At 67.4% G+C, this 110,374-nt stretch carries 105 protein-coding genes and 7 pseudogenes (2 of these 112 cut by a window edge); 61 read left to right on the forward strand and 51 right to left on the reverse strand.

What is annotated here, in order from left to right; translation table 11 throughout:
• Positions 1–789 carry the 5' portion of a tartrate dehydrogenase gene (locus BGI51_RS06770; protein ID WP_187980679.1) on the reverse strand. Its footprint begins 297 nt before the window's first position, so only the first 789 of its 1,086 coding nucleotides appear in the window; it begins with the start codon at positions 787–789; its stop codon lies beyond the left edge, outside the window.
• 105 nt (positions 790–894) lie between these two features.
• Here BGI51_RS06770 and BGI51_RS06775 point away from each other — a divergent pair, with 105 nt between their 5' ends.
• From BGI51_RS06775 to BGI51_RS06785, 3 genes are all read left to right on the forward strand, one after another.
• Positions 895–1,830, forward strand: a complete 936-nt coding sequence (locus tag BGI51_RS06775; protein ID WP_187980680.1) for a LysR family transcriptional regulator — start codon at positions 895–897, stop codon at positions 1,828–1,830.
• Positions 1,831–2,042: 212 nt separating this feature from the next.
• Positions 2,043–2,882, forward strand: a complete 840-nt coding sequence (locus tag BGI51_RS06780; RefSeq protein WP_187980681.1) for an AraC family transcriptional regulator — start codon at positions 2,043–2,045, stop codon at positions 2,880–2,882.
• A 47-nt stretch (positions 2,883–2,929) separates the two neighbouring features.
• Positions 2,930–3,514 (forward strand): LysE family translocator, encoded by a 585-nt coding sequence (locus tag BGI51_RS06785; RefSeq protein ID WP_187980682.1) that lies wholly within the window; start codon positions 2,930–2,932, stop codon positions 3,512–3,514.
• Here the strand turns inward: BGI51_RS06785 and BGI51_RS06790 are convergent.
• Positions 3,511–4,419: a LysR family transcriptional regulator gene (locus BGI51_RS06790; RefSeq protein WP_187980683.1), complete on the reverse strand. Its 909-nt coding sequence runs from the start codon at positions 4,417–4,419 to the stop codon at positions 3,511–3,513. The two genes, BGI51_RS06785 and BGI51_RS06790, sit on opposite strands and share 4 nt — an antisense overlap.
• A 110-nt stretch (positions 4,420–4,529) precedes the next feature.
• On the opposite strand from BGI51_RS06790, the gene BGI51_RS06795 reads away from it, so the two are divergent.
• The gene (locus tag BGI51_RS06795; RefSeq protein WP_187980684.1) at positions 4,530–5,132 is read left to right on the forward strand and encodes an FMN-dependent NADH-azoreductase; all 603 of its coding nucleotides are present in this window, start codon (positions 4,530–4,532) and stop codon (positions 5,130–5,132) included.
• Positions 5,133–5,350: 218 nt separating this feature from the next.
• Here BGI51_RS06795 and BGI51_RS06800 read toward each other — a convergent pair whose 3' ends face one another.
• Positions 5,351–6,331 (reverse strand): aldo/keto reductase, encoded by a 981-nt coding sequence (locus BGI51_RS06800; protein WP_187980685.1) that lies wholly within the window; start codon positions 6,329–6,331, stop codon positions 5,351–5,353.
• A 119-nt stretch (positions 6,332–6,450) separates the two neighbouring features.
• On the opposite strand from BGI51_RS06800, the gene BGI51_RS06805 reads away from it, so the two are divergent.
• A complete protein-coding gene (locus BGI51_RS06805) occupies positions 6,451–6,879 on the forward strand; it encodes an OsmC family protein (protein ID WP_017641568.1) in 429 nt (142 codons plus the stop codon).
• A gap of 116 nt (positions 6,880–6,995) precedes the next feature.
• A complete protein-coding gene (locus tag BGI51_RS23755; protein WP_260175707.1) occupies positions 6,996–7,124 on the forward strand; it encodes a hypothetical protein in 129 nt (42 codons plus the stop codon).
• On the opposite strand, the gene BGI51_RS06810 is transcribed toward BGI51_RS23755, so the two are convergent.
• The 3 genes from BGI51_RS06810 to BGI51_RS06820 all read right to left on the reverse strand — a co-directional run bounded on the left by BGI51_RS06810 (position 7,121) and on the right by BGI51_RS06820 (position 8,268).
• The gene (locus tag BGI51_RS06810) at positions 7,121–7,393 is read right to left on the reverse strand and encodes a cupin domain-containing protein (protein WP_187980686.1); all 273 of its coding nucleotides are present in this window, start codon (positions 7,391–7,393) and stop codon (positions 7,121–7,123) included. The two genes, BGI51_RS23755 and BGI51_RS06810, sit on opposite strands and share 4 nt — an antisense overlap.
• 159 nt (positions 7,394–7,552) lie before the next feature.
• Positions 7,553–7,786, reverse strand: coding sequence for a hypothetical protein (locus BGI51_RS06815; protein ID WP_187980687.1), 234 nt, complete (start codon positions 7,784–7,786; stop codon positions 7,553–7,555).
• 65 nt (positions 7,787–7,851) lie between these two features.
• On the reverse strand, positions 7,852–8,268 hold the full coding sequence (locus BGI51_RS06820; protein WP_044341206.1) for a MarR family winged helix-turn-helix transcriptional regulator: 417 nt from the start codon (positions 8,266–8,268) through the stop codon (positions 7,852–7,854).
• Between the two features lie 54 nt (positions 8,269–8,322).
• Between BGI51_RS06820 and BGI51_RS06825 the strand changes: the two genes are divergently transcribed.
• Together BGI51_RS06825 and BGI51_RS06830 are read left to right on the forward strand one after the other, a co-directional pair.
• On the forward strand, positions 8,323–9,117 hold the full coding sequence (locus BGI51_RS06825; protein WP_187980688.1) for a siderophore-interacting protein: 795 nt from the start codon (positions 8,323–8,325) through the stop codon (positions 9,115–9,117).
• On the forward strand, positions 9,114–10,460 hold the full coding sequence (locus tag BGI51_RS06830; protein WP_187980689.1) for an MFS transporter: 1,347 nt from the start codon (positions 9,114–9,116) through the stop codon (positions 10,458–10,460). Before BGI51_RS06825 ends, BGI51_RS06830 begins: the two co-directional genes overlap by 4 nt.
• On the opposite strand, the gene BGI51_RS06835 is transcribed toward BGI51_RS06830, so the two are convergent.
• Positions 10,457–11,578, reverse strand: coding sequence for an aminopeptidase (locus BGI51_RS06835; protein WP_187980690.1), 1,122 nt, complete (start codon positions 11,576–11,578; stop codon positions 10,457–10,459). The two genes, BGI51_RS06830 and BGI51_RS06835, sit on opposite strands and share 4 nt — an antisense overlap.
• On the opposite strand from BGI51_RS06835, the gene BGI51_RS06840 reads away from it, so the two are divergent.
• Both BGI51_RS06840 and BGI51_RS06845 read left to right on the forward strand, forming a co-directional pair.
• On the forward strand, positions 11,577–11,999 hold the full coding sequence (locus BGI51_RS06840) for a hypothetical protein (RefSeq protein ID WP_187980691.1): 423 nt from the start codon (positions 11,577–11,579) through the stop codon (positions 11,997–11,999). The two genes, BGI51_RS06835 and BGI51_RS06840, sit on opposite strands and share 2 nt — an antisense overlap.
• A gap of 34 nt (positions 12,000–12,033) precedes the next feature.
• Positions 12,034–12,468 carry a hypothetical protein gene (locus BGI51_RS06845; protein WP_187980692.1) on the forward strand — a complete coding sequence of 145 codons (435 nt, stop codon included), beginning with the start codon at positions 12,034–12,036 and terminating at the stop codon, positions 12,466–12,468.
• Between the two features lie 43 nt (positions 12,469–12,511).
• Here BGI51_RS06845 and BGI51_RS06850 read toward each other — a convergent pair whose 3' ends face one another.
• Positions 12,512–12,688, reverse strand: a complete 177-nt coding sequence (locus BGI51_RS06850; protein WP_166655878.1) for a hypothetical protein — start codon at positions 12,686–12,688, stop codon at positions 12,512–12,514.
• Positions 12,689–12,791: 103 nt separating this feature from the next.
• Positions 12,792–13,022, reverse strand: a complete 231-nt coding sequence (locus BGI51_RS06855; protein WP_187980693.1) for a DUF1161 domain-containing protein — start codon at positions 13,020–13,022, stop codon at positions 12,792–12,794.
• A 147-nt stretch (positions 13,023–13,169) separates the two neighbouring features.
• On the opposite strand from BGI51_RS06855, the gene BGI51_RS06860 reads away from it, so the two are divergent.
• Entirely contained in the window at positions 13,170–13,838 is a 669-nt protein-coding gene (locus BGI51_RS06860; RefSeq protein ID WP_133860293.1) for a hypothetical protein, read from the forward strand.
• Here BGI51_RS06860 and BGI51_RS06865 read toward each other — a convergent pair.
• Positions 13,820–15,049, reverse strand: a complete 1,230-nt coding sequence (locus BGI51_RS06865) for a nucleoside recognition domain-containing protein (RefSeq protein ID WP_187980694.1) — start codon at positions 15,047–15,049, stop codon at positions 13,820–13,822. The two genes, BGI51_RS06860 and BGI51_RS06865, sit on opposite strands and share 19 nt — an antisense overlap.
• A gap of 127 nt (positions 15,050–15,176) precedes the next feature.
• Between BGI51_RS06865 and BGI51_RS06870 the strand changes: the two genes are divergently transcribed.
• The 3 genes from BGI51_RS06870 to ubiA all read left to right on the forward strand — a co-directional run bounded on the left by BGI51_RS06870 (position 15,177) and on the right by ubiA (position 17,310).
• Positions 15,177–15,746, forward strand: coding sequence for a DUF2780 domain-containing protein (locus BGI51_RS06870; protein WP_133860291.1), 570 nt, complete (start codon positions 15,177–15,179; stop codon positions 15,744–15,746).
• On the forward strand, positions 15,730–16,287 hold the full coding sequence (locus BGI51_RS06875; RefSeq protein WP_187980695.1) for a chorismate--pyruvate lyase family protein: 558 nt from the start codon (positions 15,730–15,732) through the stop codon (positions 16,285–16,287). Before BGI51_RS06870 ends, BGI51_RS06875 begins: the two co-directional genes overlap by 17 nt.
• A 75-nt stretch (positions 16,288–16,362) precedes the next feature.
• Entirely contained in the window at positions 16,363–17,310 is a 948-nt protein-coding gene (gene ubiA / locus BGI51_RS06880; RefSeq protein WP_252977227.1) for a 4-hydroxybenzoate octaprenyltransferase, read from the forward strand.
• Here ubiA and BGI51_RS06885 read toward each other — a convergent pair.
• Positions 17,295–18,284, reverse strand: a complete 990-nt coding sequence (locus tag BGI51_RS06885; RefSeq protein WP_133860289.1) for a DMT family transporter — start codon at positions 18,282–18,284, stop codon at positions 17,295–17,297. The genes ubiA and BGI51_RS06885 overlap by 16 nt on opposite strands.
• 243 nt (positions 18,285–18,527) lie before the next feature.
• Complete coding sequence (locus BGI51_RS06890; protein WP_133860288.1) at positions 18,528–19,481, reverse strand: LysR family transcriptional regulator; 954 nt, start codon at positions 19,479–19,481, stop codon at positions 18,528–18,530.
• A 256-nt stretch (positions 19,482–19,737) separates the two neighbouring features.
• Here BGI51_RS06890 and BGI51_RS06895 point away from each other — a divergent pair, with 256 nt between their 5' ends.
• Genes BGI51_RS06895 through BGI51_RS06910 form a run of 4 tightly spaced genes read left to right on the forward strand, consistent with a single transcriptional unit; the run spans position 19,738 to position 24,493 of the window.
• Positions 19,738–21,240, forward strand: a complete 1,503-nt coding sequence (locus BGI51_RS06895; RefSeq protein WP_252977228.1) for an efflux transporter outer membrane subunit — start codon at positions 19,738–19,740, stop codon at positions 21,238–21,240.
• Positions 21,237–23,393, forward strand: coding sequence for an FUSC family protein (locus tag BGI51_RS06900; protein WP_187980696.1), 2,157 nt, complete (start codon positions 21,237–21,239; stop codon positions 23,391–23,393). The genes BGI51_RS06895 and BGI51_RS06900 overlap by 4 nt, the downstream gene beginning before the upstream one ends.
• Positions 23,383–23,583, forward strand: coding sequence for a DUF1656 domain-containing protein (locus tag BGI51_RS06905; protein WP_007160208.1), 201 nt, complete (start codon positions 23,383–23,385; stop codon positions 23,581–23,583). Before BGI51_RS06900 ends, BGI51_RS06905 begins: the two co-directional genes overlap by 11 nt.
• Positions 23,584–23,593: 10 nt before the next feature.
• A complete protein-coding gene (locus tag BGI51_RS06910) occupies positions 23,594–24,493 on the forward strand; it encodes an efflux RND transporter periplasmic adaptor subunit (RefSeq protein ID WP_187980697.1) in 900 nt (299 codons plus the stop codon).
• 316 nt (positions 24,494–24,809) lie between these two features.
• Here BGI51_RS06910 and BGI51_RS06915 read toward each other — a convergent pair whose 3' ends face one another.
• Genes BGI51_RS06915 through BGI51_RS06925 form a run of 3 tightly spaced genes read right to left on the reverse strand, consistent with a single transcriptional unit; the run spans position 24,810 to position 25,487 of the window.
• Positions 24,810–24,971, reverse strand: a complete 162-nt coding sequence (locus BGI51_RS06915) for a DUF1328 domain-containing protein (protein ID WP_007160206.1) — start codon at positions 24,969–24,971, stop codon at positions 24,810–24,812.
• A 29-nt stretch (positions 24,972–25,000) separates the two neighbouring features.
• Positions 25,001–25,222 carry a hypothetical protein gene (locus BGI51_RS06920; RefSeq protein WP_178083882.1) on the reverse strand — a complete coding sequence of 74 codons (222 nt, stop codon included), beginning with the start codon at positions 25,220–25,222 and terminating at the stop codon, positions 25,001–25,003.
• A gap of 10 nt (positions 25,223–25,232) precedes the next feature.
• A complete protein-coding gene (locus BGI51_RS06925; protein WP_007160204.1) occupies positions 25,233–25,487 on the reverse strand; it encodes a hypothetical protein in 255 nt (84 codons plus the stop codon).
• Positions 25,488–25,928: 441 nt separating this feature from the next.
• Between BGI51_RS06925 and algB the strand changes: the two genes are divergently transcribed.
• Both algB and BGI51_RS06935 read left to right on the forward strand, forming a co-directional pair.
• On the forward strand, positions 25,929–27,278 hold the full coding sequence (algB, locus tag BGI51_RS06930; protein ID WP_187980698.1) for a sigma-54-dependent response regulator transcription factor AlgB: 1,350 nt from the start codon (positions 25,929–25,931) through the stop codon (positions 27,276–27,278).
• Entirely contained in the window at positions 27,275–29,065 is a 1,791-nt protein-coding gene (locus BGI51_RS06935) for an ATP-binding protein (RefSeq protein ID WP_133860283.1), read from the forward strand. The genes algB and BGI51_RS06935 overlap by 4 nt, the downstream gene beginning before the upstream one ends.
• 357 nt (positions 29,066–29,422) lie before the next feature.
• On the opposite strand, the gene BGI51_RS06940 is transcribed toward BGI51_RS06935, so the two are convergent.
• From BGI51_RS06940 to BGI51_RS06950, 3 genes are read right to left on the reverse strand one after another with little or no spacing between them, the layout of a single operon-like run.
• Complete coding sequence (locus BGI51_RS06940; RefSeq protein ID WP_187980699.1) at positions 29,423–30,895, reverse strand: FGGY family carbohydrate kinase; 1,473 nt, start codon at positions 30,893–30,895, stop codon at positions 29,423–29,425.
• Between the two features lie 40 nt (positions 30,896–30,935).
• Positions 30,936–31,892: a transketolase family protein gene (locus BGI51_RS06945; protein ID WP_187980700.1), complete on the reverse strand. Its 957-nt coding sequence runs from the start codon at positions 31,890–31,892 to the stop codon at positions 30,936–30,938.
• Positions 31,882–32,718, reverse strand: a complete 837-nt coding sequence (locus BGI51_RS06950; RefSeq protein WP_133860280.1) for a transketolase — start codon at positions 32,716–32,718, stop codon at positions 31,882–31,884. The genes BGI51_RS06945 and BGI51_RS06950 overlap by 11 nt, the downstream gene beginning before the upstream one ends.
• Positions 32,719–33,055: 337 nt before the next feature.
• Between BGI51_RS06950 and BGI51_RS06955 the strand changes: the two genes are divergently transcribed.
• The 7 genes and pseudogenes from BGI51_RS06955 to BGI51_RS06985 all read left to right on the forward strand — a co-directional run bounded on the left by BGI51_RS06955 (position 33,056) and on the right by BGI51_RS06985 (position 41,109).
• Positions 33,056–34,051, forward strand: coding sequence for an ABC transporter permease (locus BGI51_RS06955; protein WP_133860279.1), 996 nt, complete (start codon positions 33,056–33,058; stop codon positions 34,049–34,051).
• A gap of 56 nt (positions 34,052–34,107) precedes the next feature.
• Positions 34,108–35,040 (forward strand): sugar ABC transporter substrate-binding protein, encoded by a 933-nt coding sequence (locus tag BGI51_RS06960; RefSeq protein WP_027597270.1) that lies wholly within the window; start codon positions 34,108–34,110, stop codon positions 35,038–35,040.
• A 101-nt stretch (positions 35,041–35,141) separates the two neighbouring features.
• Positions 35,142–36,646, forward strand: a pseudogene (locus BGI51_RS06965) (sugar ABC transporter ATP-binding protein).
• Positions 36,647–36,660: 14 nt separating this feature from the next.
• Positions 36,661–37,425 carry an SDR family oxidoreductase gene (locus BGI51_RS06970; protein WP_187980701.1) on the forward strand — a complete coding sequence of 255 codons (765 nt, stop codon included), beginning with the start codon at positions 36,661–36,663 and terminating at the stop codon, positions 37,423–37,425.
• Positions 37,426–37,478: 53 nt separating this feature from the next.
• Positions 37,479–38,279, forward strand: coding sequence for an SDR family oxidoreductase (locus BGI51_RS06975; RefSeq protein ID WP_187980702.1), 801 nt, complete (start codon positions 37,479–37,481; stop codon positions 38,277–38,279).
• Between the two features lie 321 nt (positions 38,280–38,600).
• A complete protein-coding gene (locus BGI51_RS06980; protein WP_027600541.1) occupies positions 38,601–39,551 on the forward strand; it encodes a sugar-binding transcriptional regulator in 951 nt (316 codons plus the stop codon).
• Positions 39,552–39,690: 139 nt separating this feature from the next.
• A complete protein-coding gene (locus BGI51_RS06985; RefSeq protein ID WP_187980703.1) occupies positions 39,691–41,109 on the forward strand; it encodes an MFS transporter in 1,419 nt (472 codons plus the stop codon).
• 12 nt (positions 41,110–41,121) lie between these two features.
• Here BGI51_RS06985 and BGI51_RS06990 read toward each other — a convergent pair whose 3' ends face one another.
• Both BGI51_RS06990 and BGI51_RS06995 read right to left on the reverse strand, forming a co-directional pair.
• On the reverse strand, positions 41,122–42,753 hold the full coding sequence (locus BGI51_RS06990) for a methyl-accepting chemotaxis protein (RefSeq protein ID WP_187980704.1): 1,632 nt from the start codon (positions 42,751–42,753) through the stop codon (positions 41,122–41,124).
• A 94-nt stretch (positions 42,754–42,847) separates the two neighbouring features.
• Positions 42,848–46,318, reverse strand: coding sequence for an acyl-[ACP]--phospholipid O-acyltransferase (locus BGI51_RS06995; protein ID WP_187980705.1), 3,471 nt, complete (start codon positions 46,316–46,318; stop codon positions 42,848–42,850).
• A 268-nt stretch (positions 46,319–46,586) separates the two neighbouring features.
• Between BGI51_RS06995 and BGI51_RS07000 the strand changes: the two genes are divergently transcribed.
• Positions 46,587–46,796, forward strand: a complete 210-nt coding sequence (locus BGI51_RS07000; RefSeq protein WP_007160189.1) for a cold-shock protein — start codon at positions 46,587–46,589, stop codon at positions 46,794–46,796.
• A gap of 414 nt (positions 46,797–47,210) precedes the next feature.
• Here the strand turns inward: BGI51_RS07000 and pap are convergent, their stop codons facing one another.
• Positions 47,211–48,695, reverse strand: a complete 1,485-nt coding sequence (gene pap / locus BGI51_RS07005; RefSeq protein ID WP_187980706.1) for a polyphosphate:AMP phosphotransferase — start codon at positions 48,693–48,695, stop codon at positions 47,211–47,213.
• 196 nt (positions 48,696–48,891) lie between these two features.
• On the opposite strand from pap, the gene BGI51_RS07010 reads away from it, so the two are divergent.
• The 8 genes from BGI51_RS07010 (at position 48,892) to BGI51_RS07045 (ending at position 55,773) form a co-directional block, all read left to right on the forward strand.
• Positions 48,892–49,857, forward strand: a complete 966-nt coding sequence (locus BGI51_RS07010; RefSeq protein ID WP_187980707.1) for a CHAD domain-containing protein — start codon at positions 48,892–48,894, stop codon at positions 49,855–49,857.
• 75 nt (positions 49,858–49,932) lie between these two features.
• Complete coding sequence (locus BGI51_RS07015) at positions 49,933–50,196, forward strand: PepSY domain-containing protein (RefSeq protein ID WP_059313049.1); 264 nt, start codon at positions 49,933–49,935, stop codon at positions 50,194–50,196.
• A gap of 111 nt (positions 50,197–50,307) precedes the next feature.
• Positions 50,308–51,147, forward strand: coding sequence for an STAS domain-containing protein (locus tag BGI51_RS07020; protein WP_187980708.1), 840 nt, complete (start codon positions 50,308–50,310; stop codon positions 51,145–51,147).
• Positions 51,148–51,157: 10 nt separating this feature from the next.
• Positions 51,158–51,583, forward strand: coding sequence for an STAS domain-containing protein (locus BGI51_RS07025; protein WP_133860268.1), 426 nt, complete (start codon positions 51,158–51,160; stop codon positions 51,581–51,583).
• A 4-nt stretch (positions 51,584–51,587) separates the two neighbouring features.
• Positions 51,588–51,941: an ATP-binding protein gene (locus BGI51_RS07030; RefSeq protein WP_133860267.1), complete on the forward strand. Its 354-nt coding sequence runs from the start codon at positions 51,588–51,590 to the stop codon at positions 51,939–51,941.
• Complete coding sequence (locus BGI51_RS07035) at positions 51,932–52,918, forward strand: SpoIIE family protein phosphatase (RefSeq protein WP_252977229.1); 987 nt, start codon at positions 51,932–51,934, stop codon at positions 52,916–52,918. Before BGI51_RS07030 ends, BGI51_RS07035 begins: the two co-directional genes overlap by 10 nt.
• Positions 52,911–54,668: an ATP-binding protein gene (locus BGI51_RS07040; protein ID WP_187980710.1), complete on the forward strand. Its 1,758-nt coding sequence runs from the start codon at positions 52,911–52,913 to the stop codon at positions 54,666–54,668. Before BGI51_RS07035 ends, BGI51_RS07040 begins: the two co-directional genes overlap by 8 nt.
• On the forward strand, positions 54,661–55,773 hold the full coding sequence (locus BGI51_RS07045) for a hybrid sensor histidine kinase/response regulator (RefSeq protein WP_187980711.1): 1,113 nt from the start codon (positions 54,661–54,663) through the stop codon (positions 55,771–55,773). The genes BGI51_RS07040 and BGI51_RS07045 overlap by 8 nt, the downstream gene beginning before the upstream one ends.
• Before the next feature lie 187 nt (positions 55,774–55,960).
• On the opposite strand, the gene BGI51_RS07050 is transcribed toward BGI51_RS07045, so the two are convergent.
• The 11 genes and pseudogenes from BGI51_RS07050 to BGI51_RS07100 form a co-directional block, all read right to left on the reverse strand.
• Positions 55,961–56,509, reverse strand: a complete 549-nt coding sequence (locus BGI51_RS07050) for a DUF3299 domain-containing protein (protein ID WP_187980712.1) — start codon at positions 56,507–56,509, stop codon at positions 55,961–55,963.
• Between the two features lie 170 nt (positions 56,510–56,679).
• Entirely contained in the window at positions 56,680–56,928 is a 249-nt protein-coding gene (locus BGI51_RS07055; RefSeq protein WP_007160058.1) for a GlsB/YeaQ/YmgE family stress response membrane protein, read from the reverse strand.
• Between the two features lie 128 nt (positions 56,929–57,056).
• Entirely contained in the window at positions 57,057–58,139 is a 1,083-nt protein-coding gene (locus BGI51_RS07060) for a 5-(carboxyamino)imidazole ribonucleotide synthase (RefSeq protein ID WP_187980713.1), read from the reverse strand.
• A complete protein-coding gene (purE, locus tag BGI51_RS07065; protein ID WP_059316745.1) occupies positions 58,136–58,630 on the reverse strand; it encodes a 5-(carboxyamino)imidazole ribonucleotide mutase in 495 nt (164 codons plus the stop codon). The genes BGI51_RS07060 and purE overlap by 4 nt, the downstream gene beginning before the upstream one ends.
• Positions 58,631–59,086: 456 nt before the next feature.
• A complete protein-coding gene (locus BGI51_RS07070; RefSeq protein WP_187980714.1) occupies positions 59,087–60,007 on the reverse strand; it encodes a dihydrodipicolinate synthase family protein in 921 nt (306 codons plus the stop codon).
• Positions 60,004–60,795 (reverse strand): AraC family transcriptional regulator, encoded by a 792-nt coding sequence (locus BGI51_RS07075; protein WP_133860158.1) that lies wholly within the window; start codon positions 60,793–60,795, stop codon positions 60,004–60,006. The genes BGI51_RS07070 and BGI51_RS07075 overlap by 4 nt, the downstream gene beginning before the upstream one ends.
• Positions 60,792–62,026 (reverse strand): annotated as a pseudogene (locus tag BGI51_RS07080) (FAD-dependent oxidoreductase). Before BGI51_RS07080 ends, BGI51_RS07075 begins: the two are co-directional and overlap by 4 nt.
• Entirely contained in the window at positions 62,023–62,259 is a 237-nt protein-coding gene (locus BGI51_RS07085) for a (2Fe-2S)-binding protein (protein ID WP_187980715.1), read from the reverse strand. The pseudogene BGI51_RS07080 and the gene BGI51_RS07085 overlap by 4 nt, the downstream one beginning before the upstream one ends.
• A pseudogene (locus BGI51_RS07090) lies at positions 62,253–63,367 on the reverse strand (NAD(P)/FAD-dependent oxidoreductase). The gene BGI51_RS07085 and the pseudogene BGI51_RS07090 overlap by 7 nt, the downstream one beginning before the upstream one ends.
• Complete coding sequence (locus BGI51_RS07095; protein ID WP_187980716.1) at positions 63,364–64,302, reverse strand: 4-hydroxyproline epimerase; 939 nt, start codon at positions 64,300–64,302, stop codon at positions 63,364–63,366. Before BGI51_RS07095 ends, BGI51_RS07090 begins: the two are co-directional and overlap by 4 nt.
• A 106-nt stretch (positions 64,303–64,408) precedes the next feature.
• On the reverse strand, positions 64,409–65,314 hold the full coding sequence (locus BGI51_RS07100) for a LysR substrate-binding domain-containing protein (RefSeq protein ID WP_187980717.1): 906 nt from the start codon (positions 65,312–65,314) through the stop codon (positions 64,409–64,411).
• A gap of 154 nt (positions 65,315–65,468) precedes the next feature.
• On the opposite strand from BGI51_RS07100, the gene aspA reads away from it, so the two are divergent.
• The 6 genes from aspA to BGI51_RS07130 all read left to right on the forward strand — a co-directional run bounded on the left by aspA (position 65,469) and on the right by BGI51_RS07130 (position 72,030).
• Complete coding sequence (aspA, locus tag BGI51_RS07105; RefSeq protein WP_133860164.1) at positions 65,469–66,902, forward strand: aspartate ammonia-lyase; 1,434 nt, start codon at positions 65,469–65,471, stop codon at positions 66,900–66,902.
• Positions 66,903–67,001: 99 nt separating this feature from the next.
• Positions 67,002–68,003, forward strand: a complete 1,002-nt coding sequence (locus BGI51_RS07110) for an AraC family transcriptional regulator (RefSeq protein WP_187980718.1) — start codon at positions 67,002–67,004, stop codon at positions 68,001–68,003.
• Positions 68,004–68,050: 47 nt separating this feature from the next.
• Positions 68,051–68,410, forward strand: a complete 360-nt coding sequence (locus tag BGI51_RS07115) for a cupin domain-containing protein (RefSeq protein WP_133860166.1) — start codon at positions 68,051–68,053, stop codon at positions 68,408–68,410.
• 114 nt (positions 68,411–68,524) lie between these two features.
• Positions 68,525–69,556, forward strand: a complete 1,032-nt coding sequence (locus BGI51_RS07120) for a histone deacetylase family protein (protein ID WP_187980719.1) — start codon at positions 68,525–68,527, stop codon at positions 69,554–69,556.
• A gap of 23 nt (positions 69,557–69,579) precedes the next feature.
• Positions 69,580–70,680, forward strand: a complete 1,101-nt coding sequence (locus BGI51_RS07125) for a polyamine ABC transporter substrate-binding protein (protein WP_187980720.1) — start codon at positions 69,580–69,582, stop codon at positions 70,678–70,680.
• A gap of 144 nt (positions 70,681–70,824) precedes the next feature.
• Positions 70,825–72,030 (forward strand): GGDEF domain-containing protein, encoded by a 1,206-nt coding sequence (locus tag BGI51_RS07130; protein ID WP_187980721.1) that lies wholly within the window; start codon positions 70,825–70,827, stop codon positions 72,028–72,030.
• Here BGI51_RS07130 and BGI51_RS07135 read toward each other — a convergent pair.
• Positions 72,027–72,815, reverse strand: coding sequence for a helix-turn-helix domain-containing protein (locus BGI51_RS07135; protein ID WP_187980722.1), 789 nt, complete (start codon positions 72,813–72,815; stop codon positions 72,027–72,029). The two genes, BGI51_RS07130 and BGI51_RS07135, sit on opposite strands and share 4 nt — an antisense overlap.
• Before the next feature lie 271 nt (positions 72,816–73,086).
• On the opposite strand from BGI51_RS07135, the gene BGI51_RS07140 reads away from it, so the two are divergent.
• Both BGI51_RS07140 and BGI51_RS07145 read left to right on the forward strand, forming a co-directional pair.
• On the forward strand, positions 73,087–74,541 hold the full coding sequence (locus BGI51_RS07140) for an alanine/glycine:cation symporter family protein (protein ID WP_158890251.1): 1,455 nt from the start codon (positions 73,087–73,089) through the stop codon (positions 74,539–74,541).
• A gap of 87 nt (positions 74,542–74,628) precedes the next feature.
• Complete coding sequence (locus BGI51_RS07145) at positions 74,629–75,612, forward strand: asparaginase (protein ID WP_187980723.1); 984 nt, start codon at positions 74,629–74,631, stop codon at positions 75,610–75,612.
• Positions 75,613–76,035: 423 nt separating this feature from the next.
• On the opposite strand, the gene BGI51_RS07150 is transcribed toward BGI51_RS07145, so the two are convergent.
• Positions 76,036–76,938, reverse strand: coding sequence for a D-hexose-6-phosphate mutarotase (locus BGI51_RS07150; RefSeq protein ID WP_187980724.1), 903 nt, complete (start codon positions 76,936–76,938; stop codon positions 76,036–76,038).
• 171 nt (positions 76,939–77,109) lie between these two features.
• Here BGI51_RS07150 and ampC point away from each other — a divergent pair, with 171 nt between their 5' ends.
• Positions 77,110–78,264 carry a class C beta-lactamase gene (gene ampC / locus BGI51_RS07155; RefSeq protein WP_187980725.1) on the forward strand — a complete coding sequence of 385 codons (1,155 nt, stop codon included), beginning with the start codon at positions 77,110–77,112 and terminating at the stop codon, positions 78,262–78,264.
• 302 nt (positions 78,265–78,566) lie between these two features.
• Here the strand turns inward: ampC and BGI51_RS07160 are convergent, their stop codons facing one another.
• The 4 genes from BGI51_RS07160 to BGI51_RS07175 form a co-directional block, all read right to left on the reverse strand.
• A complete protein-coding gene (locus BGI51_RS07160) occupies positions 78,567–80,237 on the reverse strand; it encodes a Na/Pi cotransporter family protein (RefSeq protein ID WP_027600470.1) in 1,671 nt (556 codons plus the stop codon).
• 164 nt (positions 80,238–80,401) lie between these two features.
• On the reverse strand, positions 80,402–81,154 hold the full coding sequence (locus BGI51_RS07165) for a TerC family protein (RefSeq protein ID WP_187980726.1): 753 nt from the start codon (positions 81,152–81,154) through the stop codon (positions 80,402–80,404).
• A gap of 116 nt (positions 81,155–81,270) precedes the next feature.
• A complete protein-coding gene (locus BGI51_RS07170) occupies positions 81,271–82,605 on the reverse strand; it encodes a CitMHS family transporter (RefSeq protein ID WP_133860177.1) in 1,335 nt (444 codons plus the stop codon).
• A 242-nt stretch (positions 82,606–82,847) separates the two neighbouring features.
• Positions 82,848–83,789: a LysR family transcriptional regulator gene (locus BGI51_RS07175; RefSeq protein WP_187980727.1), complete on the reverse strand. Its 942-nt coding sequence runs from the start codon at positions 83,787–83,789 to the stop codon at positions 82,848–82,850.
• Positions 83,790–83,889: 100 nt separating this feature from the next.
• On the opposite strand from BGI51_RS07175, the pseudogene BGI51_RS07180 reads away from it, so the two are divergent.
• A pseudogene (locus BGI51_RS07180) lies at positions 83,890–84,641 on the forward strand (SDR family oxidoreductase).
• A 77-nt stretch (positions 84,642–84,718) separates the two neighbouring features.
• Here the strand turns inward: BGI51_RS07180 and BGI51_RS07185 are convergent.
• Positions 84,719–85,621, reverse strand: coding sequence for a homocysteine S-methyltransferase family protein (locus tag BGI51_RS07185; protein WP_187980728.1), 903 nt, complete (start codon positions 85,619–85,621; stop codon positions 84,719–84,721).
• A gap of 100 nt (positions 85,622–85,721) precedes the next feature.
• Here BGI51_RS07185 and BGI51_RS07190 point away from each other — a divergent pair, with 100 nt between their 5' ends.
• The 5 genes and pseudogenes from BGI51_RS07190 (at position 85,722) to BGI51_RS07210 (ending at position 91,215) form a co-directional block, all read left to right on the forward strand.
• A complete protein-coding gene (locus tag BGI51_RS07190) occupies positions 85,722–86,543 on the forward strand; it encodes a transporter substrate-binding domain-containing protein (RefSeq protein WP_133860181.1) in 822 nt (273 codons plus the stop codon).
• Positions 86,540–87,345, forward strand: a pseudogene (locus BGI51_RS07195) (amino acid ABC transporter permease). The gene BGI51_RS07190 and the pseudogene BGI51_RS07195 overlap by 4 nt, the downstream one beginning before the upstream one ends.
• A 136-nt stretch (positions 87,346–87,481) precedes the next feature.
• Positions 87,482–88,372, forward strand: coding sequence for an SH3 domain-containing protein (locus BGI51_RS07200; RefSeq protein WP_187980729.1), 891 nt, complete (start codon positions 87,482–87,484; stop codon positions 88,370–88,372).
• Between the two features lie 12 nt (positions 88,373–88,384).
• A complete protein-coding gene (locus BGI51_RS07205; protein ID WP_187980730.1) occupies positions 88,385–90,208 on the forward strand; it encodes a hypothetical protein in 1,824 nt (607 codons plus the stop codon).
• Positions 90,208–91,215, forward strand: a complete 1,008-nt coding sequence (locus BGI51_RS07210; protein WP_187980731.1) for a hypothetical protein — start codon at positions 90,208–90,210, stop codon at positions 91,213–91,215. The genes BGI51_RS07205 and BGI51_RS07210 overlap by 1 nt, the downstream gene beginning before the upstream one ends.
• 9 nt (positions 91,216–91,224) lie before the next feature.
• Here BGI51_RS07210 and BGI51_RS07215 read toward each other — a convergent pair whose 3' ends face one another.
• Positions 91,225–92,640 (reverse strand): PLP-dependent aminotransferase family protein, encoded by a 1,416-nt coding sequence (locus BGI51_RS07215; protein ID WP_187980732.1) that lies wholly within the window; start codon positions 92,638–92,640, stop codon positions 91,225–91,227.
• Positions 92,641–92,730: 90 nt separating this feature from the next.
• On the opposite strand from BGI51_RS07215, the gene BGI51_RS07220 reads away from it, so the two are divergent.
• From BGI51_RS07220 to BGI51_RS07230, 3 genes are read left to right on the forward strand one after another with little or no spacing between them, the layout of a single operon-like run.
• Positions 92,731–93,363 carry an FMN-binding negative transcriptional regulator gene (locus tag BGI51_RS07220; RefSeq protein WP_187980733.1) on the forward strand — a complete coding sequence of 211 codons (633 nt, stop codon included), beginning with the start codon at positions 92,731–92,733 and terminating at the stop codon, positions 93,361–93,363.
• Positions 93,364–93,377: 14 nt separating this feature from the next.
• A complete protein-coding gene (locus BGI51_RS07225) occupies positions 93,378–93,827 on the forward strand; it encodes a GNAT family N-acetyltransferase (protein ID WP_187980734.1) in 450 nt (149 codons plus the stop codon).
• Positions 93,824–94,495: a GNAT family N-acetyltransferase gene (locus BGI51_RS07230; RefSeq protein WP_187980735.1), complete on the forward strand. Its 672-nt coding sequence runs from the start codon at positions 93,824–93,826 to the stop codon at positions 94,493–94,495. Before BGI51_RS07225 ends, BGI51_RS07230 begins: the two co-directional genes overlap by 4 nt.
• 4 nt (positions 94,496–94,499) lie before the next feature.
• Here BGI51_RS07230 and BGI51_RS07235 read toward each other — a convergent pair whose 3' ends face one another.
• The 6 genes from BGI51_RS07235 to BGI51_RS23760 form a co-directional block, all read right to left on the reverse strand.
• A complete protein-coding gene (locus tag BGI51_RS07235; RefSeq protein WP_007160094.1) occupies positions 94,500–94,934 on the reverse strand; it encodes a CBS domain-containing protein in 435 nt (144 codons plus the stop codon).
• 66 nt (positions 94,935–95,000) lie between these two features.
• Positions 95,001–95,846, reverse strand: a complete 846-nt coding sequence (locus BGI51_RS07240; protein WP_187980736.1) for a metal ABC transporter permease — start codon at positions 95,844–95,846, stop codon at positions 95,001–95,003.
• The gene (locus BGI51_RS07245) at positions 95,846–96,700 is read right to left on the reverse strand and encodes a metal ABC transporter permease (protein ID WP_187980737.1); all 855 of its coding nucleotides are present in this window, start codon (positions 96,698–96,700) and stop codon (positions 95,846–95,848) included. The genes BGI51_RS07240 and BGI51_RS07245 overlap by 1 nt, the downstream gene beginning before the upstream one ends.
• The gene (locus tag BGI51_RS07250; protein WP_187980738.1) at positions 96,700–97,461 is read right to left on the reverse strand and encodes a metal ABC transporter ATP-binding protein; all 762 of its coding nucleotides are present in this window, start codon (positions 97,459–97,461) and stop codon (positions 96,700–96,702) included. Before BGI51_RS07250 ends, BGI51_RS07245 begins: the two co-directional genes overlap by 1 nt.
• On the reverse strand, positions 97,458–98,351 hold the full coding sequence (locus BGI51_RS07255; RefSeq protein WP_187980739.1) for a metal ABC transporter substrate-binding protein: 894 nt from the start codon (positions 98,349–98,351) through the stop codon (positions 97,458–97,460). The genes BGI51_RS07250 and BGI51_RS07255 overlap by 4 nt, the downstream gene beginning before the upstream one ends.
• 195 nt (positions 98,352–98,546) lie before the next feature.
• Positions 98,547–98,678 (reverse strand): hypothetical protein, encoded by a 132-nt coding sequence (locus BGI51_RS23760; RefSeq protein ID WP_256664437.1) that lies wholly within the window; start codon positions 98,676–98,678, stop codon positions 98,547–98,549.
• Between the two features lie 135 nt (positions 98,679–98,813).
• Here BGI51_RS23760 and BGI51_RS07260 point away from each other — a divergent pair, with 135 nt between their 5' ends.
• From BGI51_RS07260 to BGI51_RS23390, 3 genes and pseudogenes are all read left to right on the forward strand, one after another.
• Positions 98,814–99,371: a hypothetical protein gene (locus tag BGI51_RS07260; RefSeq protein ID WP_252977230.1), complete on the forward strand. Its 558-nt coding sequence runs from the start codon at positions 98,814–98,816 to the stop codon at positions 99,369–99,371.
• A gap of 12 nt (positions 99,372–99,383) precedes the next feature.
• Positions 99,384–100,081 (forward strand): annotated as a pseudogene (locus tag BGI51_RS07265) (SDR family NAD(P)-dependent oxidoreductase).
• 11 nt (positions 100,082–100,092) lie between these two features.
• Positions 100,093–100,248 (forward strand): hypothetical protein, encoded by a 156-nt coding sequence (locus tag BGI51_RS23390; RefSeq protein ID WP_252977231.1) that lies wholly within the window; start codon positions 100,093–100,095, stop codon positions 100,246–100,248.
• Between the two features lie 56 nt (positions 100,249–100,304).
• Here BGI51_RS23390 and oadA read toward each other — a convergent pair whose 3' ends face one another.
• Both oadA and BGI51_RS07275 read right to left on the reverse strand, forming a co-directional pair.
• Positions 100,305–102,110, reverse strand: a complete 1,806-nt coding sequence (gene oadA, locus BGI51_RS07270) for a sodium-extruding oxaloacetate decarboxylase subunit alpha (protein ID WP_187980741.1) — start codon at positions 102,108–102,110, stop codon at positions 100,305–100,307.
• Between the two features lie 13 nt (positions 102,111–102,123).
• Positions 102,124–103,538, reverse strand: a pseudogene (locus BGI51_RS07275) (acetyl-CoA carboxylase biotin carboxylase subunit).
• A gap of 138 nt (positions 103,539–103,676) precedes the next feature.
• Between BGI51_RS07275 and BGI51_RS07280 the strand changes: the two are divergent.
• The gene (locus BGI51_RS07280) at positions 103,677–104,651 is read left to right on the forward strand and encodes a LysR family transcriptional regulator (protein ID WP_187981281.1); all 975 of its coding nucleotides are present in this window, start codon (positions 103,677–103,679) and stop codon (positions 104,649–104,651) included.
• Here BGI51_RS07280 and BGI51_RS07285 read toward each other — a convergent pair.
• Both BGI51_RS07285 and hexR read right to left on the reverse strand, forming a co-directional pair.
• The gene (locus BGI51_RS07285) at positions 104,581–104,802 is read right to left on the reverse strand and encodes a PA3496 family putative envelope integrity protein (RefSeq protein ID WP_081594569.1); all 222 of its coding nucleotides are present in this window, start codon (positions 104,800–104,802) and stop codon (positions 104,581–104,583) included. The two genes, BGI51_RS07280 and BGI51_RS07285, sit on opposite strands and share 71 nt — an antisense overlap.
• 74 nt (positions 104,803–104,876) lie before the next feature.
• Positions 104,877–105,746 carry a transcriptional regulator HexR gene (gene hexR, locus BGI51_RS07290; protein WP_017639169.1) on the reverse strand — a complete coding sequence of 290 codons (870 nt, stop codon included), beginning with the start codon at positions 105,744–105,746 and terminating at the stop codon, positions 104,877–104,879.
• Positions 105,747–106,086: 340 nt separating this feature from the next.
• On the opposite strand from hexR, the gene BGI51_RS07295 reads away from it, so the two are divergent.
• The 3 genes from BGI51_RS07295 (at position 106,087) to BGI51_RS07305 (ending at position 109,362) form a co-directional block, all read left to right on the forward strand.
• Positions 106,087–106,605, forward strand: coding sequence for an Hcp family type VI secretion system effector (locus tag BGI51_RS07295; RefSeq protein WP_017639168.1), 519 nt, complete (start codon positions 106,087–106,089; stop codon positions 106,603–106,605).
• A gap of 133 nt (positions 106,606–106,738) precedes the next feature.
• Entirely contained in the window at positions 106,739–108,907 is a 2,169-nt protein-coding gene (gene uvrD / locus BGI51_RS07300) for a DNA helicase II (RefSeq protein WP_187980742.1), read from the forward strand.
• A gap of 2 nt (positions 108,908–108,909) precedes the next feature.
• On the forward strand, positions 108,910–109,362 hold the full coding sequence (locus BGI51_RS07305) for an EamA family transporter (RefSeq protein WP_187980743.1): 453 nt from the start codon (positions 108,910–108,912) through the stop codon (positions 109,360–109,362).
• A 157-nt stretch (positions 109,363–109,519) separates the two neighbouring features.
• Here the strand turns inward: BGI51_RS07305 and BGI51_RS07310 are convergent, their stop codons facing one another.
• A protein-coding gene (locus tag BGI51_RS07310; protein ID WP_187980744.1) for a cation:proton antiporter crosses the window boundary here: on the reverse strand, positions 109,520–110,374 show its 3' portion. The gene runs 906 nt beyond the window's last position; only the last 855 of its 1,761 coding nucleotides appear in the window; its start codon lies beyond the right edge, outside the window — the gene reads right to left on this strand; its stop codon occupies positions 109,520–109,522.

A 110,374-nucleotide genomic window follows, 5' to 3' on the forward strand; every position in this document is an offset into this window, starting at 1 on the left:
GATGGTGCCGGTGCAGGCCGGGCCCAGGTCGGAGAGGATGTCGCCGAACAGGTTGCTGGCCACCACCACGTCGAACCAGTCCGGGTGCAGGACGAAGTTGGCGGTGAGGATGTCGATGTGGAACTTGTCCACCGCCACCTCCGGATAGGCCTTGCCCATCTCCTCCACGCGCTTGTCCCACCAGGGCATGGTGATGGCGATGCCATTGGACTTGGTGGCCGAGGTCAGCTTCTTGCGTGGCCGCTGCTGGGCCAGGTCGAAGGCGAACTTGAGGATGCGGTCGGTGCCGTGACGGGTCATCACCGTTTCCTGGATCACCACCTCGCGCTCGGTGCCCTCGAACATGATGCCGCCGACGCTGGAATACTCGCCCTCGGTGTTCTCGCGCACCACATAGAAGTCGATGTCACCGGGCTGGCGATTGGCCAGGGGCGCCTTGACCCCGGGCATCAGCCGGCAGGGACGCAGGTTGACGTACTGGTCGAAGCGGCGGCGGAACTGCAGCAGCGAACCCCAGAGGGAGATGTGGTCGGGCACCACGTCCGGCCAGCCGACGGCGCCGAAATAGAGGGCGTCGTAGCCTTTGAGGGTCTCGAACCAGTCGTCCGGCAGCATCTTGCCGTGGGCCTGGTAGTACTCGGCGCTGGCGAAGTCGAAGTGATCCCACTGCAGGGCGATACCGAAACGCTGGGCAGCGGCGTCCAGGACGCGGATGCCTTCGGGCATGACTTCCTTGCCGATGCCGTCTCCGGCGATGACCGCGATCTTGTGGGGCGTGGACGCTTGCATGGGCTTTCTCCGGCAGTCTGGATGGAATGGACCCAGTGTAGTCTCGCGCCGGAGGCGTACAATCCCGCTCCAGGGAAAGCCATTCTTAACCTGGGATCAAGAATCTTGTCCACCGATGACCTTGCCTTCTTCGTCCGCCTGGCTGGCCATCCCAGCCTGACCGCCGCCGCCCGGGAACTGGGCCTGTCGCTGGCGGCGGTGAGCAAGAGACTCACCGCCCTGGAGCGCCGGCTGGGCGTGCAGCTGATCCGCCGCACCACGCGGCGCCTGGACCTGACCCCGGAAGGCCTGCGCTATCTGGAAGGCGCCCGCCCGCTGCTGACCCAGCTGGAAGACCTGGAAGCCGCGGTCGGCCGACCCGATGCGCCTCTCGCCGGGGTGCTCAATCTCAACGCCACCTTCGGCTTCGGCCGCCGGCACCTGGCGCCGCTGCTGTCGGACTTCGCCCGCCGCCATCCCGAACTTGAGCTCAACCTGTACCTCTCCAGCCATCCGGTGAATCTGCTGGACGGTCCCTTCGACCTGGACATCCGCGTCGGCGAACCGCCGGACGCCCGGGTCATCGCCCATCGCCTGCTGGACAATCGCCGCCTGCTTTGCGCTGCCCCCGCCTACCTGGCCCGGGCCGGCGTGCCGGAAAGCGTGGCCGACCTGGCGCGGCACAACTGCCTGGTGCTGCGACAGGACGCGGGCGACTACGCCGTCTGGCGCTTCACCCGGAACGGCGAGCATTTTTCCCAGAAGGTCCGCGGCAGCCTGAGCAGCAACGATGGCGAGGTGGTGGTGCGCCTGGCGCTGGAAGGCCACGGGCTGATCCTGAGATCGGAATGGGACGTGGCCGAGCTGATCGCCAGCGGCGCCCTGGTGCCGCTGCTGACCGATCATGAGGCCTCGGCGGCGGCCATCTATGCGGTGCACCGCCAGCAGCGCCACGTGCCGCGCCGACTGTCCGAACTGATCCGCCATCTGGCGCAGGAGCTGCCCGCGCGGCTGGGACACGGGTGCGGTGTTTCAGAGGTTCGCCCAAGAATTGGCGAGTGATTTCCTGGCGGTTCGGCGTTCCGATTGGGCTGGGCGCCGCGACGAGTCATAGCAGGGCTATGGCGAGGAGTGGCAACGCCGCGCAAGCCGAAAAGGCGCCGCCAAATTGTGCGGTCGACGTCTGAAACACCATACTAGGTTGCACGAATCTTCCAGACCGCCACGGGATCTCACCCTAGACTGGAAAGCCCGCAGAGCCCTTTCTTCTCGCCATGGCCGACGATCACTGGATCCAGCTGCAGCAGGACGCCGAGACCGGCATCGAGACCCTGCGCGCCCATTTCGAGGGCCACGCCTATGACCCGCACTGGCACGACGCCTATCTGGTCGGCTACACCGAGCAGGGCCTGCAGCAATTCCACTGCCGGGGCCAGCGCCACCTGAGTACCCCCGGGCAGGTCTTCCTGCTTGAGCCCGGCGAACTGCACGACGGCCAGGCGCCGGAGGCCGAGGGCTTCACCTACTCCATGCTCTATCTCGATCCCCAGTGGCTGGCGCGCGAGCTGCAGGGGCTGCATGGCGACGCCCGCCCCCTGGGCGAACCCGGCTTCGCCCGGACCCTGGTGGACCAGGCCGAGCTGCATCGCGCCGTGGCCTGGGCCCATGAGGTCCTGAGTCGTCCGGAATTGCGCATCGTCCGCCAGAGCGCCCTCGATGCCCTGCTGCTGCGCCTCCTGCCGCAGCTGCAATGGCGGGCGCCCCAGGCCGGTGATCCACGGCTGCCCCAGGTGGCCCTGCGCGCCCGCGACTTCCTGCAGGCCCATCACCACGAGGACATCGGTCTGGAGGAACTGGCCCAGGCCGCTGGCGTCGACAGATTCCGCCTGACCCGCGCCTTCAAGGCGGCCTTTGGGCTGGCGCCCCATGCCTATCTGGTGCAGCTGCGCCTGTCGCGGGCGCGCCGCCTGCTGGCCGACGGCCTGTCGCCGGCGGAGACCGCCGCCGCCCTGGGCTTCGCCGACCAGAGTCACCTGGGTCGCTGGTTCCGCCGCGCCTATGGCCTGACCCCGGCGGCCTATCGCGCGCGCTGCTCGAATCTTCCAGACCGCTAGCGGCAAGGCTTGCGACCCTGGTGGCTCAGTCCTTCCAGGAGTCTCCCATGTCCCTGTTGCCCTTCCTGCTGTTCGCTCTGGTCGCCTCCATCACCCCCGGACCGACCAATGTGCTCATTCTCGGCCACAGCGCCCGCCACGGTGCCCGAGCCAGCCTGCCGCTGGTGCTGGGCGGCAGCCTGGGCGCGGTGGCCCTGGTGCTGGTGGTGGGTTTCGGTCTCGGCCAGACCCTGGCGCACCATCCGGACTGGCAACGCGGCCTGGCCTGGGCCGGGGTGCTCTGGCTGAGCTGGCTGGCCTGGCAACTGGCCCGCGCCGGAGCGCCCGCGGTGGCGGATGACGGTGCCCGCCTGGGCTTTGGGGGTACCGCCGGGCTGCAGGTGCTCAACCCCAAGAGCTGGAGCATGGCGCTGGCGGTGGTCACCGTCTATGCCGAACCCGGTGCCGATCTCTGGCGGCAGGTGCTGGTGCTGACCCTGGTGTTCCTGCTGGTGTCCGTACCCTGCCTGGGCCTCTGGGCGCTGCTTGGCCGGGTCGCGGCGCATGGCCTGAAATCGACCCGCGCCTGGCGCGGCTTCAACCTGGGGATGGCGGCGCTGCTGCTCGCCTCGGCCTGGGCGACGGTGATCTAGACCGGCATCCCGCCCTGATCGCGAAAGCTGTCCTCCAGGTGCTCCAGCCAGGCGCGTACCGCCGGCAACTGGCCGCGCCTGTGGGCATAGGCGGCCTGCAGGTGGCCGCCGGGCAGCGACCAGTCCGGCAGCAGGCGCTGCAGGCGACCCTCGGCCAGTTCGGTCTCGCAATAGAGCAGCGGCAGCATCGTGTAGCCAAGGCCCGCCAGGGCGGCGGTCTTGCGTACGCTGAAGTCGTCGATGCCCAGTCGGGCTTCCAGCACCAGTTCGCGGCGCTGGCCGGCGGGACCGACCATGCGCAGGTGCACCCGGCGATCCAGCTCCAGGGCGCCGAGCAGCGGGACCCCCAGCAGGGCTTCCGGCGCATCCAGCTGGCGACCGACGAGAAAGGCGGGGGCGGCCACCAGCACCCCGGAGGCTTGGCGCAGGCGGCGCACGATCAGCCCCGGCTCCACGTCGTCGACGTCCCTTACCCGCAGGGCCACGTCGAGGCCCTCGTTGACCACGTCCACCCGCCGATTGACCAGCACCAGCTCCAGCTGCACCTGGGGATAGCGCTGCAGGAAGCGGGTGACGACGTCGGGCAGGTAGTCCTGGGCCAGGGCCACCGGGCAGGACACCCGCAGCGGTCCACGGGGTTCGCTGGACAGACTTGCCGCCGTTTCGGCAGCGTTCTCCGCCTCGCGCAGCAGCGCCTGGCAGTGCACCAGGTAGCGCTCGCCGAGAGTGGTCAGGGTCAGGGTGCGGGTGGTGCGCTGCAGCAGCCGCGCGCCCAGGCGGGTCTCCAGTTCGGCAATGCGCCGGGACAGCCGCGACTTGGGAATGCCCAGCAGGCGCCCGGCGGCAGCGAAACCCCCGGCTTCCACCACCTTGGCGAAGTAGGCGAGATCATTGAGGTCTTGCATGGGCGATTGTCCTATCCATGGGACGAAGCATCGCATTCTAGGCGACTAATCAGCCGATCGTCTTATCGGTAGTCTGGGCTCATCGCGTCGAACCCCATAGGACTACCGCCATGAAACTCTTGCACATCGATTCCAGCATCCTGGGCGATCACTCCGCCTCCCGCGCCCTGAGCGCCAAGGTCGTCGGCGCCCTCAAGGCCGCTACGCCAGGTCTCGAGGTCAGCTACCATGACCTCGCTCACGATTCCCTGGGTCACTTCTCCGCCGCCAGCCTGGCTGCCGGTGCGACCCCGGCCGAGCAGCGCAGCGCCGAGCAACGTGACGAAGCCGAGCGCAACACCCGCGCCCTGCAGGAATTCCTTGCCGCCGACGTGCTGGTGCTGGGTGCGCCCATGTACAACTTCACTATCCCGACCCAGCTCAAGGCCTGGATCGATCGCATCACCGTGGCCGGCACCACCTTCCGCTACGGCGAAGCCGGTCCGGAAGGCCTGTGTGGCGACAAGAAGGCAATCATCGTCGCCACCGCGGGCGGCATCCATGCCGGCAAGCCCACCGGTATCGCCCATGAGGACTATCTGAAGCTGCTGCTGGGCTTCCTCGGCATCACCGATGTCCAGATCGTCCGCGCCGAAGGCCTGGCCTATGGCGACGAAGCCAAGCGCGCGGCCCTGGCCAGCGCCGAACGCCAGATCGCCGACCAGTACGCCTGAGTCCGGACGCCCTCAACCCCGGCCCCTCTCCCTCAGGGAGAGGGAAGCAGAGCGGCCCTCGTCTTTGTAAGGTGAGATTCGGGTACGCCTGAAAACTCCTCACTTCAAAGATCGCGGCAAGCTCTGGAGGCCTGGGGCACCAGCGCTCATCCAACCGCACCGATGCGCTTTTCCCCCTCTCCCTACGGGAGCGGGCCGGGGTAAGGGCAGGCCCCGCCTCAGCTGAATCCCACCACCGGATGCGGCACATAGGGCGCTTCCAGGGCACTGATCTCTTCCTCGCTCAGCTGCAGTTCCAGCGCCGCCACCGCATCCTCCAGGTGCTGCGGCTTGGACGCGCCGACGATGGGCGCGTCGATGCCCGGCTTCTGCAGCAGCCAGGCCAGGGCCACCTGGGCACGCGGCACGCCGCGGGCTTCGGCGATGCGCGCCACGGCGGCGACGATCTGCCGATCGGATTCCTCGCTGGCGGTATAGAGCGTCTTGCCGAAGGCATCGCTTTCGGCGCGCGCGGTGCTGGCGTCCCAGTCACGGGTCAGGCGGCCACGGGCCAGCGGACTCCAGGGGATCACGCCGATGCCGGCATCACGACACAGCGGCAGCATCTCCCGCTCCTCTTCGCGAGCGAGCAGATTGACGTGGTTCTGCATGGTGGCGAATCTCGTCCAGCCATGGCGCTCGGCGGTGTGCAGCGCCTTGGCGAATTGCCAGGCGTACATGCTGCTGGCCCCGATGTGCAGCGCCTTGCCGGCCTTGACCACGTCGTGCAGGGCTTCCAGGGTCTCCTCGATGGGTGTGTGATAGTCCCAGCGATGGATCTGGTAAAGATCGACATAGTCGGTGCCCAGGCGCTGCAGGCTGGCGTCGATGGCGGCGAAGATGGCCTTGCGCGACAGGCCGCCGACATTAGGCTTGTCGCGCAGCGGGAAGTACACCTTGGTCGCCAGCACGATTTCCTCGCGCACGGCATTGGCCTTGAGGAAGCGGCCGACGATCTCTTCGCTGGTGCCGTCGGAGTAGCTGTTGGCGGTGTCGAAGAAGTTGATGCCGAGATCCAGCGCCTTCTTCAGCAGCGGCTGGCTCTGGTCTTCCGGCAGGGTCCAGGGGTGATTGCCGCGCTCGGGGACGCCGTAGGTCATGCAGCCGAGGCAGAGGGGCGAGATCTTCAGACCGGTACGGCCTAGATTGCGGTAGTTCATGGGGGCCTCCAGGGGTGGTCGAAAAGAGTTGACCATGGCGGTCCCGGATCGACTGCAACGAACTTACCGGCTGCTGGCTTGTTCTATATGGATTCGTACCTAACAACCGGAGATGCTCCATGAAGAAATATGCTTCCGCGGTCTGGCAAGGCGGTCTGAAGGATGGCAAAGGCCATATCTCCACCGAGAGCGGCGCGCTCAAGGACAATGCCTACGGTTTCAACACCCGTTTCGAAGGCACGCCAGGCACCAACCCCGAAGAATTGATCGGCGCGGCCCATGCCGGCTGCTTCTCCATGGCCTTCTCCATGCTGCTGGGCCAGAACGGTCTGACCCCCGAGCGGATCGAGACCAAGGCCGACGTGACCCTGGACAAGGTGGGCGACGGCTTCGAGATCACCACCATCGATCTGACCATGAAGGCCAAGATTCCCGGTGCCACCCAGGAGCAGTTCACCACCATCGCCAATCAGGCGAAGGAAGGCTGCCCGGTGTCCAAGGTGCTCAAGGGTGCCAAGATCAACCTGAACGCCACGCTCGAAGGTTAAGGGTCACAGGTGCCTGCCGGTGCCGCCCAGGCATCGGCAACACCCTGTTCCAGAGCTCGTTCGCCGAGACCTTGGCGAGTCGCTAGACTGCTCCGACCCCGCTTTCGGAGAGCACGATGAACGACTCCATCTTCATGACCCTGTTTTCCATCCTCGCCCTGTTGCTGCTGGGCGGCGGTGTCTACGGTTGCGTGATCCTCAACCGCCAGCGCAAGGACATCGAGAAGAACGACAGCGAAGGCTAGGCCGGTCGCCGACCCGCCAGATAGCGCACGCCCTGGGCGCCGAAGACTTCCGAGTGAGGCTCATGGGCGGCCAGGTGAAAGACCTCCCCTGCCGCATAACGACGCTCGCCCGTTGCCGTGCGAATGCGCAGTTCGCCTTCGATGACCAGCGCCTTCGCTTCGAAGGGATGCGCATGGGCTTCCAGGCTGCCCAGGGCTTCGCGCTCGACCAGCACCGGTGGCTGAAAGCCCTCGCGGGCGAGTTGCTTGATGAAGGTGGCCTGGTCCAAGAGCGCTCCTTGAGTTGATGACGATCAACGCCCAGATTAGGAACCCAGTCCAACAGGGGCCAGTGCAATATCGCTATGACAGGGCATGGCTGCCGCTATGGCCGACCGCGCCTGCCGAGACGATGGAAACCTCGGCGACCCGAGGTTCCACGTGGAGCATCAGCGCTCCAGCTTGCGCTCGACCTCGGCGGTCTTGCGCTTGAGCGCTTCGGCTTCCTGCTCCTTGGTCTTGATGTCGGTCGGCGTGATGACCTTGTCGATGGCATCGGTCGGCGTCGATTCCGGCTGCTCCATGTCCTTTTTCACCACATCCACCGGACGGCCCGCCTCATCGAGAGCGGGTTCGTTGGGCGGGGTCTTGCCCAGGTGGGCATCGGAACGCTGGTCAGTCATGGCAGGCTCTCCTCAATAGGGTGTCTCTTTCGAGCGCAACGACCGACAGGGAGTTCGCCCGCCACTCAATTGCGGATGCGAACCCGCTCCAGATAGGCCAGCAGCTGCGCCTGCTCGCTGGCATCCAGCGGCGCGAAGACCGCTTCCAGCGCCTGGGTGCGCGGCACCTGGGCCTGGTCCAGCGCCTGGCGCCCCTGCTCGGTAAGATGGACCAGCAGCGCCCGGCGGTCCTGGGGATGGGGTTCGCGACGGACCAGGCCGTCGCGCTCCAGGGCGTCGAAGGCATCGGTCAGGGTACGGGGCGCATGGCGCAGCTGTTCGGCGACCTCGCCCGGACGGCAGGGCCCCAGGCGTTCCAGCACCTTGAGCACCTTGTAGCGGGCGAAGGAAAGTCCGGAGGCCTTGAGGGTCTCATCCAGTTGTTGGCGCATCTGCCGTTTCAGATCCATCAGGGCTTCGGCAATGGCGGCGGCGGTTGACATGAAAGCTGCTTACCTCGAATATAGTGAGGAACCTCAATGAATGGTACCTCCGCAATGGCGACATCTTTTCACAGCCGCGAGGGCGATGCCAGTGCCCCTCACCTTTTCCAGCGTGTGCGCTTCGACCTCAAGCGGCGTTGGGCGACCGTCGTCCGCCGCAAAGACCTCGGTGGCGACCTGCTACGCCTGACCTTTGGTGGCAGCGATCTAGCCGATTTTCAGAGCGCGGCCTTCGACGAGCACGTAAAGCTGTTCGTCCCCGCCGACACCACCCCGATCCGCGCCGCCAGCCCCGAGCAATTGGTAGGCCGGCACTACACGCCGCGCCACTACGATGCCGCCCGTGGCGAACTGGCCATCGACTTCTATCTGCATGAAGCCGGGGTGCTGACCACCTGGGCGCGTCAGGCGCAGCCCGGTGCCGAGCTGATCATCGGCGGCCCCAAGGGCGCCCTGGTGCCGCCCGAGGACTTCGACTGGTACCTGCTGGCCGGCGACGAGACCGCCCTGCCCGCCATCGCCCGTCGCCTGGAGCAACTGGCCGCCGATGTCCGGGTCCAGGTCGTCGCCGAAGTGGCGCGTCCGGGCCTGGAGATCGCCCTGTCGACGGCCGCCGCCGCCGAGATCCGCTGGGTCTATCGCGAAACCGAGGCCAATGCCCTGGTGCAGGCCCTGGAGCAGCTGGAGTTGCCCGCGGGCGAAGGCTATGCCTGGATCGCCGGTGAAGCCACGCAAGCCCGCGCCGCGCGCCAGGCGCTGCTGGCCAAGGGATTGCCGCGGGACTGGGTCAAGGCGGCCGGCTACTGGAAGCTTGGCGAGAGCGACCAGCACGTGAAGGTCGAAGATTGAGCACCACCGCCGCCGTCGGCGACGGCCTGCCCCTGCCACGCCGCTATCGCGCCGTCGCCGCCCTGCTGCTGGCCATCAGCATGACGGTGCTGGACAGCGGCATCGCCAACCTGGCGCTGCCCAGCATAGCCGAGGCCCTGGACGTCTCGGCCGCCGCGGCGGTCTGGATCGTCAGCGCCTATCAGCTGAGTCTGGTCGCCCTGCTGTTTCCCCTGGCCGCAGTGGCCGAGCGTCTTGGCCTGCGCCCGGTCTTCACGGCCGGGGTCGGGATCTTCGGCCTGGCCTCCCTGGGCTGCGCCCTGGCGCCGGATCTCGCCAGCCTGGTGGCTGCGCGGGCGCTGCAGGGGGTGGGCGCCGCCGCCATCATGTGCGTCAGCGCCGGTATCGTCCGGCTCTCCTATCCACGCGACCGCCTCGGCCGTGGCATCGCCATCAATGCCCTCTGCGTGGCCCTGGGCTCGGCCGCTGCGCCCAGCCTGGGGGCGGCCATCCTGGCGCTGGGTGGCTGGCCCTGGCTGTTCGCCGTCAATGTGCCCGTGGCGCTGCTGATCGCACTGCTGGTGCACAACCTGCCCGACAGCCCCCGCGCGCAGCGCCGCCTCGATCCGTTCAGCGTGCTGCTCAACGCCCTGCTGTTCTGCGCCGGCATCGGCGGTCTCGAACGCCTCGGCGCCGCGCCGTTGCAGGGCGTAGGCCTGCTGCTGCTGGCCGCGGCCAGTCTGCTGTTGCTGGTACGCCGCGAGCGCGGTCTGCCAGCGCCCCTGCTGCCGGTGGACCTGCTGGGGCTGCCGGCCATGCGTCACTCGGTGCTGGCTTCGGTCTGTTCCTTTGCCGCGCAGATGCTCTGCTTTCTCGCCCTGCCCTTCTATCTGCAACACCAGCTCGGGCTGGTGCCCTTGCAGGTAGCCCTGCTGATGCTGGCCTGGCCGCTCACCGTGGCCGTGTCGGCGCAGGTGGCCGGGCGCCTGGCCGACCGCCATCCGCCGCAGCGGCTGTGCATGCTCGGCGGTCTGGGCATCGCCCTGGGACTGGCGGCGGCAGCGGTGATGCCACTGGAGCGCTCGACCGCCCTGCTGATCCCCTGCCTGATCCTCGGCGGCATCGGCTTCGGTTTCTTCCAGGTACCCAACAACAGGATCATGCTGACCGCCGCTCCGGCCGGTCGCAACGGCGCCACCGGCGGCGTCCAGGCCACCGCCCGGCAGACCGGCATGGCCCTGGGCGCCGCGGCCCTGGCGCTGCTGCTGCATCTGGACAACAGCCTGGCCCCGCGGCTGGGGCTGGCCCTGGCGGCAACGCTGGGTCTGGTCGCCGCCTGGTCCAACTGGCGGGCACCGCGCTAGGGCTGCGGTGTCGCCTGGTCGAGCAGCGCCTTGAGCGCCTGCTCACGCTCGGCCGCCGGGCGCTCGCCCAATAGCCGTACCCGCTGGAAGAACGCCGGCCAGTTGCCCGGGTGCTGTCGATAGAGGGCGGCAAAGGCCGGTACCCACTGTTCGTACAGACCATAGGGCACCAGCCGCGCGTTGTTGAGCGGCTGGCTCATCCAGCCATCGAAGCGGCGATCGTCACGCCAGGCCGGGGTCGCGCGCAGCCGCTGGTAATCGCTGCGCAGCTGGGCGAAGCGCCGGGCCTTGGCCGCGCGCCTGGCCGCGGTCGTCAATGGCTGGGCATAGAGCCTGGCCAGGTCTGCGCGAGTGGTCAGCAGCAGCGCGCGGAATTGCTGATAGCGGGCTTCGCGCCCCGTATCGGGTGGCGGCAGGCCGCGATTGGCGCGCCATTGCCGCAGGCCTTCGCCCTCGACGAAGGTGGCATAGGACTCGTTGAAGGCGGTATCGCCGGGCAGATAGAAACGCTGGTGCGCCAGCTCGTGGAAGATCGTGGCCGCCACCTGGTCGTCGTCCCAGCGCAGCATGCTGCTGAGCAGCGGATCGCTGAACCAGCCCAGCGTCGAATAGGCCGGCACGCCGCCGACATAGGTGTCCTGGCCCTGCGCCTGCAGCCGCTGCGCCTCGGCTCGGGCCTTGGCTTCCCGGTAGTAGCCGCGATAGGCCACGCAACCGGCGATGGGAAAGCAGTGGGTGGTGGGCTGGGTGGAGAATTCGGCGGTGGCGAAGACATTCCACAGCACGAAGGGCCGCTTGAGTTCGACGAAACTGCGATAGCTGGCGTTGTCCGGCAGGGCCAGTTCGGCACTGGCGAAGCGGCGGGCCGCCGCCGCGGCGGCGAGGCGTTCGCGCAGGACGGCGGGGCGCGCCGGATCTGCGACGACCGTCGCAATGGGCTCGCGATCACGGATCAGCGCCCACTGGCCCTGTACCATCTGGCCGTAGTACCCGACCGAGGTACAACCGCTCAGTCCGATCACGAGGGACAGCAGCGCCAGCCAGCGGCTCGTGCGTTGCGCAGGCAGGGTGCCTGGCTGGGTGGCGCGCCCTTCCCTGCCCGGAGTTGTAGCCGTCATGCGTAGACTGTGCCTGCTGTTGCCTGTGCTGTTCCTAGGTGGCTGTTCCCTGTGGCCCTTGCCCAAGCCCGATCCGGCACAGGCCTGGATCGATCTGGGCAGCGATGGCAAGGCCAAGCTGGAAGCCCTGCGCGCCGATCGCAAGGATCTCGAAGACAAACGCTACTTCCAGGTCTGGCCAGGGAGCCATGATCTGCAGGTACGCTACCAGTTCGAGGTGCAGCCCACCAACATCGGCGCCCAGGTGGCCGATCCGCTGGCGCGCACCTGCCTGGTGACCCTCAACTACAAGGCCTTCGCCGCGGGCGAGCGCTATCGCCTGGAAGCCGGCCAGACCGGCTGGCGGCCCTGGGCGCGCCTCTATGACGAGCGCAACCAGGAAGTGGCGCGCAGCACTGCCAGTCGTTGCGGCGACGTGTAGACTCGGCTGATCTCCCTGCCGCGAGTCGCCGTCCATGCGTCTGCGCCTGCTGGTCCCTCTGCTGCTACTGCTGGGCGGCTGCACCACGCCGCTGCCCCCTGTGGATCCCCATCAGGCATGGGTCGATCTGGTGCTGCGCGAATCCGCGGTAGGCGCTTCGCTGCTGGCCGAGTCCCAGGACGGCAGGCGTCTCGACGATGGCCGCTATTTCCAGCTCACCCCCGGCAGCCACAGCCTCAAGGTGAGCTATCGCTACGAACTCTATGGCGGCGGTGGCTTCGGTTCGCGCTTCGGCTGGCGGGAACCGCTGCAGATCCAGTGCTATCTGGAACTGGACTACGCGGACTTCCAGGCCGGCCGGCGCTATCGCCTGGAAGCCGAGAACACCTTCGGTCAGGGCGAGATCACCCTCTACGACGGCCCGCGCGAACTGGTGAGTTCCGAACGAGGCATCTGCTCGCCCTTCTGACCCGCGACTGGCCAGGCGGCCAGCACGGTCAGGCAATGGACCGCTAGGCGGGCACGCTGAGCCAGTCGTCCTGGCTGCGGTCCTGGGTGCGGACCACGGGCGGACGACTCTTCTGCTCGCGCAGCTGGCGACTCATGCGCAGGAAATCCTCGCGTTCCATCCAGCGCGGTGCGGGCTGGGCAAGGGACAGAGCTTGGCGAATCCGGGCGAACGGCGACATGGCATTACCCTCTTGGCTAAATACTGTATGCGCAAACAGTACTAAGCCAGGCGGAACTGTACAAGTATCCAGCGGATGAACGGTCTGTCCCCCGGGTCGGGGATCAGTCGTTGCGCTGATAGAGGATCTTGTAGGTCCCGTTGGCGCAGCTGCCCACCACCATGTTGGGATCGCGCACCTCGGCATTGGGGACCGCTTCGAGGGTATAGGCGGTCACCCCGGCCGACTGGATCTTGACCTCGATGTCGGCCTTGAGCTGGTCGCAGGACAGGGGTTCGGCCCGCACGGCGGTGCTCAGCAGGGCGGTGCAGCAGAGTAGCGATAGACGCAGCATGGCGATTTTCCTTGGCGTGATGACCTCTCAGGCTTGGACGCCCGAGCTGTGGCGATGTTCTCAGCGCTGCCCTTTGCTCAGCGAAGCGGTGGAACCTGGAGCCCGAACGGTATTTCCGATGGTCACTCCTTCCAGCGAAGTGCCCCCATGTTCCAGTGGTTGAAAGACAATTCCCAAGTCCTCACGCTCTTCGCCCAGTGCTGCACCCTGGGCGTCTGGGTGCTCTATGCGCAGCTCCTGCTCAACAACTACAAGCGCCAGCGCCAGCCGCGGCTGATCATCAACCGCGGCGCCGGCAAGGGCGTGGGCGCCCTCTGCCTGCTGTCCAACATGAGCGCCGAGCCGGTGTTCATCAACCAGCTCACGGTGATCCTCAAGACCAATCGAGAGACGCTCTACACCGATGTCACCGACATCCGCGAGAGCGGCCAGGATGACTTCGACCCTGATCTGGTGCTGGGCGAGGCGACCCACCAGGGTCCGCTCAACACCGGTGACTTCACCCACATCGGCACCTTCCAGGGCCTGATCCGCCGCGCCGCCGAGCACAACGGCCTGACCCTGGAAAACCACCGGCCGCCCGAGGGCTGGGTATTCGAGGGCCTGGAGATCCGCGCGGTCGCCTTCTATGGTTCGGATCACGATCCCATCGGAGTGCGCCGGCGCTTTCGCCTGGGCCAGCACGACGGCCACTACTGCGCGCTGATCGCCGAGGACTGGCAGACCCAGCAACTGACCTCGCGCCGCCAGCGGCGCATGGTGCAGGACGACTGGATGGTCGACCTGGAACCCAAGGCTCAGCCAAAGAACCAGTAGCAGATCAGGATCGACGCCGTGACCCCGGTGAACTCCGCCAGCAGGGCGCAGCCCACCGCATGGCGGGCGCGCTGGATGCCCACCGCACCGAAGTACACCGCCAGCACATAGAAGGTGGTCTCGGTACTGCCCTGGATGGTCGCCGCCACCAGCGCCGGAAAGCTGTCCACGCCGTGGGTCTGCATGGTCTCGATCAGCAGCGCGCGGGCGGCGCTGCCGGAGAAGGGCTTGACCAGCGCGGTGGGCAGGGCCTCGACGAAGCGGGTGTCCCAGCCAAAGAAGGTCACCGCATGGCGAACGCCTTCAAGGACGGCTTCCAGGGCGCCGGAGGCGCGCAGCACGCCCACTGCGCAGAGCATGGCGACCAGATAGGGCAACAGCGACTTGGCGACGTCGAAGCCTTCCTTGGCGCCTTCGACGAAGGCTTCGTAGACCGGCACCTTGCGCAGGGCGCCAAGGATCATGAACGCCAGGATGATGCCGAACAGGGTCAGGTTGCCGAGCAGCGACGACAACCCGGCCAGCGCGGTGGCGGTCAGGGTGAAGAGAAAGGCGACGAAGGCGCCGAAGGCCAGGGCGCCCCCGCCGATCCAGGCCAGCACCACCGGATCCCAGAGTTTCAGCCGCTGCATGAAGGCCACCGAGAACAGCCCGACCAGGTTGGCGCAGGTATGGGCGAGCAGGATCGGCAGGAACACCAGGGTCGGATCGGTGGCGCCCTGCTGGGCGCGGTACATGAACACCGTTACCGGCAGCAGTGTCAGCGAGGAGGCGTTGAGCACCAGGAAGAGGATCTGCGCATTGCTCGCCGTGGTGCTGCTGGGGTTGAGCTCCTGCAGGGCGCGCATGGCCTTGAGGCCGATGGGCGTGGCGGCGTTGTCCAGGCCCAGGCCGTTGGCGGCGAAGTTGAGGGTGATCAGCCCCAGCGCCGGATGGCCGCGCGGCACCTCGGGCATCAGCCGGGCGAACAGCGGCCCGAGCAATCGCGCCAGGGCGTCCACCAGCCCGGCCTTCTCGGCGATGCGCAGGATGCCGAGCCAGAGGGTCAGGGTGCCGAACAGCAGCACCATGACCTCCACCGACAGCTTGGCCATGGCGAACAGGCTCTCCACCATGGCGGCGAACACCCCGGTGTTGCCGGCCACCAGCCACTGGCCGAAGGCGCTGATCCCGGCAACGATGAAGAAGCCCAGCCACAACCCGTTGAGCATCGCGGTTCTCCCGGCAAAACGGCGATGATAACCGCAGCGTCCGCTCCCTGCAGGGACGCCGTTCAGTCTGTGGTCATCGCCGTCGGGTTATCCTCTGACCTTTCACGCAACCCGCTGGAGTCCGCCCATGCGTCTGTCCGTTCTCGCCCTGCCGCTGGTGCTCGCCGCCAGTCCGGTCTTCGCCTTCAACCTCAACGACGCCGTCAACGCCTACAACGGCGCCAACGGCAACAACAACGCCAAGGCCACCGCCGCCGCGGCGGCCACGCCCCAGGCCCAGGGCCTGCTGCAGGCGCTGACCAGCCAGCTCAACGTCACCCCGCAGCAGGCGGTGGGCGGCACCGGCGCCCTGCTCGGCCTGGCCAAGAATCAGCTGGTGGGCAACGACTATCGCCAGCTGGCCAAGGCCGTGCCAGGCCTGGATCAGCTGGCCGGCGCCAATGCCACTGGCGGCCTGGCGCAACTGGGCGGCCTGGGCAGTCTGCTCGGTGGCGGCGGTCAGGATGCCAAGCAGAGTCCGCTGGGCAGCCTGCTGGGCAATGTCGACAGCCGCCAGGACGTCGACAAGACCTTCAACGCCCTGGGCATGAACAGTGGCATGACCAGCCAGTTCGCCCAGGTGATCCTCGGCTATCTCGGCAAGCAAGGCACCCAGCCCTCCCTGCTGAGCACCCTGGGCAATGTCTGGGGCCTGTGACGGCGGCCCGCGCTGGCTGACCTACGCAGCGGCCGGCGCCGAGCCGGACTACGCCGAGGCGCCGCTCGGCTGGCTTTATGCGGACCGTGGTTCCCTCACCGAACGGCTGACCGCCCTCAGCGATGGACGCTTCGCCGTCGAAATGATCGCCCAGGGCTGGCAACCGCTGCGCCCGGACGAGTGCCAGGCGCTTGAAGTGCCGCCGGCCAGCCCCGGCTGGGTGCGCGAGGTCTGGCTGCGCGGCAATGGCGAAGCCTGGGTCTTCGCCCGCAGCGTGGCGGCGCGCACGGCCCTGGAAGCGGCGGATTTCGACCTGGCGGCGCTGGGCGAGCGGCCGCTCGGGCACTGGCTGTTCCAGGCACCGGCCTTTGTCCGCGGGCCGCTGCAAGCCTGCCGCTATCCACTGGCCTGGCTGCCCGCAGGGGCGGCAACCGCGCCCTGCTGGGCCCGGCGCTCGGTGTTCCGGCGCGGTCCCCTGGCGATCCTGGTGGGCGAGGTCTTTCTGCCGGCCTTCTGGCCTCACGCCGGGCGCGAGGGCTAGGCGGAGCATCACGACGGCAGCGGCGACGCCCCGGGGCCCCTATAATCGCCAGGCCCTTCACCATGCAGCCGTCCGATGAAAAAGAACGCCTCCCGTCCCCGTGATCGCCGTCCTGCCGCGCCGCGCGGCCCCGAGCCCAGCGCCCGGGTGATCGCCACGCGTCCGCGCCGCGAGCGCATCCGCGACTTTGTCCAACTGACCCGGCTGGACCGACCCATCGGTATCTATCTGCTGCTCTGGCCCACCCTCTGGGCGCTGTGGATCGCTGCCGAGGGCGTGCCGAGTCTGAAGAATCTGCTGATCTTCGTGCTCGGCGTGGTGCTGATGCGCTCGGCCGGCTGCGTGATCAACGACTTCGCCGACCGCAACTTCGACGGCCATGTCGCCCGCACCAAGAATCGTCCCCTGGCCACCGGGCGCATCTCGCCCAAGGAAGCCCTGCTGTTCTTTGCCGTGCTGGTGCTGCTCAGCTTCGGCCTGGTGCTCTGCACCAATGCCACCACCGTCTGGCTGTCCTTTGGCGCCCTTGGCGTAGCGGCGCTCTATCCCTTCATGAAGAGATATACCTACTACCCTCAGGCGGTACTGGGTGCGGCCTTTTCCTGGGGCATGCCCATGGCCTTCACCGCCGAGACCGGCGAGTTGCCGGCGGCGGCCTGGCTGCTGTTCGTCGCCAACGTGATCTGGACGGTGGGCTACGACACCTACTACGCCATGGCCGACCGCGAAGACGATCTCAAGATCGGGGTGAAATCCACCGCCATCCTGTTCGGCGACGCCGACCGGGTGATCGTCGCCACCCTGCAGGGCCTGACGCTGTTCTGCCTGGCGCTGGCCGGCGGCCGCTTCGGCCTGGGCCTGCCCTTCTACCTGGGCCTGCTGGTGGCAGCCGGCTGCTTCGCCTGGGAATTCCACGTCACCCGCAACCGTGACCCGCTGGTGTGCTTCAGGGCCTTCCTGCACAACCACTGGGCGGGTCTGGCGATCCTCATCGGGATCATCGCCGATTACGGACTGCGCTGAGCCGGAGCGCCCGCGGCGGCATCGGCCACCACCTCCGGCAGCGCCTCGGGTTGCGCCGCCGGCACCGCCCGGGCCTTCTTGGCCCTGGAGGCCTTGCGGCTCTGCTGCCAGGCCACCGCCAGGCCGCTGGCGCAGATGATGAGGATGCCGATCAGCGCGCCGCTGTCCGGCACATGGCCGAAGACGAGGTAGCCGATGATGCCGGCGGTGACGATCTGGCCGTAGCTGAAGGGCGCCAGCAGCGCCGGCGGCGCATAACGGAAGGCCTGGGTCAGCAGCAGGTGGCCGGACATGCCGAAGAGGCCGAGCAGCGCCAGCATGAAGCCGTGGGTCAGGGTCGGGATCTCCCAGAAGAAGGGCACCACGCTGCTCAGCACCAGGGTATTGATGATGCCGGTGAGAAAGTTGCTGGTGGTGGGGCTGTCGATGCCGCTGAGCAGGCGCGTCAGTAGCTGGTAGAGGCCGAAGCACACCGCCGAGCAGACCGGCAGCAGCACCGCCGGGGTGAACAGCTGGCCGCCCGGCCGCACGATGACCAGCACCCCGATGAAGCCGGCCAGCACCGCCGCCCACTGGCTGCGGGTCACGCTCTCCTTGAGCAGCGGCACCGACAGTGCCGTCACCATCAGCGGGGCGAGAAAGTTGACCGCGGTGGCCTCGGCCATCGGCAGATAGCGCAGCCCGGTAGTGAAGAACAGGCTGCAGCCGATCAGGCACAGCGCCCTGAGCACCTGCAGCCCCGGCCGCTTGGTGCGGATCACCGCCAGCCCCGAGCGCGGGATGAAGATGCCCATCATCAGCAGGGTGTGGGAGAGGTAGCGGGCCCAGACCACCATGACCACCGGATAGAAGCCGGACAGGTACTTGGAGAGGGCATCGTGGGATGCGAACAGCCAGACCGCGAGGCAGATCAGGGCGATGCCCTTGAGCGGCTGGTCGGCGAATCTCAGAGTGGGTCCTGCGGTAGCGCTCATTGGACTCCCGTGGTACTGACGGCGGTCCCTGACCGCCTGCATGATCCGGCCGTCCTGCACGGCGGTCCGTCGGCGTGACCACCGACTCGGGACATGGACCTCGACGCCACCGGAGCGTGCCGTCGAGCAGCCATCCTGTCGCCCTCAGGACCGCGATACCGGGCGATATTTCAATAGCTTACTAACTATGACCCGGCGTGCAGCCCGGTCTCCCCCGAGCTTAGTCCAAGCGCCCCGCCGATCTCAATGCGCTTGGCCGACGACTTCGCTGACGGCCCGCACGAAGGCCTCGTCCGCCTCCAGCGCCCCGGGTATCTGCTCGCGCAGATAGGCCACCCAGGTGCGGATCTTGGCATCCAGGTACTGCCGCGAGGCATAGAGGGCATAGACGTTGAGGCGCTGCAGGCGATAGGCCGGCAGCACTCGCACCAGGCTGCCGTCACGCAGGCCGTCCACCGCCGAATAGAGCGGCAGCACGCCAATCCCCAGCCCCTGGCGCAGGGCCTCGGTCATGGCGTCGCCGACGTTGACCTGGAAGGGGGTCTCGCCGATGCGATAGGTTTCCGGTCCATTGGGGCCGTCGAAGTGCCAGCGGTCGAAGGACACCACCGGACTGATGAATCTCAGGCAGGCGTGATTGGCCAGCTCCGCCGGCGTCTGCGGCTGGCCATGCTCCTGCAGATAGGCCGGCGAGGCGCAGAGGATGCTGTAGGTGTGGCCGATCTGCTGGGAGACGAAGCCGGAGTCGGGCAGCTCCACGGCTACCACGATGGCGAGATCAAAGCCCTCCTCCAGCAGATCGGGGATGCGGTTGGCCATGGTCAGGTCGAAGCGCACCTCGGGGTGCAGGGCGCGATAGCCGGCGATGGCGCGGATCACGTAATGCTGACCGATGCCGGTCATGCTGTGCACCCGCAGCCGCCCTTCGGGCCGCGCCTGGGCGTGCCCGGCCTCGGCTTCGGCCTCCTCGACATAGGCGAGGATCTGCTCGCAGCGCGCCAGGTAGCGCTGGCCGGCTTCGGTCAGGGCGATGCGTCTCGTCGTGCGGTGCAGCAGGCGGGTGCGCAGATGGGTTTCCAGATGGGCCACCGCCCGGGAGACGTGGGCCGTGGTGGTCTGCAGCGTCTGGGCCGCGCCGGTGAAGCTGCCGCTTTCCACCACGGCGACGAAAACGCGCATGTTGTGCAGGGTGTCCATGCCGCCTCGACAGTCGGGAAAAGCGTCATTCTCCATATTATTTCAGTATGTGAAACAAAGATTCGCGGGTTGACGCGCTAATCGACCACCCCGGAATTTTATAGAATCGTTAGCAGCCTAATGGTAACGTCCGCTGACCTCGCGGTTTACGTCCGTCCTCTACAGGCGTCCTCTTCAGTTCCAGCTCATCTCGCCAACCTCGCTGCGCTGCCTCATGCCAGACGCAGGTTTGGCCCTGTTGCCAACGGACCTCCACGTGTCGCCTTCCTCTAGCAGAGTCTGGCCTGCGCTCTCGGTGGTCGCCCTCGCGACCCTGCTGGCCGGCTGTATCGGTACCGGTCACAACGCGCCCCAGGCGCAGCGCCTCGACGACCAGGCGCTGGCCACCGACGGAGCCATCCAGGCCGCCGCCAGCCAGGCCGCCTGGCCCGAGCGCCAGTGGTGGCGCGCCTATGGCGATCCCCAGCTGGATGCCTGGATCAGCGGCGCCCTGGCGGACAACCCGCGCCTGGCCACGGCTGCCGCCCGGGTGCGCCGCGCCGAGTCCCTGGCCGGCCTGGCCGAATCCCGTGAAGCCCTGCAGGTCGAGGGCAAGGGCGCCTTCAAGCGCTACAGCTGGCCCACCGACGGCTTCTATGGCCCGGGCGAGCTGGCCGATCGCACCACCTGGAACAACAATGCCGAACTGGGTCTGAGCTATGCCCTGGACTTCTGGGGCCGCGAACGCGACGCCAGCGCCCAGGCCCTGGACCAGGCCCACCAGGCCGCCGCCGAGGTGCGCGCGGCCGAGCTGGAGCTGACCGGCAACATCGTCCGCAGCTATATCGGCTTCGCCCTGCACCACGACCAGCGCGACATCCTCGCCGCCACCCTGGAGCAGCAGCGGCACCTGGCCGACCTCGCCCAGCGCCAGCTGGACGGCGGCCTCGGCACCCAGTTCGAGGTCAGCCAGGCGCGCGCCCTGCTGCCCGAGACCGAACGCCAGCTGGAAGCCCTGGACGAGACCCTGGCGCTGGATCGCAACCAGCTCGCCGCCCTGGCCGGCAAGGGCCCGGGTGCCGGCGCCCGCCTGCAACGCCCGCGCCTGACCCTGGGCGCGGCACCGCGCCTGCCCAGCGCCCTGCCGCTGGAACTGGTCGGCAAGCGCCCCGACGTGGTGGCGCGTCGCTGGCAGATCGCCGCGGCGGCGAAGGGCGTGGACGTCGCCCGCGCCAGCTTCTATCCCAACATCGACCTGGTGGCCAACGTCGGCCAGTTCCTGACCCTGGGTCGCCTCAGCGAGATGCTGACCCACGCCAAGACCGGCTCCTTCATAGGTCCCGCCTTTTCCTTACCGATCTATGACGGTGGCGCCCTGCGCGGTCGCCTCGGCGCGGAGTCGGCGGCCTACGACGTGGCCGTCAGCGCCTACAACCAGACCCTCGTCGACGCCCTCAAGGACATCTCCGACGCCCTGATCAAGGCCGATTCGGCAGCCCGGCAGGCCACCCTCGCCGACCAGGCCAGCCAGGAGGCCCAGCGCACCTACAACATCGCCCGCGAGGCCTTTCGCCGCGGCCTGACCGACTACCTGCACGTGCTCGACGCCCAGACCCGGCTGTTCGCCCAGCAACGCGTCACCGCCCAGGTGCACGCCCTGCGCCTGGCGGCCCAGGCCGCGGCCCTGGTCGCCCTCGGTGGCGGCGCGGACCTCGAACGCGGCCCGGGCGACCACGACCTAGTGCCGGCGCGCGTCGCCGTCGAGCGAGCCCCCCGATGACTGCCGGCACCGCCACCGGTGCGCCGCTGCGCCAGGCCCTCGGCGCCTGGGCTCGTAGCGATGGCAGCCTCTGGCTGTACCAGGCCAAGGTGCTGCTCGCCGCCAGCCTGACCCTGTGGCTGGCCATGCGCCTGCAACTGCCGCATCCCAGCTCGGCGGTGATCACCGTGTTCATCGTTATGCAGCCGCAGAGTGGCCAGGTGCTGGCCAAGAGCTTCTATCGGGTGATGGGCACTCTGCTGGGACTGGCGGTGATGCTGGTGCTGATCGCCCTGTTCGCCCAGGAACGGGTGCCCTTCCTGATCTTCCTGGCGCTGTGGATCGGCCTCTGCGTGGCCGGCTCGGCGCGCTACCGGGACTTTCGCAGCTATGCCTGCATGCTGGCCGGCTACACCGCCGCGCTGATCGGCATCCCTGCCGCGCTCAATGCCGATACCGCCTTCATGTCGGCGGTGATGCGGGTGCTGGCCATCACCCTGGGCGTGCTCTGCAGCGGCGCGGTGAGCGCGGCGGTCTTTCCGCAGACCAGCGCCACGGCCATGCGCGCGACCCTCTATCGGCGCATGGGTGGCTTCGCCGGACTGGCTGCCGACGTCCTGCGCGGTCGTCTCGACCGTGCCTCCCTGGAGGCTGCCGGAGTACGCCTGGCTGCCGAGGCGGTGGGGCTGGAAAGCCTGCGCAGCGCCTCGGCCTTCGAAGACCCGCACATGCGCATGCGCAGCGGGCGCCTGGCCCGGCTGAACGCCGAATTCATGGGCCTGACTACCCGCCTGCATGCCCTCAGCCGCCTGCTGATGCGCCTGCGCGAGCGCGACGCCCAGTTGCCGCTGGCAGTCCTCGAACGCCTCTGGGCGCCGCTGCTGGAGGCGTTCGAGGAATGGCGTGGCCAGGCCCTTACCGAACGCGCGGCCCTGGCGGCGGCGGCGCGTCTGGAGCAGCTGCACCAGGGTCTGCGGCCGCGCATTCGTGCCCTGCGTGCCGAGTTGCCGCCCCTGAGCGAAGCTGACCAGCGGGACTTCGAGACCGCCGTGGAGCTGCTCTTTCGCTTCACTGGCGAATGGCACGGCTATCTGCAGACCCATGCCTCTCTGACGGCGCCACGCCACAGTCGCGAACAGTGGAAGCCGCGCTTCGTGGCCAAGGCCAATGCCCTGGGCGCAGCGGTCACCGGCCTCCGCAGCGCCTTTCTGGTGCTGGTGCTGGGCGCCTTCTGGATCGCCAGCGCCTATCCCAGCGGCGGCATGCTGGCGCTCAACGCCGCAGCCGTCTCGGCGCTGGCCTCGGCCTCGCCCGATCCCAAGCGCACCGCCCTGCAGATGGCGCTCGGCGCCAGTGGCGGCGTGGTGCTGGGCTTCTTCCTGACCTTCTTCGTCTTTCCCTGGATCAGCGGCCTGCCGCTGCTGCTGCTGACCCTGGCGCCGGTGTTCATGCTGGGCACCTGGATTTCCCTGCGCCCGGGCTGGATGGGCTATGGCCTGGGTTGCCTGGTGTTCTTCTGCTTCACCTCGATTCCCGACAATCCGCCGGTCTACGACACCTACGTCTTCATCAACAACGGCATCGCCGTGGTCCTGTCGATGGTGATCACCGCGGCGGTCTCGGCGGTGCTGCTGCCACCCAACAGCCCCTGGCTGTGGCGCCGCCTGGAGCGTGACCTGCGCCAGCAGCTGGTGCGGGCGGTGAGCGCGCCGTTGCCGCACCTGGCGCCGACCTTCGAAGGCCAGACCCGCGACCTGCTCAACCAGGCCTATGGCGTCAGCGCCGGACGCGGTGAAGCGCAGCGGCGCCTGATCGGCTGGGCCTTCGTGGTGCTGGAGATCGGTCATGCGGTGATCGAACTGCGCCAGTTGCAGGCCCGCCTGCCCGCGACCCCGCGCTATGCCGAGGGCAGCGCCTGGCGCCAGGCCATCCGCGTGCTCGGGCGCGCCTTGGTGCGCCTCTTCCTCAAGCCCGGCGCGGAACATCTGCGGCGGGCGCTGGTGGCAGTGGACGCGGCCCTGCTTGCCGTGGCGACCGTGACCGAACCGCCGGAACTGCCCTATGACGAGTCGCCCCTGCGCCAGGTGCAGAGCGACCTGCATTTCATCCGCAGTGCCCTGCTCGATCCCCAGGGGCCCCTGGCCCGCTATCACGAGATTCCCCATGCCCCGTGAAATCGCCTTCCACGGCCTCTACCTGCCCACCGTGACGGTGCTGTTCCTGGTCGCCGCCCTGCTCGCCTGGGCGCTTGACCGGGTGCTTGCCGCGGTCGGCCTCTACCACGTCGTCTGGCATCCGGCGCTGCTGCGCCTGGCCCTGTTCATCTGCCTCTACTGCGCCCTGGCGCTGTGCGTCTATCGCTAGGACTCCTGCCATGATCCTCAAGAAACTCTTCGGCGTGCTCTTTACCCTGCTGGTGGTCTGCCTGGCGCTGATCCTCGGGCGGCTGCTCTGGGTGCACTACATGAACGATCCCTGGACCCGCGATGGCCGGGTGCGCGCGGAGGTCATCACCATCGCGCCCGACGTGGCGGGTCTGGTGACCGAGATCGCTGTGCGCGACAACCAGTGGGTCAACAAGGGCGACCTGCTGCTGCAGATCGATCCGGAGCACTACGAGATCGCCGTGCATCAGGCCGAGGCCACGGTCGCCGCGCGCAAGGCCACCCTGGCCATGCGCCAGCAGAACGCCCGCCGCCGTGCCGACATCGACAGCCTGGTGGTTTCTCGCGAGAACCGCGAAGACGCCAGCAGCGCCGCCCTGGCCGCCGAGGCGGATCTGCGCCAGGCCCAGGCCCAGCTGGAATCGGTGCGCCTCAATCTCAAGCGCACCCGGGTGCTGGCGCCGGTCGACGGCTACGTCACCAACCTTTCGGTGTTCAAGGGCGATTACGCCGCCGCCGGCGCAGCCAAACTGGCCGTCATCGACGCCCATTCGTTCTGGGTCTATGGCTACTTCGAAGAAACCAAGCTGCCCCACGTGCAGGTGGGAGCGGCAGCCGAGATGCGCCTGATGAGCGGCCAGACGCTGCGCGGACATGTGGAAAGCATCGCCCGCGGCATCTATGACCGGGACAATCCCCAGAGTCGTGAACTCACCGCCGACGTGAATCCCACCTTCAACTGGGTCCGTCTGGCTCAGCGGGTACCGGTGCGCATCGCCCTGGATCCGCTGCCCGAGGGGCTGCTGCTGGCGGCTGGCACCACCTGCACCGTGGTACTGGAAGACGTTCGCGGCGAACGCTCCTGGTGGGACGCCTTCTGGCAGGGCTGAGCTCGCCCCGGACACCCGCCTTTTCACTGCGCCAAAACGACAACACCCCTGACACCGGCAGGTTTCGCTTGAGACGAAACCGGTCGAATTCAGGGGTGTGGTCGTATCCAGCCCAGTCCGCCGCGAGTGCGAAAGTACTCCCTGTACTCTTGGAACCCTCCCTTACTGCAGAGCGTCCCGACCTTGTGGCCCTTGCGTCTCGGATCAGGAGACGACTTCGAGGTTGTCCATTGAATCGGCTTAAAGCTGCAATTCAATGACAGCGCCTCGGCTACCGGTCGTCACGACCGGCAGCCTGTCTCTCATGAGGCTGGCGTCAGGGACGACGACGGCCCATGAAGAACGACACCACGAACAGCACCAGGAACAGCACGAACAGGATCTTGGCGATACTGGTGGCAGTACCGGCGATGCCACCGAAACCCAGGACGCCTGCGATGATCGCGATGATCAGGAAAGTGATAGCCCAGCTCAGCATGGTGTTTCTCCTATGTATTACAAGTGCACTCAGCGGACGACAGCACCTGTCCAGCGAGCAGTGGTTTTATTAGCGAAATCCTGGGTATCCAGACTCGCCATCCGTGGTTCCACAGCGGTCAGATCGAGATCCAGACCGTTGAGGTTGTGCGTCTGATTGAGCGCACGACCCATTATCAAAGCGCTGAGCAACATCCCGATCACAACCGCCGCTGCAGCGAACAACACAATCACCAGCAGCATCCACATCATGGTCATGACCTCAGAATACCCAGCGGGTCTGCTTTACCAGACGGTCACCGTTGGACTGTGCCGGGATGGCTTTGAGTTCCCCACGACCTTGACTTGCCAGCGGCTTGGCTGCGGGCACCATGGCCTGGGCAGCAATGCGGGTAGAGGCGATGAGGGCCTGTTCGCGGCTGACGTCCTGGCCCTGAGGGGCAGCGACGGCGGCGCTGGCGAAGCAAGCGAAGAGCGCAGTACCTACCAAGTGCTTGCGAAGGGTCTGGCTGATCATCGGGTCTCTCCTGCAGTCCGTTGGCCCTAAGGCCGGCTTGCCAAGGAGATTGCAGACTACGTGCCAGCTTTTCGAAAATCTTTTTTATCTTATAAATCAAAAACTTACAGTTTTCACTGGTAGCCGCCACACATGCACCTTGCAAGGTGCAACGCCAGAAGCATTGCGTTTTGCATGATGGCCAGGGGTTGCTTGGATGGCCCCGGTCCGGTCGGCTGCCAGGCGCAACGGCAAATGACCGGATAAAAGTCTTCCCGGGCACCGGGAAAACCGTCTTTTCCCCGTTTTCGCCCCTCCGGGTTGCGATCTGCACGATGCTCGCAGAGGGACGGTCGATAGCCCGATGATCCTGCGGATTGCAACTTGCACGATGTATCATGGACTAACTGCCAGCCCTGTCCTTTAGCGCGTTTCGGCCCTTTGGCCTGGAGTTTTGCCGTCATGGAACAAACCAGCGGTCGCATCCTGCTCGTGGACGACGAAGCCGCCATCCTGCGTACCTTCCGCTTCTGTCTGGAAGACGCCGGCTACAGCGTCGCCACGGCCAACAGCGCGGCCCAGGCCGAAGCCCTGCTGCTACGTCAGGTCTACGACCTCTGCTTTCTCGATCTGCGCCTGGGCGCGGACAACGGTCTGGACGTCCTGCAGCAGATGCGCATCCAGGCGCCCTGGATGCGGGTGGTGATCGTTACCGCCCACTCGGCCATCGACACCGCGGTGGACGCCATGCAGGCCGGCGCCGCCGACTATCTGGTGAAACCCTGCAGTCCCGACCAGTTGCGCATGGCCGCGGCCAAGCAGCTGGAGTTCCGCCAGCTCTCGGCGCGCCTGGAGGCGCTCGAAGGCGAGGTGCGCAAATCCAGCGCCGGTCTCGATTCGCGCAGTCCGACGATGATGAGCATCCTGGAGACCGCCCGGCAGGTCGCCACCACCGATGCCAACGTGCTGATCCTCGGCGAGTCCGGTTCCGGCAAGGGCGAACTGGCTCGCGCCATCCACGCCTGGAGTCGCCGCGCGAAAAAGACCTTCGTCACCATCAACTGCCCCTCGCTGTCCGCCGATCTGATGGAAAGCGAGATGTTCGGCCATACCCGCGGCGCCTTTACCGGGGCCAGCGAGAGCACCCTCGGTCGCGTCAGCCAGGCCGACGGCGGCACCCTCTTCCTCGACGAGATCGGCGACTTCCCCCTGGCCCTGCAGCCCAAGCTGCTGCGCTTCATCCAGGACAAGGAATACGAACGCGTCGGCGATCCGGTGACCCGCCGCGCCGACGTGCGCATCCTCGCCGCCACCAACCGCAACCTGGAACAGATGGTGGCGGAAAACGAATTCCGCGAAGACCTGCTCTATCGCCTCAACGTCATCGTGCTCAACCTGCCGCCGTTGCGCGAGCGCAAGGAAGACATCGTCGATCTCGCCGAGCGTTTCCTCGCCCGCTTCGTCAAGGACTACAACAGACCCGCCCACGGCTTCAGCGAGGCGGCCCTGGACGCCCTGCGCAACTACGGCTGGCCGGGCAACGTCCGCGAGCTGCGCAACGTCATCGAACGCGCGAGCATCATCTGCGGCCAGGACCTGGTGGACGTCAATCACCTGGGCCTGGGTGACAGCCCGGCCACCGGCGGCGCCGCCAGCGCACCGCGGGTCGGCGAGGCGCTGAGCCTGGAGGCCCTGGAGCGCGCACACATCGCCGCGGTGATGGCCACCAGCGAAACCCTCGACCAGGCTGCCAAGACCCTGGGCATCGACGCCTCCACGCTCTATCGAAAACGCAAGCAGTACGGGCTATGAAGCTGCCGATCAAGTTGCACACCCGCCTCTTTCTCAGCATCTCCGCCCTGATCGCCGTAGCCCTCATCGGGCTGCTGGTCGGCCTGGTCAGCGTGCTGCACCTGGCCCGCGAGCAGAGCGTCCAGACCCGCAGCAACCTGGACTTCATCAACCTGACGCTGAACATGCGCCAGGAGCTGAGCAACAGCCTGTTCCAGATGCTCGACGGGGCACCCGATCCGCAGTCACTGGTGGCGGCCCAGCAGCGTTTCCAGGAGTACCTGCAACGGGTCGAGGGCCAGATGCGCAATCCCGAGCAGCTGGCCATCCTGGAAGACGTCAAGCAGCGCTACCAGCGCTTCGCCGACTACCTGCGCTCACCGCCGGCGGGCTATGGCGAGTTGCGCGCCGATCGCGGCTTCCAGCAAACCCTCAATGCGCTGCGCACGCGCATCTACGACCTGCAGCGCAGCTACGTGGTGACCCTGGAGCGCATGCAGGACGAGGCCCATGACCGCGCGGTGATCATCGCCCTGCTGCTGGCGCTGATCGGCGTGGCCATCCTGGTCACCGGGGTGGTGACCGCCAACGGCATCGCCCGGCGCTTCACCGGACCCATCGATGGCCTGGCCAAGGCCGCCGAGCGCATCAGCCAGGGCAACTTCGACGTCCAGCTGCCGACCTCGCAGATCGCCGAATTCACCCTGCTCAGCCGCCGCTTCGGCAACATGGCCCAGGCCCTGCACCGCCTCAGCCAGACCAATGTCGAGGCGCTGGTGGCCGGGCAGCGGCGCCTGCAGGCGGTGCTCGACAGCATCGACTACGGCCTGGTGATCCTCGATCCCCAGGGCAACATCGAACACGCCAATCCGGTGGCCTGCCGCCAGCTGGGCTGGAACGAGAATCACCTGGGTGAATCCCTGATCGCGGCGCTGGAACGTCCGGAAATCGAGGCCAGCGTGCAGCGCGTCCTGGCCGGCGGTGCCCTGGATGCGGCGCCCGAAGACCTGGAGATCCGCGTCGACGACGAGGTGCGGCTGCTGGCCTGGAGTCTGACCCCGGTCAACCACGCCGACGGCCGCAGCGTGGGCGCGCTGATGGTGCTGCGCGATGTCACCGAGCAGCGCGCCTTCGATCGGGTGCGCAACGAATTCGTCCTGCGCGCCTCCCACGAATTGCGCACCCCGGTCACCGGCATGCACATGGCCTTCGGTCTGTTGCGCGAACGCCTCAAGGTGGCGCCGGAATCCCGCGAGGCCTTTCTGCTGCAGACGGTGGACGAGGAAACCCATCGCCTGGTGCAGCTGATCAACGACCTGCTGGACTATTCCCGTCACCAGAGCGGTCTGCAGCGTCCGGAAAAATTGCCGAGCGAGATTGGCGATCTGCTGGAGGCGGCCCGTGCCCGCCACGCCGACGAGGCCCGCGAGCGCGATGTCGAGCTGGCCGTCGAGTTGCTGCACACGCCGCTGCCACGCGTCAGCCTGGACCCCAAGCAACTGGGCCGGGTGTTCGACAACCTGCTGAGCAATGCCCTGCGCCATACCCCGGCGGGCGGCCGTATCGTCATCCAGGCCATGCGCCAGAACGAGCAGCTGCTGATGGCGGTGCAGGACAATGGCGAGGGCATCGCCTACGCCCAGCAGGGCCGGGTGTTCGAGCCCTTCGTACAGATCGGCAGCCAGAAGGGCGGCGCCGGTCTGGGCCTGGCCCTGTGCAAGGAAATCATCCGCCAGCACGGGGGGCGCATCGGCGTCGTCTCCCGCCCCGGTCAGGGCACCCAGATCTTCATGACCCTGCCGACCTGAGCCAGGTCGGCCTCCGCCCACGAGTAGGGTCGCGCCAGTCGGCCCGATCCTGCCAGGACGGATGAAAACGAACGCCCGCTCGGACAGCCCCCTGTCCCTCGGGGAGAGGGTTGGGGTGAGGGCAACAGCCCATCACGACGTCACAGTGGAAAAGGCTGCGCCGTTTTCCACGCTACGGAGCCCAGTGGAATCGCGGCCATGGGCCGCTCCTACAGGTACGTATGCCATTGTAGGAGCGGCCCATGGCCGCGATCAGCAAAACATCAGAACATCAGAACATCAGAACATCAGAATCCTGCCGGATCGGTCGCATCGGCGCACCGCCATGGCCGCGATGAAGACCGTTGCCCTTCTCGTTTACCGCAGCGTCCGCTCCAGCGCCTGGCGCCAGCCGGCATAGAGTTCGGGCACGGCATTGGCGCGGGGTTCGTAACGGCGGCGGGGCCGTTCGAGATCGGCCAGGGCCGCGGCGTCCTGCCACCAGCCCAGGGCGTGGCCGGCCAGGTGGGCGGCGCCCAGCGCCGAGACCTCCGGCGACAGGCTGCAGATCACCGGGCGCTGCAGGAGATCGGCCTGGAATTGCAGCAGCCATTCGTTGCGCGTGGCGCCGCCATCCACCCAGAGTTCGTCCAGGGGCGTCGGACTGTCCTGCTGCATGGCGTCGAAGACGTCGCGAATCTGGTAGGCGATGGCTTCCAGGGCCGCGCGCATCAGGTGCGCCCGCCCGCAATTCTCCGCCAGGCCGCAGAACAGTCCGCGCGCCTCGGCCCGCCAGTGCGGCGCACCGAGGCCACCCAACGCCGGGACGAAGTAGACGCCGCCGTTGTCCGGCAGCGCCGCGGCTTCGGCGGCCAGGGCCTCCAGCTCTCCGGCGCCGCCCAGCAGCCGCGCCGTCCAGCCCACGGCGGCGCCGGTGTGGACGATGTTGCCTTCCAGGGCAAAGGTCGGGGTCTCGCCCAGGCGCCAGGCCAGGGTGGTGGCCAGGCCATGGGCGGAGACCACGGGTTCGGCGATGGGGGTCATCAGCGAGGAGCCGGTACCCAGGGTGGCCTTGACCTTGCCCGGGACGAAACCGCCCTGGCCGAACAGCGCCGCATGGGAATCGCCGATCATCGCCAGGATCGGCAGACCGGCCGGCAGCGGGCCCTGGGCACGGGTCTCGCCGAAGCAGCCGGCACTGGAGCGGATCTCCGGCAGCGCCGCCCGGGGAATGCCGAACAGACCCAGCAGCTGCGGATCCCAGTCACCACCGCGCAGGTCGAGCAACTGGGTACGGGCCGCATTGGCCGCGTCGATGAGAAAGCTCGTGCCACCGCTGAGTTGCCAAAGCAGCCAGCTGTCCACGGTGCCCAGGCAGATCTCGCCGGCGGCGGCGCGGGCCGTGCCGTCGGGAATCTGATCGAGCAGCCAGCGCCACTTGCCGGCGGAAAACATCGGGTCCAGCGCCAGGCCACTGCGCTGCAGGATCAACTCGCCGTGACCGGCGGCGTGCAAGGCTTCGCACTGCGGCTGGGATCTCTTGCACTGCCAGCTCACCAGCGGGCCGAGCAACTGGCCGCTGCTGCGCTCCCAGGCCAGGGCGGATTCACGCTGGTTGCTGATGGCGATGGCCGCCAGGGGGGCGTCCGTCTGGGCCAGGCAATCGCCGATGGCGCCCTGCAGGGCCTGCCAGATGGCCAGGGGATCCTGCTCGGCATAGCCCGCCTGCGGATGCTGGACGGTGAGCGGCCGAGAACCGCGGGCCACGACCCGACCGGCGCGATCCACCAGGATCGCCTTGGCATTGGTGGTGCCCTCGTCGAGGGCGAGGATCAGCGGTTCGGCGGCCATGGCAGCTCCTGTTGTTCTTGTCGTGGCAGACGCCTGAGCCTCAGCGCAGGCGCTGCACCGCAGCAACGATGCCGGCGGCATCGATACCATGCTTGGCGCGGGTCGGCCCGCGGCCACCGGCGGCAGCATACTCGCCATCGGCGATGCCAAGGCGGATCAGCGGCACGCCCAGCGCGGCTTCGGCCATGACCTCGGCGACCAGGCTGCCCACCCCGCCGTTGACGTTGTGCTCTTCCACCGTGACCACCCCGCCGCGAGCGGCGCAAAGGGCTTCCAGCAGCGCCTCGCGCTGCAGCGGACGGATTGACGACAGATTGATCACCTGGGCGCTGATGCCCTGCTCGGCCAGCGACCGCGCGGCCTCCACTGCCTCGTGGACCACCGAGCCCAGGGCCACCAGGCTGACGTCGTGACCCTGGCGCAGCACATCGACCTGACCGGGGACGAAACGGTAGTCGGACCCATGCAGATCGGGCAGCGCCTTGCCGTCCAGGCGGATATAGACCGGACCGTCATGGGCCAGGGCGTGCTCGACGATCTGCCGGCACTCGCGGCCATCGGCCGGCGCATAGATCTCCACGTTACCGAAGCCGCGCATCACGGCGATGTCGTCGAGGCTGTGGTGGGTACTGGCCAGGGGACCATAGCTGGCCCCGGCGTTGAGCCCGAACATCTTGACGTTGGACCTGTTGTAGCAGACGTCCACCTTGACCTGTTCGTTGGCGCGGGAGATCAGAAAGGGCGCGGCGTTGCAGGTCACCGCCACCTTGCCGGCGAGGCCCAGGCCGGCGGCCACCCCGACCAGGGTCTGTTCGGCGATGCCGACGTTGACCAGGCGCTCCGGGAAGCGTTTGACGAAGGGGCCGATCTTGGCCGTGGAGGTGGAGTCGCTGACCACCGGCACCAGGTCGACGCCGGCGTCCACCGCGGCGATGAAGGCCTCGACCATGACGCTGGCGAGATGGGCTTCACCTGGGGTCTGGGTATCAGTGGCCATGGTCGAGTTCCTCCAGTGCAGCGGCGATCTCGTCGCCCTTGGGCACCCGGTGGTGCCATTCAGGTTTGCCTTCGATGAAGGAAACCCCCTTGCCTTTGACGGTATTGGCGATCAGCACCTGGGGCTGGCCGCGGTGTTCGCGCAGGGCTTCCAGGGTCTCCACCAGCTGGGCCACGTCGTTGCCATCGCACTCGACCACATGGAAGCCGAAGGCGCGCCACTTCTCGGCCAGGGGCTCCAGCGGCAGGATCTCGGCGGTGGGACCGGCCAGTTGCAGGCGGTTGTGGTCGACGATCACCGTGAGGTTGTCCAGCCGGTACTTGGCGGCGGTCAGCGCCGACTCCCAGTTGGAGCCCTCGCCCAGTTCGCCGTCACCGGTCAGCACATAGACGCGGCGCGGACTGCCATCTCGTTGGGCGGCCAGGGCGATCCCGGTGGCGACCGGCAGGCCGTGGCCGAGGGCGCCGGTGTTGAGCTCGATGCCAGGGGTCTTCTGCCGCACCGGATGACCCGGCAGGTGGGAGTCGAAATGCTGGTAGGTGTCGAGCCATTCCGGCGGAAAGTAGCCGGCCTCGGCCAGGCAGCAGTAGAGGCCGCCGACGCCATGGCCCTTGCTCTGGATGTAGATGTCGCGCTGGGGATCGGCGAGGCGTTCCGGGGCGACGTCGAGCAGGCGGAAATAGAGGGTGGCGAGGATGTCGGTCTCCGACAGATCCGCCCCGGTATGGCCGCCGGCAGGCGAGCCGGCATTGAGCTGGATGACGCGCCGGCGGATCAGCCGGGCCTTTTCGCGAATCTGCGCGACGTCGTACTGGAACGGATTCATCAGGCGACCCCCTCGGGTATCCGAAGCTGCGATGGAGCAGACGCCTGCCGAGGTTTCAGTGGGCGTCTTATGAATATTTATTCGTCACTGAAAATATATTTATCATTTAGACCCCAATCCGCAGGGCCGTCAATAGCCAGGAAAGGCCATTGGCGATCTGGCGAACGGATAGAATGCGTGGCGGGATGCGGGATTGCCGAAGCCATCGCGTTTGGCAGGCAGCGATGAAAAGGCGCTTGACTTCCATCCGGAACAGGCGGAGTCTGAATTAAAAATCAGGCACGCATAAATATTCAGGCGAGCCGGACACAAGAACAATAACCCCTAGGAGAAGTGTGTGGACGCCAAAGCCCCGACCGCCTCGCCACCCGCCAAGCCCCTCGCTCGCCTGGCACTGCGCCTGCCGCGCAACGTCGGCGGCCCGCTGATCGGGCTGGCGCTGCTGATCGCCGTGTTCTCCTTTGCCTCGGAGTACTTCTTCTCCGTGCGCAACGCCCTCAACATCCTCGATCAGGTAACCGTGCTCGGCATCCTGGCCATCGGCATGACCCTGGTCATCGTCATCGGCGGCATCGACCTGTCGGTGGGTTCGGTGCTGGCCTTCTCCATGATGCTGCTGGGCTGGCTCTACCAGGACATCGGCTGGTCGCTGGGCCTGGCGATTCCTGCCGCCATCCTCGGTGGCCTGGTCTGCGGCCTGGTCTCGGGGCTGCTCATCGCCCGGGCTCGGCTGCCCGCCTTCATCGCCACCCTGACCATGATGTCGGTGGCCCGCGGCCTGGCCAACATCCTCACCGACGGGCGCCAGATCGTCGGCTTTCCGGACTGGTTCACCAACCTGGCCACGGTGCGGCACTTCGGCTTCCTCTCGGTCACCGTCGGGCTGTTCCTGCTGATGCTGCTGGTGGCCTGGGTGTTCCTGCGCTTTCGCGCCGGTGGCCGCAACCTCTATGCCATGGGCGGCAGCGCCGAGGTGGCACGGTTGTCGGGCATCAAGGTGCGCACCATCACCATCTGGATCTATGCCCTGAGTGGCGCCCTGGCGGGCCTGGCCGCGGTGGCCATGGCGGCGCGCCTGGATTCGTCCCAGCCCAGCGCCGGCCTGTCCATGGAGCTGGATGCCATCGCCGCGGTGGTGATCGGCGGCGCCAGCCTCAGCGGCGGCGTCGGCAGCGTCGGTGGCACCCTGGTCGGGGTGCTGATCATCGGCGTGCTGCGCAACGGCCTGAATCTGCTGGGGGTCTCGCCCTTCGTGCAGCAGGTGGTCATCGGCATCGTCATCGCCCTGGCCGTCACCCTGGACACCCTGCGTCGCCGTAACGGGCAGCGCTAGGTCAGATCTGCTTCGTCTCGTCACCGCAGTACAACAATAACAACGGAGTGCCATCCATGCTGACCCCCAAGAAGCTGTTGCTCAGTACCCTGTTCGCCGCCATCACCTGCACCGGCGCCCTCAATGCCCAGGCCAAGGAACTCACCGTGGGCCTGGCCGTGGCCAACCTGCAGGCCGACTTCTTCAATCAGATCAAGCAGGCTGTCGAGGCCGAAGGCAAGGCCAAGGGCATCAAGGTGATCACCGTGGACGCCCAGGGCAACTCGGCGACCCAGGTCAACCAGATCCAGGACCTGATCACCCGCCAGGTCGACGCCCTGATCTACATCCCGGCCGGCGCCACCGCCGCCGGTGTCCCGGTCAAGGCGGCCAAGGCCGCCGGCATCCCGGTGGTGGCGGTGGACCGCAACGCCCCCGACGCCCCGGGTGACACCTTCATCGCCAGCGACAGCGTCGCCGCCGCCCGCACCCTGGCCGAATACGTCGGCAAGGTCACCAACGGCAAGGGCCGCGTCGCCATCCTCCAGGGCCAGATCGGCACCACGCCGGAAAACGATCGCGCCAAGGGCTTTGCCGAAGGCCTGGCCAAGTTTCCCGAGCTGAAGGTGGTCGCCCAGCAGCCCGCCGAGTGGGCCCAGGACAAGGGCTTCGCCGTGGCCCAGGACATGCTCCAGCGCGATCCCAACATCAGCGTATTCTTCGGCCGGGCCGACGCCATGGCCCTGGGTGCCGCCCAGGCGGTCAAGGTCGCCAACCTCGACCATCCGGTGACCATCGTCGGCTTCGACGGCGACGTGGCCGGCCTCAAGGCCGTGGCCGCCGGCACCCTGTCCGCCACCATGACCCAGCAGACCCGCAAGATGGGACGCATGGCCCTGGAATCGGCGGTGGCGCTCAAGGAAGGCAAGCAGGTACCCAAGGAGCAGCTGCAGGAGGCGATCCTGACCACCAAGGATAATGTCGCCCCCTTCATCGAGAACCATCCGTAACGGATCGTCTGGCCAGCGGCGGGTAACGGCCGCCGCCTCCCGCCCCTTATCCAGGTGCCTCCCGAGGGAGGCACAGCTTCTGCTCCCCCTTCGGAGGCCCCATGTCCGCCGTCATGCCCCTGGAACAGCCCGCCGCTCTCAGCCTGAGAAACATCGGCAAGAAATACGCCGGCATCGAGGTGCTGGCCGGGGTGGACGTCGACATCCAGCCGGGTGAGGTCCTGGCCCTGCTCGGCGAGAACGGCGCCGGCAAGTCCACGCTGTCGTCGATCATCGCCGGCCTGGTACCCCCGAGGCCGGTGGGCGCATGACCTGGCTGGGTCGCGACTACGTCCCGGATTCCCCCGGCGCCGCGCTGGCCGCCGGCATCGGCCTGATCCACCAAGAGATCCGCCTGCTGCCGGAGCTGACCATCGCCGAAAACATGTTCGTCGGCCGCCTGCCCATGCACGGCGGGCGCATCGATCGCGCCTTCATGGCAACCGAGGCCCAGCGCCAGCTGGATCGCCTGGGCCTGAAGGTACCCGCCACACGCACCGTGGCCGGCCTCAGCGTGGCTGCCCAGCAACTGGTGGAGATCGCCAAGGCGCTGACCCTCAAGGCACGCCTGCTGATCCTCGACGAGCCCACCGCGGCCCTGGGTGGAGAAGAAACCGAGTTGCTGTTCGCCCAGGTCGAGCGGCTCAAGGCCGAGGGCGTGTCCTTCATCTATATCAGCCATCGCCTGGAAGAGATCGCGCGCATCGCCGACCGGGTGCTGGTCTTGCGCGACGGGCGCCAGATCGCCCTGCACGCCACCGCCCAGGTGCCGGTGCGGCAACTGGTGGAAGAGATGGTCGGGCGCAGCGTGGAACGCATCTTCCCGACCATGGCCGCGCCCGGTACGCAGGAGGTGCTGCGGGTCAAGGATCTCAGCTGCCGCGAGATGCCGCTCAAGCACATCGATTTCGCGGTGCGCGCCGGCGAGGTGTTCGGCGTGGCCGGGGTGGTCGGCGCCGGCCGTACCGAACTGGTCCGCGCCATCGCCGGCGCGGCCGAACAGGTCACCGGCACCCTGGTGCTGGAAGGCCGGATCTGCCGCTTCGCCAGCCCGTGCGAAGCCATCCAGGCCGGCATCGTGCTGGTGCCCGAGGATCGCAAGCAGCAGGGCGTGGTGGTCGACCACGCCATCGAGGAAAACCTCATCTATGGCAACACCGATCTGCTCGCCGCCGGTGGCTGGGTGTCGCCCGGCAAGCTGCGCGCCTTCGCCCGCAAGGCGGTGGCGCGGCTCGGCGTGAAGGGCCAGCCGGAGCAGGCCATCGCCGCCCTCTCGGGTGGCAACCAGCAGAAGGTGATCATCGCCAAGTGGCTGGCGCGCAATCCCAAGGTCTTCATCCTCGACGAACCCACCCGCGGCATCGACGTCGGCGCCCGCGCCGCCATCTACCAGGTGATCGCCGAACTGGCGGCCACCGGCATGGCGGTGATCGTGGTCAGCTCGGACCTCGACGAGGTCCTCGGCCTGTCGCACCGGGTCATGGTGATGAGCCGTGGCCAGCAGATGGGCATTCTCGAACGCGAACAGGCCACTCCGGTGGCCGTGATGGAATTGGCTACCGCCTGACTAGGAGTTTTCCCATGCGTCTCTTCGATCTCGGCGGCCAGACCGCCTTCGTCACCGGTGCCGGCAGCGGCATCGGCCAGGCCATCGCCATCGGTCTCGCCGAGGCCGGGGCCCAGGTGGCCTGCTTCGACCTGCCCGGCAGTCGCGACCTGGCCGGTACCGTCGAGCGTATCCAGGCCCACGGCCGCCGTGCCCTGGCCCTGGAAGGCTCGGTGACCAGCGCCGCCGACCTGGAAGCCGCCGTGGCCCGTACCGAGGCCGAGCTCGGCCCGCTGAGTCTCGCCGTCAACAGCGCCGGCATCGCCAACGCCCAGCCGGCCGAGGAACTGGAACTGGAGCGCTGGCAGCGCATGCTCGACATCAACCTCACTGGGGTGATGCTCAGCTGCCAGGCGCAGGCGCGGGTGATGCTGCCGCGCGGCAAGGGAGCCATCGTCAACATCGCCTCCATGTCCGGCAGCATCGTCAACCGTGGCCTGCTGCAGGCCCACTACAACACCTCCAAGGCCGGCGTCATCCACCTGACCAAGAGCCTGGCGATGGAGTGGGCCGAGCGCGGCATCCGGGTCAACTGCATCAGCCCCGGCTACACCGCCACCCCGATGAACACCCGTCCCGAGGTGGCCGACCAGGTCAAGATCTTCGAGCAGACCACCCCGCTGGGCCGCATGGCCGAGGTGGAGGAAATGGTCGGCCCGGCGATTTTCCTCTGCAGCCCGGCGGCGTCCTTCTGCACCGGCGTCGATCTGATCGTCGATGGTGGTTTCGTCTGCTGGTAACAACCGCTGGCGATCACGCGCGCCGGATCGCCAACCGCCCTAGGAGGTTTCACGTGGAACGTCGCTTCGCTGGTCAAACCGTGGTCATCACCGGCGGTTGCCGCGGCATCGGTGAGGGTATCGCCGAGCGCTTCGGTCGTGAGGGCGCCAACCTGGTGCTGGTCTCCAACGCCGAGCGGGTGCACGACACCGCTGCGCGGCTGGCCACCGAGACCGGTGCCGAGGTGCTGCCGCTGGTGGTGGACATCACCGACGAGGCGGCGGTGGCCGACCTCTATGCCCAGGCCGAGGCCCGCTTCGGTCGCATCGACGTCTCGGTGCAGAACGCCGGGATCATCACCATCGACGCCTTCGACCGCATGCCGCGCGAGGACTTCGATCGCATCCTGCAGGTCAACACCACCGGCGTCTGGCTGTGCTGCCGCGAGGCGGCCAAGCGCATGGTCGCCGCCGGGCGTGGCGGACGCCTGATCAACACCAGCTCCGGCCAGGGTCGCCAGGGCTTCATCTACACGCCGCACTATGCGGCGAGCAAGATGGGCGTCATCGGCATCACCCAGAGTCTGGCCCACGAACTGGCGCGCCATGGCATCACGGTCAACGCCTTCTGCCCGGGCATCATCGAAAGCGAGATGTGGGACTACAACGACCGGGTCTGGGGCGAGATCCTTTCCACCCCGGAAAAGCGCTATGGCCAGGGCGAACTGATGACCGAGTGGGTCGGCAACATTCCCATGAAGCGCGCCGGCACCCCCGCCGACGTGGCCGGCCTGGTGGCCTTCCTCGCCTCGGCGGACGCCGCCTACATCACCGGCCAGGCGATCAACGTGGACGGTGGCCTGATCATGTCCTGAGAAGCTGCTCATAGGCGGCTACGCGTCGGCCAAACGGCGTTGAAAGCCCTTCGGAATGCTCATTTACCACTCGTAAACTCCGCTTCCTCAGGACTTTTCGCCTTGCCTGACGCTAGCTCGCACGCTGACGAGCAGCCTCGGGCAAGGACGCCTGGCCGCAAAAGCCTTGGCGTCCGACGGGAAGCTGGGGGAAAATAGCTGGAAAATGCGCCTTTCTAACAGGTACGTGCCTGCTTTTCGGTGGTTCGTCGCGGCCAGGGGACTTCCCGGTCCGGGCTGGCGGCCGCGAGCGCGGCGTATCCGCTGGTACCGGGAATCTGGATGAGTAACCTCGAAGAACAACGCCTGCTGACCAAGATCGCCTCCCTCTACTACGAAGAGGGACTCAAGCAGTCGCAGATCTCCGAACAGCTCGACCTGTCGCAATCCTTCGTCAGCCGCGCCCTGAGCCGAGCGCTCAAGGAAGGCATCGTGCGCATCTCGGTGCAGCGCCCGCGCAACTTCCATCTGGAACTGGAGCGTCAGCTGCAGCAACGCTACGGCATCCGCCAGGCCATCGTGGTGGAACCCACCGGCGACGACGAAGAGGCCATCAAGCAGGCCATCGGCTCGGCGGCCGCCCACTACCTGGAAACCAGCGTCACCGAGAAGGACCACATCGGCATCTCCTCCTGGAGCTCCACCATCCGCGCCATGGTCGGCCACATGCACCGGGGCAGCAGTCGCCAGGGCGCGACCGAGGTGGTGCAGCTGCTCGGCGGGGTCGGCAACAAGGGCGCCTTCGAGGCCACCCTGCTGACCCAGCAACTGGCCAATCTGCTGGGTTGCCCGGCCTATCTGCTGCCGTCCCAGAGCATCGAGCAGTCACCGGAAAGTCGCCAGCGCATCCTGCAGCTGGACGAGGTGCGCGAGGTGACCGAACGCTTCGCCCGGCTCACCGTGGCGCTGGTCGGCATCGGCGAACTGGAGCCGTCGCAGCTGCTGCGCAACAGCGGCAACTACCATGGCGAGGCCATGCTGGAGGTACTCGCCGCCCGCGGCGCGGTGGGCGACATCTGCCTGAGGTACTTCGATGCCCAGGGCCGGCCGGTGCTGGACGACAGCGAAGAGACGGTGGTCGCGGTGGATCTGCCGCAACTGCTGAAGATCGACCGCGTGGTGGGTCTGGCCGGCGGCCTGCGCAAGGTCAACGCCATTCGCGGCGCGCTACAGGGTGGTTATCTGGATGTCCTGGTGGTCGATCTGCGCACCGCTCTGGCGCTGGTTCCCTGATCGACGCAAGCCGCTGCCAGAAACCGGCTCGAAAACGCGATTTCCTGCCAAACCGTACGTTGCACTTGGAAATCTTTGGCAGCATTCGGCACGGGCTGATCCGTAAGCTGTAGGACGACTGTTCTCTGGATAGCGTCCCATGACCTCTGCGTCTTCGGCTTCGGCCACTGCCCTGCCCCCCTCCCAGCGCGCCGCCGCCCTGTCGGCGCGTCTCGATCGCCTGCCAGCCACCCGCAGCCTGTGGCGCCTGGTGGCGCTGCTGTCCATCGGCGGCTTCTTCGAACTCTACGACCTGTTCCAGACCGCCTACATCAGCCCCGGTCTGTTGCGCGATGGCGTCTTCCAGACCGGCGCGGCCGGGGTGTTCGGCGTCTCCGACCAGGCCGCCTTCGCCGCGGCCACCTTTCTCGGCCTGTTCGTCGGCGCCAGCCTGCTCAGCCCCATCGCCGACCGCTTCGGCCGCCGGGCGATCTTTACCTGGGCGCTGGTCGGCTACACCCTGGCGACCCTGGCCATGGGCCTGCAGACCACCGCCCTGGGGCTGATCGTCCTGCGATTCGTGGTGGGCATCGGCCTGGGCCTGGAGCTGGTGACCATCGACGCCTATCTGTCGGAACTGGTGCCCAAGGCCATGCGCACCTCGGCGTTCGCCTTCGCCTTCGCCCTCCAGTTCCTCTCGGTGCCGGCGGTGGCGTTGCTGTCCTGGTGGCTGGTGCCCCAGGCGCCGCTGGGGATCTCCGGCTGGCGCTGGGTGGTGCTGTCCAGTGCCGTCTTCGCCCTGTTCATCTGGTGGCTGCGCCAGCGCCTGCCCGAATCACCGCGCTGGCTGGCCCAGCAGGGCCGGCTGGACGAGGCCGAACAGGGCGTGGAGCGCCTGGAAGCCGCCTGCCAGGCCGACCGCGGCCAGCCGCTGCCGCCGCCGGCGGCAGTGGTGGAAGAACCTGCGGTAAGCGCGCGCTTCGCGGCGTTGTGGCAACCACCCTATCGGCGCCGGGTGATCATGCTGATCGTCTTCAACCTGTTCCAGGCCATCGGCTTCTTCGGCTTCGGCAACTGGCTGCCGGCGCTGCTCTCCGGCCAGGGCGTGAGCCTGACCCACAGCCTGGGCTATGCCTTCGTCATCACCCTCGCCTATCCGCTGGGGCCGCTGCTGTTCGTGCGCATCGCCAATCGCTTCGAGAACAAGTGGCAGATCGTCGGCTCCGCCCTGGGGACGGTGGGCTTCGGCAGCCTGTTCGCCCTGCAGCAGGGCGCCCTCGGTCTGATCCTCTGTGGCATCGGCATCACCTTCTGCAACGCCTGGCTGACCTTCGCCTTCCACTCCTACCAGGCCGAGCTGTTTCCCACCGCCATCCGCGCCCGGGCGGTGGGCTTCTGCTATTCCTTCAGTCGGCTGTCCACGGTGTTCAGCAGCCTGCTGATCGGCACCCTGCTGGAGCGCCTGGGCACTCCGGGCGTGCTCGCCTTCATCGTCGCCAGCATGCTGATCGTGGTGCTGACCATCGGCCTGTTCGGCCCGCGCACCCGCAACCGGGCGCTGGAGGCCATCGCCCGCTGAAGGATTCCGCGTTCAGAGCCGGAATTGCCGCACCGCACCGCTCAGGTCACCGGCCAGGCGCGCCAGGTCGGTGCTGGCGGCGGCGGTCTGCCCGGCCCCGGCGGCGTTCTGGGTGGACAGGTCGCGAATGCTGGTGAGGTTGCGATCCACCTCGCGGGCCACCTGGGCCTGCTCCTCGGTGGCGGCGGAGATGCTCAGGTTGCGCTCGGTGATCTGCCCGATGTGGCGACCGATCTCGGCCAGGGCCTCGCCGGCGGCCGCGGCCACCTGCAGGCAGACACCAGCCTGCTGATTGCTGGTGGCCATGGCGTCCACCGCCTTGCCGGCGCCGCCCTGGATGGCGCCGATCATGTCTTCGATCTCGCCGGTGGACTGCTGGGTACGGGCCGCCAGGGCGCGCACCTCATCGGCCACCACGGCAAAGCCGCGACCCGCCTCACCGGCACGCGCGGCTTCGATGGCGGCGTTGAGCGCCAGCAGATTGGTCTGCTCGGCGATGCCGCGGATGACGTCGAGCACCCCGCTGATGCGTTGCACCTGGGCGGCCAGGCCGTCGATCTCGCCACTGCTGGAGGTCACGGCGCCATGCAGGGCGTGGATGGTGGTGAGGGTCTCCTCGACCCGGCGCTGACCGAGGTCGGCCGAGGTGCGCGAATCCTGGGCGGCGGCGCTGGCGGCGGCGGCGTTGCGCGCGACCTCCTCCACCGCGGCGGTCATCTGGTTGACGGCGGTGGCCGCCTGGGCCAGTTCGTCATTCTGCCGCTGAATGCCGCGCAGCCCGGTATCGGTGACCGTCGACAGCTCTTCGGAGGTGGATGCCAGGGTGGTGGACGACAGGGTCAGCCGCTCCAGGGTGCCGCGCAGGTTGTCCTGCATCCGCGCCATGGCCGCCAGCAACCGGCCGGGTTCGTCGCGCCCGTCCGGCTCGACGGTCCGGCTGAGGTCGTTGGCGGCGATGCGCTCGGCCACCGCCAAGGCCTTTTCCAGCGGCCCGGTGAGGCTGCGGGTAAAGCGCCAGGCCAGCAGCAGGGTACCGGCCAGGGCCGCCACCATCACCGCCACGGTGATGGCGATGGCGTTGTGGTAGCTGGCCATGGAAGCAGCGGCCAGCCGCGTGACCTTGCCGTCGACCACCCCGGCGAGTTCATTGACGGTAGCGCTCAGGGCATTGCCACTGTGGGCCATCTCGCCGTCCTGCCCGGCCAGCTTGAGCAGCTCGGCGTCGTTCTGGTCGTCCAGCGCCTTGAGATAGCGATTCTGGTTGTTCAGGTAGGTGGCCAGCTGGCCGGTCATCCGGGTGTAGACCTCCCGCCCGGTGTCGGTGAGCAACAGGGCGTCGAACTGGCGCACATGCTGTTCCAGGCTGGCCTTGGCCGCCTCGATGGCCTTGTGCACCGCCTGGGTCTCGGCGTTGGAGCTGGCCAGCATCAGGCCCTGGTTGTGCATGCGCAGACTCAGCAGATCGGCGCGGATCTCGCCGATGGTCTGGACGCTGGGGATGACATTGCCGACGATCTGCTCCTCGCCCTCCTTGATGACGCGATTCTGGCCCAGGGAAAACAGCCCGAGGCCGATCACCAGCAGGGCGAAGAAACCAAAGGCAACCAGGGCCCGCGGGGCGATGTTGAGGGAGCGTAGCTTCACCGGGAAGACCTCGAAAAAATGATTAGCCCCCTCATGATCGGCCAAACGGCGCCAGGCTTTAGGGTTCGCTGGCGCCGGATGAATGTTTTATCGCCTAGGCCTCCCCCGCCTCGCTCAAGCGCGTCTGCGCCAGCCGTTTCGCGCCGGCCACGTCGGCCTTGCCGGTCCCCAGTTTCGGCAGGCTATCCACCGCCAGCCAGGCCGAAGGCAGCAGCAGTCCGCTCACCCCCTGGGCCAGCAGGGTCTTTTCCATCGCCGCGCCGTCCAGGGTGCCGGTATGTAGCACCACGATGCGCTCGCCCTTCCTGGGATCCGGCAGATTGACCGCCTGCAGCTCGATCTCCGGATCGGCCACCGCCTTGGCCAGGGCCTGCTCCACGGCGCCCAGGCTGACCATCTCGCCGCCGATCTTGGCGAAGCGCGAATAGCGGTCGACGATGGTGAGAAAGCCGTCCTCGTCCAGCCGACCCTGGTCGCCGGTCACGTACCAGCGCTCGCCGTCGATCTCGCGGATCGCCTTGGCGGTGCGCTCGGGATCGTTCAGGTAGCCCTGCATCAGTTGCGGCCCGCCGATCAGCACCATGCCGGCCTCGCCGGTGGGCAATTCGGCAAGGGTCTGGGGGTCGACGATCTTGAAGCCGGTCCCCGGCAGCGGCATGCCCACGGTGCCGAGCTTGCCGCCGCGCTGCACCTGCAGGTAGCTCATGTCCAGGGCATCGGGCAGGTTGACCGAGGCCACCGGCGCGGTCTCGGTGGCGCCGTAGCCCTCGTAGATGTCCTGGTTGAACTTGAGCTTGAAGGCCTCGCGCACCGCCGGATCCAGGCGCTCGGCACCGGCCACCACGATGCGCAGACTCTCCAGCATCAGCGGATGCACCTTGGTGTTGCGCACGAACAGCCGCAGGAAGGTCGAGGTGCCGCAGAGCACCGTGGCGCGGTGGGTCGCCACCGCCTTGGCGATGCCAGCCACGTCGGTGGGATCGGCCTGGCAGACCACCGGCACCCCCTCGATCAGCGGCAGGAACTGGGTCACGGTGAGGCCGAAGGCGTGGAACAGCGGCAGCGAGGCCATGAAGACGTCGTCGTCCTGGGTGTTGAGCACGTCCGAGGTCTGCTTGAGATTGGCCATGAGGTTGCTGTGGCTGAGCATCACCCCCTTGGGCGTGCCCTCGCTGCCACTGGAGAAGAGGATCGCGGCGGTGGCCTCGGGATCGTGGGCGCGACTCACCAGCACCTGCAGCATGGCGGTGGGCAACAGCCAGACCGCCAGCCAGTTGGCCAGTAGCTCGGCCTTGCCGATGCCGGCGCGCAACTCCTCCAGATCCACCACCTCGCGTCCGGCCAGCAACTCGTCCACCGGCAGGCCGCGCTTGCGCAGGCGGTCGAGGAAGCGCGTCGAGGTGTAGACGGTACGGATACCGGCCTGGTCCAGGCCGGATGCCAGCGCCTCGGGCGTGGCCGTGTAGTTGAGATTGACCAGGGTCTTGCCGGCCAGCAGCACCGCCATGTTGGCCAGCATGCCGCCGCTGCTGGTGGGCAGCAGCAGGCCGAGATTGGCCTCGGGCCGCTTGCGCATCCGCCGCGCCAGGCAGGCGGCGCCGGTAAGCGCCTGGGCGGCCTTGAGCGGAGCGCCCAGGTCGTCGATCAGCGCCAGGCCATTGGGCCGGCGCTTGACGCTGGCGACCCAGGCATCGGCCAGCGACGGCAGGCCCTGCATGTAGCGCTCCCAGGAGCGGATCGACAACTCGAAGATCCGCCGCTTGAGCACATCGGCCGGAGTGTCCTTGGGCAACGCCTTGCCGAAGGCCACCACCACCTCGCGGTGCAGCGGGCTGTCACGCAGCTCCTTGAGCTTGCTGGAAGAGCGCGAGAACTGGCTGCCCCAGAGGCCGCGCAGGTAGAAGGGCACGATCTGCACCTCGGGACCGACCCGCTCGCAGGCCTTTTCGTAGCCGCGGCGGAATTCGCCGAGCTGACCGGTGCGGCTGATCGCCCCCTCCGGAAACAGGCAGACCACCTCGCCGGCGCTCAGCAGCCCGGCCACCTGCTCCAGCGCCGCGCCGGCGCCGGTACCCTGGGCGATGGGCAGGCAGCCCATGGCCTTGAGGAAGGGCTTCAGGTACCAGCGCTCGTAGATGGCGCGCAGCATCACGAAGCGTACCGGGCGCGGACTGGCGATCTGCACCATGGCCCAGTCCACCCAGCTGATGTGATTGCCCAGCAGCAGCACCCCGCCCTGGGCCGGCAGGTTCTGCAGGCCCTGCACCTGGATGCGGTAGTGCCGGGTGACCATCAGGCCGAGCAGGAAACGCACCAGGCTCTGGGGCAGCTTCCACACCGTGTAGGCGCCGCCGATCAGCGCCACGGCGGCGATCAGCAGCAACAGCCAGCGACTGTCCAGACCGAGCAGGGCGATCACCGCGGTGAGCACCAGAAAGCTCAGCATGGCGACGTTCTGCACCCAGTTGTTGGCCGCCAGCACCGTACCGAGCTGATCCTCGCGGGCATGGAACTGGATCAGGGCGTTGAGCGGGACGATGAACAGCCCGCCCATCAGGCCGATGAAGATGAAGTTGAGCGCATGCACCCAGGCCGAACTGGGCGCCGGCAGCCACCACAGGCCGAGGGCGATGCCCAGGGCGCCCACCGGGATCAGCCCGGTCTCGATGCGCCCGCGGGAGGCCCGGCTGGCCAGCGCCGAGCCGATCGCGATGCCGATGCCGGCGCAGGCCAGGATGCCCTGCAACAGCAGCACGTTGTCGATGCCCAGATGATCCTTGGCATAGGCCGGAAAGCTCGCCAGCAGCACCTGGCCCACCGACCAGAACACCGCCAGGCCGATGATCGACAGGCGGATCACCGGATTCTCGCCGATCACCGCCAGGTTGCGTCGGGCGGTCTGCAGCCGCAGATAGGCATGCCAGTCGAAGGGCTCGCGCGGCCTGGGCTCTTCCAGCAGCGGCAGGCGATAGAGCAGCGCCACCTCGGCCAGGCTGCAGAGCACCAGCAGCCAGCCCAGCGGGGCAATGTCCTGCAGGATCGCATGGGGCGTGGCATGGCCCTCGCCCAGGTGCAGCTGGAAGAAGGCGGTGAAGACCACGGTGCCGGCCAGGATGGCGATGATGGAATTGGCCTGCACCAGGCCATTGCCCTCGGCCAGCCGCTGCTTGCCGAACAGCGCCTTGATGTAGCCGTACTTGGCCGGCGAATAGAAGGTCGCCTGGATGGCCAGCAGGAGCGTCATGGCGAAGGCCAGTTCGAACAGCCCGGCATAGTAGGCCAGGGTGATGCCCAGGGTGATGGCCACCGCCGCCCAGCCGCCAAGGCGCAGCACCCGGACCTTGGCGAAGCGATCGGCCACATGGCCGGAAGGACTGAACAGCAGGATGAAGGGCAACAGCATCATGCCGTTGACCAAGGCGGTCAGCACCACCTGAGTGGAACCGTCATAGACCTTGAACACGGTGTTCTGGATGACGATCTTGTGGCCAAGATCGACGAAGGCGTTGAGAAAGACGGCGATCAGGTAGGGCCAGGCCCCCTTGATCCGGTGCAGCTTGTCCATGCGGAGTCTCTTTCGAGCAGGGGAATCCGTAGCCTGAGTGAGACGCTCTGGCAGCGCAAGCAGCGCCATTGGTCAACAAATATGCGAATCAGGGCTATACAAGCTCGTGAAAGCGAGTATGGTGTGGGCACTGCTACTGCAATAGTTACTCGATACCTGCTTGATGTTGCTTCATTTTCATCTCCTGGCTCGTCTCACTCTCGCATTACAGTCCCGCTAGCGAATGTCTCGCTAACGTGGTTGTTCCCCCTACACCCTGGAGATACTCATGTCCAATCGTGAAAATGGCACCGTCAAGTGGTTCAACGATGAAAAAGGCTACGGCTTCATCACCCCGGAAAGCGGCGCCGACCTGTTCGTGCACTACCGCTCCATCGAAAGCGCCGGCTTCAAGAGCCTGAGCGAAGGCCAGAAGGTCACTTTCGTGGCTGTCAAAGGCCAGAAGGGTATGCAAGCTGACCAGGTTCAAGTCGTCTAACGACTGATCCGGTTGCAGAAAGGCCCCACTTAGGTGGGGCTTTTTCGTTTCTGGGATTTAATGTTTCAGCCGGCTTTACCGCGCTTCACGCCGCCTCTTCTCTTGGGCACCCCAAGATGCAGGCGCGCCCAACGCCCCTTCCAGCAGGGCGAACGCAATCGTTGCGTAAGGGGTCGAGCGGCATGGATGCCGCGAGAGTCGCGAGGGCCAGGGAAGGCCCTTCGCGGCGGGCCCCTGGAGCGACGATGGAGAGAACGGACCCCGGCGCAGCCAGGGCCGGATGGCGGGGCAAGCGTTTTTGGTTACTTTTGTCCGGGGCGCGCAGCCGCGACTGGCAAAAGTGACTCGCCCGAAGGGGCGAAACAAGGGGTGGCCGCAAACCTCGATAATCAGCCAATCAGCCCAGGCATTGGCTCAGCACTTGTCATACGCCCTTTCTAGCGCCTCGTTGAGCGTCCGCAATACCTTCACCCGCGCGAATCTCTTGTCGTTGGCCTCCACCAGCGTCCAGGGCGCGATGGCGGTGCTGGTCTGCACCACCATGTCGTTGACCGCCTGGCTGTAGAGGTCCCACTTGTCCCGGTTGCGCCAGTCGTCCTCGGTGATCTTGAATCGCTTGAAGGGCGTTTCCTCGCGGGCGCGGAAGCGCTCCAGCTGGGTGTCCTGGTCGATGGCCAGCCAGAACTTGGCCAGCACGAGGCCGGCGTCGTGGAGCTGTTCCTCGAAGTCGTTGATCTCGCCATAGGCACGCTGCCAGTCGGCGGCGGAGGTCAGCCCCTCGACCCGCTCCACCAGTACCCGGCCGTACCAGGAACGATCGAAGATGGTGAAATTGCCCTGCCGCGGGATATGCCGCCAGAAGCGCCAGAGATAGGGCTGGGCCAGTTCTTCGTCGCTGGGCGCGGCGACCGGGACGATGCGGTACTGTCGGGGATCCAGGGCACCCGTGACGCGGCGGATGGCGCTGCCCTTGCCAGCGGCATCATTGCCCTCGAAGGCCGCCACCAGGGCATGGCGGCGATACTTCTTGTCGCGCAGCCGCCGCGCCAGCCGGGCCTGCTCGGCGAGCAGCTGGTCGTCGTAATCGGCCTTGTCCAGGCGCTGACTCAGGTCCATGGCCTCCAGCACGCCGCGGCCATCGACCGGCGGCGGCAGCACCGCGGCGGCTTTGCGCTGCTTGCGCGGCTTGTTGGCCAAGGCGCGCTGCAGCGCCTTGAGCAGCACGGTGCCGACGGTCAGGCTGCGAAAGCGCTCGTCGAAACCGGGCACCACGTGCCAGGGGGCATAGTCCTGATGGGTTCGCCGCACCACGCGCTCGCCCTCCTTGACGAAGCGGTCGTAAACCTTGGCCTGGCGCCAGTCCAGCGGACTGAGCTTCCAGCCCAGGCGGGGATCGTTCTTGAGGTGCTTCAGGCGCTGCTTGAGCTGGGGCTTGGAGAGGTGGAACCAGAACTTGAGGATCAGCGCGCCTTCGTCGGCGAGCATGCGCTCGAAACGTTCCGCCTGGCCGATGGCGGCATCTAGCTCGACACGACTGAGTTCCTTGTTGACCCGGCCGTGCAGCATCTGGCTGTACCAGTTGCCAAAGAACACGCCGATCCGCCCCTTGCCCGGCAGGCGCTGCCAGTAGCGCCACGCCGGCGGATGCTGGCGTTCCTCGTGGCTGGGCTGCAGAAAGGTCTCGACACGGATCAGGCGCGGATCCATCCACTCGTTGAGCAGCTTGACGGTCTCGCCCTTGCCCGCCCCCTCGATGCCATTGATCAGCACGATCACCGGGAAGCGGCCTTGGGTCTTGAGTTCGTACTGGGCGGCCAGCAGCGCCTCGCGCAGCTTGGGCAGCTTGGCGTCGTAGGTGGCCTCGTCGAGCAGGTGTTCGTTTTCGGCGGCTTCGAACATCCGGATCTCCTTGCGCGGGTGGTCGGGCAACTATAGCCCTTCTGACCGACCCGGCGGCAGGCGGTGCCCGAGCCGACATCCATGACCGAAATATGACGATTAAATGAAATTTGGCATCTCCCGCTGTTGTAGCGGTCTTCCCACCGTTAGGCTCCCGCGCAGAGCGGGTCTGCAGTCCACCCATAAGGAGAGTTCGATGGCCTTTCGTTTCGATGCGCGGCAACCGGCTGACGAGGAAGTCCGCCGCGTGGTGACGGATCGTCTGGGACAGGCTGAGGCGTCCCTGTCCAGCGGTACCCCCAAGGGCGTGCACGAGACGCGCAAGCGCCTCAAGGAATTGCGCGCCCTCCTGCGGCTGCTGCACGGCGCCCTGGGCAAGCGCGCCTTCGCCAGTCGCAATCGGCGCCTGCGCGATCTCGGGCGCGAGCTGTCCTCGCTGCGTGACAGCGCCGCCCTGGTGGAAAGCTGGGACAAGCTGGGCGAGTCCGATCGCAAGAGATTCGCCTCGCCGGCCATGAAGCGCGTGCGCCAGCGCCTGCAGGAGCGCGCCGACCAGCAGATCGCCGCGGCCAGCGGCCATCCCGCGTTGCTCGAGGCGCTGACCGCCCTGCGTGAGGAGGTGGCCGGCTGGAAACTCGCCGGCAAGGGCTTCGCCCTCTTCGCCCGCGGCCTGGAAGACAACTACAAGGCCGGGCGCCAGGCGCTCAAGACCGCGCGCGACAAGCCCACCGACGATACCCTGCACGACTGGCGCAAGCGGGTGAAGGATCACTGGTATCACACCCAGTTGCTTGCCGCGGCCTGGCCGGCGGAGTTCAAGACGCGGCAGAAGAGCCTCAAGCGTCTTTCGGAATACCTGGGCGACGATCACGACCTAGCGGTGATGCAGCAGCTGTTGGTGGACGAGCCGACCCTGTTCGGCGCCAGCAACACCCGCCTGGCCATCGGCGAAAGCCTGGCCCAGCAGCGCGAGCGGTTGCAGGAGAAGGCCTTTTCCCTGGGCCTGCGCCTCTATCTGGACAAGCCCACGGCCCTTGCCGAGCGCTGGCGCGATCTCTGGCGCCTGGCCAGTCGCCCCTATGTGCCGCGCAAGGTCAAGGGTAGGCCCAAGTCGGCACCGGTCGGGCTGTTGCCGCACCTGGTCGAAGAATCGTCAGTCTAACGCCTGGGCCAGAGGGGATCTGTAGCGTCTGGTGGTGGTCCAACCCTGGGCATACCACCACGACGAGGTCTCGCGATGAAATCCAAGCTGCTCGCTTCCCTGTTTGCCTGTTCCGTCCTGGCCAGCACCGCGGCCCTGGCCGACCAGCCCGGTGCCGACTGGATGCCCATGAACGACGTCAAGTCCAAGCTCATGGAGCAGGGCTACACCTCGATCAGCAAGATCGAAGCCGATGACGGTCAGTGGGAAGGCGAAGGCATGAAGAAAGATGGTATGAAGTACGACTTCCATGCCGACGCCAAGACCGGCAAGATCACCAAGGAAAAGATGGACATGTGATCCCCCGGGGATCCGATCGCGCGGTCGGATCCCTCTCTGCACCTGCCTCTTCCCACGCTTTCCGCCCGGTCGGCCCGTCCTGAGCCGTCTTCTCGTCACCTAGGAACCTTCATGTACAGTACCGCTTTGGTCGAGCTGCTGCGCACCCATGAGCGGCCGCTGCTCGATGCCTGGATCGGCGCCCAGCGCGCGGCCGGCATGCGCATCGACCTGCTCGACGAAACCACCATCCTGGCCAATTCCGCCGAGTTGCTGCGGCGGATCACCGTGGCCGCCGCCCAGGGCCTGGGCAATCTGCGCGAGCCGCACTGGCAGCCGGTACGGGCGCTGCTGGAGCGCTTCTCCTTCGACCAGAGCCGTGCGGGCCTGACGCCCGCGCAGACGGCGACCTTCGTCTTCTCGCTCAAGGAACCGCTGTTCAAGCTGATCCAGAACGAGTGCGACGAGCCGCTCGCCGAGATCTGGGCCGCCACCCGGCTGATCGACGATCTCGGTCTGTACAGCATGGAAAGCTACATGAGCGGCCGCGAGACGGTGATCCGCGAGCAGCAGGAAAGCATGCTGGAACTGTCCACCCCGGTGGTGGAACTGTGGGATGGCATCCTCGCCATCCCGCTGATCGGGGCGCTGGACAGCAACCGCACCCAGGTGGTGATGGAGTCGCTGCTGGAAAAGATCGTCCAGACCGAATCGGACATCGCCATCATCGACATCACCGGCGTGCCCACGGTGGACACCATGGTCGCCCAGCACCTGCTCAAGACGGTGACCGCCGCCCGCCTGATGGGTGCCCAGTGCATCATCAGCGGCATCCGTCCGCAGATCGCCGCCACCATCGTCCACCTGGGCGTGGACCTGGGCGATGTGATCACCAAGGCGTCCCTGGCCGATGCATTCCGCCTGGCCCTGCGCCAGCAGGGCGTGCGCCTGGCCGCCCCGGTAAGGGTCTGAGGAACGCGCCATGATCGAGCGGATTCCGATCCTCAAGCTGGGCCCCTTCCTGCTGCTGAGCATCCAGGTCGACATGCACGACCAGCTGGCGCTGGACCTGCAGGAAGACCTCACTGAGCAGATCGTGCGGCACAAGGCCAAGGGCGTGCTCATCGACATCTCGGCGCTGGAAATCGTCGACTCCTTCATTGGCCGGATGCTGTCCCATATCGCCCAGGTCTCGCGCATCCTCGATGCCAAGGTGATCGTGGTCGGCATGCAACCGGCAGTCGCCATCACCCTGGTGGAGCTGGGGCTGTCGCTGGACGGCATCGCCACGGCGCTGAACATGGAAAAGGGCATGCGCCGACTGGAAGCCATGGTCGCCGCGGACGAATCGCTGGAGGAGTCAGAGGGTGGCGAAGACACAGACGCTTCCACTCCGCCAGGAGACTGACATCGTGCTGATCCGTCAGCAGGTGCGCAAGGTCGCCGAAGCCATCCGCCTGGGCCTGATCTCCCAGACCAAGATCGTCACCGCGGCCAGCGAAATCGCGCGCAACGGCCTGGTCTACGGGCTGGGTGGCGAATGCCTGATCGAGGAGACGCAGCGCGCCGGCAAGCCAGCGATTCGCCTGGTGATCCGTGACCAGGGTCCGGGTATCGCCGATCTCGACCGCGCCATGGTCGACGGCTACACCTCGGGCAAGGGCCTGGGCCTCGGCCTGTCCGGCTCGCGACGGCTGGTGGACGACTTCCACATCGACAGCCAACCCGGCCAGGGCACCACCGTCGAACTCTGGAAATGGCGTTGAACGACCAGCCGTGCAGCCTGGTGCTGCCGGTGACTACCACGGTCCACGTCGATGCCGCCCGGCGCGCCCTGGTCCGGCTGGCCGCCAGCGTCACCACCGATGAAACCCTGCTCGGGCGCCTGACCATCGTCGCCCAGGAGCTGGGCTACAACCTGGTTCGCCATGCCGGGCACGGCGAGCTCCTGGCCACCCTGAGCGGCGAAGGCGTGCTGGATGTCCTGGCGGTGGATCGCGGCCCGGGCATGCATGACGTCGCCCGCTGCCTGAGCGATCACTACAGCACGGCGGCCACCCTGGGTGCCGGTCTGGGGGCGATCCGCCGGCAGTCCGATGTCTTCGACATCCATTCGCGACCGGGCCAGGGTACGGTGGTGCTGGCGCGCTTCCATCTGGCCGGAGTGTCCGGTACCCGGTTGCAGCATGGCGCCCTGTGCACGCCGCACCCCGAGGAACAGGTCTGCGGTGACACCTGGGCGGTCAGCGGACGGCGCCTGCTGGTGTGCGACGGCCTGGGGCATGGCCAGCAGGCCGCCATGGCCAGTCGCCGGGCGCGGGAGGTGTTCCTGCGCCATGGCGCGCACCTGCCGCTGCAGCGGCTGATGGAGAATCTGCACCAGGCGCTGATGGACACCCGCGGCGCCGCCCTGGCGCTGGCCGAGCTGGACCCGGATCAGGGCCAGGTGAGCTTTTGCGGCATCGGCAACATCGCCGGACGCCTGCTCGGCAACACCTCGCGCAGCCTGGTGTCCAACAACGGCACCCTGGGCTACCGGATCGGCCGGATCCAGACCTATACCTACCCCTGGACACCCGGCACCCTGCTGGTGCTGAACTCCGATGGACTGACGTCCAAGGTGGGACTGGCCGAGCACTCCGGGCTCGGGGCGCGGCATCCGGCCTTGATCGCCGCCCTCCTGCACCGTGACTTCCGGCGCTCCGCCGACGATGCCACCGTTTTGGTACTCAAGCATGTCTGACGTCTTGCCCCTGCTGACCCTCGCCCTGCGCAGCGAGCAGGACATCGTGCACTGCCGCCAGGCCGCCAAGCGCCTGGCCGCGGCCCTGGACTGGCCGGTGCTGGAGCAGATCCGCCTGGCCACCGCGGTCTCCGAACTGGCGCGCAACATCCATCAGTACGCCGGCAGCGGTCAGTTCGACTTCGCCCTGCTGCGTGACGAAGGCCAGCGTCTGCGCGGCCTGGAGGTGCGGGCGGTCGACCAGGGCCCAGGCATCGCCGAGATGGAGGCCATCCGCGCGGGCAGCTATCGTTCCAGCACCGGCATGGGCATCGGCCTGCGCGGCGCCCAGCGGCTGTTCGATGACTTCGACATCCAGACCTCCCCTGCCGGCACGCGCATCACTGCCCGCAAGTACCAGGCGCCACGCGCCTTTCCCGAGGCGGCGCTGCTGCAGGCGCTGACGGCTGAATTGCAGGGCAGTCCGCCAGCGGATCCCTATCAGCAGATCCGCCTGCAGAGCGAAGAGCTGCTGCTGACCAACACCGAACTGCAACTGCGCCAGTCGGAACTGGAGGTCACCAACAAGGAACTGGAAAACACCAACCAGGGGGTGGTGGCGCTCTATTCCGAACTGGAAAAGGCCACCCAGGAACTCAAGGAGGCCAGCGAGGCGAAGACGCGCTTCTTCTCCAACATGACCCATGAATTCCGCACCCCGATCAACATCATCGAGAATGTCGCCAAGCTGCTCGCCAGCGGCGTGGACGGGGCGCTCAATGCCGAACAGCAGCGCCAGGTGCGCTTCATCAGCGACGCGGCGCTGGAACTGGCCAACCTGGTCAGCGAGCTGCTGGCCCTGGCCGAGGTGCAGTCCGGACGCCTGACCGTCGTACCCCAGCCCTTTGCCCTGGCGCCCTTCATCGATCGCCTGGAACAGTTCGCCGCGGCCCTGGCGCCGCGCTATCCCCAGGTCAGTTTCAGCGTCGCCCCGCCGCCTGTCGAGGTGCTGCTGGATACCGACGAGAGTCGACTGTTCCAGGTGCTGCGCAACCTGATCTCCAACGCCTTCAAGTACACCCCCCGGGGCCAGGTGCGCATCCAGGTATTCCAGCCGGACGACGCCAGCCTGGAATTCCTGGTGGAAGACAGTGGCATCGGCATCGCCGCCGCGGATCAGCAGAAGATCTTCGAGGAATTCGAGCGCATCCGCTCGCCGCACCTGACCCACATCGAGGGTACCGGCCTGGGCCTGCCCCTCGCCCAGCGCCTGGCCGTGCTGCTTGGTGGCGAGCTGTCCCTCGACAGCGCGATCGGTCGCGGCAGTCGCTTCACCCTGCGTTTGCCACGTCACTACGCCAGCCACCGGGCGGCCGCGCCGGAACCCGATCTCAGCGGCCTCACGGTGCTGGTGATCGAGGACAACGAAGGGGATCGCTATCTGGTCCGCCGCACCCTCGAACGCCTCAATCCGGTCCTGCTGGAGGCCGACAGCGCTCGCAGCAGCCTGGATCGCCTCAATGCCGTGCGCCCGGACATCATCATCCTCGACCTCGACCTGCCCGACATCAACGGCGAGGACCTGCTCGCCAGCATGGACTGGAGCATGCACCGGCGGGTGCTGATCAATACCGCCCAGCCGCTGGACGAGGCGGGTTGCCAGCGGCTGCAGGACTATTGCCACGCCATCCTGTTCAAGCATGCCCCCGATCACGCCGAGCGGCTGCTGGCCGAGGTCTGCGCCCTGGCGCGGAGCCTGTCCGATGACTAGCGCCCTGCGCCGCATCGTCATCATCGACGACACCGAAGCCAATCGCTATGTGCTGCGCAAGATCCTCGTCAGCCAGCGCCACTATGAGGTCCTGGAAGCGGCCAGCGGCGCCGGCGGCCTGGCGCTGATCGACGCATCCGTCGAGCTGGTGATCATCGACGTCAATCTGCCGGACACCACCGGCTTCGAGCTGATCCAGGCCATCGAGCGCAAGTGCGGCTGGGGCCGGTTGCCGGCCATCATCAACATCTCGGCCACCTTCGTCTCCGGCAAGGACAAGGCCCAGGGCTTCAACACCGGGGCCCAGGCCTACCTGACCCACCCGATCAATCCGGAAGAGGTGCTGGCCACCGTTGGCGCCCTGCTCAAGGCCAGCTCCCGGGTCGGGCACATGGAGCAGCAGCGCAATTCAGCCATCGCCCGCAGCGAGAACCTGCAGGCGGAAAAGGTCATGCTCGAACGCTTCATGAGATCGCTCAATCACGACCTGCGCTCGCCACTCACCGCCGCCACCATGGTGGTCAACCTGATGCAGCGCAGTCCGGCGCGGCGTACCGACGATCTGCTGCAGACCCTGCACGACAACCTGCAGCGCATGAACCAGATGATCACCGACGTGCTCGACATCAGTCACATGAGCCTGGGTGGTGGTGTCCGCCTCAGCGGCGATCCGCTGGTGCTGGGTCCGCTGCTGAACGAGGCCGCGGCCAATCTGCAGCTGCAATTCAGCAACCCCCTCGACCTGCAGGTGGAGACGCCGGAGCTGGAGGTTCTATGGGACAGATACGCCTTTCTGCGCATCTTCGACAACCTGGTGCTCAACGCCGCCAAGCACGGCGAGGCGGGGACGCCGATCCGGGTCCGCCAGTGGCTGGCGGATGACCAGGTCATGCTGGAGCTGCGCAACCTTGGGCAGTTTCCCGACGAAGTCCTGGCCAACCTGGCCACGCCCTATTTCATCTCCACCCGCAGCGACAAGCGCGGCTGGGGCCTGGGCCTGCCCATCGTCAAGGCGCTCAGCGAAAGCTTCGGCGGCGAGGTGCGCTTCGCCAACGGCGCGGGCGAGGTGGTCATCACCCTGCACCTGCCGCTGCGGCTGGCCTAGCGACTTTCAGGGTAACGCGCTGTGATAATCCTGGCGCCGGTAGCGTGGAAAACCGCGCAGCGTGTTCCACTGGGGTAAGACGAGGGCCTCGGAGACGTGGACAAGGCTGCGTCGTTGTCCACGCTACGGTGCCACCTCTGGCTGTTGGGCTGCGACGGTGGAGCTGTCTTAGCCCAACCTACGATCGTTAGAGATCGCTTTCTTCGACCTTGCGGACCTTGCTGGCGTCCAGGGTGTAGGACGCCTCGGCCAGGGCGTTGTCGACCGCCTCGGTGTGCAGGGTGCCGATGACCCAGTAGGGCTCGTAGATGTCGGGAAGCGGCACGCCCTTGGGGTAGCGCACCAGCACGATCTGGTTGGGCGGCGGCGGCGGGACGTGGATGCAGGCGCCCGGATAGGGCACCAGGAAGAATTCGCGGAAATTGCCCTTGGCGTCGGTCTCAAGGGGTACCGGAAACCCTCCCAGGCGCACGTTCCTGCCATTCAGGGCAGCCACGGTGCGGGTGGAGTGCATCACCTCGGGCAAGCCACTGTCCTTCTGCTTGAGTCCGCCGGGCGAGCCGAAACCACCAGGGGCCTCGGGGCTGTTGTGGCTGATCTCGGGCATGGTTTCCAGGGCGTGACGATCCTCTGCGGTGAGCAGGTCGAGCCAGTTGGTTTCCGGCGGTTCGCCCTTGGCGGCGTGGGTCAGCAACGGCAGGCTGGCGAGCAGCAGGGTGATGAGCAGTCTGGGCATGGTCGGCGGGTCGGACACAAAAGTCCGAGTGTGCGGCGCGCCAGGTCAGGGGTCCAGCCCCAGGGCCGCAAAGCGGGGCCTCGCCCATGAAAAAGCCCCTGGGTCGACGGGCGACACCAGGGGCAGAAACGCGGTGCTGCGAAGCGGCGTCTTAGAACCTGTTCACGATCTTAGCGACGCTTGGTCACCATGCCGTAGATGAACAGCACGATGATGGCGCCGACCACGGCACCAATGAAGCCTGCGCCTTCACCGGCGCGGTAGATGCCCAGTGCCTGGCCCAGGTAGGTGGCGACCACGGAGCCGACGATGCCCAGGATGATGGTCATGATCCAGCCCATGCTGTCGTCGCCCGGCTTCAGGAAGCGGGCAACCAGGCCGACGATGAGACCGATGATGATGGTTGCGATGATGCCCATGTGAAGAATCCCCTGTTTAAGTGCTGGTAAGACAACGCCGGTCAGCAGGCGTCGTTGTACTCTCCGACCACCGGTGATCCTTCGAGGTTCAGGGAAAAACGGCTTCCGTGTGCGGAAGCCGTTGGGCATCAGTCCTGGATCAGGGCTTCCAGGGCAGCGATGCGGGTCTGCAGGGTTGCCGCATCGGCGCTGCGCAGGGTGGCGTGACCGACCTTGCGCCCGGCCTTGAAGGCCTTGCCGTAGTGGTGCAGGTGGCAGTCTTCCAGGGCGGTGACGGCGGCCACCGGCGGTACCGAGCCGATGAAGTTGACCATGGCGCTTTCACCGACCTTGGCGGTGGAGCCCAGCGGCAGGCCGGCCACGGCGCGCAGGTGGTTCTCGAACTGGCTGCACTCGGCGCCTTCGATGGTCCAGTGCCCGGAGTTGTGCACGCGTGGGGCGATCTCGTTGGCCTTGAGGCCACCCTCGACCTCGAAGAATTCGAAGGCCAGCACGCCGACGTAATCGAGCTGTTCCAGCACGCGGCGGGCATAGTCTTCGGCCAGGGCCTGCAGCGGGTGGTCGGAACTGGCCACCGACAGGCGCAGGATGCCGCTCTCGTGGGTGTTGTGCACCAGCGGATAGCAGGCCACCTCGCCATCACGCCCGCGCACGGTCACCAGGGAGACCTCGCCGGTGAAGGGCACGAAGCCTTCCAGCAGCAGGGGGACGCTGCCCAGTTCGGCGAAGGCGCCGGTGACGTCTTCCGGCTGGCGCAGGACCTTCTGGCCCTTGCCGTCATAGCCCAGGGTGCGGGTCTTGAGTACCGCCGGCAGGCCGATATGGGCCACGGCGGCATCCAGGTCGGCCTGGGAGAGGATGTCGGCGAACGCCGGCGTGGGGATGCCCAGGTCGCGGAACATCGACTTCTCGAACAGGCGATCCCGAGCGATGCGCAGGGCTTCGGCGGACGGATAGACCGGCACGAACTGCGCGAGGAAGGCCACGGTCTCGGCCGGGACGCTCTCGAATTCGAAGGTCACCAGATCGACCTCGTCGGCCAGCTGGCGCAGGTGGTCCGGGTCGCCGTAGTCGGCGCGCAGGTGTTCGCCCAGGGCGGCGGCGCAGGCATCCGGCGCCGGGTCGAGAAAGGCGAAGTTCATGCCCAGCGGCGTGCCAGCCAGGGCGAGCATGCGGCCCAGCTGGCCGCCACCGATGACGCCGATCTTCATGCCTGCTCCCTCGGATCGGGATTGTCCAGCACGGTGCGGGTCTGCTCGTCGCGGAAGGCGTTCAGCCGCTCGTGGTACTCGGGATGCTTGCCGCCGAGGATGCTGGCGGACAGCAGCGCGGCGTTGATGGCGCCGGCCTTGCCGATGGCCAGGGTGGCGACCGGCACACCGGCGGGCATCTGCACGATGGACAGCAGGGAGTCGACGCCCGAGAGCATGGACGACTGCACCGGCACGCCGAGCACCGGCAGGTGGGTCTTGGCGGCGCACATGCCCGGCAGGTGGGCGGCGCCACCGGCGCCGGCGATGATCACCTCGATACCGCGCCCGGCAGCCTCTTCGGCGTACTGGAACAGCAGGTCGGGGGTGCGGTGGGCGGAGACCACCTTCACTTCGTGGGGAATGCCCAGCTTGTCCAGCATGTCGGCGGTGTGGCTCAGGGTGGACCAGTCGGACTTGGAGCCCATGATCACGCCTACGAGTGCGCTCATCGTCGTGCCTCTGAAATGAAGAAGCCACGCGGTGGACGTGGCTTGGGAAATGAGCGGGACAGTATAGACGAAAGCGGGGCGGAGCGTGCCCCTGCACCGGGTATCGCCTGTCGCGTGCAGGACAGGCCATGGCGCCCTTGGGATGGGGGGTGGTGTGGGGTGAAAGGTACGGACCAGAGGGCTGGATGATTCGGGGGGATCGCCTTGAAGAGCGCCCTCACCCCAGCCCTCTCCCGCAAGCGGGAGAGGGAGCGGATTAGCGTAGCTTGAGAGCTCGGGTGTTCCGGTTCCCTGCGGCGACAAGTCATGCTGAAGCGTTGTGTTTATCGCGGCCATGGGCCGCTCCTACAGGTTCAGACACGACTGTAGGAGCGGTCGCTACGGCGCACCGGCATGGCCGCGATTAAGGCAGAGCGGTCGCAGCGGCGAACCACCATAGCCGCGATAAGCCCAGCCTCAGATCCCCACGTCCGACAGTTGCGGGCGGGTTTCCAGGGCCTTGGCCATCAGCCGTTCGACGAAGGCGCGGTCCGCGTCGGGCAGGGCCAGGCGTGGCGGGCGGGTCAGGGCGCTGCCGCGGCCGGCGAGTTCTTCGCAGAGCTTGATGCACTGCACCAGGTCCGGGCGGGCATCCAGGTGCAGCAGCGGCATGAACCATTCGTAGAGCGGCATGGCCTCGGCGAAGCGGCCGGCCTTGGCCAGGCGGAAGATGGTTTCACCTTCGGTGGGGAAGATGTTGGACATGCCCGAGACCCAGCCCTCGGCGCCTACGGCGATGCTTTCCAGCACCACGTCGTCGAGACCGGCGAAGAGCACGAAGCGGTCACCCACCTCGTTGCGCACGTCGATGAAGCGACGGGTATCGCCGGAGGAATCCTTGAAGCAGACGATGTTGTCGACGTCGGCCAGGGAGATGAGAATGTCCGGGGTGACATCGTTCTTGTAGATCGGCGGGTTGTTGTAGACCATCAGCGGCAGGTCGAGGGCGCTGGCCACGCTGCGGAAGTGCGCGGCGGTCTCGTGGGGCTTGGCCGAGTAGACCAGGGCCGGCATGAGCATGATGCCGTCGGCGCCGGCGCGCCCTACCGCCTGGGCGGTGCGGGTGGCATTGAGGCTGGTGAATTCGGCCACGCCGCAGATCACCGGCACGCGACCGCCGGCAGCGTCCTTGGCGACCTCCACCAGGGAGATCTTTTCTTCCAGGGTCAGGGAGGTGTTCTCGCCCACGGTGCCGCACATCACCAGACCGGAGACGCCATCGCGCACCAGATTGCTGATCACGCCATGGGTCTTTTCCAGGTTGACGGAGAAGTCGTCGTTGAATTGGGTGGTGACGGCGGGAAAGACGCCGCTCCAGTTGACGCGGGGAGTGCTCATGCGGGGGTTTCCTCCAGACGGGAACGGGGCTTGAGAGAGTCGCGGTATTGCCGGGGCGACAGGCCGGTGAGACGGCGGAACTGACGGCTGAAGGCGCTGTGGTCGGTATAGCCACAGGCCAGGGCCACTTCGGTGACGGGCAGATCGCGGGCCAGCAGGCGCGAGGCGGCGTCGAGCCGGGCCTTGTGTAGCAACTGCTGGGGCGTGAGGCGCAGGATGCGCTTGCACTGGCGTTCGAGCTGGGAGACCGACAGGCCGACTCTCTGACTCAGTTCGCCCACCGAGAGCGGCTGGGCATAGTGCTCGCGCAGATAGCGATCGACCTCGGCCACCTTGGCGTGGGCCGGGTGATCGGCGGCGGGCGCCTGCAGATCGTGGGAGATGCCGGCCATGCCCATCAGCTGGCCCTGGGCGTCGTGCAGCGGCAGCTTGCGGGTCAGGCACCAGCCCGGGGTACGCCCGGCATAGAGGTGCAATTCCAGCTGGTCATCCAGCGCCAGGCCTTCGCGCAGCACGCGACGATCCTGTTCGGCGTAGGCGCCACCCAGGGGCGCCGGGAAGACTTCCTCGGCGGTCTTGCCGAGCAATTCGCTGACGTCCTCGTAGCCGCAGCGCTGGGCCAGGGTCAGGTTGACCAGCACATAGCGCGCGTCCAGGTCCTTGACGAAGAACACCACGCCGGGGATGGCATCGAGCAGCGGCGCCACCAGACTCAGGCTGGCCAGCAGCGCGGGCAGGTCGGCGGGCCGGGCGCGGCTCAGGGCGTCCAGGTGGGCGGCGGCATTCATCTCTCGTCCTCGGTCAGGGCCAGCAGGCTGTCGATACGGGTGGGTTGCAGGGGAAAGCGCGGCGCCGGGGGCGTCCAGCCCAGCAACATGCGGGTAGCCTGGCCACAGATGCGGCCCTGGCAGGCGCCCATTCCGCAGCGGCTGCGCAGCTTGGCCTGGGTCCAGTCGGCATGGCCGACCAGGGCGCCGAGGGCGACGTCCTCGCAACGGCAGACCAGGGTATCCGGCTGGGCGAGCCGGGCAATGGCCGGATTCAGGGCGAAGGTGCGCGCCAGCTGGGCGGCGAAGCGGCGCCAGGCACGGGCCTCGGTCTGCACGCCAGCGATGGCGTCGAGCTGGTCACTGGCGACCAGGCCGGCGATACGGCCGGTGGCCTGGGCCAGTTCATTGCCGCCGATGCCGGTGCATTCACCGGCGGCCAGGATGTGCGGCTGGCTGGTGCGCTGATGGTCATCCACCGCCACTGCGCCATCCAGGGTCGCGCAGCCCAGGCTCTGCGCCAGTTCGACATTGGGTACCAGGCCGTAGCCACAGGCCAGGCGGTCGCAGGCGACCTCCCAGCGACGGTCGCCCTGGCGCAGGCGCACGGCTTCGAGACGCTCGCTGCCGAGTGCTGCCTCGACCCAGGTGCCGGGGCTATAGCGAGGAGTGGCCAGGGTCAGCGCCTGGCGCAACTTGTTCGGCCAGCGCCAGAGCTGCAGGCCGAATTCGACTAGGGCACGGCGCGCGGCCTGCTCGGCGACCAGGGCGACCCGGGCACCCGCCTGGCGCGCGGTAGCGGCGCTGGCCAGCAGCAGCGGACCGGTGCCGGCGACGACGAGGCGCTCAGCGGCCACTTCCACGCCCCCCTTGATCAGCGCCTGCAAGCCACCGGCGCCGGTCACCCCGGGCAGGGTCCAGCCGGGGAACGGCAGCAGCAGTTCGCGGGCGCCGGTGCAGAGGATGAGGGTATCGAAACTCAGGGTCCGGCTGCCGTGGGCGTCTTCCAGCAGCAGCTGGTGCGATCCCAGGACCGCGGCGACGCGGGTCTGGGTGAGCAGGGTGACGTCCGCCGGCAACTGACCGACTTCGCCGGCGACCTGCCCCCCCGCGCGCGCCAGATCTGGCCGCCGGGCAAGGGATTGTCGTCCAGCAGTATCAAGTTCAGGCCGCGGCCACTGGCGGCGCGGGCGGCGGCGAGACCGGCCGGGCCGGCGCCGATGATGAGCAGGTCGCAGCTCGCGCTATTCATGACAGGCGCTCCACCTGCATGCCGTCCTGGCAGGGGGTCTGGCACGCCAGGCGGCGCACGCCGTCGACCTGCAACCGGCATTCCTGGCAGATGCCCATGCCGCAGAACGGTGCCCGGGCTTCACCGCCTACCGAACGGCGCGCGGCGGGATTGCCGCTCTTGGCCAGCGCGGCGGTGAGCAGGCTGCCGGGACGGATCTCCAGGCGTTCGCCATCGATAAACAGGGTCAGCATACCTGGCTCCTCGGCGTGGTCGCGAAACGCGCCGGTGCGAAGGGTTCCACGTGGAACGTCGAAGGCTCGCCGAATAGCCCCTGGCGATGGCTTCGGCGGTGGCCGGGGCGGTGGTGACGCCCAGGCCTTCGTGACCGACCGCCAGCCACAGACCGGGCTGGTCGGGATGGGCGCCGATCAGCGGCAGGCCATCGGGACTGGCGGCGCGCTGGCCGGTCCAGCCGCGGATCAGCGAGGTATGGGTCAGGCCGGGCAGGAAGTCCAGGGCACGGCGCAGCAGCTGGCCGACCACCGCAGGCTCCACCGCCATGTCCGGACGCTCGAATTGGCGCGACGAGCCGATCAGCAGTTGCCCGGTGGGTCGCGGCTGGACATTGAAGGCCACCGAGGCACCGCTGCTGGCGTGGGCGCTGGCGCCATAGCCAATCTCCACCAGCTGGTGGCGGACCTGCTCGGGATAGCGATCAGTGATCAGCAGATGGCCCTTCTTGGGCACCAGCGGCAGGTCCGGGCAGAGACTGGCGGCTTGCAGGCCGGCGGCGAGCACCACGGCATCGGCGGTCAGCCAGCGACCGTCGTCCAGGCGGACGCGCCGGCCTTCGACCGCCGTCACCCGGGCACGCTGGAATTCGATCAGCGGCGAGCGCTGCAGCAGCCAGGCGGCCACCACCGGCGCATAGAGCAGGCCATCGCCTGGCACCTCCAGACTGCCAGCCAGGGTGGTCAGCGCCGGCTCGGCAGCGGCGGTGGCGGCCGCATTCAAGGGCTGGTTGGCGACGCCCTGGGCGTCCAGACGCTGGCGCTTCGCGTCGATCAGATCCAGCTCGGCTGCGTCGCGCGCCAGCCAAAGGGTGCCGCAGTTGCGGTAGTCGGCGGCGCTCGGCAGCTGGGGCACCAGCTCACGCCAGAGCGCCAGGGAGCGCGCGCTCAGGGTCAATTCGGCGGGGTCGTCGTCCATCACCACCAGGTGGCCCATGCCGGCGGCGGAGGCGCCAGGCAGGCCGGCATCCAGCACCCGCACCCGGCAGCCGCACGCGGCCAGGGCCGCGGCGCAGCTGGCGCCGATGATGCCGGCGCCGACGACGAGGACCTCCGCCACGGACTTCACCCCGGGATACCCCAGGCGAAGGGATCGTCGGCGGCCAGCAGCAGGGTCGCCTCGGCCATGACATGGGCGCGGCCGCGGATCACGGGCAGGATGCGACCCTCGTCGCCGGGCTGATAGTGCGCCTCGAAACGACTGCCGATGACACTGGCCTGCTGCCAGACGGCGCCGGGCGCAAGATCGCCGTCGGCCGCGAGGCACGCCAGCTTGGCGCTGGTGCCGGTGCCGCAGGGCGAGCGGTCATAGGCGCGGCCTGGGCAGAGCACGTAGCTGCGACTGTCGGCGCCGTCCGGATCCTCGGCGAAGAGTTCGATGTGATCGATATGGCCGCCCTGGTCGCCGGTGATGCCAGCGGCTTCCAGCGCGCCCCGCAGGGCCAGGCTGAAGGTGAGCAGGCCGTCGAGGTTGTCGGCGGCGATGCGCTGGCCGTGATCGGCACAGAGAAAGAACCAGTTGCCACCCCAGGCGATGTCGCCGCTGACCGGGCCATGGCTGGGAATCTCCACCTGGACGGCATGGCGATGGCGATAGGCCGGGACGTTGCGCACGCTGACGCTGCCGTCGTCATGCAGGGTGGCGGTGACATCGCCGACCGGGGTCTCGATCAGGTGATCGCCAGGGCCGATCCGGCCGAGATGAGCCAGGGACACCACCAGGCCGATGGTGCCGTGGCCGCACATCCCGAGGTAGCCGACCTCGTTGAAGAACACCACGCCAGCGCTGGCGGCAGGAGATACCGGCTCACAGAGCAGGGCGCCGACCAGCACCTCGTTGCCGCGCGGTTCGCGTATGCAGGCTCGCCGAAAGGCGTCATGCTCGCCGGCCAGCAGGGTGCGGCGCTCGGCCATGCTGCCCTGGCCGAGCTCGGGAAAACCATCGAGGACCAGGCGGGTGGGTTCGCCGCCGGTATGGGAGTCGATGACGCGGATGCGCTGCATGGCTGACCTCCGTGAGAGAGGTGCCAGTGTCGCGCAGACAGGCGCAAAAGGCTTGCAGGACGTCGGCTAACTAAAAGCCGATATCAGCATAGTTGACTACCGTCGATCAGCCGCCGTGGCTTTGACTTTCGAGATGTCGCCAGACCTGCTGCACCAGTCGCTTGCGCAACAGGGCACAGCGGTAGAGGCGGATTTCCAGGCCGACCTGCCAGGCGGCATCGCCACACACGGCCAGTTCGCCGCGGGCCAGCTCCGCCGCCACCGACAGCTGCGGCACCCAGGCCACGCCCAGGCCCTGCAGGGCCATGGTCTTGAGGCTGTCGGCCATGGCGGTTTCGTAGAGGGTGACGGCGCGCAGCTTGCGCTGGCGCAGGAGCAGATTCACCGAACGACCGAGGAAGGCACCGGCGCTGTAGGCCAGCAGCGGAACGCTGCTCTGCCCGTCCAGCTGGAACATCGGTCGGCCTTCGCCATCGGTGGCGCAGACCGGCAGCATGGCGGTGTGCGCCAGGTGCAGCGACGGAAACAGCTCCGGGTCCATCTGCAGCGCGGCATCGGGATCGTGGAAGGCCAGCATCAGGTCACAGGCGCCGTCGCGCAGGGCGTGAATGGCGTCGCCGACGTTGGTGGCCACCAGCCGGCTGGCCAGCGCCAGGCCCTGGCCACGCAGCCCGGCGATCCACTGCGGAAAGAAGCCCAGGGCCAGGGAGTGGGCGGCAGCGAATTGCAGCACCTCGCCCTGCCCGCCTTCCAGGTGATGCAGATGGCGCACCGTCTCGCCCAGTTGCTCCACCACGCTGCGCGCCGTGACCAGAAACAGCTGACCGGCTTCGGTAAGGCTGATCGGAGTATGGGATCGGTCCACCAGGGTCAGGCCGACGCTTTCCTCCAGCGCGCGGATGCGCCGGCTGAAGGCGGGCTGGGTGACGAAACGCTTTTCGGCGGCCTGGGAAAAACTGTGGGTGGCCGCCAGGGCCACGAAGTCTTCCAGCCATTTGAATTCGATGTTCATGGCACCCATACGTCGTCTGATCTCGTGAGGTCACAACCAGAGTTATGCCGATCCGGCATGAGGCTTGGCGGATTGGCATTGGCCGGGATCGGCTGGCAGGCCTAGATTCTAGGGCATCGCGGCGCCTGCCGCTCGATCGAAGCCCAACGCTATCATGTCCGACTCTGCATCATCCGTCCGCCTCGAAAAAGATCTCCTCGGTACCCTCGACGTCCCCGCCGATGCCTACTACGGCATCCAGACCCTGCGCGCCGTGCAGAACTTCCGCCTCTCCGGCGTACCCCTCGGTCACTACCCCAAGCTGGTGGTGGCCCTGGCCATGGTCAAGCAGGCGGCGGCGGACGCCAACCACCGGCTCGGCCATCTGCCGACCGAGAAGCACCAGGCGATCGTTGATGCCTGCTCGCGCATCATTCGCGGCGAATTCCACGACCAGTTCGTGGTGGACATGATCCAGGGCGGGGCCGGCACCTCGACCAACATGAACGCCAACGAGGTGATCGCCAACGTCGCCCTGGAGCTGCTCGGCCACGCCAAGGGCGAGTATCGCCATCTCCACCCGAACAACGACGTCAACATGGCGCAGTCGACCAACGACGCCTACCCCACCGCCATCCGCCTGGGTCTGTTGCTCGGCCATGACGCCCTGCTCGCCAGCCTGGACAGCCTGATCACCGCCTTCGCCGCCAAGGGCGTGGAATTCGCCGAGGTGCTGAAGATGGGTCGCACCCAGCTGCAGGACGCGGTGCCCATGACCCTCGGCCAGGAATTCCATGCCTTCGCCACCACCCTGGGCGAAGACCTGGCGCGCCTCAAGACCCTGGCGCCGGAGCTGCTCACCGAGGTCAACCTGGGCGGTACCGCCATCGGCACCGGCATCAACGCCGACCCCGGCTACCAGCTGCTGGCCGTGCAGCGCCTGGCGGACATCAGCGGCCAGCCGCTCAAGCCCGCCGCCGACCTGATCGAAGCCACCTCGGACATGGGCGCCTTCGTGCTGTTCTCCGGCATGCTCAAGCGCACCGCGGTGAAGCTGTCGAAGATCTGCAACGACCTGCGCCTGCTCTCCAGCGGTCCGCGCACCGGCATCAACGAGATCAACCTGCCGCCGCGTCAGCCGGGCAGCTCGATCATGCCGGGCAAGGTCAATCCGGTGATCCCCGAGGCGGTCAACCAGGTGGCCTTCGAGATCATCGGCAACGACCTGGCGCTGACCCTGGCGGCCGAGGGCGGCCAGCTGCAGCTCAACGTCATGGAGCCGCTGATCGCCTACAAGATCTTCGACTCCATCCGCCTGCTGCAGCGCGCCATGGACATGCTGCGCGAGCACTGCATCACCGGCATCACCGCCAACGTCGAGCACTGCCGCCGTCAGGTGGAGCACTCCATCGGCCTGGTCACCGCGCTCAATCCCTACCTGGGCTACGAGACCTCCACCCGCATCGCCAAGACGGCGCTGGAAACCGGTCGCGGCGTGCTGGAGCTGGTGCGCGAGGAAAATCTGCTGGACGAGGCGACCCTGGACGACATCCTGCGCCCGGAAAACATGATCGCCCCGCGGCTCGTACCGCTGAAGGCCAAGGTCTGAGTCCCGCACGCCAGACCTGAGCGGTAACCGACGGCAACTCCCCGCGGGCGCGGTATCCTTCTTGCCTGGAAGGCTGCCATCGCCCCGGGGAGTTTGCCCATGCGTCAGTCCGGTCTGATCAATCTCAACCTGGTGTCCCTGGTGCTCCAGCAACTGGCGGCCGACACGCCCGCCCGGGCGGCGCCGCTGCTGGCCGGCAGCGGCCTGCGGCTGGACGATCTCGAACAGCCCCATCGACTCATCACCCTGGCCCAGGAACAGCGGGTCATCGCCAACGCCCTGCCGGTCGCCCCGCCCGAACTGGGGCTGCTGCTGGGCTGGCGGCTGCGCGTCTCCGGCTACGGCCTGCTCGGCTATGCCCTGCTCAGCGCCCCGACCCTGGGCGCCGCGTTGCAGGCGGCCCTGGCCCACCAGGGGCTGCTGGGCGCCTATTTCACCCTGCGCCTGGAGCGCCACGGCGAGCTGGCCTGGCTCAGGGCCGACGACCATCCCTTCGCGCCGGAACTGGAGCGCTGCAACGCCGAGTGCTGCCTGGCCTCGCTGCTGGCGATCTGCTGCGACCTCCTCGGTACGCCCCTGCCGCTGGTGCAGGTGGCCTTTCGGCACGCCGAGCCGGCCTATCGCGCGCGCTATGGTGACTGCTTCGGCGCCACACCCCTGGCCTTCAACGCGCCCTTCAACGGCCTGGCCTTTCCCGCTGCCTGGCTTGAGCGCGGGCTGCCCCTGGCCGATCCGGTGACCCATCGCGACGCCCTGGAGCAGTGCGGTCGCCTGGCCCCCGAGCAGGATCGCCAGCGCGCCCTGCTCGCCCGCATCCGCACCCTGCTGGGCGCCGACCTGGCGGCCCCGCCCTCCTTCGCGGCCCTGGCCGGCCACCTCGGCATGGCCCCGCGCAGCCTGCGCCGCCACCTGCAGGCGGGCGGCAGCGGCTATCAGCAACTGCTCGACGAGTTGCGCTTCGAACGGGCGCGCGACCTGCTGGCCCAGGAGCGCCTGCCCATCTATCGCATCGCCGAGGTGATGGGCTTCAGCGAAACCGCCAGCTTCCGCCATGCCTTCCGCCGCTGGAGCGGACAATCGCCGCGGGGGTATCGGCTCTAGCGGCCGGCGTATGCTGAGCGCTCCCCGTCCCCAAGGAGGATTCCCCCATGCCCTCGCTGAAACTGCTCGAAGCGCGCGGCCAACCCACCCAGCAATACCGCCTGCCGGCGGAGAAGTTGCTGGCCGGCGATCCACTGCAGAGCCTCTGGCTCGACTACGAGGATGGCAGCGGTGTCTTCGCCGTTGGCCACTGGCACAGCGAGGTGGGCGCCTGGCGGGTGAACTACACCGAGGAGGAGTACTGCCAGATCCTCGAAGGGGTGAGTCTGGTCACCGATGACCAGGGCCACGCCACCCGGCTCGGTCCCGGCAGCAGCTTCGTCGTGCCGCGCGGCTTCCAGGGCACCTGGGAGGTGCTGGAGCCGACCCTGAAGCGCTTCGTGGTCTACGAAGCCAAGGGCGGTTGATGGTCGACGCCGGGCGCAATCTGGCCGGATCTATCCCCTTTTGGCCGCTGCGCCTCTCGTCGCGGGTCGCCGGGCTGGCAAGAATCAAGGGAGAGCCCGCCGCCCGGAGTCGCCATGCGCATCCACCACAGTCCCGATCACACCCTGCACCACGGTCGCTGCGAATTGATCGATGGCCAGTTGCAGCCCTGTTTCGAAAAACCCCAGCGCGTCGAATTCATCCTCGCCGAGTGTCACCGCCGGCAGCTCGGCGAGGTGGTGGCGCCGAGGGACTTCGGCCGGGCGCCGCTGGCACGCGTCCATAGCGCGGCCTATCTCGACTTTCTCGCCGGCGCCTGGGACGAATGGGCAGCACGCGGCGAGACCGTGGATCTGCTGCCCTATACCTGGCCGGCGCGTACCCTGCGCCAGGTGCTGCCGCCCACCAGCCTGCACGGACGCCTCGGTTACTACAGCTTCGACGGCGGCGCGCCCATCACCGCCGGCACCTGGCAGGCCGCCTACAGCGCCGCCCAGGTGGCCCTGAGTGCCGGGGCCGAGGTCGCCGCGGGCGCGCGCAGCGCCTTCGCCCTCTGCCGCCCGCCGGGCCACCACGCCGCGGCCGATGTCATGGGCGGCTACTGCTATCTGAACAACGCCGCCATCGCCGCCCAGGCCGCCCTCGACGGCGGCGCCCGGCGGGTGGCCATCCTCGATGTCGACTACCACCACGGCAACGGCACCCAGGACATCTTCTATGCGCGCGACGATGTGCTGTTCCTCTCGCTGCACGGCGATCCGGGTTTCGAATTCCCCTTCTTCCTCGGCTATGCCGACGAGACCGGCAGCGGTGCGGGCCAGGGCTTCAACCTCAATCTGCCGCTGCCCGCCGGCAGCGCCTGGGACAGCTGGAGCGCCGCCCTGGAAACAGCGCTGACGCGCGTGCAGGACTATGCCCCGGACCTGCTGCTGGTCTCCCTGGGCGTGGATACCTTCAAGGCCGATCCCATTTCCCAGTTGAGGCTGGAGAGCGACGACTACCTGCGCCTGGGCGAACGCCTGGCGCGGCTCGGCCTGCCGACCCTGTTCGTCATGGAGGGCGGTTACGCCGTGGCGGAGATCGGCATCAACACGGTGAACGTCCTGGCCGCCTTCGACGGCGCCTGATCCCTATCGCGAGGAATCCGACCATGCACAGCCTCCTGCGTCCGCTCACCGCCCTGCTCGGTGGCGCCCTGCTCGCCACCGCCGTCCAGGCCGCCGATCCCGGCGAACTGCGGGTCTACAACTGGGCCGACTACATCCTGCCCGAGACGCCCAAGGACTTCGCCAAGCAGACCGGCATCCGCGTCACCTGGGACACCTTCGACAGCAACGAGTCGCTGGAGGCCAAGCTGCTCACCGGGCGCTCCGGCTATGACCTGGTGATTCCCTCCAACCAGTTCCTGGAAACCCAGATCAAGGCCGGGGTCTTCCAGAAGCTGGACAAGCGCAAGCTGCCCAACTGGCAGAATCTCGATCCGGAGTTGCTCAAGCTGCTGGAGGTCAACGACCCGGGCAACCAGTACGGCGTGCCCTACATGTACGGCACCATCCTCATCGGCTTCAACCCGGCCAAGGTCAAGGCGGCGCTGGGGGCGGACGCACCGGTGGACAGCTGGGACCTGGTGTTCAAGCCGGAGAACATGGCCAAGCTCAAGAGCTGTGGCGTGGCCATGCTGGACTCGCCCTCGGACATCCTGCCGGTGGTACTGCACTACCTGGGCCTGGACCCCAACAGCGCCAACGCCAAGGACTACGAGAAGGCCACGGCGCTGATGCTGAAGATCCGCCCCTACATGGCCTACTTCAATTCCACCAAGTACATGACCGATATCGCCAACGGCGACATCTGCGTGGCGGTGGGCTATTCGGGCAGCTTCTATCAGTTCGGCAACCGGGCCAAGGAAGCCGGCAACGGCGTGGTGGTGGACTGGCGCCTGCCGCGCGAGGGCGCGCCCATCTGGTTCGACACCTGGGCCATTCCGGCCAGCGCCGCCAACGTCGACCAGGCCCATGCCTTCATCAATTACCTGCTCGAACCCAAGGTGATCGCCGGGATCAGCGACTATCTCGGCTACCCCAACGCCAACAAGCCGGGCATGCCGCTGGTGACCGCCGCCATCCGCGACAACCACGACCTGGTGCCCACTCCGGACATGCTCAAGAAGCTCTATGTGGTGCAACCGCTGCCGCAGCCCATCGAGCGGGTGCGGACGCGCGCCTGGAGTCGCATCAAGGCCGGCAACTAGCGACCGCGGCGTTTACGGCCTTCCGAATGGTAGCCAATGGCTACCATTCGGCGGTTACATTCCCGCGTCCGGGAACCCTCTATCGTGCTAAGGGACTTATTGTGCTGAAGTGATCCTCGGATTTTCCCGCCAGGTACGGCATCCATGTCCCTCAGTCTCGCCCTCGCCCGAGCGCTGGCTCGCCCTTTCTGGGCCCTGCGCTTCGAACCGGTATTGGAACGGCATTATCAGCGCGACATCGCCCGTTCGCGCCGGCGGCACCTGCGCATCAGCCTGACCGTGGCCATCCTGGCCTATGCCAGCTTCTCGATCTGGGACTGGATCCTGATGACCAATGCCTTCTGGCTCATCAGCCTGCTCAGCGCACTGGTGGTGGTTGGCGGCGGTCTGGTCTTGCTGGCGCTCAGGCTGATGCCAGCCGAGCATCCGGCACGCGAATGGGTGGGTATCCTGCCCTGTCTGCTGGCCTATGCGCCGCCGCTGCTGGACGTCGAGGCCACCGATGCCGCGCATCGCGCCCTCTGGCTGGCCACCATGCCGTTGATGACCCTCTTCACCAACAGCTGCATCGCCCCGCCCCTGCGCCAGGCGGCGGTACACAGCCTGGTCGCCCTGCTGGCCATCGGCCTGGCCACCCAGATGCACGCCCTGCCTGCCCTGGAGGCGTCGCTGGTCATGACCCTGGCGTTCGCCACCGCGAGCTTCACCCTGCTCAACAACTTCTGGATGGAGCGCGCGCGTCGTCAGGGCTATCTGCTGATCCTGCGCGACCGCCTGCGCAACGAAGAACTGACCGCATCCAATCGCTTCCTGGCACAGCAGTCCGCCACCGACCCCCTGACCGGCGTGGCCAATCGCCGGGCGCTGATGCAGGCCCTGGCCAACGCCCTGGCTCATCCCCCGCCCCGCCCGCTGCTCCTGCTGATGATCGACGTCGATCACTTCAAGGCCTTCAACGATCGCTACGGGCATCCGGCCGGCGATCGCTGCCTGCAACAGGTCGCCACCGCCCTGGCCGACGAGTTGCGCGCCGGTGACTGCCTGGCCCGCTACGGCGGCGAGGAATTCGCCATCCTCTGCACGCCTTCGCGCGAGGAGGATGCCGGCAAGCTGGCACAGCGCCTGCTAGACGCGGTAAGGCGCCTGGAGATCCCCCATCTCGGGCCCCATGCCGGTCCGCGCGTGACGGTGAGTATCGGCGGCGCCTGCGCCCGGCCGGATCACGACTGCGCCGAAACCTTCATCGAAGCCGCCGATCGCCAGCTCTACTGGGCCAAGCAGGCCGGGCGCGACCGCGCCATCCTCGAAGACTGCGATCGCTGCCACCCAGCGATCGAGGAACCCCTCTAGCCCAGGCGATAGACCCGATCGACCAGGGCCACGCTGGCCAGGCGCTGGCGCAGATCCTCGTCCAGACCAGGGTCCTGCCAGTCGTAGAGGCCGATGCGGGCATAGGCCCGACCCCGAGGTGGCCGCGTGCCGAGGTACTCCCAGACCACCCGGGTGCAGGCCGGCTCGCGCCGGTCGGAGGCGCTGACGCCGAGCTTGAGTCCGTTCAGGCGATCGATGCGGTTGCGCGCGCTGGGCAGCAGCACCGTCTGCGACAACTCGTTGCCGGTGAGGGATTCGTAGTCGGTAAAGAACAGCCGGCTTTCCAGGCTCATGGCCAGGCCCAGGTAGCGAAAGCGCGCCTGGCTGGTGGCTTCGTCGCACCGCCGCAGGCGCTCGAAACGCACGTAGCGGAAGACGCCCGCTTCCGCGAACAGCCAGACCAGTCCGCAGAGCACCACACCCGGCGTGGACAGCGACGGATAGTATTCGTGGTAATAGCCCTGGTAGCGCGCCAGGCCTTCCTGACGCTCGCCGAACAGGGCCAGGGCCTGCCCCGCCCAGCCCGTCTCCTGACCAACCGGCGCGCCCAGGCGCGCCGCGAATTGCCGCTGCGGCAGCTGCAGATCGCCCACCGGCAGCCCGAAGAACTCCGCCAGGCGCTGCAGGTTGTAAGGCGACGGACGGCTCTGCCCGTTGAGGTAACGATTGAACTGGGCACGGTTGATGCCGACGGCGCGACAGACGGCGGCAATCGAGCGGTGGCGCTGGCAGAGCAGCTGCAAATTGGCGGAAAAGTCGCTCATGAATCCGGCCCGAGCTTGACAGACGGCCAGAAAACTAGCATCAAGTCGCGCCATTTTGAAGCGAGGCGCGGAATTGTTCACGCCGGTGGGATAGCCGAATCTAGGCGCCCGGTCCGTCTTACTGCCCGTTCCACCCGGACCGACCCGTTCCAGAGCCTGTTGCCGTCGTCTCCCCACGCCGGGGGCAGGCCCTGGCGGGATATTCCACAATAATAGCCCCAAGGCTTGCGAGCCGGCCTTGGAGCATCACTAGCATGCTCGAGGATTCTTCATGCACTACCTAGAAATGCTCAACGACTTCCTGTCCGGCCATGTGCTCATCGTGCTGATCGTCGGCCTGGGCAGCTATTTCACCCTGCGTTCGCGATTCGTCCAGGTGCGCCATTTCCCGCACATGTTCACCGTCTTCAAGGACTCCCTGCGCAACAGCGGCGACGGCCTGAGTTCCTTCCAGGCGCTGATGCTCAGCCTGGCCGGTCGCGTCGGTGCCGGCAACATCGCCGGTGTGGGCCTGGCCGTGACCCTGGGTGGCCCCGGTGCGGTGTTCTGGATGTGGGTGACCGCGCTGGTCGGCATGGCCAGCAGCTTCTTCGAGTGCACCCTGGCGCAGGTCTACAAGCGCGCCGACGGCGACGGCCTCTACATCGGTGGTCCGGCCTATTACATCCAGCACGGCCTCAACAAGCGCTGGATGGCCCTGATCTTCTCGGGCCTGTTGCTGGTGACCTACGGCTTCGCCTTCGTCGGTCTGCAGTCCTTCACCGTGACCCACTCGCTGGAAAACGCCTTCGGCCTGCCGGTGCAGTACACCGGGATCGCCCTGGCCATCCTGCTGGGCCTGGTGTTCATCGGCGGCATCAAGCGCATCGCCGCGGTCTCCGACATCCTGGTGCCGGTCAAGACCCTGGCCTACATCGCCGTCACCCTCTATGTGATCATCACCCAGATCGACCTGGTCCCCGGCACCCTGCTGACCATCGTCAAGAGCGCCTTCGGCCTGGAGCCGGCCTTTGCCGGCCTGCTCGGCGCCGCCATCACCATGGGCGTCAAGCGTGGCGTCTTCGCCAACGAAGCCGGCCTGGGCGCCGCACCCAACGTCGCCGCGGTGGCCGCGGTCAAGCACCCGGCCGCCCAGGGCGTGGTGCAGGCCTTCAGCGTCTTTCTCGACACCTTCGTCATCTGCACCTGTACCGCGCTGCTGATCCTGCTCTCGGGTTTCTACACCCCGGGCTTCGAAGGTGACGGCATCGTCCTGACCCAGAACTCCCTGGCCGCGGTGGTCGGTGACTGGGGCCGCATCTTCATCAGCGTCGCCCTGTCGCTGTTCGTCTTCACCTGCATCCTCTACAACATCTACCTGGGCGAGAACGGCCTGCGCTACCTGCTCGGCCGCGGCAAGGCCGTGCTGCTCGGCTATCGCGGCCTGGTGCTGGTGCTGATCTGCTGGGGCTCGATGCAGAACCTGACCACGGTGTTCGCCTTCGCCGACATCACCATGACCTGCCTGGCCTTCGTCAACCTGATCGCCCTGGCCATGCTGATCAAGGTCGGCATGCGCATCCTCAACGACTACGACGCCCAGCGCCGTGCCGGGGTGGATCAGCCGGTGTTCGATGCCGACCAGTTCCGCGACCTGGACCTGGATCGCCAGGCCTGGCCGGCGCTGGAGCGTCTGGAAGAGACCGTCGCCGAAGCCCGCGCCGCCCAGCCGCGCCAGGCGCACTGACCGCCGCCACCGGGTCGCGCTGACCCGGACCGCGACCGCTTTCCTGCCCCCACCCCGTGTGGGGGCAGTCCTATCAGGAAGTCCCTCATGAGCTCACCCTACCTGCACATCCTCTACACCGGCGGCACCATCGGCATGCAGGCGACCGCCGCCGGCCTGGCCCCCGCCGCTGGTTTCGAGGCGCGCATCGACGCCCTGTTGGCCAGCCGTCCGGAGCTGGACAATCCGGCCTGGCGGCTGCAGGAGCTGCTGCCGCTGATCGACAGCGCCAACATGACCCCCGCCGCCTGGGAGCGCATGGCCCAGGCGATCCTGGCGGCAGCCACCGACCCCGCCTGCCGCGGCGTGCTGGTGCTGCACGGCACCGACACCCTGGCCTACAGCGCCGCCGCCCTGGCCTTCCGGCTGCTGGGCCTGGCCATTCCGGTGCTGCTGACCGGCTCCATGCTGCCGGCCGGCGTGCCGGACAGCGATGCCGACGGCAACCTGGCCGACAGCTTCGCCGCCTTCGCCAGCGGACTGATGCCGGGGGTGCAGGTGCAATTCCATGGCGAACGCCTGCCGGCGGCGCGCTGCACCAAGCAGGCCAGCAGCGGCTGGAAGGCCTTCGTGGAAAGCGCCCGGCCGCGCAGCGGTGACACCCTGGTGGCCACGCCGGCCGCCTTACGCTTCGATCAGCCGCGCCAGCCAGCGCGGGTAGCGGTGCTGCCGCTGTTTCCGGGGATCGACGGTGCCACCCTGCGCGGTCTGGCGGGCAGTGGGGTGCAGGGGCTGGTGCTGGAGTGCTATGGCAGCGGCACGGGTCCGGCGGATGACGCCGACTTCCTCGCCGCCCTCGCCGAATGGCGCGCTGCCGGCGTCCCCGTGGTCGCCCTCAGCCAGGGCGCTCGCGGGACGGTGGAGTTGGGTACCTACGCCGCCGGCAGCGGCCTGGCCGATGCCGGGGTGATCTCCGGCCGCGGCATGACCCGTGAAGCCGCCCTGGGCAAGCTGCACAGCCTGCTCGGCTGCGGCCTGGAGCGCGCGGCGGTGGCCGAGTGGATCGGGCGGAATCTGTGCGAGGAGTTGTGATCTTCGGCTAGGTGCCGGGGCTCCCTCACCCCGGCCCTCTCCCAGGGGGAGAGGGGGCGTTTGGGTAGACGCCGCAGCAAGGCAGTGACTCTGCCAAACCAGGAGTGAGTCCTGCGCACGCTCCAATATCCAACACGCCAAAGCCTATCGGAGCCTCCCCTCTCCCTCTGGGAGAGGGCCAGGGTGAGGGTGCGCTTGAAGCCTGAAAGCCCCAAGTCCTGCGCATCAAACTCCCCTGAGCGCCCCCTCTCCTTCTGGGAGAGGGCCGGGGTGAGGGTGCGCTTGAAGCCTGACAGCCCCAAGTCCTGCGCATCAAACTCCCCTGAGCGCTCCAAGTCCTAACACACCAAACTCTCCTGAGCACCCCCCTCTCCCTCTGGGAGAGGGCCGGGGTGAGGGCCAGCCCGGACGCCTGAGCAGCCCCTACAGCGCCTCGCGCCACAGGCTCACCGCCATCTCGGCCGAGGCGCCCGGCGCCACGCTGAGGACGTCGTCCATCACCCGGGCGGTCTCGATGCAGAGCATGCCGGTCCAGGCGTCGTCGGCGAACTGGCTCAGGCGCGCGGACTTGTCGATCCAGGGATTCCACAGCACCGCCGAATGGCTGTTGCGGGTCTCCACGAACAGCCGGCGCTGCCACTGGGGATCGCGGATCGCCAGGCGTGCCGGCAGGCCGACATAGACCCGGTCGGTCTCGGCGGTGATGGTCGGCTCGCCGTTCTGCCGCTTGCGGGTCCAGCCGTCCAGGCAGTCGTAGTAGTCGGCGTTGGCCAGGCCTTCGATGCCCACCTCACGGACGTCGCTCACGGCGAAATAGGTGTGCAGCGCCTGGCTCAGCACCAGCGGGTGATCTTCCAGATTGCGCACGCTCAGGGTCAGCTCCAGGCGTTCGCCCACACTTAGGCTGAGGGTCAGCTCGGTGGCATGGGGCCAGCCCGGGGTGGTCTCGGCGGAGGTGCGGTGGTGGAAGTCCAGGCGCACCCGGTCGGTGTCCACCTCGACGCCGCCGGCCTGCCAGGCGACCTGGCGCGCCAGGCCGTGGGCCGGGGCGTCCGCAGTGGTGGTGCACATGGCCTGGACCGCGGCCGGATTCTTCAGCAGGTCGCCGAACCAGGGCCAGCAGACCGGGATGCCGCCACGGATCGGGGTACCGGGCTCGAACACGGCTTCCGGATTGCCCCAGACGATGTCCGGCTCGCCGTCGAAGCCGTAGCGCAGCACATGGGCGCCCTGGCAGGCCACCAGGGCTTCGGCCTGGCCGACGCGGATGCGCCAGACGGGCAATTGGCCCAGTTGGATCTGTTCGACGAGGGGGGCAGCGGACATGGGATGACTCCTGGAAAAGGTGAGAGGCGACTGTAGTCCAGTCGAGGATCGGGCTCCAGCCAGCCATGGACAGCGCCGGCGGCAAAATCTTCCAACGCTGGCCGCGTCTCATACCTGAGCAGCAACGCTCGGCTAGACTCCTGGCCTCTGCTCCTCAGGAATGGCTCCCGCATGTCGGCTTTCCCGCGTCTTTCCCTGCTGCTCGGCCTGGGCCTGACCCTGCCGCTCCTGGCCAACGCCGCCAATCCCCTCGACGACGAGATCCGCGCCGCCGCCCGTACGGTGATGGCCGAGCAGGACATTCCGGGCCTGGCCGTGGGTGTCACGGCCCCGGGCCTGCGCCGGCTCTACTACTTCGGCACCGCCGATCGCCGCAGCGGCCAGGCGGTGGACGCGGCCACCCTGTTCGAGATCGGCTCCCTGAGCAAGACCTACACCGCCGCCCTGGGCGGCTACGCGGCGGCGACCGGTCGCCTGCGGCTGGACGAGTCCGCCGCTCAGGTCCGCCCGGCTCTGGCCGGCAGCGCCATCGGCCAGGCCAGCCTGCTGCAGCTGGCCACCTACAGCGCCGGCGGCCTGCCGCTGCAATTTCCCGACGGCGTGACCCGCGACGATCAGACGACGGCCTTCTACCGCGCCTTCCAGCCGCCCTTCCCCGCCGGCAGCCGCCGCCTCTACTCCAATCCCAGCATCGGCCTGTTCGGCGCCCTGGCGGCCCAGCGGCTCGATGAACCCTTCGCCACGGCCTTGCAGCGCCACGTGCTCAAGCCCCTCGGCCTCGGCCATACCTATCTGCAGGTGCCGGCGGCCGAGCAGGCCCACTACGCCTGGGGCCATGGCAGGAACGACCAGCCGCTGCGGGTCAATCCGGGCGCCTATGCCGAAGAGGCCTATGGCATCAAGACCACCGCGGGCGATCTGCTCGCCTTCGTCGAGGCGAATCTGCATCCCGGCCGGTTGCCGGCGCCCCTGGCCAAGGCGCTCGACGCCACCCAGCAGGGCTACTATCGCAGCGGCCCCATGACCCAGGGTCTGGCCTGGGAGGCCTACGCCTATCCGCTGCCCAAGGCCCAGCTGCTGGCCGGCAACACCCCGGCGATGGCCCTGCAGCCGCAACCGCTGGACTGGCAGCACCCGCCACTGCCGGCGAGCGGCGCCCGGTTGTTGAACAAGACCGGCTCCACCAACGGCTTCGGCGCCTATGCGCTGTTCATCCCCGAACGCCAGCTCGGCCTGGTGATCCTGGCCAACCGCAACTACCCGAATGCCGCGCGGATCGAGACGGCCTGGCGGATCCTGCAGCAGCTCGATAGTCGGGCGCAATGAGGTACCCCAATCGCGGCCATGGGCCGCTCCTACAGGGTGTGATGCTTCTGTAGGAGCGGCCGCAGCGGCGGACAGCCATGGCCGCGATAAGGCTTAGGCGCACAGTGCCATGGCGTGGAAAACGGCACAGCCTTTTCCACTGGGAGTTCGCAGCAGGGGGGGCGCCCTCACCCCAGCCCTCTCCCCAGGGGAGCGGGGGCCATCCGAAGTGGCGCTCAACTTCATTGGCGATGACAAGATCAGATCAGTTGCGTGGATGACGGCGCAGCCTCATCCACGAACCCGCACGTCAAACCGCGACCTCAAGCCCCACCCGACTCCTCGCGCCCCTCCACCGGCAGCTCGTGCTCGGTGGCGTAGCCGGCATCGGCCGCCTCCAGCACGCCGTGGGCGATGCTGCAGAACAGCGAATTGACCCGGCGCATGTCGCTGAGCAGGCCCAGGTGCAGGGAGCTGGTCTCGAAGCTCTCCACCACCTGCTGGTGCAGCCGCTCGACATGGGCATGGGCATAGCGCCGCTCCAGCAGGCGGAAGCGCTGCTTGAGCCGACGCAGGCGGCGCGCTGCGTCCAGGTCGCCGGAAAGATAGACCGACAGGCACAGCTTGAGGCTGTCGACCAGCAGCCGGTGCAAGGCAGAGAGTTCGTCCACCCCGGAAGCCGAGAACGAGCGCCGGGCGGCGATCTTCTTGCTGTCGACGTCGCTGGCCATGCGCTCGATCAGATCGCCGGCCTGCTCCAGGTTGATCGCCAGTTCGATGGTCTCCGCCCAGCGCCGGCTGTCGCGCTCGTCCAGGTCGTCGCGCGGCATGCGCGCCAGGTACAGCTTGATCGCCGTGTAGAGGGCGTCGACATCGTCGTCGAGACGGCGCACCTCGCGGGCCAGCTGCTTGTCGCCGGCATTGATCAGCACCAGCAGGTGCTGCAGCATCTGCTCGATGACATCGCCCATGCGCAGGAGCTCGCGGGAGGCATTGGTCAGCGCCAGGGCCGGGGTATCCAGGGCGGCGGTGTCCAGGTGGCGCGGCCGCAGGATGGTCTCGGCGCTGTCCTTGGCCGGCAGCATGGCGGTGCAGAAGCGCGCCAGGGGCCCGGTCAGCGGCAGGAACAGCAGGCAGCGCACCAGGTTGTAGGCGACGTGGAAACCGATCACCACCTCGGCGTCGTTGAAGTCGTAGCCCTGCAGCCAGTCGGCCAGCAGGCCGATCCAGGGCAGCACCAGGATGCAGCCCGCGAGCTTGAACAGCAGGCTGCCCACCGCCACCCGCCGCGCCTCCACGCCCTGCTTGGCCGCGCCCATCAGCGCCAGCACGCCGCTGCCCAGGTTGGCCCCCACCACCAGGCACAGCGCCACCTTGAGCGAGATGACCCCGGAGCCGGCCAGGGTGGCGGTCAGCAGCACCGCCGCCAGGCTGGAATAGGAGACCATGGCGAAGACCGCGCCGGTCAGGGCGTCGAGCAACTGGTCACCGGTCAGTGAAGAGAACAGCACCTTGACCCCGGCCGCATGGGTCATGGGCGAGGCCGCCTCGACGATCAGCTGCAGCGCCAGGATGATCAGCCCCAGGCCGATGGCGACCCGGCCGAGCTGGCCGGCGCGGGTCTGCTTGCGGCCGAGAAAGAACACCACGCCGAGAAAGATCAGCAGCGGCGACAGCCAGGACAGGTCGAAGGTCAGCACCCGCGCCATCAGCGCGGTGCCCACGTCGGCGCCGAGCATGATGGCCAGCGCCGGGGTCAGCGGCACCAGGCCCTGGGCGACAAAGGATGTCACCAGCAGCGCGGTGGCGTTGCTGCTCTGCACCAGGGCGGTGACGGCGATGCCGGAAAGAAAGGCCAGCGGCATGCGCTGCATGCTGCGGCTGAGCACCCGGCGCAGGCTGGCGCCGTATACCCGCAGGATACCGGTGCGCACGATATGGGTGCCCCACACCAGCAGGGCAACGGCGGATAGCAGATTGAGCAGTGTCAGCATCGTGGCGCCCTCCCGGCGCGTGTCCAAGAGCTCCTGGCGAGCTTGTCACAAAATCGTAATGACCGTTCTGCACAGACGCACGAGCCCGAAGGCAGGGCACCTTCGGGCTCGTGGGGACTTGCTGGTTTAGGCGGCGGAGAGCCGGGTCGGTTCCGCCGCGGCGATCAGATCTGCTCCTTGCGCAGCTTGACCGCTTCGCGCGCCTTGGCCTTGCCGCGCAGGCGGATGTTGATGGCTTCCACCGCCAGCGAGAAGGCCATGGCGAAGTAGACGTAGCCCTTGGGCACATGGACTTCGAAGGCTTCGGCGATGAGCACGGTACCGACCACGATCAGGAACGACAGCGCCAGCATCTTCAGGCTCGGGTGCTTGTCGATGAAATTGCTGATGGCACCGGCCGCCAGCATCATCACCAGCACCGCGACGATGATCGCCGCGACCATCACCGGCACGTGGCTGACCATGCCCACCGCGGTGATCACCGAGTCCAGCGAGAAGACGATGTCGATGATGGCGATCTGGATGATGGTGCCGACGAAACCGCCACCCTTCTTCTGGGGCGCGTCCTCGTCGTGCTCGTCCTCGCCTTCCAGGCCTTCGTAGATCTCGGCACTGCTCTTCCACAGCAGGAACAGGCCGCCGAAGAAGAGGATGAGGTCACGCCCGGAGATGCCCTGGCCGAAGACGAAGAACAGGTCGGCGGTGAGGCGCATCACCCAGGTGATGGACAGCAGCAGCAGGATGCGGGTGACCATGGCCAGGGCCAGACCGAAGAAGCGGGTCCGCGCCTGCATGTGCTTGGGCATGCGGCTGACCAGGATGGAGATCATGATGATGTTGTCGATGCCCAGAACGATTTCCAGGGCCGTCAGGGTAAAGAAGGCGACCCAGATTTCCGGGTTGGTCAGCCAGTCCATTGCGAATCCTCTTATAGCTGAGACGCGCTCGGGCGCGCGCTCCAATGGAAAAGGCGCGTCAGGCGACGCGCCATTTTCGAACAGCCGGCAAGGCTAGTCGTACAAATGGTAAAACTCTAGCGGCTGTACAGCGGAAACACACCCAGTAACAAAGCACCGCCCAGCAGGAACATGCAGGTCACGGTCGCCCATTTCAGGGTGAAGCGCTGATGGTCGCCGAACTCCACCTTGGCCAGGCCCACCAGCAGGTAGGTCGAGGGCACCAGGGGGCTGAGCAGGTGCACGGGCTGACCGACGATGGAGGCCCGGGCGATCTCCACCGGACTGATGCCATAGGCCGCGGCGGCCTCGGCCAGCACCGGCAGCACGCCGAAGTAGAAGGCGTCGTTGGAGATGAAGAAGGTGAACGGCAGGCTGACCAGGGCGGTGATCACCGCCATGTACGGACCCAGGGCGTCCGGGATCACCGCCAGCAGGCCCTTGGACATGGCGTCGACCATGCCGGTACCCGAGAGGATGCCGGTGAAGATGCCCGCGGCGAAGATCAGCGAGACCACCGCCAGCACGTTTTCGGCATGGGCGGCGATGCGCTGCTTCTGCATGTTCAGGCAGCGGTAGTTGACGGTCATGGCGATGCCGAAGGCGATCATGAACAGCACCGGCATCGGCAGCACGCCAACGATCAGCGCGGCCATCAGCGCCAGGGTCAGCAGGCCGTTGAACCAGCGCAGGTGCGGGCGGCGGGCCTCGGCGCACTGGGAGACGGTGACGTCGGCGCCTTCGGTCTCGCCGATCTGCAGGATGCCCAGGCGGGCGCGCTCGCTGCGGCCATAGAGGTAGGCGAGGAAGAACAGCCAGGCGATGGCCAGCAGCATGGGCGCGATCATGGGCACGAAGACGTCGGCCGGATCCACGTGCAGGGCACTGGCGGCGCGGGCGGTCGGACCGCCCCAGGGGGTCAGGTTCATCACGCCACTGGAGAGCAGCATCAGGCAGGTCATGATCAGCGGATTCATGCCCAGGCGCTTGTACAGCGGGAACATGGCCGCCACGCAGATCATGTAGGTGGTCGAGCCGTCGCCGTCCAGGGAGACCACCAGGGTCAGGAAGACGGTGCCCATGGCCACCTTGAGCGGATCGCCCTTGACCAGCCTGAGGATCCAGCGCACCGCCGGGTCGAACAGACCGGTGTCGATCATCACGGCGAAGTAGAGGATCGCGAACAGCAGCATCACGCCGGTGGGCGCCAGCTTGCGGATGCCGTCGAGCATCATCGGGCCGAGGGCGTCGAGCTTGACGCTGCCGAGGCTGGCGAATTCGCTGGACAGCGCCCAGGCCAGCACGGCGAAGGCGATCGGCACCATGGTCAGGGCGATCAGCGGAGACAGGCGCTTGGTCATGATCAGGTACATGAAGGTCATGACCATGGCGAAGCCGAGGAAAGTCAGCATGGGAATACCTCTGGATTTTCGCGAAGAGAAGGAGGGTTCAGCCGCGGCGCAGCGGCGCGGAGAGGGCGAAAATCCAGGGGAGACGGGCGCGCGGGGACGCCTGGAGGGACAGATACGACATGGCAAGAATCCTGGTTATTTTTGTAGGCACGTCGCCCGCTCACGGGGGCGGGTCTTGAGCGGATCCTAAGAGGTCAACCTTTCGCCAGCCTTGCGTGGTGGCGAGTGGATGTTGCGGGATGTCACGAAGCCGACACGGACGGCGGCTGTTCGGCTCGCTGCCAGCCCGGGGTGCTCAGGTGCTCGACGAAGAAATCGAGCAGCACCTGGATCTTGGTCGGGCGGCTGCGCGCCGAGGGGGTCACGAAATAGAGGCCGCCACGGGTCAGCTGCCAGTCCGGCAGCAGCTGCACCAGCCGGCCATCGGCCAGGTAGTCGGCGGCGATGAAGTCCGGCAACTCGGCGATGGCCAGGCCTTCCAGCAGCACCGGCAGCAGGGCTTCGGAATTGGTGACGCGCAAGGGACCACGCGGCAGCACGCTTTCCTCGCGACCGTCGTCCCCGCTGAAGCGCCACACCTGGCTGCGCGCCCGGTAGGCGTAGCTCAGGCAGGCATGTTCGGTCAGCTCCTGCGGATGTTGGGGATGGCCATGGCGCTCGACATAGGCCGGCGCCGCCACCAGCAGTTGGCTGACCGCGCAGAGCCGCCGGGCGACCAGCGAGGAGTCGGGCAAGGCGGCGATGCGCAGGGCGGCGTCGAAGCCCTCCGCCACCAGATCCACAGTGGCATCGGACAGGTGCAGATCCACCGTCAGCTGGGGATAGCGACGCAGCAGCTCGGGCAGCAGCGGCGCCACCCAGCGCAGGCCGAAGGCCATGGGCACCGCCAGCCGCACCTGGCCGCGGGGCTGCACGGCGCGCGCCTGGGCAGCGCTTTCGGTCGCCTCCGCCTGGCGATAGAGATCACCGGCCTGGGCGGCCAGCTCGCGGCCGAATTCGGTCAACGCCAACTGCCGCGAGGTGCGATTGAACAGCCGCCCGCCGAGGCGTTCCTCCAGGCGCGTCACCGCCCGCGAGACAGTGGCCACCGACACGCCCAGCACCCGCGCCGCGGCGGCGAAGGAGCCCTCCTCGGCGACCTTGGCGAACATCGCCAAGCCTTCAAAATCCGGCATTCTGCTCATTTCATTTCTGCAACGATGACTTGCCAATCATTCTATTTTGCAGAGAGGACAGGGTCGATAGGCTGACTCCACCTGATCACAACCACTCGGAGATTCAGCCATGACCCTCAAGCTCGCCGACAAGATCGCCCTCGTCACCGGCGCCACCAGCGGCATCGGCCTGGCCGCCGCCAAACTCTTCGCCCAGCAGGGCGCCTATGTCATCCTCACCGGCCGGCGGCAGGCGGAACTGGATGCCGCGGTCGCCCAGGTCGGCAACGCCACCGGCATCGCCGTGGACTCCTCGCGCCTGGACCAGCTCGATGCCCTCTATGCGCGCATCCGCCGCGAGCACGGACGCCTCGACGTGCTCTACGTCAACGCCGGAGGTGGCAGCATGCTGCCCCTCGCCGAGGTGACCGAGGCTCACTACGACGACACCTTCGATCGCAACGTGAAGGGGGTGCTGTTCACCGTGCAGAAGGCCCTGCCGCTGCTGGCGGACCATGCCTCGGTGATCCTGGCCGGCTCCACCGCCGCCAGTACCGGCACCCCGGCCTTCAGCGTCTACGGCGCATCCAAGGCCGCCGTACGCGCCTTCGCCCGCAACTGGATCCTGGAGCTGCAGGGCCGCGGCATCCGCATCAACACCCTGAGCCCGGGTGCCACCCGCACCCCGGGGTTGGTGGAACTGGCCGGTCCGGATGCCGCCCAGCAGCAGGGTCTGCTGGACCACCTGGCCAGCCAGATCCCCTGGGTCGCGTCGGCGAGCCGGAGGAAATCGCCAGGGTTGCCCTGTTCCTGGCCTCCAGCGATTCCAGCTTCGTCAACGGCGCCGAACTCTTCGCCGATGGTGGCCAGGCGCAGGTCTGAACGGCGTCTGGCGGCAAGAAAAAAGCGGACAGCGCCCTGAGCGCTGTCCGCTTTTTTTTGCCGACCGAATGCGGGCGTCAGCCACGCAGTCGCGTGTTGAGCACGGCGATATGCTCCGGGCCGATGCCGCAGCAGCCGCCGATCAGGCTCGCGCCACGCGCCTGCCAGTCCTGGGCGAAGCTCAGGTAGCCGGGCGGATCCAGGTCCGGACGCAGGGGGTCGAGGCCATCATTGGCGGTGGCCTCTTCCGGCTGGGGCGGGAAGGCGTTGGCATAGGCGCCAAAGGGAATCTCGATCCCCGCCGCGGCAAAGGTCGCCCGCGCGGTATCCAGCGCCGCGGCCATCACCTCGGGCTGGCTGCAATTGAATAGCAGCGCTCCGGCGCCCAGTTCCACCGCCAGCTGCGCGGCCGCGGCCACCGGCTCGCCGGATCTCAGCCGTGGGATCTCGTCGACGTCTTCGTCCTTCAGGGTGAAGGACAGCCACAGCGGCTTGCCATCCCCGGGCAGCCCGGCGGCGATGGCACGCACCTCGGCCAGGGAACTCTGGGTTTCCGCCAGCCAGAGATCGACATGGGGCGCCAGGCCGCGGATCAGCGGCTGCAGCACCTCGTCCACCCGCGCCGGCTCGAACAGATCGGGGCGATAGGAGCCGAACAGCGGCGGCAGCGAACCCGCCACCCGCACCGGCTGACCACTGGCCAACACCGCCTGCCGTGCCAGCTGGCCGGCCCGCGCGGCCAGGGCTTCGCCTTCTGCCGCAAAGCGCTCTTCGCCGATATGGAAGGGCACCACCGCATAGCTGTTGCTGGTGATCACCTGGGCACCCGCCTCGATGTAGGAACGATGCACAGCTTCCACCTGCTCGGGCGCCTCGCTCAGGGCCAGGGCCGACCACTCCGGCTGGCGAAAGGGCGCGCCACGGCGCTGCAGCTCACGGCCCATGCCACCGTCGAGCAGAACTAGATTCATGTTGGCCATATAGCTATTTCACTTTTCCTTATAACCAAAACAGAGTTCAATATCGGTTCTCATATCTCTCTAATACCAGGCCCTCTTTCCCTTTGCAAAGGACACCCCCATGAGAACCGCTCTGCTATCGGCCCTCGGCCTGACCCTGGCGCTGGTCGCCACCTCGGCCTCGGCCGGTACCACCCTGGACCGCATCAAGGCCAAGGGCGAGCTGGTCAATGTCCTCATGGAGAGCTATCCGCCCTTCTCCCAGCTCAATGCCCAGAACCAGCTGGAAGGCTTCGACGTGGACGTGGCCAAGGCCGTGGCCGACAAGCTCGGCGTCAAACTGCGCCTGGAAACCCCCTCCTGGGACGTGATCGCCGCCGGTCGCTGGAGCGGTCGCTACGACGTCTGCATCTGCTCCATGACGCCGAGCCAGGCGCGTGCCCAGGTGTTCGATTTCCCGGTCAACTACTACGCCTCGCCAGCGGTGATCGTGGTCAACGCCGGTGACGACCGCATCCACGGTGCCAAGGACCTCTCCGGCAAGAAGGTCGGCGTCACCAGCGCCTCTTCCTATGAGAGCTATCTGAACAAGGACCTGACCATCGAAGGCCAGGAGGACCAGCCGCTGAGCTATCCCTTCGACCAGGTGCAGGTGGTGCCCTTCCCCGACGACAACGTCGCCTTCCAGGACCTGGGCCTGGGCGCCGGCAAGCGCCTGGACGCGGTGCTGACCAACCTGGTGACCGCCCAGCCGCGCCTGGCCCAGGACAGCAAGTTCAAGCTGGCGGGCGCACCGCTCTATGCCGAGCCCAACGCCGTGGCCATCGAGAAGGGTGATGCGGAATTCGCCGCCAAGCTGCGCGAGATCATCGAGGGGCTGCGCCAGGACGGCACCCTGAAGCGGATCTCCGACAAGTGGATCGGTGCCGACATCAGCCAATGAGTCAGTTACCGCCCCCGGTCGAATCGCGTCCGCTGCTGAGCTTTCGTACCCGTGTCTGGCTGACCTGGCTGGCGCTGCTGGCCGGGGCGTGGTCTTCGTGCTCGGCTTCGATCTCAAGTTCGCCAGCGTCTGGCCGCGCCTGCCCAACCTGGTGGGCTGGCGCCTGGGGCCCAACGGCTTCCTGCAGGGCGCGGCCCTGACGCTGTTCCTCAGCCTCAGCTCCATCCTGGTGTCGGTGCTGCTGGGCTTCGCCGCGGCCCTGGGGCGGCTGTCGTCCAGTGCCCTGGCCTATGGCGTGGCGACCTTCTACGCCTCCTTCTTTCGCGGCACCCCGCTGCTGATCCAGATCCTGCTGATCTACCTGGGCCTGCCGCAGATCGGCGTGGTCCCCGGCGCCATCAGCGCCGGCATCCTCGCCCTGTCGCTGAACTACGGCGCCTACCTCAGCGAGATCTTCCGCGCCGGCCTGCTCGGCGTCCCCGCCGGTCAGCGCGAGGCGGCCCGGGCCCTGGGTTTGTCGCCGCGGGTGATCTTCTGGCGCGTCACCCTGCCCCAGGCCATGCGCAGCATCATCCCGCCCACCACCAGCCAGTTCATCTCCATGCTCAAGGACTCCTCCCTGGTCTCGGTGATGGGTGTCTGGGAGGTGATGTTCCTCGCCCAGTCCTATGGCCGCTCCAGCTACCGCTACCTGGAAATGCTCACCACCGCGGCGGTGCTCTACTGGCTGATGTCCCTGGCCATGGAATTCATGCAGTCGCGCCTGGAGCGGCATTATGGGAAGGCGTATCGGGGGCGTTAGCGCCTCCAGCTACGCCTTCCGGGCCATGCTAGCCCTTTGATGCCAAACCCGCTTTCGGTGAATCAGGTCACAACGTCTCTGGAGCAAGCCTCTACCATTCCCTCCTCCTAAATTTTCGCTTCGGAAAGGACTCGTAATGAAGCCTCGTCATCGACTCGCCGTTCTCTGCCTGGGTGGCAGCCTCGCCGTCACGGGCTGCTCCAACATGTCGCAGAACGAATGGCTCAATCAGGAAAACGTCGGCACCGTGGTCGGGGCAGCGGCCGGCATCCTTGTTGGCAGCCAGATCGGTGGTGGCAGTGGCCGTACCGCCGCCATGCTGGCCGGCGCCCTCGCCGGTGGCGCCCTGGGCAAGACCCTTGGGGCCAAGCTCGACCAGCGTGATCGCGAGGCCCTGGCCGTGCAGACGCAAAAGGCGCTGGAGCACGCCCAGGATGGTCAGGTGACCACCTGGACCTCCGACCACAGCGGCGCCACCGCCCGCATCGTGCCGGTGGCGACCGAGACCGAAGCCCGCCAGGTGGCGGTCAAGCGCACGCCCAAGGTGCAGAAGGTCGAGCAGTTGACCCTGCTCAACAAGCCCTATCAGTCGATCAAGTCGGCCAATCTGCGCGCCGCACCCAACGACAATGCCGCCAAGGTCGGCGGACTGCCCACGGGTACGCGCTTCACCGCCCTGGGCCGTACCGGCAACGACTGGATCGCCGTGGGCCGCAAGGGCGTGACCATCGGCTATGTCTACGCGCCCCTGGTGACTCCGGCGACCACTGCCACGCTGGCGACCGCTGGCAAGACCAAGGCTCAACCGGCACCCGCGGTGGATCTGGATACCCTGGACGTGGCCAGCGCCAAGCAGCAGGGCGTGGACCTCGATGCCGCCGATCTCGATGCCGCGCCGGTGCAGGACAAGGTCGCCGCCAAGACCACCTGCCGCACCCTGAACTACAGCCTGAGCCAGGACGGTCAGCAGGATCAGCAGACCACCAAGGCCTGCCAGGCCGCTGACGGTGCCTGGGAACTGATCTAAGGAAGGATGACCATGAAACCCACCCTGCTGGCCCTGACGCTGCTGGCCACGGCCACGGCTGCCCAGGCCGAAAGCACTCGCCTCGCCTATTCCAAGGCCGAAGACGTCGAGGTCTTCGTCGATCACCCTGCAACCGCCTGGTGCGCCCCCGACCTGGCGCTGCGCTTCGTCTATGGCAAGCCTGCCGAGGCCGTGGCCATCGAACGCCTGATGCCCAAGATCGGCGCATTGCTCGGCAAGCAGTGCGACCAGGCCGAACGCCTGACTTGGACGGCGACCGGTACCACCGACGCCCGGCTGAACGGCACGGCCACCAAGGCCACGGCCTGGACGGCGCAAGTACAGAATCCGGCTGCCGTCGCCGCAGCTCCTGCTCCGGCCGCCGTCGAGCCGCCCAAGGCGGCGCCTGAGACGGCAAGGCCCGCCACTCCCCCGGTAGTCCCAGAGGCACCGGCACCCGCAGCTCCGCCGGCCCCGGTTGCTGAGTCGGCACCTGCCGCGCCGGCCAAGGTCGAGCCTGCACCTGCGGCAGCCAAGGCGCCTGTCGGCCAGATCGCCACCGATTTCGATGTCGCCGGCTGGCGCCCGGGCGATGGCGAAGCCGAACTCGCCAAGAGCGACTTCATCACTACCCTCAAGGACAGCCAGGGTTGCGCCTTCAGCGTTCCCTTCAAGGCCGAGGAAGACAGCCGCTACCTGCAGGTTCGCTCCAGTGGTATCCGTTGCGAGAACGGCCTGGCCCAGGGCGAGGGTGAACTCGCCCTGGAGCGGAGCGACGGCAAGCAATTGCAGCACTGGAAGGGTTTCTTCCTCAACGGACTGCCGCTGGACAAGCCCCTGCCGCCGCTGCGCTTTGTCGGCTTCGATAGCCAAAAGCAGGCGCTGTTCCTGCTGGCCAGCGATCCGGCGACCGCCAGCTACAGCCTGCTGCGCCTTGGTCACAGCTATCGCGGCCAGTGGTCGACCAGCGCACCGGATGTGCTGTTCGTGACCGGGAACAGCGAGCAATTCCGGCAGCTCGACCAGATCCGCCCCATCATCGCGAAGACCCAGCAACAGCTCGACGCGCTGGACACGCTGATTCCGCACTTCACCTTCCTGGCCGTGCGCGACTTCACCAAGGGCATCTTTACCCGCCCCTGGAACAGCAACGAATCCAGTCAGGACTTCTGGCTGTATCGCGTCAATGTCGACCGCAACTGGCGCAGCAAGGCCTGGCAGTTCAATCCCGAGCAGGCCACCAACTACCTGTTCATGTGGGACGAGAAGCAGGCGCGCCAGCGCGAGCAGGCCGAGCGCGAGCGTGAACGCGAAGCCCGGCAGGCACGGATGCAGCAGGCGTTCCGTGCCCGTGAGCAGCTCGCCACCTTCGAACGCCTGACCCAGGAAGCGCGCAGCAATCCCCAGGCGCTGCTGGCTCGCCAGGTCAACGACGTGCGCTATACCGCAGGCGGCGGAGGTGGCTATGCCGCCCTGGTCGGCGGCGAGACCCGACCGGTACGCCTGATCGCCAGGGTCACCAAGACGAATAGCGACGGCTGGAGCCTCGACTATCCCTATCCGATCCAGGCGCAGGTACCGGCCGGCATCCCGGCCAAGACCGGCTGGTATGTCCTGAGCGGCACCCTGCAGCTCGATCCGAAGGCGCGTGACGCCGACGACCTGCCCCTGACGCACCTGACGGCCAAGGTCGTGCAGCCCTGTACCAGCGAAGGCTGCAGCGACCTGCGCGATCCCCTGGCGCTGGCACGGGTGCAATTCGAAGATCCCGCCTGGACCCCCGAGGCGGCCCGCCAACAGCTCAAGGATGCCGGTCTCGGCGAGGAGCGCTTCTGATGAAACGGACTCTCAACGTCAAACTCCTGGCCGGTGCGGCGCTGGTCGTGGTGGTCGGTGGCTATTTCGGTCTCAAGGCCTACGCTGCTCATGTCGCCGACGGACGTCTGCGCGACTGGCTGTTCGAACACCACCTGCAGGACCGGATCAGCTGGCAGTCGCTGTCCTCCTCACCGCTGGGTGGCACGATCAAGCTGCACGAGGTGCGCATCAGCGATGGGCCGAGCATCGCCCAGCTGACCCTCTCCGACCTCAAGGACGAACCCGCCCACCGCCGGGCTGATGTCCAGTTCGAAGGCGTGGCCTTTCCGCCCGACGCCAAGGGGCGCTCGACGGCGCTGCACCTGCCTTTGGTTGGCGGTCTGTTGCTCGCCAGCGGACGCGCCGAACTGGCGCCCTTCTCCGGCCGACTGAAATGGAACGTCGAGGATGAGCTGGCCGACATCGGCCTGACCCTGGACCTGCCGGAGCTGTTGGACGTGGACGCGAGCCTGTCGCTGAGCCAGGTCCGCCGCCTGGCCGAAGACCTGAGCGAACTCGCCGACAGTGGCCAGGAGGAGAACCGGCGCGGTCTGCTGTCGCCCTTCGCTCTGCTGGGCGGGCTGCAGCAGGGCGCGCAACGTGCCGAGCTCAAGGGCTTGCAGGTGGACGTCAGGGATCAAGGCTATTTCAAGCGCAGTCTGGCCCTGACCCGCCGCTATCTGCCGCTCGACCCTACCGCGGGCGACTTCGACAAGCAGCGTGACCGGGCGCTGGCCGCGGTGCACCAGCAGCAGCGCAATGACTGCCTGCAGGACTTCAAGAACCTGGGTGCGCGCGGCAGGGACCTCTGCAAGAGCCTGGTCGATCTGGCCGCCGGCGAGGAAGACGGTCTGCGGGTGAGTCTTGCGCCCAAGGAACGCGTGCGTCTGGGCGATACCCTGGCCGTGGCGCTGACCGCGGCCCTGGATCCCGCTGGCGCCTCCGGTCTGCTGGACCGTCTCAATCTGGAGTCGAAAAGTCTCTGACGGCAGCGCTCAGGCCCAGGCTTCCCGCAGCCTGGCCAGCGCCTCGACGATCCGCGTCTCCGGCACCGCCGCGAAGCCCAGCACCAGTCCGGCGCGGGCGTCGGGCGGGGTCGGGCCCTCGGCCAGCCAGTAGCGCGACAGCGCATTGAGTTCCACCCCGACCGCGGCCGCCCGGGTCACCAGCTCGGCTTCGCGGGCCAGGTGGGTGACCGGCAGGCACAGATGCAGGCCGGCCACCGGGACGCCCGGCGGGGCGCAGCCGGCAACCGCTGGCCAGCCGGCCAGCAGGGCATCGCGGCGATTGCGCGCGGCCCGTCGCATGCGGCGGATGTGGCGCTGGAAGTGGCCCTGTTCGATGAAATCGGCCATGACCGTCTGGGTGGCGCTGTCGAGATGGCGGATGCCGGCCCGTTGCAGCTCCAGCAGCGCCGGCAGCAGCGCGGGCGGGGCCACCAGATAGCCCAGGCGCAGGCCGGGAAAGGCGATCTTGGAAAAGGTGCCGACATAGAGCACCCGACCGTGGCGATCCAAGGCGGCCAGGGGCGCCAGCGGCGCGCCCTGGTAGCGGTACTCGCCGTCGTAGTCGTCCTCGACGATCCAGCCGTCGGCCTGCCGCGCCCAGTCCAGCAGCGCCAGGCGGCGCGGCAGGGACAGTACCGCGCCGGTGGGATACTGGTGCGACGGGGTGACATAGACCAGCTGGCAGTCCGGCAGTCCTGCCAGCTGCTCCACCATCAGCCCGGCCCCATCCACCGCAACGCCCTGCAACCGCGCCCCGCCACTCTGCAAGGCCAGACCCGCGGCGCGATAGCCGGGATCCTCCATGGCCGCCCGGGCTCCGGGCGCCAGCAGCAACCGGGCGCAGAGTTCGATGGCCTGCTGGGCGCCGCTGGTGATGAGGATCTGCTCGGGTGCGCAGACCAGGCCCCGCGCCTGGCGCAGGTAGGCACAGAGCAGGCGGCGCAGCCGCGGTTCGCCGCCGGGTTCGCGATAGCCCAGCAGCGCCGGCTCCGGCTGGCGCCAGAAACGCTGTTGCAGCCGCGCCCAGGTGGCGAAGGGAAACAGATCCACCGCCGGCAGGCCGACCCGAAAGGCGCACGGTGCGCCGGGCGGCACACTGGCCGGGGGCACGGGTGTCGTCCTGGCCGTTGCTTCGGGAGCGGCCAGCGCCCGGGTGACGGGCGCGACATAGGTACCGTCACCCAGGCGACTGTCGAGAAAACCCTCGGCCAGGAGCTGCTCGTAGGCGGCGGTCACGGTATTGCGCGAGATCCCCAGCAACCGCGCCAGTTCACGACTGGCCGGCAGCCGTACCCCGGCGGCCAGCTCACCGGCCAGGATGCGCTCGCGCAGGCCCTGGTAGAGCTGGCGCGCCAGGCCCTGACCCGGCTCCAGCAACAGCCCCGACGGCTCGAATCCCAGCATGGATTGGCACCCTGAAAGTCATGGAAATTGGCTCTTACAGGGAGCCAAAGGCGACCTTAGCATGGCTGGACGTCGCTGGAGTTCCTGCCCATGTATCCCAATCCCGCCTTTCGCCTCGAAGACCTGCCCAGGTTGCACCAGCATCTGCGCGATCATGCCCTGGCGCTGCTCATCAGCCAGACCGACGCCGGTCCGCTGGTCAGCCATCTGCCGCTCTGGCTGGCGCCCGACGAGGGTCCCTGTGGCACCCTCTACGGCCATCTGGCGCGCAGCAATCCCCAGGCCCAGGCGCTGGTCGAGGCAGGCCAGGCGCTGGCGGTGTTTCAGGGCCCCCAGGCCTACGTCAGCCCGGCCTTCTATCCCGGCAAGGCCGAACATGGCCGGGTGGTGCCGACCTGGAACTACCAGGCCGTGCACGCCCGCGGCAGCGTCGAGGTGTTCGATGACCCCGAGCGACTGCTACAGCTGCTGGAACGCCTCACCGACCAGCACGAAGCCGGGCGTGCCCGCCCCTGGCAGGTCGCGGATGCGCCCGCGGATTATGTCCAGGGCATGCTGCGCGCCATCCGCGGCCTGCGCCTGCCGCTGGACAGTCTCCAGGGCATCGCCAAGCTCAGCCAGAATCGCAACGCCGCCGATCGCGAAGGCGTCCGCCAGGGACTGGCCGCCAGCCTGGTACCCGGCGACCAGGCGCTGGCCGTCCTGATCCCCTCTCTCGCCTGACCCTGGAGCCACCCATGACCATCCGCCCCCTGAGCGAAGCCGATCACGCCGTCTGGCACGCGTTGTGGCAGGCCTACCTGGCCTTCTACGAGACCCGGCTGCCGGAAACCACCTATGCCCGCACCTGGCAACGGCTGCTTGACCCCGCCCAGCCCCTGCACGGCGCCCTGGCCTGGGACGGCGAGCGCCCCCTGGGCCTGGTGCACTTCATCTATCACCCGTCCTGCTGGACCGAAACCGACTACTGCTACCTGCAGGATCTCTATGTCGCCGAGGATTACCGCGGCGGCGGCCTGGGCCGCGCCCTGATCGAGCACGTCTACGCCCGCGCCGCAGCGGACGGCTGCGACCGGGTGCACTGGCTGACCCAGGAGACCAACTACCCGGGGCGTCAGCTCTATGATCGCATCGCCACCCGCTCCGGTTTCATCCAGTACCGCCACCTGCTGGGAGACAGACCATGACCCCGCTCGACTGGACCCCGGCCCAGCCGCCCCAGCCCCGCTTGCTGCAGGGTCGCCATGTACGTCTGGAACCCCTGAACCCTCAGCGTCACGGCGACGATCTCTGGGAGGCCCTGCACGACCAGGACCCGGCCCTGTGGGACTATCTGCCCTATGGCCCCTTCACCGAGCGGGCGGTCTTCGACACCTGGCTGGCGGGCCTGGCCCAGGGGCGCGATCCCTTGTTCTACGTTGTGGTGGATCCCCGCCATGGCCGCGCCCTGGGGCAACTCAGCCTGATGAGCATCGTCCCCGAACACGGCAGCATCGAGATCGGCCATGTCGCCTTTGGCGGGCGCCTGCAGCGCACGCCCCTGGCCACCGAAGCCTTCTATCTGCTGATGCAGGAAGCCTTCGCCCTCGGCTATCGGCGCCTGGAGTGGAAGTGCGACGACGCCAATGCCCGCTCGAAGCGCGCCGCCGAGCGGCTGGGGATGCGCGCTGAAGGCCTCTTTCGTCAGCACCGGGTGGTCAAGGGCCGCAACCGCGACACCGCCTGGTTCAGCCTGCTGGATCACGAATGGCCCGTGGTGGACGCCGGCTTCCGGCGCTGGCTGGCGGCGGAAAATTTCGATGCCGAAGGGCGCCAGCTCAGCGCCCTGGCTGTAAGCGCCGGACGGACCGGCTGACCCGTCACTCGCCGCGGATATAACCCTCCAGATGGCGAATCAGCTCCGCCTGCTGGACGGTGGTGGCCTTGACCAGATCGCCGATGGACAGCAGCCCGATCAGCTTGCCGTTGCCCATCACCGGCAGGTGGCGCAGGTGGTGGTCGGTCATCATCTGCATGCAGTCGCCCACGGTCTGCTGCGGCAGTACGATGATGACCGCCTCGGTCATGATCTCGCTGACCGGGGTCGCATAGGAGGAACGTCCCTGCAGGGCCACCTTGCGCGCATAGTCTCGCTCGCTGACGATGCCCACCAGCTCGCCGTCGCGCATCACCGGCAGCGCCCCGACGTTCTTTTCCGCCATCAGCCGCAGGGCGTCGAGCACCCAGGCGTCGGGGGCGATGGTGTAGACGTCCTGCTGGGTCTTCAGGGCGAGCAACTGGGCGACGGTTTTCATTGTGGTTCTCCTGAGGTGAGGCGAGCGTGACCGGAAACGCCTGGCAGGGCCGGTCAGCCGATTACATCAGGCCACCTGAACGCCCTTGTCGCCCGAACGACGTCGATCCCGCCACAGGCGCCATGCCAGGGCCAACAGGAAACCGGCCGTCAGCAACACCACCAGGGTGGGCGCCGGCGCGCTGTCCCAGACCAGGCTCAGCAGCACCCCGCCCAGTGCTGCCGTCACGGCCAGCGCGGTGGCCACCAGCAACATCCAGCCAAAGGAGCGGGTCAGCAGGAAGGCGGTGGCGCCGGGGGCGATCAACAGCGCCACCACTGGCACCATGCCCACCGCCTGCAGGGCGCCGACCACGGTCAGGGCGATCAGGCCGAGCAGGCCGTAGTGCAGCAGCCCTACCCGCAGGCCCAGGGCCCGTGCCTGGGCCGCATCGAAGGCCAGCACCAGCAGGTCGCGCCAGCGACAGGCCAGCCCCAGCACCACCAGGGCGGCGATCACCGCCATCTGCCAGAAGGCCTCCGGGGTCACTCCCAGCAGATCGCCGAGCAGGATGTGGTCCAGGTGCAGCTCGGTGGGCAGCCGGGCGTGCAGCACCAGGCCCAGGCCGAACATGCCGGAGAAGACCACGCCCATGAGGGTGTCCTGCTTTACCCGGCTGTGGCGCTTGAGATAGCCGGTGGCCAGGGCGCAACCCAGTCCCGCGACAAAGGCGCCCGCCACCAGCGGCGCGCCCAGCGCCGACGCCAGCACCAGGCCGGGAAACACCGCGTGGGCAATGGCATCGCCCAGCAACGCCCAGCCCTTGAGCACCAGAAAGCAGGACAGCAGTGCCGCGGGCACCGCTACCAGCACGGCCATCAGCAGTGCCTGGCGCATGAAGTCGACTTCCAGGGTCAGCCACAGCCAGTCCATCAGCCCGCCTCCGCCGTCTGCCGCGCCCGCCGGCGGTTGGCCAGCAGGCCGTGACGCGGCGCCAGGACGAAGGCCAGCAGGAAGATCAGGGTCTGCAAGACCACCACGCAGCCACCGGTGGCGCCGTCGAGGAAGTAGCTTAAATAGGTGCCCAGCAGCCCGCTGCCGACGCCGATGGCGACGCTGATCAGCACCACCCGGGAGAAGCGGTCGCTGAGCAGATAGGCCGTCGCCCCCGGCGTCACCACCAGGGCGATGACCAGGAAGGCGCCCACTGTCTGCATCGCCGCCACGGTGCTCAGTGCCAGCAGGGTGAAGAACAGCAGTCGGTATGCCGTGGGATTGAGGCCGCAGGCACGCGCCTGGCCCTCGTCGAAGAACACCAGCAGCAGATCGCGCCACTTGAGCAGCAAAACCAGCAGGGAGAGGGTGGCGATGATCAGCAGCTGGCGACTGGCCTCGGGGGTGATGGCCAGGATGTTGCCGAAGACGATGGTCTGGATGTCCACCGCGACCGGCGCCAGCGAGACCAGGAACAACCCGCCGCCAAAGAAGGCGCTGAAGATCAGCCCGATGATGACGTCTTCCTTGAGCCGGGTGTATTGCCGCAGACCGAGCATGGCCCCGGCCGCCGCGCCACCGGCGAGAAAGGCGCCGAGGGCCAGCGGCAGGCCGAGCAGATAGGCGCCGGCCACGCCGGGCACCACGGCATGGGACAGGGCATCGCCGATCAGCGACCAGCCCTTGAGCATCAGGAAGGCGGAAAGGAAGGCACACAGCCCGCCCACCAGCGCCGCCGCGCCCAGGGCGTTTCTCATGTAGCCGTAGGCCAGGGGTTCCAGCAGCCCTTCCATCAGGCACGCTCCCGGCGCCGCGGCGCCGCCTGGCCCGCCTCGAACAGGCGCAGCGCGCCGCCAAAGGTGCGTTCCAGATTTTCCCGGGTAAAGACCTCGGCCGTCGGTCCCTGGGCCAGCACGGTGCGATCAAGCAATACGGTGCGGTCGCAGAAGCGCTCGATGCTGGCCAGATCATGGGTCGACACCAGCATCGAGCGACCCTCGCCGCGCAGGGCCTGGAGCAATTCGATGATGGCGCGCTCGGAGGTGGCGTCCACCCCGGTGAAGGGTTCGTCCAGCAGGATCACCCGGCTGTCCTGGGCCAGGGCGCGCGCGAGGAAGACCCGCTTCTTCTGGCCGCCGGAGAGTTCGCCGATCTGCCGCTTGCGCAACTCGGTCAGCCCCACCCGGGCCAGGGCGGCGTCCACCGCCTGATGATCGGCGGCGCGGGCCAGGCGCAGGAAATTCATGCGGCCATAGCGACCCATGAGCACCACGTCTTCCACCCGCACCGGAAAGTCCCAGTCCACGTCTTCGCTCTGGGGGACGTAGGCGACGAGGTTGCGCTTGAGCGCCTGGGCCACCGGCAGGTCATCGACCCGTACCTGGCCAGTGCGCAGGGGCACGAAACCCATGATCGCCTTGAACAGCGTCGACTTGCCGCTGCCATTGACGCCCACCAGGGCGGTGATGGAGCCGCCGGGCACCACCAGACTGGCGTCGCGCAGGGCGGTGTGGCCATTGCGATAGGTCACGCCGACCCCGTCGAGGGCGATCATGGCGCCAGCCCCTTGACCAGGGTTTCGGTGGTGACCCGCAGCAGGTCGAGATAGGTGGGCACCGGTCCCTCGGCGGCGCTCAGGGAATCCACATAGAGCACCCCACCGTAGCGGGCGCCGCTCTCCCGTGCCACCTGCTCGGCCGGGGCGGCGGAAACCGTGCTTTCGCTGAACACCGCCGGAATCCGCTCGGCGCGTACCGTCTCGATCACCCGGCGGACCTGCTGCGGCGTGCCCTGGGCATCGGCGTTGATCGGCCAGAGATAGAGCTCCCTGAGCCCCAGGTCGCGCGCCAGGTAGCTGAAGGCGCCCTCACTGGACACCAGCCAGCGTCGCTGTTCGGGAATCGCCTGCAGCTGCTGGCGCAGGGGTTCGAGGGTGGCGGTGATGCGCGTCTTGTAGGCCTCGGCGTTGCGCCGGTAGGTGTCGGCCTGGCCCGGGTCATGCGCCACCAGGGCATCGCGGATGTTGTCGACGTAGATCAGTGCTGCCCGGGGCGACATCCAGGCATGGGGATTGGGCTTGCCGGCATAGGGGCCCTGGGCGATGGCGATGGGCTCGACGCCCCGCGAGACCACCGCGCTGGGCACGTACTTCATGCGGCTGAAGAAGCGCTCGAACCAGAGCTCCAGATTCAGGCCGTTCCACAGCATCAGCTGGGCATCGCGTGTCTTGAGCAGATCGCCCGGGGTGGGCTGGTAGTTGTGGATCTCGGCGCCGGGCTTGGTGATGGATTCCACCCGTGCGGCATCACCCGCCACATTGCGCGCCATGTCGGCGATCACCGTGAAGGTGGTGACTACCTTGAACGGCTCCGCGGCCTGGGCGGCGTTGCCCAGCAGCACTCCCAGCAGACCCGCCAGGGTCCAGCGTCTCGTCTTCTCCAGCATCCGGCCCGCCTCTCGGTGGTTATAGCCTTGGCTAAATTAGATAGCACAACCTATCAGAGGTGCAGGGAGACTTTGTAACCTGGGATGAGAAGGGTCCAGGACAGAGACGAACAGGACAAGGCACCTCGCTCAGCACATAGCGAAGGCGCCTATGAGGGCGGTAGAGGCGAGTGGCCCCTACCTGATCGGCAGGGATCAGTGCGCGGCGTGGACCGTCATGCCGCGAGAGCGCTCGGGCTGGGTCTCCAGTGGGCGACGTTCGGCGTGCCCGTCGAGCAGCTTGTCCAGCAGACCACGCAGGGCGCGTTTCTTGAGATCTTTCAGCATCGCGAATCCTCCCGGGATCGTTATAGCCTTGGCTATATTAAATAGCAGACCCTATCGAGAGGTGTTAGTGCTTTTTCTCAATCAGATAAATAGAGGCGCCCTAAACAGCAGGCGCTAGCGCGCTCGGACGTGCTGTTGCACCATCTGCAGCACGGCAACATCCAGGCGCGTCCGGACATCGCCCACTTCGAGGGCGACCAGGTGGTGTTTCGCGATGGCAGCCGGGAGAGTCTCGACCTGGTGCTCTATGCCACCGGCTATCGCTGGAGTTGCCGCTACGCTGCCGACTACTTCACCTGGCAGCACGGCCGGCCGCAGCTCTACCTGTCCATCTTCAGTCGCGAGCACCGCAACCTGTTCGGCATCGGCTACCTGGAAACCAATTCCAGTGCCTACAAGCTGTTCGACCAGGAAGCCCACCTGATCGCCTGCCACCTGGCCGACCAGCTGCAACGGCCGCACCAGGCGCGCGAATTCCAGGCGCTGATCCAGCAGGACGATCCGGACCTCTCCGGCGGCATCCGCTTCGTCGACTCGCCGCGCCACGCCGTCTACCTGGAGGTGCACGCCCTGCAGACCTACCTGCGCCAGCTGCGCCGCCGGCTGGGCTGGAGCGACCTGACCCCGGGCTATTTCGATCCCCTGCGCCAGGCGCCCGCGCCGCTTCCGGCCAGCCTGGCCACACCGTCCTGAGCGAGCCTGCCCATGAGCGACGTCATCCTGATCACCGGTGCCGCCGGCGGCATCGGTCAATGCCTGGCGCGGCAACTCAGCCACCGGCCCGTCCAGTTGGTCCTGGTGGACCGCGACGCCAGGGGCCTGGCCGCCCTGCGCGCCGAACTGGGCGAAGCCACCCTGACCTACGCCGCCGATCTCTGCGACGAAGACCAGCTCGCCGCCCTGATCGACTTTGTCCAGCAGCGCTGCGGTCGCCTCGACGCCCTGGTCAACAACGCCGCCATCGTTCGCGTCGGCCCCCTGACCGAACGCAGTCCGGCCAGCATTCGCCAGGAGCTCGACATCAACCTGCTGGCGCCCCTGCTGCTCGCGCGCCTGGCCATCCCCTGCTCAGGCGCTCGACCAATGCCCGGCTGGTCACCACCGTGTCCCTGGCGGGCATCTTTCCCACCCCGGAGAGCCCCGTCTATTGCGCCAGCAAGTTCGGCCTGCGCGGCGCCATGCTCGCCCTGGCCCAGGATCTCGCGCCCCAGGGCATCCGCGTCTGCTGTGTCCTGCCGTCGGCCACCGACACCCCGATGCTGCGCCACGAAGCCATCGCCGGCGGCAATGCCCTGCAATTCATGGATCCGCCCCAGTCGCCCCAGACGGTGGCGCGGCTGCTGGCCGGGTGCTGGATCGACCGCGGCTGGAAAGCGCCCCGCGCGCCGGCGAACTCTGGCTGAGCCGGCTGGCGATGCTGGTCCCCGACCTGCTGCCGCGCGTCTTGCCGTTCTTTCAGCGTCGCGGCGAACGCGGTCTGCGCCGCTATCTCAGCGACCTGGAGCAGCGCGGCCTGGCCGAGCGCCACGAGGGCGCCTGGCGCCTGCGCCCGGACGACCGGGCTGAATAGTCTGCTCGCGGAAACAAAAAAGGGGCCCGTAGGCCCCAAGGGAAATCGAAGGGATCTCAGCCTTCGATTTCAATCAGGACTTCACCCGGATTGACCCGATCGCCCTTGGCCACCCGTACCGCGGTGACGGTGCCGGCGATGGGGGACTGGATCTCGGTTTCCATCTTCATGGCTTCGGTGACCAGCACGCCCTGCCCGGCCTTGACCTGATCACCCTCCTTGACCAGCACCTCGACGATGTTGCCCGGCATGGTGGTGCTGACGTCGCCCGGACGCTCCGCCTGACGGCGTCGTTGGCCGCCCTCGGCGACGAACTCACCGCTGGCTTCGAACACCACCTCTTCCGGCACCCCGTCGATGGACAGGTAGAAGTGCCGCTTGCCCTCGCTCTTGAGGCCGATACCGGTGATGTCCACCTGATAGGTCTCGCCATGCACGTCGACGCTGAACGCGGTCGGCACGCCCTGGCCACCCACCGCGGCCACGCCATCGGCCGACGGCATGGGCAGCAGGGCTTCCGGCACCAGGGTCCCGGCGGCGCGCTCCTCGAGGAACTTGCGCCCGATGTCGGGGAACATGGCGAAGGTCATCACGTCCTCTTCGCTCTTGGCCAGGTCGCCGATCTCGGCACGCAGTCGCGCCAGCTCGGGGCTGAGCAGATCGGCCGGACGCACCTCGATCACCTCTTCCTGGCCAATGGCCTGCTTGCGCAGCTGCTCGCAGATGGCGCCCGGTGCCTTGCCGTAGCGGCCCTGCAGATAGAGCTTCACCTCGTTGGTGATGGTCTTGTAGCGCTCGCCGGCCAGCACGTTGAAGAAGGCCTGGGTGCCGACGATCTGCGAGGTCGGGGTCACCAGGGGCGGGTAGCCCAGGTCCTTGCGTACCCGCGGGATCTCTTCCAGCACCTCGTTCATGCGATTGAGGGCGCCCTGCTCGCGCAACTGGTTGGCCAGGTTGGAGATCATGCCGCCCGGTACCTGGTTGACCTGTACCCGGGTGTCGACCCCGGTGAATTCACTCTCGAACTGGTGGTACTTCTTGCGCACCGCATGGAAGTACAGGCCGATCTCCTGCAGCAGTTCCAGGTTCAGGCCGGTGTCGTAGGGCGTGTCGCGCAGGGCCGCGACCATGGACTCGGTCCCCGGGTGGCTGGTGCCCCAGGCCAGGCTGGAGATCGCCGTGTCGATGCGATCGGCGCCGTTTTCCACCGCCTTGAGCTGGCACATGGCGGCCACCCCGGCGGTGTCGTGGGAGTGCACCACCACATCCAGCGTCAGGGCCTCCTTGAGCGCCTTGACCAGCTCGCCGGTGGCATAGGGGGTGAGCAGACCGGCCATGTCCTTGATGGCGATGGAATCCACGCCCAAGTCGGCCATGCGCTTGGCCTGGTCGACGAAGGCCGCCACCGTGTGTACCGGGCTGGTGGTGTAGCAGAGGGTACCCTGGGCGTGCTTGCCGCTGGCCTTGACCGCGCGGATGGCGGTTTCCAGGTTACGCACATCGTTCATGGCATCGAAGATACGGAAGACATCGATGCCATTGGCCGCGGCGCGCTCGACGAAGGCCTCGACCACGTCATCGCTGTAGTGCCGGTAGCCGAGCAGGTTCTGGCCGCGCAGCAGCATCTGGAGCCGGGTGTTGGGCAGGGCCTGGCGCAACTGGCGCAGGCGCTCCCAGGGATCTTCCTTGAGGAAGCGCACGCAGGCGTCGAAGGTGGCGCCGCCCCAGACTTCCAGCGACCAGTAGCCGACCTGGTCGAGCTTGGCGCAGATCGGCAGCATGTCTTCGGTGCGCATGCGGGTCGCCAGCAGCGATTGGTGGGCGTCGCGCAGGATGGTGTCGGTGATCTGGATGCTTTTCATTGTTCTGTCGTCCTTACAGACCGGCGTGGGCGGCGATGGCGGCGGCGATGGCGATGGCCAGGTGCGTCGGGTTGCGCTTGATCGAGTACTGGGTCAGCTCCGGATGGCTTTCCACGAAGCTGGTGTTGAAGCGCCCGCTGCGAAATTCCGGATCGCGCAGGATGGCCTGGTAATAGGGCGCGGTGGTCTTCACCCCCTGCACGCGCATGTCGTCCAGCGCGCGCAGGCCGCGATCCATGGCCTCTTCCCAGGTCAGCGCCCAGACGATCAGCTTGAGGCACATGGAGTCGTAGTACGGCGGGATCACGTAGCCGGTGTAGATGGCCGTGTCGGTGCGCACCCCCGGTCCCCCGGCGCGTAGTAGCGGGTGATCTTGCCGAAGCTCGGCAGGAAGTTGTTCTTCGGGTCCTCGGCATTGATGCGGAACTGCAGGGCGAAACCGCGGTGCAGGACGTCTTCCTGGGCGAAGGACAGCGGCAGCCCCGAGGCGATGCGGATCTGCTCGCGAACGATGTCGATGCCGGTGATTTCCTCGGTGATGGTGTGCTCCACCTGCACCCGGGTGTTCATCTCCATGAAATACACCTCGCCCTCGGCGAGCAGGAATTCCACGGTACCGGCGTTCTCGTAACCCACCGCCTTGGCCGCGCGTACCGCCAGGTCGCCGATATAGGCGCGCTGCTCGGGGGTCAGCTGAGGGCTGGGCGCGATCTCGATCAGCTTCTGGTTGCGCCGCTGGATGGAGCAGTCACGCTCGAACAGGTGCACGGTATTGCCGTGGCTATCGGCGAGGATCTGCGCCTCGATGTGCTTGGGATTGACGATGCACTTCTCGAGAAACACCTCGGCCGAGCCAAAGGCCTTGGTCGCCTCGGAGATCACCCGCGGATAGGCCTGCTCCAGTTCCTCGCGGGAGTTGCAGCGGCGGATACCGCGACCGCCGCCGCCGGAGGTAGCCTTGAGCATCACCGGGTAACCGATACGATCGCCTTCGCGCAGGGCCTCGGCGATGTCCGCCACGTTGCCCTCGGTGCCAGGGGTGCAGGGCACGCCGGCGGCGATCATGCTGCGCCGCGCCTCGGTCTTGTCGCCCATGCGGCGGATGACCTCGGCGGACGGTCCGATGAAGCGAATGCCGCGCTGGGCGCAGATTTCCGCCAGTTCGGCATTCTCGGAAAGGAAGCCGTAACCGGGATGCAAGGCATCGCAGCCGGTTTCCACGGCAAGGTTCACCAGCTTGCGCGGATTGAGATAACCCTCCAGCGGATCGCTGCCGATCCCATGGGCTTCGTCGGCACGTTTCACGTGGAGCGCTTGGCGATCGGCGTCGGAGTAGACCGCCACCGAGCGAATGCCCATCTCGGCACAGGCACGCACGATGCGCACGGCGATCTCGCCCCGATTGGCGATAAGTATCTTCTTGATCACACCTGGCTCCTTGTCTGCTGCAGCGTGCAGCCGCTTGTTATTGCCGGTGACCTGAAGCTACGCCAGGGCTTCTCTTATGGAAAATAAATAATTGTTGGATACTCCATAAGTCATTCCTTATGGATCTCGCCGATGCCTATGCGCAAGCCATTGATGCGACTCACCTTTCGCCAGTTGCAGGTGTTCGAGGCCGTCTGCGAGGCCCGCTCCTACAGCCGGGCGGCCGACATCATGGCGCTGACCCAGCCGGCGGTGAGCCTGCAGGTGCGTCAGCTCGAAGAGGTGGTGGGCGCACCGCTGTTCAACTACCTCAATCGCACCCTCTACCTCACCGAGGCGGGCGAGGCCCTGCGCCAGACCGGTCGCGATCTCTTCGCCCGGCTGGGCAGCCTGGACATGCAGCTGTCGAATCTGCGCGGCGCCCTGCACGGCCAGCTGCGCCTGGGAGTGGAAAGCAGTGCCCAGTACCTGGCGCCGCACCTGTTCAGCCAGTTCCGCGGCAGCCATCCCCAGGTCGACCTGGCGCTGACCGTGGGCAACCATGCCCGGGTGCTGCGTCGATTGACGGAGAATCGCGAAGACGTGGCGCTGATGTCCGGGGTGCCGAGCAACGCGGACCTGGATTTCCTGCCACTGCTGGACAATGCCATCGTCGCCGTGGCGCGTCCCGGCCATGCCCTGGCCGAGCGCAGCGGCCTCAGCCTGCGCGACCTGACGGCCTATCCGCTGCTGGTACGCGAGATCGGCTCCGGCACGCGCCAGGCCTGCGAGGACTACCTCAAGCAGAAGCGCGCGCACTTCGCCGAACAGCTGGAGATCGGCGCCTTCGAAGCGCAACGCGAAGCGGTCCGCGCCGGACTCGGGCTGGCCCTGCTGCCGCGCCAGGCCATTCGCAGCGATCTCGCCGCCGGCAGCCTGGTCGAGCTGGACGTCGCCGAGCTGCCATTGCGCCGTTCCTGGTGCGTGGTCCAGGTGCGCGGCAAGCCGCTGTCGCCAGTGGCCCAGGCCTTCGTCGACTATCTGCGCGGCCAGCGCAGCCTGATCAATGCGTTAGGTATTGCCCTGGAGCCTGCTGCCGGCGCTGGGCCTGGCGCTCGTCCAGCAGCTGATTGAGAAACAGCAGTTCATCGAGTTCCACGGCAAGCCGCTGTTCCTCGGCTCGGGCCTCGATGGCTCGGCGGAATTTCATCCGCCGTTGATCCTGTAGCTTTCTGCGAGTCTTGCTGTCGAGACGAACGCTGGATTGCTGGATGAGAGCGGTCATGCCAATTCCTCCGGGCTGGGATCGGAATGGGCAGCTTCACCCTAACAGGTGACGGTTTGGCGACAGCGAGACGACTATTGGGTGTCGCTGTGCTTGGTCGACTTCGACGACAGCCGCAGACTGCGCAGGCTGCGCTTCACGCTCTTGAGATGCTCGACCAGCGCCGGACCACGGGACATGGCCACGCCCATGGCCAGCACATCGATCACCACCAGGTGGGCGATGCGCGAGGTCAGGGGCACATAGATGTCGGTGTCTTCGTGCACGTCGATGGCGATGTTGACCGTGGACAGGTCGGCCAGCGGCGTTTGCCCCGGGCAGATGGTGATCAGCGCGGCGCCGTTGTCGCGCACCAGATTAGCGGTGATCAGCAGGTCCTTGGAACGCCCCGACTGGGAGATGCAGATGGCGGCGTCGGACGGCGTCAGGGTCGCCGCCGACATGGCCTGCATGTGCGGATCGGAATAGGCGGTGGCGCTGAGCTGCAGGCGAAAGAACTTGTGCTGGGCGTCGTTGGCCACCGAACCCGAGGCGCCGAAGCCGTAGAACATCACCCGCTGGGCCTTGGCGATCGCCTCGATGGCCGTTTCCAGCGCCCGCATGTCCAGGCGCTCGCGCACGTCCATGAGGGTGTGCAGGGTGGTGTCGAAGATCTTCAGGCTGAAGTCTTCCACCGCATCGTTCTCGTGGATGGCGAACTGGCCGAAACTGGCCCCCGCCGCCAGGCTCTGCGCCAGGCGCAGCTTGAGATCCTGGAAGCCATCGCAACCGATGGCCCGGCAGAAACGCACGATGGTGGGCTCGCTCACGCCAACGTTGTGGGCGAGGTCGGCCATGGAGCTGTGCATGACGGCAGCCGGATCCACCATGACCTGCTCGGCGACCTTGAGCTCCGACTTGCGCAGCAGGTGGCGGGATTGAGCAATGTGTTGCATGAGGTTCACAGGCGTATCTCGTCTAGCGGGCGGATGTAGTGCGTCGCACTTATACTACATAACGATCGCCAAGGCTCTTGGTCATTACGATTCAGCACGGTCTTTTTCGCCCTCGCGCCAGCACTTGGTAGTCGCCCGGACAGGCGACTACCTGAGCCCGACCAGCTTTTGAACCGCTCTGCGCAAGGCCTTGCGCAGATTCCCGAGCAGTGGCGCACAGTAGTCCCACCCATGTCTTGTAGTCCTTTTACAAGTCACTGATCAGAAAGGATTTTTCGGTTATGGCACAGCCCTTGTTAAGACCTGGTACCCGGGCCATGAAGCCCTATCACCAGGCAAGGAGAGCACCATGCCAACCCCCGCGTATCTGTCCCTCGAAGGCACCAAGCAAGGCCTGATCACCGCCGGCACCTTTACCGAAGACTCGGTCGGCAACATCTTCCAGGAAGGCCACGAAGACCAGATCCTGGTCCAGGCCTTCAATCACCAGGTGATCATTCCCCGCGATCCCCAGTCGGGTCAGCCCACCGGCCAGCGCGTGCACAAGCCGCTGATGATCACCAAGGTCTTCGACAAGGCCTCGCCGCTGATCTTCAACGCCCTCACCTCCGGCGAACGCCTCGGCAAGTGCCGCCTGGAGTGGTACCGCACCTCGGCCACCGGCACCCAGGAGCACTACTTCACCATCGAGCTGGAGGACGCCATCATCGTCGATGTCCAGTCGCGCATGCCCAACTGCCAGGACCCGAGCATGGCGCACTTCACCCACCTGGAAGACGTCTACTTCACCTACCGCAAGATCGTCTGGACCCACGAGGTCTCCGGCACCTCCGGTTCCGATGACTGGCGCTCGCCGATCGCCGCCTGACGCGCCGCTCCCAAGCCTTCCCCTTATCCCCGGCCAGCCCTGCTGGCCGGGGGTTCGGCTGCCCCGCGCCACCCGCCTCGCCTCCCATCCGTCCGGTTTGGCGCTCCTTCTACCGCATCGGTAGAATGCGGCGATGAATGACGACATCTCCCTGCTGCTCAATTCCCTCAACGATGCCCAGCGTCAGGCCGTGGCCGCGCCCCTGGGTCGCCAACTGGTCCTGGCCGGTGCCGGCTCGGGCAAGACCCGGGTGCTGGTGCACCGCATCGCCTGGCTGATCCAGGTCGAGCGCGCCTCGCCGCACTCTATCCTTTCGGTGACCTTCACCAACAAGGCCGCCGCCGAGATGCGCCACCGCATCGAGCAATTGCTCGGCATGAGTCCCCAGGGCATGTGGGTCGGCACCTTCCACGGCCTCGCGCACCGTCTGCTGCGGGCCCACTGGCAGGAAGCGGGGCTGTCGCAGAATTTCCAGATCCTCGACAGCGACGACCAGCAGCGCATCGTCAAGCGGGTGATCCGCGAGCTGGGCCTCGACGAGCAGCGCTGGCCGGCACGCCAGGCGCAGTGGTTCATCAACGGTCAGAAGGACGAAGGCCTGCGGCCGCAGCATATCCAGGCCGCCGGCGATCTCTTCCTCAGCACCATGCGCAGCATCTACGAAGCCTACGAGGCGGCCTGCGCCCGTGCTGGAGTGATCGACTTCTCCGAGCTGCTGCTGCGCGCCCTGGATCTGTGGCGCAACAATCCCAGCCTGCTGGAACACTACCAGCGGCGTTTCCAGCATCTCCTGGTCGACGAATTCCAGGACACCAACGCCGTCCAGTACGCCTGGCTCAAGCACCTCGCCCAGAACGGCGCCAGCCTCATGGTGGTGGGCGACGACGACCAGTCCATCTATGGCTGGCGCGGCGCCAAGATCGAGAACATCCAGCAGTTCAACGAGGACTTCTCGGCCGAGATCATCCGCCTGGAGCAGAACTACCGTTCCACCGACACCATTCTCAAGGCCGCCAACGGCCTGATCGCCCACAACTTCGGCCGTCTCGGCAAGGAGCTGTGGACCGATACCGGCGAAGGCGAGGCCATCACCCTCTATGCCGGCTTCAACGAGCACGACGAAGCCCGCTACATCGTCGAAACCATCGAGAGCGAGTTCAAGAAGGGCAGCCGGCGCAGCGAGATGGCGATCCTCTACCGCTCCAACGCCCAGTCGCGGGTGCTGGAAGAGGCGCTGCTGCGCGAGAAGATCCCCTATCGCATCTATGGCGGTCTGAGATTCTTCGAGCGCGCCGAGATCAAGAACGCCATGGCCTACCTGCGGCTGATCCAGCATCGCCATGACGACGCGGCTCTGGAGCGGGTGATCAACGTGCCGCCGCGGGGCATCGGCGAGAAGACCGTGGAGGCGCTGCGCAGCGCGGCCCGGGCGCAGAACACCTCACTGTGGCAGGCGCTGCACGACCTGGTCGGCGCCCGCGCGGTGTCGGGTCGCGCCGCCTCGGCGCTCAACGTCTTCGTCGAGCTGGTCGATACCCTGGCCCTCAAGGCCGAGGACCTGTCCCTGCACAACCTGGTGCAGCAGATCATCGAGCAGACCGGCCTGGTCACCTTCCACAAGGAAGAAAAGGGCGAGAAAGGCCAGGCACGGGTGGAAAACCTGGAAGAACTGGTCAGCGCCGCGCGTTCCTTCGATTTCAGCGGTGACGAGGAGATGACGCCCCTGGCGGCTTTCCTCGACCACGCGGCCCTGGAATCCGGGGACACCCAGGCCGACAGCCACGAAGACAGCGTCCAGCTGATGACCCTGCACAGCGCCAAGGGCCTGGAATTCCCCCTGGTGTTCCTCGCCGGCATGGAGGAAGGGCTGTTTCCGCACAAGATGAGCCTGGAGGAACCCGGCCGTCTGGAAGAGGAACGTCGCCTGGCCTATGTGGGTATCACCCGCGCCATGCGCCGCCTGGTGATGAGCTATGCGGAGACCCGCCGTCTCTACGGCAGCGAGACCTACAACAAGGTGTCGCGCTTCGTCCGCGAGGTACCGGACGGCCTGATCCAGGAGGTGCGCCTGTCCAATGCGGTCAAGCAGCCCTTCGCCGGTAGTCGTCCCAACCTCTTCGCCCAGGCGCCGGTGCCGGAAACCACCTTCAGCCTCGGTCAGCCGGTGCGTCATGCCCTGTTTGGCGAAGGCGTCATCCTCAACTACGAGGGCTCCGGCGCCCATGCCCGGGTGCAGGTCAACTTCAAGTCCGAAGGCAGCAAGTGGCTGATGGTGAGCTACGCCAAGCTCGAACCCCTCTAGCGATGACCGCCTCCTGGCTGTTCTGGGCGCTCCTGGCAGCGGCCTTCGCCGCCCTCACGGCCATCTTCGGCAAGCTGGGCGTGGAACACGTCAACGCCGATTTTGCCACCCTGCTGCGCACCCTGGTGGTCGTGGTTGTCCTGGCGGCCATCGTCCTGGCCACCGGGCAGGCGCAACCCCTGGCCGGCATCGCCGGGCGCAGCTATCTGTTCCTGCTGCTCTCGGGCGTGGCCACCGGCCTGTCCTGGCTGTGCTACTACCGGGCGCTCAAGCTGGGCCCGGCGTCGCTGGTGGCGCCAGTGGACAAGCTGAGCGTGGTGCTGGTGGCGATCTTTGGCGTGGCGCTGCTGGGTGAGCGCCTGGACCTGCGCCAGTGGTGCGGCATCGCCGCCATCGGCGGGGGGCGTGCTGCTGCTCGCCTGGCGACCTTGAAGGGGCGCAGGAAAAGGGCCTGACCGCCGGTGGGAGATTGCCGGACGGCAGAAAGCGGCCAAGCCGATTTCCTGCATTGCGCATTCCCTTGCCATCGCCCCGTTCATTCAAACGGGCGACTTAGAGCGATTCTGCCGCGTCGATCCCCAGCCGGCAATGGCAGGATTGCGCAAAAGCGGCCTAATGCTGTCCGCCCTTGTCCTGTTCCAGGGTCTCGATGAAGGCGATCTGCAGCCGCGAATGGACGCGGATGAACCAGCGCCACAGCACCGCGATCACCACCACCGCGACCAGGCCGATCAGCAGCAACAGCTCGCCGCGCGGCAGGATGCTGCTGCTCAGGGCCGCCAGCAGCACCAGGATGCCGGCCAGCGACAGCAGCGGGATCAACTCGCTGACCAGTCGCCGCACCGGCTGCGTATAGCGCCCGGCCTGGTTCTGCCTGACGCTGAGTTCGGCCATCAGCATGGCCAGGGCCTTGAGCTTGCGATAGGCGGCGATCAGGCAGGGCAGCGACAGCAGCAGCGCGCCACCCCAGATGCAGGCCTTCTGCAGATCGGGATCGGCGATCCAGGTACTGAGCCAGCTCGCCAGGCCGCCGGCGAAATAGGCCCCGCCGAGGAAGACGGCGATGACCAGCGACAGGTTGATGCCGACCTGCAGCAGGATGCGCCTCATCATGCCGGCCAGGACCGCCTTCTCGCCCTGGGGCTGGATGCTGCGCAGCCATTCGCCATAGATGCCCAGCACCCGCTGCAGGGGCTGCGGCAGCCAGCGGCCGATCCACAGCGCCAGCGGATCGGCGGCCCTGATCAGATAGGGGGTGAGCAGCGTGGTGACCGCCGACACGGCCACCGCCACCGGATAGAGGAAATGACTGGTGACGCCCAGGGTGATCCCCAGGGTGGCGATGATGAAGGAGAACTCGCCGATCTGCGCCAGACCCATGCCGACCCGCAGCGAAGTCCGGCCGTCGTTGCCGGCGATCAGGGTCCCCAGGCTGCAGGCGAGGATCTTGCCCAGGACCACGGCGAC

The sequence above is a fragment of the Pseudomonas oryzihabitans genome (genome assembly GCF_014522265.1).
Taxonomy (GTDB): domain Bacteria; phylum Pseudomonadota; class Gammaproteobacteria; order Pseudomonadales; family Pseudomonadaceae; genus Chryseomonas; species Chryseomonas aestiva.

Bases quoted from the DNA above. Each gene is read 5' to 3' on its own strand.
- BGI51_RS07100 (WP_187980717.1), bottom strand. From the start codon at position 65,314: ATGAACATCGAATTCAAATGGCTGGAAGACTTCGTGGCCCTGGCGGCC.
- BGI51_RS06890 (WP_133860288.1), bottom strand. From the start codon at position 19,481: ATGGACACCCTGCACAACATGCGCGTTTTCGTCGCCGTGGTGGAAAGC.
- BGI51_RS06920 (WP_178083882.1), bottom strand. From the start codon at position 25,222: ATGATGTGGATGCTGCTGGTGATTGTGTTGTTCGCTGCAGCGGCGGTT.
- BGI51_RS07280 (WP_187981281.1), top strand. From the start codon at position 103,677: ATGCGCAAGCCATTGATGCGACTCACCTTTCGCCAGTTGCAGGTGTTC.
- BGI51_RS07185 (WP_187980728.1), bottom strand. From the start codon at position 85,621: ATGGCCAACATGAATCTAGTTCTGCTCGACGGTGGCATGGGCCGTGAG.
- BGI51_RS06900 (WP_187980696.1), top strand. From the start codon at position 21,237: ATGACTGCCGGCACCGCCACCGGTGCGCCGCTGCGCCAGGCCCTCGGC.
- BGI51_RS07230 (WP_187980735.1), top strand. From the start codon at position 93,824: ATGACCCCGCTCGACTGGACCCCGGCCCAGCCGCCCCAGCCCCGCTTG.
- BGI51_RS07040 (WP_187980710.1), top strand. From the start codon at position 52,911: ATGTCTGACGTCTTGCCCCTGCTGACCCTCGCCCTGCGCAGCGAGCAG.
- BGI51_RS23755 (WP_260175707.1), top strand. From the start codon at position 6,996: ATGAACGACTCCATCTTCATGACCCTGTTTTCCATCCTCGCCCTGTTG.
- BGI51_RS06795 (WP_187980684.1), top strand. From the start codon at position 4,530: ATGAAACTCTTGCACATCGATTCCAGCATCCTGGGCGATCACTCCGCC.
- BGI51_RS07150 (WP_187980724.1), bottom strand. From the start codon at position 76,938: ATGTCCGCTGCCCCCCTCGTCGAACAGATCCAACTGGGCCAATTGCCC.
- BGI51_RS07125 (WP_187980720.1), top strand. From the start codon at position 69,580: ATGCACAGCCTCCTGCGTCCGCTCACCGCCCTGCTCGGTGGCGCCCTG.
- BGI51_RS07220 (WP_187980733.1), top strand. From the start codon at position 92,731: ATGTATCCCAATCCCGCCTTTCGCCTCGAAGACCTGCCCAGGTTGCAC.
- BGI51_RS07250 (WP_187980738.1), bottom strand. From the start codon at position 97,461: ATGATCGCCCTCGACGGGGTCGGCGTGACCTATCGCAATGGCCACACC.
- BGI51_RS07160 (WP_027600470.1), bottom strand. From the start codon at position 80,237: ATGCTGACACTGCTCAATCTGCTATCCGCCGTTGCCCTGCTGGTGTGG.
- BGI51_RS07020 (WP_187980708.1), top strand. From the start codon at position 50,308: ATGTACAGTACCGCTTTGGTCGAGCTGCTGCGCACCCATGAGCGGCCG.
- ampC (WP_187980725.1), top strand. From the start codon at position 77,110: ATGTCGGCTTTCCCGCGTCTTTCCCTGCTGCTCGGCCTGGGCCTGACC.
- BGI51_RS06980 (WP_027600541.1), top strand. From the start codon at position 38,601: ATGAGTAACCTCGAAGAACAACGCCTGCTGACCAAGATCGCCTCCCTC.
- BGI51_RS07010 (WP_187980707.1), top strand. From the start codon at position 48,892: ATGGCCTTTCGTTTCGATGCGCGGCAACCGGCTGACGAGGAAGTCCGC.
- BGI51_RS06885 (WP_133860289.1), bottom strand. From the start codon at position 18,284: ATGAGCGCTACCGCAGGACCCACTCTGAGATTCGCCGACCAGCCGCTC.
- BGI51_RS06950 (WP_133860280.1), bottom strand. From the start codon at position 32,718: ATGAATCCGTTCCAGTACGACGTCGCGCAGATTCGCGAAAAGGCCCGG.
- BGI51_RS07245 (WP_187980737.1), bottom strand. From the start codon at position 96,700: ATGGAAGGGCTGCTGGAACCCCTGGCCTACGGCTACATGAGAAACGCC.
- BGI51_RS06865 (WP_187980694.1), bottom strand. From the start codon at position 15,049: ATGCTCAACGGGTTGTGGCTGGGCTTCTTCATCGTTGCCGGGATCAGC.
- BGI51_RS07115 (WP_133860166.1), top strand. From the start codon at position 68,051: ATGCCCTCGCTGAAACTGCTCGAAGCGCGCGGCCAACCCACCCAGCAA.
- algB (WP_187980698.1), top strand. From the start codon at position 25,929: ATGGAACAAACCAGCGGTCGCATCCTGCTCGTGGACGACGAAGCCGCC.
- BGI51_RS07050 (WP_187980712.1), bottom strand. From the start codon at position 56,509: ATGCCCAGACTGCTCATCACCCTGCTGCTCGCCAGCCTGCCGTTGCTG.
- BGI51_RS23760 (WP_256664437.1), bottom strand. From the start codon at position 98,678: ATGCTGAAAGATCTCAAGAAACGCGCCCTGCGTGGTCTGCTGGACAAG.
- BGI51_RS06825 (WP_187980688.1), top strand. From the start codon at position 8,323: ATGGCGACATCTTTTCACAGCCGCGAGGGCGATGCCAGTGCCCCTCAC.
- BGI51_RS07110 (WP_187980718.1), top strand. From the start codon at position 67,002: ATGCGTCAGTCCGGTCTGATCAATCTCAACCTGGTGTCCCTGGTGCTC.
- BGI51_RS06800 (WP_187980685.1), bottom strand. From the start codon at position 6,331: ATGAACTACCGCAATCTAGGCCGTACCGGTCTGAAGATCTCGCCCCTC.
- BGI51_RS07165 (WP_187980726.1), bottom strand. From the start codon at position 81,154: ATGGACTGGCTGACCAACCCGGAAATCTGGGTCGCCTTCTTTACCCTG.
- BGI51_RS07000 (WP_007160189.1), top strand. From the start codon at position 46,587: ATGTCCAATCGTGAAAATGGCACCGTCAAGTGGTTCAACGATGAAAAA.
- BGI51_RS06905 (WP_007160208.1), top strand. From the start codon at position 23,383: ATGCCCCGTGAAATCGCCTTCCACGGCCTCTACCTGCCCACCGTGACG.
- uvrD (WP_187980742.1), top strand. From the start codon at position 106,739: ATGAATGACGACATCTCCCTGCTGCTCAATTCCCTCAACGATGCCCAG.
- purE (WP_059316745.1), bottom strand. From the start codon at position 58,630: ATGAGCGCACTCGTAGGCGTGATCATGGGCTCCAAGTCCGACTGGTCC.
- BGI51_RS07130 (WP_187980721.1), top strand. From the start codon at position 70,825: ATGTCCCTCAGTCTCGCCCTCGCCCGAGCGCTGGCTCGCCCTTTCTGG.
- BGI51_RS06960 (WP_027597270.1), top strand. From the start codon at position 34,108: ATGCTGACCCCCAAGAAGCTGTTGCTCAGTACCCTGTTCGCCGCCATC.
- BGI51_RS07190 (WP_133860181.1), top strand. From the start codon at position 85,722: ATGAGAACCGCTCTGCTATCGGCCCTCGGCCTGACCCTGGCGCTGGTC.
- BGI51_RS07085 (WP_187980715.1), bottom strand. From the start codon at position 62,259: ATGCTGACCCTGTTTATCGATGGCGAACGCCTGGAGATCCGTCCCGGC.
- oadA (WP_187980741.1), bottom strand. From the start codon at position 102,110: ATGAAAAGCATCCAGATCACCGACACCATCCTGCGCGACGCCCACCAA.
- ubiA (WP_252977227.1), top strand. From the start codon at position 16,363: ATGAAAAAGAACGCCTCCCGTCCCCGTGATCGCCGTCCTGCCGCGCCG.
- BGI51_RS07235 (WP_007160094.1), bottom strand. From the start codon at position 94,934: ATGAAAACCGTCGCCCAGTTGCTCGCCCTGAAGACCCAGCAGGACGTC.
- BGI51_RS06815 (WP_187980687.1), bottom strand. From the start codon at position 7,786: ATGACTGACCAGCGTTCCGATGCCCACCTGGGCAAGACCCCGCCCAAC.
- BGI51_RS07170 (WP_133860177.1), bottom strand. From the start codon at position 82,605: ATGCTGACTTTCCTCGGCTTCGCCATGGTCATGACCTTCATGTACCTG.
- BGI51_RS06970 (WP_187980701.1), top strand. From the start codon at position 36,661: ATGCGTCTCTTCGATCTCGGCGGCCAGACCGCCTTCGTCACCGGTGCC.
- BGI51_RS07210 (WP_187980731.1), top strand. From the start codon at position 90,208: ATGAAACGGACTCTCAACGTCAAACTCCTGGCCGGTGCGGCGCTGGTC.
- BGI51_RS07305 (WP_187980743.1), top strand. From the start codon at position 108,910: ATGACCGCCTCCTGGCTGTTCTGGGCGCTCCTGGCAGCGGCCTTCGCC.
- BGI51_RS07240 (WP_187980736.1), bottom strand. From the start codon at position 95,846: ATGGACTGGCTGTGGCTGACCCTGGAAGTCGACTTCATGCGCCAGGCA.
- BGI51_RS06780 (WP_187980681.1), top strand. From the start codon at position 2,043: ATGGCCGACGATCACTGGATCCAGCTGCAGCAGGACGCCGAGACCGGC.
- BGI51_RS07255 (WP_187980739.1), bottom strand. From the start codon at position 98,351: ATGCTGGAGAAGACGAGACGCTGGACCCTGGCGGGTCTGCTGGGAGTG.
- BGI51_RS06850 (WP_166655878.1), bottom strand. From the start codon at position 12,688: ATGTCGCCGTTCGCCCGGATTCGCCAAGCTCTGTCCCTTGCCCAGCCC.
- BGI51_RS06995 (WP_187980705.1), bottom strand. From the start codon at position 46,318: ATGGACAAGCTGCACCGGATCAAGGGGGCCTGGCCCTACCTGATCGCC.
- BGI51_RS06820 (WP_044341206.1), bottom strand. From the start codon at position 8,268: ATGTCAACCGCCGCCGCCATTGCCGAAGCCCTGATGGATCTGAAACGG.
- BGI51_RS07200 (WP_187980729.1), top strand. From the start codon at position 87,482: ATGAAGCCTCGTCATCGACTCGCCGTTCTCTGCCTGGGTGGCAGCCTC.
- BGI51_RS07015 (WP_059313049.1), top strand. From the start codon at position 49,933: ATGAAATCCAAGCTGCTCGCTTCCCTGTTTGCCTGTTCCGTCCTGGCC.
- BGI51_RS06785 (WP_187980682.1), top strand. From the start codon at position 2,930: ATGTCCCTGTTGCCCTTCCTGCTGTTCGCTCTGGTCGCCTCCATCACC.
- BGI51_RS06935 (WP_133860283.1), top strand. From the start codon at position 27,275: ATGAAGCTGCCGATCAAGTTGCACACCCGCCTCTTTCTCAGCATCTCC.
- BGI51_RS07175 (WP_187980727.1), bottom strand. From the start codon at position 83,789: ATGAGCAGAATGCCGGATTTTGAAGGCTTGGCGATGTTCGCCAAGGTC.
- BGI51_RS06940 (WP_187980699.1), bottom strand. From the start codon at position 30,895: ATGGCCGCCGAACCGCTGATCCTCGCCCTCGACGAGGGCACCACCAAT.
- BGI51_RS06805 (WP_017641568.1), top strand. From the start codon at position 6,451: ATGAAGAAATATGCTTCCGCGGTCTGGCAAGGCGGTCTGAAGGATGGC.
- BGI51_RS07095 (WP_187980716.1), bottom strand. From the start codon at position 64,302: ATGCAGCGCATCCGCGTCATCGACTCCCATACCGGCGGCGAACCCACC.
- pap (WP_187980706.1), bottom strand. From the start codon at position 48,695: ATGTTCGAAGCCGCCGAAAACGAACACCTGCTCGACGAGGCCACCTAC.
- BGI51_RS06855 (WP_187980693.1), bottom strand. From the start codon at position 13,022: ATGCTGCGTCTATCGCTACTCTGCTGCACCGCCCTGCTGAGCACCGCC.
- BGI51_RS06910 (WP_187980697.1), top strand. From the start codon at position 23,594: ATGATCCTCAAGAAACTCTTCGGCGTGCTCTTTACCCTGCTGGTGGTC.
- BGI51_RS06870 (WP_133860291.1), top strand. From the start codon at position 15,177: ATGCGTCTGTCCGTTCTCGCCCTGCCGCTGGTGCTCGCCGCCAGTCCG.
- BGI51_RS07070 (WP_187980714.1), bottom strand. From the start codon at position 60,007: ATGAGCACTCCCCGCGTCAACTGGAGCGGCGTCTTTCCCGCCGTCACC.
- BGI51_RS07145 (WP_187980723.1), top strand. From the start codon at position 74,629: ATGAGCTCACCCTACCTGCACATCCTCTACACCGGCGGCACCATCGGC.
- BGI51_RS07135 (WP_187980722.1), bottom strand. From the start codon at position 72,815: ATGAGCGACTTTTCCGCCAATTTGCAGCTGCTCTGCCAGCGCCACCGC.
- BGI51_RS06915 (WP_007160206.1), bottom strand. From the start codon at position 24,971: ATGCTGAGCTGGGCTATCACTTTCCTGATCATCGCGATCATCGCAGGC.
- BGI51_RS23390 (WP_252977231.1), top strand. From the start codon at position 100,093: ATGCTGGTCCCCGACCTGCTGCCGCGCGTCTTGCCGTTCTTTCAGCGT.
- BGI51_RS07055 (WP_007160058.1), bottom strand. From the start codon at position 56,928: ATGGGCATCATCGCAACCATCATCATCGGTCTCATCGTCGGCCTGGTT.
- BGI51_RS06985 (WP_187980703.1), top strand. From the start codon at position 39,691: ATGACCTCTGCGTCTTCGGCTTCGGCCACTGCCCTGCCCCCCTCCCAG.
- BGI51_RS07140 (WP_158890251.1), top strand. From the start codon at position 73,087: ATGCACTACCTAGAAATGCTCAACGACTTCCTGTCCGGCCATGTGCTC.
- BGI51_RS06925 (WP_007160204.1), bottom strand. From the start codon at position 25,487: ATGATCAGCCAGACCCTTCGCAAGCACTTGGTAGGTACTGCGCTCTTC.
- BGI51_RS07045 (WP_187980711.1), top strand. From the start codon at position 54,661: ATGACTAGCGCCCTGCGCCGCATCGTCATCATCGACGACACCGAAGCC.
- BGI51_RS07225 (WP_187980734.1), top strand. From the start codon at position 93,378: ATGACCATCCGCCCCCTGAGCGAAGCCGATCACGCCGTCTGGCACGCG.
- BGI51_RS07295 (WP_017639168.1), top strand. From the start codon at position 106,087: ATGCCAACCCCCGCGTATCTGTCCCTCGAAGGCACCAAGCAAGGCCTG.
- BGI51_RS07205 (WP_187980730.1), top strand. From the start codon at position 88,385: ATGAAACCCACCCTGCTGGCCCTGACGCTGCTGGCCACGGCCACGGCT.
- BGI51_RS07075 (WP_133860158.1), bottom strand. From the start codon at position 60,795: ATGAATGCCGCCGCCCACCTGGACGCCCTGAGCCGCGCCCGGCCCGCC.
- BGI51_RS07120 (WP_187980719.1), top strand. From the start codon at position 68,525: ATGCGCATCCACCACAGTCCCGATCACACCCTGCACCACGGTCGCTGC.
- BGI51_RS06790 (WP_187980683.1), bottom strand. From the start codon at position 4,419: ATGCAAGACCTCAATGATCTCGCCTACTTCGCCAAGGTGGTGGAAGCC.
- BGI51_RS06875 (WP_187980695.1), top strand. From the start codon at position 15,730: ATGTCTGGGGCCTGTGACGGCGGCCCGCGCTGGCTGACCTACGCAGCG.
- aspA (WP_133860164.1), top strand. From the start codon at position 65,469: ATGTCCGACTCTGCATCATCCGTCCGCCTCGAAAAAGATCTCCTCGGT.
- BGI51_RS06860 (WP_133860293.1), top strand. From the start codon at position 13,170: ATGTTCCAGTGGTTGAAAGACAATTCCCAAGTCCTCACGCTCTTCGCC.
- BGI51_RS06835 (WP_187980690.1), bottom strand. From the start codon at position 11,578: ATGACGGCTACAACTCCGGGCAGGGAAGGGCGCGCCACCCAGCCAGGC.
- BGI51_RS06945 (WP_187980700.1), bottom strand. From the start codon at position 31,892: ATGGCCACTGATACCCAGACCCCAGGTGAAGCCCATCTCGCCAGCGTC.
- BGI51_RS07060 (WP_187980713.1), bottom strand. From the start codon at position 58,139: ATGAAGATCGGCGTCATCGGTGGCGGCCAGCTGGGCCGCATGCTCGCC.
- BGI51_RS06840 (WP_187980691.1), top strand. From the start codon at position 11,577: ATGCGTAGACTGTGCCTGCTGTTGCCTGTGCTGTTCCTAGGTGGCTGT.
- BGI51_RS07025 (WP_133860268.1), top strand. From the start codon at position 51,158: ATGATCGAGCGGATTCCGATCCTCAAGCTGGGCCCCTTCCTGCTGCTG.
- BGI51_RS07215 (WP_187980732.1), bottom strand. From the start codon at position 92,640: ATGCTGGGATTCGAGCCGTCGGGGCTGTTGCTGGAGCCGGGTCAGGGC.
- BGI51_RS07035 (WP_252977229.1), top strand. From the start codon at position 51,932: ATGGCGTTGAACGACCAGCCGTGCAGCCTGGTGCTGCCGGTGACTACC.
- BGI51_RS07285 (WP_081594569.1), bottom strand. From the start codon at position 104,802: ATGACCGCTCTCATCCAGCAATCCAGCGTTCGTCTCGACAGCAAGACT.
- BGI51_RS06845 (WP_187980692.1), top strand. From the start codon at position 12,034: ATGCGTCTGCGCCTGCTGGTCCCTCTGCTGCTACTGCTGGGCGGCTGC.